Annotated in this window: 108 protein-coding genes, 1 tRNA gene and 1 pseudogene (1 of these 110 cut by a window edge); 28 read left to right on the top strand and 82 right to left on the bottom strand. The window is 70.8% G+C overall.

From position 1 onward, the window contains the following. Window positions 1-61, top strand: part of the annotated coding region (gene thiS, locus OERS_RS22350) for a sulfur carrier protein ThiS (protein WP_322788278.1) (this coding region is incomplete at its 5' end). 323 nt of the annotated region lie to the left of the window's left edge; 61 of its 384 annotated nt are in view. A gap of 76 nt (window positions 62-137) precedes the next feature. Further along, entirely contained in the window at window positions 138-974 is an 837-nt protein-coding gene (locus OERS_RS04390; RefSeq protein WP_139107694.1) for a thiazole synthase, read from the top strand. Between the two features lie 86 nt (window positions 975-1060). Here OERS_RS04390 and moeB read toward each other — a convergent pair whose 3' ends face one another. Together moeB and OERS_RS04380 are read right to left on the bottom strand one after the other, a co-directional pair. Next, on the bottom strand, window positions 1061-2572 hold the full coding sequence (moeB, locus tag OERS_RS22375; protein ID WP_083201214.1) for a molybdopterin-synthase adenylyltransferase MoeB: 1512 nt from the start codon (window positions 2570-2572) through the stop codon (window positions 1061-1063). Then, entirely contained in the window at window positions 2569-3006 is a 438-nt protein-coding gene (locus tag OERS_RS04380) for a DUF3817 domain-containing protein (RefSeq protein ID WP_056653922.1), read from the bottom strand. The genes moeB and OERS_RS04380 overlap by 4 nt, the downstream gene beginning before the upstream one ends. A 58-nt stretch (window positions 3007-3064) precedes the next feature. On the opposite strand from OERS_RS04380, the gene OERS_RS04375 reads away from it, so the two are divergent. The 4 genes from OERS_RS04375 (at window position 3065) to OERS_RS04360 (ending at window position 9531) form a co-directional block, all read left to right on the top strand. Further along, on the top strand, window positions 3065-4918 hold the full coding sequence (locus OERS_RS04375; RefSeq protein WP_068624715.1) for an ABC transporter ATP-binding protein: 1854 nt from the start codon (window positions 3065-3067) through the stop codon (window positions 4916-4918). Beyond that, on the top strand, window positions 4915-6648 hold the full coding sequence (locus tag OERS_RS04370) for an ABC transporter ATP-binding protein (protein WP_068624713.1): 1734 nt from the start codon (window positions 4915-4917) through the stop codon (window positions 6646-6648). The genes OERS_RS04375 and OERS_RS04370 overlap by 4 nt, the downstream gene beginning before the upstream one ends. A 94-nt stretch (window positions 6649-6742) precedes the next feature. Beyond that, window positions 6743-8569, top strand: a complete 1827-nt coding sequence (locus OERS_RS04365) for an NAD(P)-binding protein (RefSeq protein ID WP_068624711.1) — start codon at window positions 6743-6745, stop codon at window positions 8567-8569. Between the two features lie 260 nt (window positions 8570-8829). Further along, complete coding sequence (locus tag OERS_RS04360) at window positions 8830-9531, top strand: YceI family protein (protein ID WP_068624709.1); 702 nt, start codon at window positions 8830-8832, stop codon at window positions 9529-9531. Here OERS_RS04360 and OERS_RS04355 read toward each other — a convergent pair. Next, a complete protein-coding gene (locus OERS_RS04355; protein ID WP_068624707.1) occupies window positions 9512-10486 on the bottom strand; it encodes an SURF1 family protein in 975 nt (324 codons plus the stop codon). The two genes, OERS_RS04360 and OERS_RS04355, sit on opposite strands and share 20 nt — an antisense overlap. Before the next feature lie 243 nt (window positions 10487-10729). Between OERS_RS04355 and OERS_RS04350 the strand changes: the two genes are divergently transcribed. The 5 genes and pseudogenes from OERS_RS04350 to OERS_RS04330 all read left to right on the top strand — a co-directional run bounded on the left by OERS_RS04350 (window position 10730) and on the right by OERS_RS04330 (window position 18740). Further along, window positions 10730-13225, top strand: coding sequence for a phosphoketolase family protein (locus tag OERS_RS04350; protein WP_056653910.1), 2496 nt, complete (start codon window positions 10730-10732; stop codon window positions 13223-13225). Next, window positions 13222-15424, top strand: a pseudogene (gene pta / locus OERS_RS04345) (phosphate acetyltransferase). The gene OERS_RS04350 and the pseudogene pta overlap by 4 nt, the downstream one beginning before the upstream one ends. After that, window positions 15421-16782 carry an acetate/propionate family kinase gene (locus tag OERS_RS04340; RefSeq protein ID WP_082618293.1) on the top strand — a complete coding sequence of 454 codons (1362 nt, stop codon included), beginning with the start codon at window positions 15421-15423 and terminating at the stop codon, window positions 16780-16782. The pseudogene pta and the gene OERS_RS04340 overlap by 4 nt, the downstream one beginning before the upstream one ends. A 116-nt stretch (window positions 16783-16898) precedes the next feature. Further along, window positions 16899-17888, top strand: coding sequence for a DUF4031 domain-containing protein (locus OERS_RS04335; protein WP_068624705.1), 990 nt, complete (start codon window positions 16899-16901; stop codon window positions 17886-17888). Between the two features lie 123 nt (window positions 17889-18011). Further along, on the top strand, window positions 18012-18740 hold the full coding sequence (locus OERS_RS04330) for a SanA/YdcF family protein (RefSeq protein WP_068624703.1): 729 nt from the start codon (window positions 18012-18014) through the stop codon (window positions 18738-18740). 75 nt (window positions 18741-18815) lie between these two features. Here the strand turns inward: OERS_RS04330 and OERS_RS04325 are convergent, their stop codons facing one another. Continuing rightward, entirely contained in the window at window positions 18816-20453 is a 1638-nt protein-coding gene (locus OERS_RS04325; RefSeq protein WP_068624730.1) for a succinic semialdehyde dehydrogenase, read from the bottom strand. Between the two features lie 122 nt (window positions 20454-20575). Continuing rightward, the gene (locus OERS_RS04320) at window positions 20576-21190 is read right to left on the bottom strand and encodes a TetR family transcriptional regulator (RefSeq protein ID WP_068624701.1); all 615 of its coding nucleotides are present in this window, start codon (window positions 21188-21190) and stop codon (window positions 20576-20578) included. 93 nt (window positions 21191-21283) lie between these two features. Here OERS_RS04320 and OERS_RS04315 point away from each other — a divergent pair, with 93 nt between their 5' ends. Further along, window positions 21284-22045, top strand: coding sequence for an SDR family NAD(P)-dependent oxidoreductase (locus OERS_RS04315; protein WP_068624699.1), 762 nt, complete (start codon window positions 21284-21286; stop codon window positions 22043-22045). 110 nt (window positions 22046-22155) lie between these two features. Here the strand turns inward: OERS_RS04315 and OERS_RS04310 are convergent, their stop codons facing one another. After that, window positions 22156-22665 (bottom strand): GNAT family acetyltransferase, encoded by a 510-nt coding sequence (locus OERS_RS04310; protein ID WP_083201212.1) that lies wholly within the window; start codon window positions 22663-22665, stop codon window positions 22156-22158. After that, complete coding sequence (locus tag OERS_RS04305) at window positions 22665-23789, bottom strand: GuaB3 family IMP dehydrogenase-related protein (RefSeq protein WP_056653894.1); 1125 nt, start codon at window positions 23787-23789, stop codon at window positions 22665-22667. The genes OERS_RS04310 and OERS_RS04305 overlap by 1 nt, the downstream gene beginning before the upstream one ends. Before the next feature lie 293 nt (window positions 23790-24082). Between OERS_RS04305 and OERS_RS04300 the strand changes: the two genes are divergently transcribed. Further along, window positions 24083-24781 carry an exonuclease domain-containing protein gene (locus tag OERS_RS04300; RefSeq protein WP_056653891.1) on the top strand — a complete coding sequence of 233 codons (699 nt, stop codon included), beginning with the start codon at window positions 24083-24085 and terminating at the stop codon, window positions 24779-24781. A 123-nt stretch (window positions 24782-24904) separates the two neighbouring features. After that, window positions 24905-26446, top strand: a complete 1542-nt coding sequence (locus tag OERS_RS04295; RefSeq protein ID WP_082609110.1) for a UDP-N-acetylglucosamine 1-carboxyvinyltransferase — start codon at window positions 24905-24907, stop codon at window positions 26444-26446. A gap of 73 nt (window positions 26447-26519) precedes the next feature. On the opposite strand, the gene guaB is transcribed toward OERS_RS04295, so the two are convergent. Continuing rightward, on the bottom strand, window positions 26520-28043 hold the full coding sequence (guaB, locus tag OERS_RS04290) for an IMP dehydrogenase (protein WP_068624697.1): 1524 nt from the start codon (window positions 28041-28043) through the stop codon (window positions 26520-26522). A gap of 94 nt (window positions 28044-28137) precedes the next feature. Next, the gene (locus OERS_RS04285; protein WP_068624695.1) at window positions 28138-29244 is read right to left on the bottom strand and encodes a MerR family transcriptional regulator; all 1107 of its coding nucleotides are present in this window, start codon (window positions 29242-29244) and stop codon (window positions 28138-28140) included. 210 nt (window positions 29245-29454) lie between these two features. Between OERS_RS04285 and OERS_RS04280 the strand changes: the two genes are divergently transcribed. Beyond that, window positions 29455-29742, top strand: a complete 288-nt coding sequence (locus OERS_RS04280) for a WhiB family transcriptional regulator (protein ID WP_056653881.1) — start codon at window positions 29455-29457, stop codon at window positions 29740-29742. Window positions 29743-29920: 178 nt separating this feature from the next. Here the strand turns inward: OERS_RS04280 and groES are convergent, their stop codons facing one another. Then, window positions 29921-30217 (bottom strand): co-chaperone GroES, encoded by a 297-nt coding sequence (gene groES / locus OERS_RS04275; protein ID WP_056653879.1) that lies wholly within the window; start codon window positions 30215-30217, stop codon window positions 29921-29923. A 207-nt stretch (window positions 30218-30424) separates the two neighbouring features. On the opposite strand from groES, the gene OERS_RS04270 reads away from it, so the two are divergent. Then, on the top strand, window positions 30425-31723 hold the full coding sequence (locus OERS_RS04270; RefSeq protein WP_068624693.1) for a class I SAM-dependent methyltransferase: 1299 nt from the start codon (window positions 30425-30427) through the stop codon (window positions 31721-31723). A 3-nt stretch (window positions 31724-31726) separates the two neighbouring features. Further along, window positions 31727-32863: a glutamate--cysteine ligase gene (locus OERS_RS04265; protein WP_056653873.1), complete on the top strand. Its 1137-nt coding sequence runs from the start codon at window positions 31727-31729 to the stop codon at window positions 32861-32863. Window positions 32864-32906: 43 nt separating this feature from the next. On the opposite strand, the gene OERS_RS04260 is transcribed toward OERS_RS04265, so the two are convergent. After that, window positions 32907-34142: a hypothetical protein gene (locus OERS_RS04260; protein WP_068624691.1), complete on the bottom strand. Its 1236-nt coding sequence runs from the start codon at window positions 34140-34142 to the stop codon at window positions 32907-32909. A 120-nt stretch (window positions 34143-34262) separates the two neighbouring features. On the opposite strand from OERS_RS04260, the gene OERS_RS04255 reads away from it, so the two are divergent. Beyond that, window positions 34263-35012, top strand: coding sequence for a class I SAM-dependent methyltransferase (locus OERS_RS04255; protein ID WP_068624689.1), 750 nt, complete (start codon window positions 34263-34265; stop codon window positions 35010-35012). A 45-nt stretch (window positions 35013-35057) separates the two neighbouring features. Here OERS_RS04255 and tsaD read toward each other — a convergent pair whose 3' ends face one another. Beyond that, window positions 35058-36128 carry a tRNA (adenosine(37)-N6)-threonylcarbamoyltransferase complex transferase subunit TsaD gene (tsaD, locus tag OERS_RS04250; RefSeq protein WP_056653863.1) on the bottom strand — a complete coding sequence of 357 codons (1071 nt, stop codon included), beginning with the start codon at window positions 36126-36128 and terminating at the stop codon, window positions 35058-35060. Window positions 36129-36245: 117 nt separating this feature from the next. On the opposite strand from tsaD, the gene OERS_RS04245 reads away from it, so the two are divergent. Beyond that, a complete protein-coding gene (locus tag OERS_RS04245; protein WP_056653860.1) occupies window positions 36246-36887 on the top strand; it encodes a malonic semialdehyde reductase in 642 nt (213 codons plus the stop codon). A 77-nt stretch (window positions 36888-36964) separates the two neighbouring features. On the opposite strand, the gene OERS_RS04240 is transcribed toward OERS_RS04245, so the two are convergent. The 8 genes from OERS_RS04240 to OERS_RS04205 form a co-directional block, all read right to left on the bottom strand. After that, window positions 36965-37822: a sulfurtransferase gene (locus OERS_RS04240; protein ID WP_083201211.1), complete on the bottom strand. Its 858-nt coding sequence runs from the start codon at window positions 37820-37822 to the stop codon at window positions 36965-36967. Further along, complete coding sequence (gene rimI / locus OERS_RS04235) at window positions 37819-38373, bottom strand: ribosomal protein S18-alanine N-acetyltransferase (protein WP_068624687.1); 555 nt, start codon at window positions 38371-38373, stop codon at window positions 37819-37821. The genes OERS_RS04240 and rimI overlap by 4 nt, the downstream gene beginning before the upstream one ends. Then, on the bottom strand, window positions 38370-39104 hold the full coding sequence (gene tsaB / locus OERS_RS04230) for a tRNA (adenosine(37)-N6)-threonylcarbamoyltransferase complex dimerization subunit type 1 TsaB (protein WP_068624686.1): 735 nt from the start codon (window positions 39102-39104) through the stop codon (window positions 38370-38372). Before tsaB ends, rimI begins: the two co-directional genes overlap by 4 nt. A 9-nt stretch (window positions 39105-39113) precedes the next feature. Then, a complete protein-coding gene (gene tsaE / locus OERS_RS04225) occupies window positions 39114-39758 on the bottom strand; it encodes a tRNA (adenosine(37)-N6)-threonylcarbamoyltransferase complex ATPase subunit type 1 TsaE (RefSeq protein WP_082618297.1) in 645 nt (214 codons plus the stop codon). Next, a complete protein-coding gene (gene alr / locus OERS_RS04220; RefSeq protein WP_068624725.1) occupies window positions 39755-41050 on the bottom strand; it encodes an alanine racemase in 1296 nt (431 codons plus the stop codon). Before alr ends, tsaE begins: the two co-directional genes overlap by 4 nt. A gap of 245 nt (window positions 41051-41295) precedes the next feature. Beyond that, window positions 41296-42303, bottom strand: coding sequence for a pseudouridine synthase (locus OERS_RS04215; protein WP_248948338.1), 1008 nt, complete (start codon window positions 42301-42303; stop codon window positions 41296-41298). 107 nt (window positions 42304-42410) lie between these two features. Beyond that, window positions 42411-43172: a nucleoside/nucleotide kinase family protein gene (locus tag OERS_RS04210; protein WP_231907760.1), complete on the bottom strand. Its 762-nt coding sequence runs from the start codon at window positions 43170-43172 to the stop codon at window positions 42411-42413. Window positions 43173-43221: 49 nt separating this feature from the next. Continuing rightward, the gene (locus tag OERS_RS04205) at window positions 43222-44898 is read right to left on the bottom strand and encodes a bifunctional ADP-dependent NAD(P)H-hydrate dehydratase/NAD(P)H-hydrate epimerase (protein WP_068624685.1); all 1677 of its coding nucleotides are present in this window, start codon (window positions 44896-44898) and stop codon (window positions 43222-43224) included. 99 nt (window positions 44899-44997) lie between these two features. On the opposite strand from OERS_RS04205, the gene OERS_RS04200 reads away from it, so the two are divergent. Continuing rightward, on the top strand, window positions 44998-46050 hold the full coding sequence (locus OERS_RS04200) for an LLM class F420-dependent oxidoreductase (protein WP_068624683.1): 1053 nt from the start codon (window positions 44998-45000) through the stop codon (window positions 46048-46050). Between the two features lie 202 nt (window positions 46051-46252). On the opposite strand, the gene OERS_RS04195 is transcribed toward OERS_RS04200, so the two are convergent. After that, a complete protein-coding gene (locus OERS_RS04195) occupies window positions 46253-46603 on the bottom strand; it encodes a holo-ACP synthase (RefSeq protein WP_068624681.1) in 351 nt (116 codons plus the stop codon). Between the two features lie 124 nt (window positions 46604-46727). Then, window positions 46728-48593: a glutamine--fructose-6-phosphate transaminase (isomerizing) gene (gene glmS, locus OERS_RS04190; protein WP_068624679.1), complete on the bottom strand. Its 1866-nt coding sequence runs from the start codon at window positions 48591-48593 to the stop codon at window positions 46728-46730. A 172-nt stretch (window positions 48594-48765) separates the two neighbouring features. Here glmS and coaA point away from each other — a divergent pair, with 172 nt between their 5' ends. Beyond that, a complete protein-coding gene (coaA, locus tag OERS_RS04185) occupies window positions 48766-49746 on the top strand; it encodes a type I pantothenate kinase (protein ID WP_139107692.1) in 981 nt (326 codons plus the stop codon). A 113-nt stretch (window positions 49747-49859) separates the two neighbouring features. Here coaA and OERS_RS04180 read toward each other — a convergent pair whose 3' ends face one another. The 8 genes from OERS_RS04180 to OERS_RS04145 all read right to left on the bottom strand — a co-directional run bounded on the left by OERS_RS04180 (window position 49860) and on the right by OERS_RS04145 (window position 57953). Beyond that, window positions 49860-50618 carry a DedA family protein gene (locus OERS_RS04180; RefSeq protein WP_068624676.1) on the bottom strand — a complete coding sequence of 253 codons (759 nt, stop codon included), beginning with the start codon at window positions 50616-50618 and terminating at the stop codon, window positions 49860-49862. A gap of 288 nt (window positions 50619-50906) precedes the next feature. Further along, window positions 50907-51581: a peptide deformylase gene (locus OERS_RS04175; protein WP_409365916.1), complete on the bottom strand. Its 675-nt coding sequence runs from the start codon at window positions 51579-51581 to the stop codon at window positions 50907-50909. After that, window positions 51578-52942 carry a phosphoglucosamine mutase gene (gene glmM / locus OERS_RS04170; RefSeq protein WP_056653834.1) on the bottom strand — a complete coding sequence of 455 codons (1365 nt, stop codon included), beginning with the start codon at window positions 52940-52942 and terminating at the stop codon, window positions 51578-51580. The genes OERS_RS04175 and glmM overlap by 4 nt, the downstream gene beginning before the upstream one ends. 153 nt (window positions 52943-53095) lie before the next feature. After that, a complete protein-coding gene (gene rpsI, locus OERS_RS04165) occupies window positions 53096-53584 on the bottom strand; it encodes a 30S ribosomal protein S9 (RefSeq protein ID WP_056653832.1) in 489 nt (162 codons plus the stop codon). A gap of 46 nt (window positions 53585-53630) precedes the next feature. Further along, window positions 53631-54074: a 50S ribosomal protein L13 gene (gene rplM, locus OERS_RS04160; protein ID WP_030151909.1), complete on the bottom strand. Its 444-nt coding sequence runs from the start codon at window positions 54072-54074 to the stop codon at window positions 53631-53633. Window positions 54075-54343: 269 nt separating this feature from the next. After that, on the bottom strand, window positions 54344-55303 hold the full coding sequence (gene trhO / locus OERS_RS04155) for an oxygen-dependent tRNA uridine(34) hydroxylase TrhO (RefSeq protein WP_082849001.1): 960 nt from the start codon (window positions 55301-55303) through the stop codon (window positions 54344-54346). 193 nt (window positions 55304-55496) lie between these two features. After that, window positions 55497-57224: an ABC-F family ATP-binding cassette domain-containing protein gene (locus tag OERS_RS04150; RefSeq protein ID WP_068624673.1), complete on the bottom strand. Its 1728-nt coding sequence runs from the start codon at window positions 57222-57224 to the stop codon at window positions 55497-55499. Window positions 57225-57398: 174 nt separating this feature from the next. Next, window positions 57399-57953, bottom strand: a complete 555-nt coding sequence (locus OERS_RS04145) for a DUF937 domain-containing protein (RefSeq protein ID WP_068624671.1) — start codon at window positions 57951-57953, stop codon at window positions 57399-57401. Window positions 57954-58140: 187 nt separating this feature from the next. Between OERS_RS04145 and OERS_RS04140 the strand changes: the two genes are divergently transcribed. Further along, complete coding sequence (locus tag OERS_RS04140; protein ID WP_056653823.1) at window positions 58141-58539, top strand: DUF5709 domain-containing protein; 399 nt, start codon at window positions 58141-58143, stop codon at window positions 58537-58539. Window positions 58540-58572: 33 nt separating this feature from the next. On the opposite strand, the gene truA is transcribed toward OERS_RS04140, so the two are convergent. After that, entirely contained in the window at window positions 58573-59493 is a 921-nt protein-coding gene (truA, locus tag OERS_RS04135; protein WP_068624669.1) for a tRNA pseudouridine(38-40) synthase TruA, read from the bottom strand. A gap of 34 nt (window positions 59494-59527) precedes the next feature. Here truA and OERS_RS04130 point away from each other — a divergent pair, with 34 nt between their 5' ends. Further along, window positions 59528-60313 (top strand): ROK family protein, encoded by a 786-nt coding sequence (locus OERS_RS04130; protein ID WP_056653818.1) that lies wholly within the window; start codon window positions 59528-59530, stop codon window positions 60311-60313. A gap of 27 nt (window positions 60314-60340) precedes the next feature. On the opposite strand, the gene OERS_RS04125 is transcribed toward OERS_RS04130, so the two are convergent. The 43 genes from OERS_RS04125 to OERS_RS03915 form a co-directional block, all read right to left on the bottom strand. Continuing rightward, complete coding sequence (locus tag OERS_RS04125) at window positions 60341-61078, bottom strand: alpha/beta fold hydrolase (protein ID WP_068624667.1); 738 nt, start codon at window positions 61076-61078, stop codon at window positions 60341-60343. A 261-nt stretch (window positions 61079-61339) separates the two neighbouring features. Then, window positions 61340-61858: a 50S ribosomal protein L17 gene (gene rplQ / locus OERS_RS04120; protein ID WP_056762581.1), complete on the bottom strand. Its 519-nt coding sequence runs from the start codon at window positions 61856-61858 to the stop codon at window positions 61340-61342. 56 nt (window positions 61859-61914) lie between these two features. Next, entirely contained in the window at window positions 61915-62934 is a 1020-nt protein-coding gene (locus OERS_RS04115; protein ID WP_056653808.1) for a DNA-directed RNA polymerase subunit alpha, read from the bottom strand. Window positions 62935-63088: 154 nt separating this feature from the next. After that, window positions 63089-63493, bottom strand: coding sequence for a 30S ribosomal protein S11 (gene rpsK / locus OERS_RS04110; RefSeq protein ID WP_056653805.1), 405 nt, complete (start codon window positions 63491-63493; stop codon window positions 63089-63091). Between the two features lie 103 nt (window positions 63494-63596). Continuing rightward, window positions 63597-63971, bottom strand: coding sequence for a 30S ribosomal protein S13 (gene rpsM, locus OERS_RS04105; protein WP_030151919.1), 375 nt, complete (start codon window positions 63969-63971; stop codon window positions 63597-63599). A 214-nt stretch (window positions 63972-64185) separates the two neighbouring features. Next, window positions 64186-64299, bottom strand: a complete 114-nt coding sequence (gene rpmJ / locus OERS_RS04100) for a 50S ribosomal protein L36 (RefSeq protein WP_009740505.1) — start codon at window positions 64297-64299, stop codon at window positions 64186-64188. Between the two features lie 85 nt (window positions 64300-64384). Further along, the gene (infA, locus tag OERS_RS04095) at window positions 64385-64606 is read right to left on the bottom strand and encodes a translation initiation factor IF-1 (protein ID WP_012867920.1); all 222 of its coding nucleotides are present in this window, start codon (window positions 64604-64606) and stop codon (window positions 64385-64387) included. A gap of 309 nt (window positions 64607-64915) precedes the next feature. Continuing rightward, window positions 64916-65752 carry a type I methionyl aminopeptidase gene (map, locus tag OERS_RS04090; protein WP_068624665.1) on the bottom strand — a complete coding sequence of 279 codons (837 nt, stop codon included), beginning with the start codon at window positions 65750-65752 and terminating at the stop codon, window positions 64916-64918. Between the two features lie 22 nt (window positions 65753-65774). Further along, complete coding sequence (locus OERS_RS04085; protein ID WP_068624719.1) at window positions 65775-66332, bottom strand: adenylate kinase; 558 nt, start codon at window positions 66330-66332, stop codon at window positions 65775-65777. A 56-nt stretch (window positions 66333-66388) separates the two neighbouring features. Continuing rightward, a complete protein-coding gene (gene secY, locus OERS_RS04080) occupies window positions 66389-67684 on the bottom strand; it encodes a preprotein translocase subunit SecY (protein ID WP_068624663.1) in 1296 nt (431 codons plus the stop codon). A gap of 233 nt (window positions 67685-67917) precedes the next feature. Further along, complete coding sequence (gene rplO, locus OERS_RS04075) at window positions 67918-68490, bottom strand: 50S ribosomal protein L15 (RefSeq protein ID WP_082609121.1); 573 nt, start codon at window positions 68488-68490, stop codon at window positions 67918-67920. 2 nt (window positions 68491-68492) lie between these two features. Beyond that, entirely contained in the window at window positions 68493-68675 is a 183-nt protein-coding gene (rpmD, locus tag OERS_RS04070; RefSeq protein ID WP_030151924.1) for a 50S ribosomal protein L30, read from the bottom strand. After that, window positions 68675-69331, bottom strand: a complete 657-nt coding sequence (rpsE, locus tag OERS_RS04065; RefSeq protein ID WP_056653795.1) for a 30S ribosomal protein S5 — start codon at window positions 69329-69331, stop codon at window positions 68675-68677. Before rpsE ends, rpmD begins: the two co-directional genes overlap by 1 nt. 52 nt (window positions 69332-69383) lie before the next feature. Then, window positions 69384-69755, bottom strand: coding sequence for a 50S ribosomal protein L18 (rplR, locus tag OERS_RS04060; protein ID WP_056653792.1), 372 nt, complete (start codon window positions 69753-69755; stop codon window positions 69384-69386). A 2-nt stretch (window positions 69756-69757) separates the two neighbouring features. Next, window positions 69758-70294: a 50S ribosomal protein L6 gene (gene rplF, locus OERS_RS04055; RefSeq protein ID WP_056653788.1), complete on the bottom strand. Its 537-nt coding sequence runs from the start codon at window positions 70292-70294 to the stop codon at window positions 69758-69760. A gap of 20 nt (window positions 70295-70314) precedes the next feature. After that, the gene (gene rpsH / locus OERS_RS04050; protein WP_030151928.1) at window positions 70315-70713 is read right to left on the bottom strand and encodes a 30S ribosomal protein S8; all 399 of its coding nucleotides are present in this window, start codon (window positions 70711-70713) and stop codon (window positions 70315-70317) included. Between the two features lie 76 nt (window positions 70714-70789). Further along, window positions 70790-70975 carry a type Z 30S ribosomal protein S14 gene (locus OERS_RS04045; RefSeq protein WP_012867931.1) on the bottom strand — a complete coding sequence of 62 codons (186 nt, stop codon included), beginning with the start codon at window positions 70973-70975 and terminating at the stop codon, window positions 70790-70792. A gap of 1 nt (window position 70976) precedes the next feature. Continuing rightward, window positions 70977-71549: a 50S ribosomal protein L5 gene (rplE, locus tag OERS_RS04040; RefSeq protein WP_056653785.1), complete on the bottom strand. Its 573-nt coding sequence runs from the start codon at window positions 71547-71549 to the stop codon at window positions 70977-70979. Continuing rightward, window positions 71549-71890, bottom strand: coding sequence for a 50S ribosomal protein L24 (gene rplX, locus OERS_RS04035; RefSeq protein ID WP_056653782.1), 342 nt, complete (start codon window positions 71888-71890; stop codon window positions 71549-71551). Before rplX ends, rplE begins: the two co-directional genes overlap by 1 nt. Window positions 71891-71892: 2 nt before the next feature. After that, window positions 71893-72261: a 50S ribosomal protein L14 gene (gene rplN, locus OERS_RS04030; protein ID WP_056653778.1), complete on the bottom strand. Its 369-nt coding sequence runs from the start codon at window positions 72259-72261 to the stop codon at window positions 71893-71895. A 205-nt stretch (window positions 72262-72466) separates the two neighbouring features. Beyond that, window positions 72467-72769: a 30S ribosomal protein S17 gene (gene rpsQ / locus OERS_RS04025; RefSeq protein WP_056653775.1), complete on the bottom strand. Its 303-nt coding sequence runs from the start codon at window positions 72767-72769 to the stop codon at window positions 72467-72469. A gap of 7 nt (window positions 72770-72776) precedes the next feature. Further along, on the bottom strand, window positions 72777-73016 hold the full coding sequence (gene rpmC, locus OERS_RS04020; protein ID WP_056653772.1) for a 50S ribosomal protein L29: 240 nt from the start codon (window positions 73014-73016) through the stop codon (window positions 72777-72779). Further along, window positions 73016-73435, bottom strand: coding sequence for a 50S ribosomal protein L16 (gene rplP / locus OERS_RS04015; RefSeq protein WP_056653770.1), 420 nt, complete (start codon window positions 73433-73435; stop codon window positions 73016-73018). The genes rpmC and rplP overlap by 1 nt, the downstream gene beginning before the upstream one ends. A gap of 2 nt (window positions 73436-73437) precedes the next feature. After that, window positions 73438-74280, bottom strand: a complete 843-nt coding sequence (rpsC, locus tag OERS_RS04010; protein ID WP_030151934.1) for a 30S ribosomal protein S3 — start codon at window positions 74278-74280, stop codon at window positions 73438-73440. Continuing rightward, window positions 74280-74651 carry a 50S ribosomal protein L22 gene (gene rplV, locus OERS_RS04005; protein ID WP_030151935.1) on the bottom strand — a complete coding sequence of 124 codons (372 nt, stop codon included), beginning with the start codon at window positions 74649-74651 and terminating at the stop codon, window positions 74280-74282. Before rplV ends, rpsC begins: the two co-directional genes overlap by 1 nt. A 70-nt stretch (window positions 74652-74721) precedes the next feature. Beyond that, window positions 74722-75003 carry a 30S ribosomal protein S19 gene (rpsS, locus tag OERS_RS04000; RefSeq protein ID WP_012867940.1) on the bottom strand — a complete coding sequence of 94 codons (282 nt, stop codon included), beginning with the start codon at window positions 75001-75003 and terminating at the stop codon, window positions 74722-74724. 14 nt (window positions 75004-75017) lie between these two features. Further along, window positions 75018-75854 (bottom strand): 50S ribosomal protein L2, encoded by an 837-nt coding sequence (rplB, locus tag OERS_RS03995; RefSeq protein WP_056653766.1) that lies wholly within the window; start codon window positions 75852-75854, stop codon window positions 75018-75020. Window positions 75855-75887: 33 nt separating this feature from the next. After that, window positions 75888-76190 (bottom strand): 50S ribosomal protein L23, encoded by a 303-nt coding sequence (gene rplW / locus OERS_RS03990; protein WP_056653763.1) that lies wholly within the window; start codon window positions 76188-76190, stop codon window positions 75888-75890. Then, a complete protein-coding gene (gene rplD, locus OERS_RS03985; RefSeq protein WP_056653761.1) occupies window positions 76187-76888 on the bottom strand; it encodes a 50S ribosomal protein L4 in 702 nt (233 codons plus the stop codon). Before rplD ends, rplW begins: the two co-directional genes overlap by 4 nt. A 5-nt stretch (window positions 76889-76893) precedes the next feature. Next, window positions 76894-77556 (bottom strand): 50S ribosomal protein L3, encoded by a 663-nt coding sequence (rplC, locus tag OERS_RS03980; RefSeq protein ID WP_056653758.1) that lies wholly within the window; start codon window positions 77554-77556, stop codon window positions 76894-76896. Between the two features lie 14 nt (window positions 77557-77570). Beyond that, on the bottom strand, window positions 77571-77879 hold the full coding sequence (rpsJ, locus tag OERS_RS03975) for a 30S ribosomal protein S10 (protein WP_012867945.1): 309 nt from the start codon (window positions 77877-77879) through the stop codon (window positions 77571-77573). Window positions 77880-78896: 1017 nt separating this feature from the next. Further along, window positions 78897-80087 carry an elongation factor Tu gene (tuf, locus tag OERS_RS03970; protein WP_056653755.1) on the bottom strand — a complete coding sequence of 397 codons (1191 nt, stop codon included), beginning with the start codon at window positions 80085-80087 and terminating at the stop codon, window positions 78897-78899. 118 nt (window positions 80088-80205) lie between these two features. Beyond that, complete coding sequence (gene fusA / locus OERS_RS03965; RefSeq protein ID WP_056653753.1) at window positions 80206-82311, bottom strand: elongation factor G; 2106 nt, start codon at window positions 82309-82311, stop codon at window positions 80206-80208. Window positions 82312-82419: 108 nt separating this feature from the next. Beyond that, window positions 82420-82890 (bottom strand): 30S ribosomal protein S7, encoded by a 471-nt coding sequence (gene rpsG / locus OERS_RS03960; RefSeq protein WP_030151942.1) that lies wholly within the window; start codon window positions 82888-82890, stop codon window positions 82420-82422. Continuing rightward, complete coding sequence (rpsL, locus tag OERS_RS03955; protein ID WP_021479869.1) at window positions 82890-83264, bottom strand: 30S ribosomal protein S12; 375 nt, start codon at window positions 83262-83264, stop codon at window positions 82890-82892. The genes rpsG and rpsL overlap by 1 nt, the downstream gene beginning before the upstream one ends. A 380-nt stretch (window positions 83265-83644) precedes the next feature. Next, window positions 83645-87514: a DNA-directed RNA polymerase subunit beta' gene (locus OERS_RS03950; protein WP_056653751.1), complete on the bottom strand. Its 3870-nt coding sequence runs from the start codon at window positions 87512-87514 to the stop codon at window positions 83645-83647. A gap of 129 nt (window positions 87515-87643) precedes the next feature. After that, the gene (gene rpoB / locus OERS_RS03945; RefSeq protein ID WP_056762583.1) at window positions 87644-91168 is read right to left on the bottom strand and encodes a DNA-directed RNA polymerase subunit beta; all 3525 of its coding nucleotides are present in this window, start codon (window positions 91166-91168) and stop codon (window positions 87644-87646) included. Between the two features lie 475 nt (window positions 91169-91643). Beyond that, the gene (gene rplL / locus OERS_RS03940; protein ID WP_030151946.1) at window positions 91644-92027 is read right to left on the bottom strand and encodes a 50S ribosomal protein L7/L12; all 384 of its coding nucleotides are present in this window, start codon (window positions 92025-92027) and stop codon (window positions 91644-91646) included. Window positions 92028-92135: 108 nt separating this feature from the next. Continuing rightward, window positions 92136-92663, bottom strand: coding sequence for a 50S ribosomal protein L10 (gene rplJ, locus OERS_RS03935; RefSeq protein ID WP_030151947.1), 528 nt, complete (start codon window positions 92661-92663; stop codon window positions 92136-92138). 330 nt (window positions 92664-92993) lie between these two features. After that, the gene (locus OERS_RS03930) at window positions 92994-95564 is read right to left on the bottom strand and encodes a CHAT domain-containing protein (RefSeq protein WP_068624661.1); all 2571 of its coding nucleotides are present in this window, start codon (window positions 95562-95564) and stop codon (window positions 92994-92996) included. Between the two features lie 9 nt (window positions 95565-95573). Continuing rightward, window positions 95574-97379 carry a S8/S53 family peptidase gene (locus OERS_RS03925; protein ID WP_139107689.1) on the bottom strand — a complete coding sequence of 602 codons (1806 nt, stop codon included), beginning with the start codon at window positions 97377-97379 and terminating at the stop codon, window positions 95574-95576. 75 nt (window positions 97380-97454) lie between these two features. After that, on the bottom strand, window positions 97455-97952 hold the full coding sequence (locus tag OERS_RS03920) for a peptidase associated/transthyretin-like domain-containing protein (protein ID WP_068624656.1): 498 nt from the start codon (window positions 97950-97952) through the stop codon (window positions 97455-97457). Then, entirely contained in the window at window positions 97949-98593 is a 645-nt protein-coding gene (locus tag OERS_RS03915; RefSeq protein WP_068624652.1) for an RNA polymerase sigma factor, read from the bottom strand. The genes OERS_RS03920 and OERS_RS03915 overlap by 4 nt, the downstream gene beginning before the upstream one ends. Before the next feature lie 478 nt (window positions 98594-99071). On the opposite strand from OERS_RS03915, the gene OERS_RS03910 reads away from it, so the two are divergent. Next, entirely contained in the window at window positions 99072-100433 is a 1362-nt protein-coding gene (locus OERS_RS03910; protein WP_211268435.1) for a glycosyl hydrolase family 18 protein, read from the top strand. 134 nt (window positions 100434-100567) lie between these two features. Here OERS_RS03910 and OERS_RS03905 read toward each other — a convergent pair whose 3' ends face one another. From OERS_RS03905 to OERS_RS03880, 6 genes are all read right to left on the bottom strand, one after another. Next, on the bottom strand, window positions 100568-102610 hold the full coding sequence (locus OERS_RS03905; RefSeq protein ID WP_068624650.1) for an alkaline phosphatase family protein: 2043 nt from the start codon (window positions 102608-102610) through the stop codon (window positions 100568-100570). A 327-nt stretch (window positions 102611-102937) separates the two neighbouring features. After that, window positions 102938-103654, bottom strand: a complete 717-nt coding sequence (gene rplA, locus OERS_RS03900) for a 50S ribosomal protein L1 (RefSeq protein ID WP_056653730.1) — start codon at window positions 103652-103654, stop codon at window positions 102938-102940. A gap of 125 nt (window positions 103655-103779) precedes the next feature. Beyond that, window positions 103780-104211 (bottom strand): 50S ribosomal protein L11, encoded by a 432-nt coding sequence (rplK, locus tag OERS_RS03895; protein WP_056653726.1) that lies wholly within the window; start codon window positions 104209-104211, stop codon window positions 103780-103782. 75 nt (window positions 104212-104286) lie between these two features. Then, a complete protein-coding gene (nusG, locus tag OERS_RS03890; RefSeq protein ID WP_068624647.1) occupies window positions 104287-105090 on the bottom strand; it encodes a transcription termination/antitermination protein NusG in 804 nt (267 codons plus the stop codon). A 126-nt stretch (window positions 105091-105216) separates the two neighbouring features. Beyond that, window positions 105217-105492, bottom strand: coding sequence for a preprotein translocase subunit SecE (secE, locus tag OERS_RS03885; protein WP_068624644.1), 276 nt, complete (start codon window positions 105490-105492; stop codon window positions 105217-105219). A gap of 105 nt (window positions 105493-105597) precedes the next feature. Then, window positions 105598-105670 (bottom strand) — tRNA-Trp (locus OERS_RS03880). Between the two features lie 357 nt (window positions 105671-106027). On the opposite strand from OERS_RS03880, the gene OERS_RS03875 reads away from it, so the two are divergent. Then, the gene (locus OERS_RS03875; RefSeq protein ID WP_068624641.1) at window positions 106028-107674 is read left to right on the top strand and encodes an AbgT family transporter; all 1647 of its coding nucleotides are present in this window, start codon (window positions 106028-106030) and stop codon (window positions 107672-107674) included. 138 nt (window positions 107675-107812) lie between these two features. Here the strand turns inward: OERS_RS03875 and OERS_RS03870 are convergent, their stop codons facing one another. Both OERS_RS03870 and OERS_RS03865 read right to left on the bottom strand, forming a co-directional pair. Then, window positions 107813-109294, bottom strand: a complete 1482-nt coding sequence (locus OERS_RS03870) for a leucyl aminopeptidase family protein (protein WP_068624637.1) — start codon at window positions 109292-109294, stop codon at window positions 107813-107815. Window positions 109295-109402: 108 nt separating this feature from the next. Then, window positions 109403-111247 carry an SLC13 family permease gene (locus OERS_RS03865; protein WP_068624635.1) on the bottom strand — a complete coding sequence of 615 codons (1845 nt, stop codon included), beginning with the start codon at window positions 111245-111247 and terminating at the stop codon, window positions 109403-109405. Between the two features lie 180 nt (window positions 111248-111427). Between OERS_RS03865 and OERS_RS03860 the strand changes: the two genes are divergently transcribed. The 3 genes from OERS_RS03860 to OERS_RS03850 form a co-directional block, all read left to right on the top strand. After that, window positions 111428-112447: an ABC transporter ATP-binding protein gene (locus OERS_RS03860; RefSeq protein WP_083201210.1), complete on the top strand. Its 1020-nt coding sequence runs from the start codon at window positions 111428-111430 to the stop codon at window positions 112445-112447. Next, window positions 112444-113298 (top strand): ABC transporter permease, encoded by an 855-nt coding sequence (locus tag OERS_RS03855; protein ID WP_056653713.1) that lies wholly within the window; start codon window positions 112444-112446, stop codon window positions 113296-113298. Before OERS_RS03860 ends, OERS_RS03855 begins: the two co-directional genes overlap by 4 nt. After that, window positions 113285-114583: sensor histidine kinase (locus OERS_RS03850; protein WP_068624628.1), on the top strand; the 1299-nt coding region annotated here is incomplete at its 3' end. The genes OERS_RS03855 and OERS_RS03850, both read left to right, overlap by 14 nt.

Genomic DNA, 114583 nt, shown 5'->3' with positions numbered 1-114583 from the left:
GTCCACGACCCTGCGCGACGGCGACCGCGTCGAGGTCGTCACGGCGGTGCAGGGTGGTTGACACCAGGCAGGACACGGACCGCGCACCCGACGACTCCCTGGTCGTCGCGGGCGTCCCCCTCGGCTCCCGCCTGGTCATGGGCACGGGCGGCGCGGCCAACCTGCTGACGCTCGAGGACGCCCTCGTGGCGTCCGGGACCGCGCTCACGACCGTCGCGATGCGCCGCGTCGCGCGGGTGCGTCCGTCGGGTGGCGCAGGCGGCGACAGGGGTGCGGGCGAGACCGGCATCTGGGGCCTGCTCGACCGCCTCGGCATCCGCGCCCTGCCCAACACCGCGGGCTGCTTCTCGGCCAAGGAGGCAGTCCTCACGGCCCACCTCGCGCGCGAGGCCTGCGGCACGGACTGGGTCAAGCTCGAGGTGATCGCCGACGACGTGACGCTCCTGCCCGACCCGATCGGGCTCGTCCAGGCCGCCGAGACCCTGGTCCGCGACGGCTTCACGGTGCTGCCGTACACCAACGACGACCCCATCCTCGCGCGCCGCCTCGAGGACGTGGGGTGCGCGGCCGTCATGCCGCTCGGTGCGCCCATCGGGTCGGGGCTCGGCATCCTCAACCCGCGCAACATCGCAGCCATCGCGTCGGCCGCCCGGGTGCCCGTGATCCTGGACGCGGGGATCGGGACCGCGTCCGAGGCCGCGCACGCCCTCGAGCTCGGGTGCGACGGGGTTCTCCTGGCGACCGCTGTCACCCGCGCTGCCGACCCCGTGCGGATGGCCACGGCCATGCGGCTCGCGGTCGAGGCCGGGCGTCTCGCCGCGCTCGCGGGCCGCATCCCGCGACGCGAGCAGGCGCTCGCGAGCTCACCGGTCGACGGGATGGTGGGCCGGACCGGGTCGGGCGGCGCCGGGCTCACGGCCGGGCTCACGGGGGCCGGGGTGCTGGGCGGCGGGAACCTCGACCTGGCGCTGTGACCGGTTCGCCGAGGTAGAGGCTTCTCGTCGAGGTAGAGGCTTCTGGCCCTCTACCTCGACGGCAGGCCTCTACCTCAGCGGAGCGATCAGTACGTCGGGCGCCCCGGCTCGACGTCCCGCACCCACGCCAGGACCCCGCCCTCGACGTTGCGCGCGTCCACGCCCACCGCTCGTGCGAGCCCCGCGACCCGGTCCGACCGGCCCCCGACCTTGCACAGCACCGCGACCGTCCGGTCCCGGGGAAGGTCCGCGAGCGCAGCCCGCGCGTCCGGCCCGGCGTAGACCCCGCTCGGCACGACGCGGGCGCCGTCGATCCCGACGATCTGCGTCTCCCAGTCCTCGCGCACGTCGAGCAGCAGCAGGTCGTCGTCGGGGTCGGCGAGGCGGGCGGCGAGCTCGCGGGGGGTCAGGCTCGTCGGCGCCGGGCCGGCTCCGGCCGGAGCGCCCACGGGGCCCGACGACGTCGTCCCCCCTCGACCGGTCGGCCCACCAGGTGCCCGGGTCGCGTTATGCGGCGCCGGACCGGCTGGTGGGTCGACGTCCTCGGACGCGGCAAGGACGCCCGACGGCGCCACGCCCGGCCCGCGGACCGGCGCACCGAGGACCGTGCCCGCCCCGGGCAGCCCGCGCACGCCCGACTCCCCCGGGACCCCGGCGAGGTCGACCGCGAGGCGACCCTCCGCCGTCGGGCCGGAGAGACTCTCGAAGAGGCCCCCCGCGACCGCAGGACGCACCGCGCCGGCGCCCACGGGAACCGGCGCCAGCCCGCAGAACGCCTCGTAGGCCTGGTCCCCGGACAGCAGGCCAGTGACCGGCTCGCGCTGCGGGTCGGCGCGGACCGTGAGGTGGCGCCACGTGAGCTCGAGCGAGTCGTAGACCGCGAGGCGTCCCAGGAGCGTGCGGCCCGCGCCCGTGACGAGCTTGACGGCCTCGGTCGCCATGACCGAGCCGATCGTCCCGCACATGGCGCCGAGCACACCGCCCGTGGCGCAGTCGGGGACCGTGCCGGGGGGCGGCGGCTCGGGGAACACGTCGCGGTAGACCACGCCCTCGCCCCCGGGGGGCGTCGCCCAGAAGACGCTCACCTGGCCCTGGAACCGGAAGATCGATCCCCACACGCACGGGATGCCCGCGATCTCCGCGGCGTCCCCCACGAGGTAGCGGGTCGCGAAGTTGTCGGTCCCGTCGAGGACCAGGTCGTAGCCGGCCAGGACGTCCAGGACGTTGCCCGCGTCGAGGCGCTGCTCGTGCAGGCGGACGGTCACGTGGGGGTTGACCTCGGCGATCGCGTCCCGCGCCGAGGCGACCTTGGGCCGTCCCACGTCCGAGCCGCCGTGGATCACCTGGCGCTGGAGGTTGGAGACCTCGACGCGGTCGTCGTCGACGATCCCGATCGTGCCGACCCCCGCCGCCGCGAGGTAGAGCAGCGCGGGGCTGCCCAGCCCGCCCGCGCCCACGACCAGGACGCGCGCGGCGCGCAGCCGCTGCTGGCCCTCGATCCCGATGCCCGGCAGCGCGAGGTGCCGCGAGTACCGGGCGAGCTCCTCGGGGCTGAGCGGCTCGGTCGAGGGCGCGACCAGCGGCGGCAGCGAGGTCATCGTGCGTACTGCTCCACGAGCGCGTCGAGCTTGGCCTCGGCCTCGCGGTGGACCTTCTTCTCCAGGACGAAGGACATGACCGGCACGACACCGGCGAACACCATGCTGGTCAGGCGGCCCCAGCTCCAGCGCATCTTGGACCACAGGTCGAGGACCGTGACGAGGTAGACCACGTAGATCCAGCCGTGCGCGAACGGGATCCAGCCGACGAAGCGCATCACGCCGTCGACGTCGACGAACGCGCCCACGCCGTACTTGACGATCATCTCGACGCACAGGATCAGGAGCATCACACCGGTGATGAGAGCCATCACGCGGTAGCGCGCGAGCGCGCCGCGGGCCTTGCGGACCGCGGTGTCGACGACCTCCTGCGTGGGGGCCTGCGCCACGGCGTCGGAGGTCTGCTGCGTGCCGGCGGGGTCGGGCGTGGTCATGGGAAGGTTTCCTTACGCTGTGCGAAAATCCGTGGCTCGGTGTCGGTGGCCACACCTAATGTTAGTGACCGTGCGACCCCTCCCCCTCCCCGACCCGGGCACCCCTCCGCTCACCGGCCCTGGCGCCCTCCTCTGGTGGCTCGCCCGCCGCCAGTGGGGCATCCTCACGATCGCCGTCCTGCTCGGCATGGTCACGTTCGGGTGCCAGGCCGTCATGCCCTACGTGCTCGGCCGAGCCCTCGACGAAGGGCTGAGCGAGGGCTTCGGCGCGGTCCTGCTGGGCTGGGCCGCGGTCATGCTCGGGATCGGCGTGGTCCAGGTGGCTGCCGCCGCGGTCGGGCACCGCTTCGACATCGAGAACTGGCTGCGCTCGGCCTTCACCACGTCGCAGCTCGTCGGGGACACCGTGGCCCGTTCGGGGCACACCATCACCGACGAGCTCCCCACGGGAGAGGTCGTCTCGGCCGTCGCGTCGGACGCCCTGCGCGTGGGCGAGGTCTACGCGATCGCGGCGCGGTTCGCGGGCTCGCTCATGGCGTACGCGGTCGTCGCGGGCATCATGCTGAGCACCTCGTTCCAGCTGGGGCTCGTCGTCGTCCTGGGCCTGCCGGTCGTCGCGGGCATCCTCGCGTTCCTCGTCAAGCCGCTCCAGCAGCGCCAGGCCGCCCAGCGCGAGGCCTCGGGCCGGCTCACGACGCTCGGCGCGGACACCGTCTCGGGCCTGCGGATCCTGCGCGGCATCGGCGGCGAGAAGGTCTTCACGGACCGGTACCGGACCCAGTCGCAGGACGTGCGCCGCACGGGCGTGCGCGTCGCGACGACGCAGTCCTACCTCGACGCGCTCCAGGTCCTGCTGCCCGGGCTGTTCGTGGCCCTGGTCCTGTACCTGGGCGCGCACGCCGCGGTGCGCGGGGAGATCAGCCCGGGGCAGCTCGTGGCGTTCTACGGCTACGCGGCGTTCCTGTCGTGGCCCTTGCAGATCGCGACGCAGACGCTCCAGGCTACGACGCGCGCGCACGTCGCCGCGAAGAAGCTCATCAAGGTCCTCTCGGTCGTCCCCGCGACGGGCGCGACGCCCGGCACGGCCGCGACGCCGCCCGTGGGCTCGGTGCTGGTCGACGACGCGAGCGGCGTCGAGCTCGCGCCCGGCCGGGTCGTCGCGCTCGTGAGCGTGGACCCGGACGAGTCGGCGCGCATCGCCACGCGCATGGGCCGGTTCGACGACGTCGCGGAGGCGGGCACGCCCGTGCACCTGGGCGGGGTCCGGCTCGCGGACCTCGACAAGGACGTGGTGCGCGAACGCATCGTCGTCGCCGAGGCCACGCCGCACCTGTTCTCGGGCGTGCTCGGCGAGGAGCTCGACGTGCGCGGGGGGAACCTCGAGGCCGAGCTGATGCGCGCCATCATGATCGCCGACGCGCACGACGTCCTGGACTCGGTCCCGGACGGCCTCGCGGGCGACCCCCCGGAGAAGGGCCGGTCCCTGTCCGGCGGCCAGCGTCAGCGCGTGGCGCTGGCCCGCGCGATCCTCACCGACCCGGAGATCCTGATCCTCATCGAGCCCACGAGCGCGGTCGACGCCCACACCGAGGCCCGCATCGCCGAGCGCCTCGCCGAGGTCCGGCGCGGTCGCACCACGCTCGTCGTGACCGCGAGCCCGCTCGTGCTCGACCACGTGGACGACGTCCTGTTCGTCGAGGACGGCCGCGTCGTGACCCACGGGACGCACCGCGAGCTCCTGCACCGCCCGCGCGGCGCGCACCAGGGCGAGCAGGCCGCGCGCTACCGCGCCGTCGTCGGGCGCTCGATGGACGAGCCCGCGGCCACGCCGCCCGGCGAGGACGCGCACGGGACCGACCACCTGACCTCGAGCTCCCCCGAGCTCTCCGACGCCTCGAAGGGCGTGTCATGAAGCTGCCCATCGCCGACGGCCCCACCGTCCGCAAGCACACCGCCTACCTGGTCCGCGAGCACCGCGGGACGCTGATCGGGCTCGCGGTCCTGCACACCGTCGCGGCGGTCGCCGGGCTCGCGGGCCCGTGGATCCTGGGCAGGCTCGTCGACGCGGTCACCCAGGGCACCACGGCCACCTACGTGAACCAGGTCATCGCGATCGGCGTGGTCGCGGTCATCGTCCAGGCCGTGCTGATCCGCTACGCCCAGAAGGCCTCGATGATCTTCGGTGAGGCCGTCTTCGCCGAGCTCCGCGAGGACTTCCTCGAGACCGTCACGACCCTGCCGCTGTCGACCGTCGAGCGCGCGGGCACGGGCGACCTCGTCGCGCGCACCACGAACGACGTCAACCGCATCCAGCACGCCGTCCGGTTCGGCGTCCCGCGCCTGATCGTCGCGGTCGTGACCATCCTGCTCACGGTCGTCGCGAGCCTGCTCACGTCGCCGCTCGTCGCGGTCTCGCTGTTCGTCGGCGTGCCGCTGATGGTCGTCGTCTCCCGCTGGTACCTGCGCCGGGCCTCGCCCGGGTACCAGCGCGAGTCGGCCGCGTACGCGGCACTCAACGGCACCATCACCGAGTCGGTCGAGGGCGCCCGGACGGTCGACGCCCTGCGGCTGGGCGCACGCCGTCGGGCACGGGTCCAGGCGGACCTGCGCGAGGCCTTCGCCGCCGAGAGGTACACGCTGAACCTGCGGACCGTGCTGTTCCCCGCGGTCGACTTCACGTTCGTCCTCGCGCCCGTCGCGGTCATCGTGTGGGGCGGCTACATGATCTCCACGGGGCACGCGACCCTCGGTGCCGTGACCACCATCGCGATGTACGCGTTCCAGCTCGCGGGGCCCGTGTGGGAGCTCATCTTCTGGCTCGACGAGATCCAGGTCGCGGCGACCTCGCTCGCCCGCATCGTGGGCGTCAAGCTCGTCGACAGCGACCGCGAGGCCGGGGACCGGGTCCCCACCGACGAGCACGTCGTGGCGCGAGACGTCGAGTACGCGTACCGCGCGGGGCACAACGTGCTGCACGGGATCGACCTGGACCTTCGCGTCGGTGAGCGCCTGGCCGTGGTCGGCCCCTCGGGCGCAGGCAAGTCGACCCTGGGGCGCATGCTCGCGGGCATCCACCCACCCACGGGTGGGTCGGTGCAGGTGGGCGGTGTCGACCTGGTCGACCTGCCGCTCGACGACCTGCGCCGCCACGTCGCCCTGGTCACCCAGGAGCACCACGTTTTCGTGGGCTCGCTCGCGGACAACCTCCGCCTGGCCGACGAGGGAGCGGACGACGAGCAGCTGCTCGCCGCGCTGGCCGCGGTCGACGCCCGCGGCTGGGTCGAGTCCCTCCCCGAGGGCCTCGCGACCGAGGTCGGCTCGGGCGGCCACGTCCTGACCCCGGCGCAGGCCCAGCAGGTCGCGCTCGCCCGGCTCGTGCTGCTCGACCCGCACACGCTGATCCTCGACGAGGCGACCTCGCTGCTCGACCCGCGGGCGGCCCGGCACCTCGAGCGCTCGCTCAACGCGGTGCTCGAGGGGCGTACGGTCGTGGCGATCGCGCACCGCCTGCACACCGCGCACGACGCCGACCGGGTCGCGGTCGTCGACGGGGGCCGCATCACCGAGATCGGGCCGCACGAGGAGCTCGTCGCCGCAGGGGGCGACTACGCGCGCCTCTGGCACTCCTGGCAGCAGGAGTAGCCGCGCGAGCGCGCTGAGTCGCCTCCCACCACGACGGCAGCTCGCGGGGCGGACGGGCAGCTCACGGGGCGTGACCGGATCCCGGTCACGCCCCGTGAGCTGCGCGATCCGCGCGGTGGCCGACGCGCGCCTGCCCCAGCTCGGCCAGGTGCAGAGCTGGGGCGCGGACCATGGCCGCTCGTCGCCCCAGGGAGTGGCGGGGACCGCCAGTCTTCTGCACGAATGTCGCCGCCGGGTCCGCGCGATCAACCATGGGTACCGGGGCCTCGGAATGATCCGCTCCGCGCCGCACGCCGGCGTGCCGGAAATGGTTCATTTCATCAGCGACCCGAACACCTGGGCATTCTGCGGCCTGTCGAAAGGCCGTCGTCGCCGTCATGACCTGACTGGAATGCTTCTCGCGCCAAGGACCCAGCCCGGTGATACCGTGAGCGCGGAGGTGGGATCAATGGAACTGGTCTATCAGACCGGCGGAAACCACGTCGTCGTCAATCCGGCGCTTCTCGTGATCGCCTGCGATCCGCGCGAGCTCGAGCCGGTCATGGACTACACGCGCCAAGAGCGAGCGCTTCTGAATTCGCTCCGCAACTTCACCTTCTACACGACCTGTCTGCGCGTCTCTCCGCGCAGGGCGCAAGATCGGGTCGTCATCCTCGCTCCCGACATCGTCGAGTCCCAGACGGGCCTGGTGCAGGGGTATCGCAACGAGACAGCAAAAAAGTGGGGCCTTCCTGCCGCGAACCGCGCCGCGACCAACGTCGTCACGATATATCAGATGGTAGGGATCAACGGCGACTCCAGTCCCGGCACCCTCGCCGCCCAGCGAAAGGCATTCCTGGACGACCCTCCTTCCTGGTGGCCGTTCCGGCCCGGCCAGTACGAGATCGTGCAGGTCGACGAGAATCAGAACGGCGAGATCCACCCCGCCGTGAATCCGTTGCAGACGCCATACTTCAACCAGTTCTTCTCCGGCGCGCTCGAGGCCGGAGCTCCGTGGCGATGGCTCGACCTGCAGGGCGCGAACGACACGGTGTACGTCCACGCGTCGACGTGCTTCGAGTCCGTCCTGCACTGCTGGTCGTATCTGAACCTCCTGCTCGACGCGAAGCCCGCACTGCTGTCGGCAGCCAAGGACAGTGCCATCGTCGTCATCGGTGCGGGAGTGAGCGGGTTGCTCTTCGCACAGCGCTTCATCGACGCGGGTTTCACCAACATCACCCTGCTGGAGAAGACGAATCGATTTGCCGGCAAGACGCATTCGTTGCAGGTGCCGGACCAGGGCGGCACGTCGATCGCCGAGCTCGGCACGTGCTACCTGTCGCCGGCATACGACGAGATGGTGCAGGCGCTCTCCGAGTTCACCGTCGGCAACGCGCGCGTGGCCGTCGCGCACGGGTCCGAACGAGGCATAGTCGTCGGCACGCCGCCGAACGAGACGGTCATGGCTTTCAGCGACTACGGACTCATGGTCGCCTGTCAATATCTTGGTTTCGGGTGGCCGTGCAGCAAGGTGGAGCAGGACCTCGCCTACGCCGAGCTCGTGGCGGCCGCCGCGATCTACGTCGCTCTGCGCTTCGAGATCTTCGGCAGCTTCGACGGCGTCATGCCGATCTCGAGGCCCGTCGGCGACCCGCACGGCGTCTTCTCGAAGAGCTTCGCGCAGTATCTCGACGACAACAAGATGGGCGCGTTGAAGGGCTATCTGATGTACGCCTATCAGGTGCAGGGTTATGGCGATCTCGACAAGATCCCCGCGTACTACGGCCTCGTATGGGTCATGCCGGACATGGCACTGCCCTCCGGCGAGACGAGCGGCGTCACGGCCTGGCAGAAAGGCTGGGAGGACGTCTGGGACCAGATGGTCAAGAAGCGCGCCATGAACATCAAGCTCAACACGGGAGTTGTCAGCATCCGCCGCTGACTGCACGGCGCGGTAGACGCCGGCATTCGGCGGTGCGCGCTCGAGGGGGCCGCATCACCGAGCTCGGGCCGTACGAGGAGCGCGTCGCCGCCGGGGCCACGACGCGCGCGCCTCCGGCGCCCCTGGCAGCAGGAGTCGCCGGCCGACCCACGGCACGGCACGCACCCAGGTTCACAGCGCTCGCGACGTCATGCTCCCAGGCAATCCCCAGGTAGCCCGACAAGGCTTAGTTGATCGTTCAACTAGGAAGTAGGGCTGCCATGAAGAAGACCGTCGCGCTGACCATCGGGATCGTGCTGCTCTGCGGTGCCCTGCTCCTGGGCGGGACCTGGGTCTACGCCCGTTCGCAGGCCGGGACCGAGGCGGCTCCGCTCGCCCTGACGTCGCTCGCGCCCAGCGCGTCGCCAGACTCCGCGGACGACTCGGCCGGCACGGCGGGTCCTGTTGCTGACGGCACCTACGCCGTCGACACCGGGTCGCAGGCCGGCTACCGCGTCGACGAGGTCCTCTCGGGACAGGACGTGACCGTGGTCGGGCGGACGAGCGACGTGCGCGGCGGGGCGACGATCGAGGGCGGCACGCTCACGGCGGCCAGCATCGAGGTCGACATGACGACCATCGAGACCGACGACTCGGGCCGCGACCGACAGTTCCTCGGGATCCTCGACACCTCGGCGCACCCGACCGCGACGTTCGTCCTCACCTCGCCCGTCGACCTGTCGGGCCTCGCGAGCGGCACCGCGACCGTCCAGGCGACCGGGACGCTCACGATCAAGGGCGTCTCGCACGAGGTCACCGTGACCCTCGACGCCCAGACCGTGGGCGGCGGGGCGCAGGTCAGCGGGTCCATCCCCGTGACGTTCTCCGACTACGACGTGAGCGCGCCGAACCTCGGCTTCGTCACGGTCGAGGACGCCGGGACCGTCGAGCTGCTGCTCGAGCTCACGCCCTCTGGTTCCTGACGGGGCCGTCCGGGGCCTCGCCGGCCGCCTCGCCGGCCGTCTCCCCCGGCCCCTCGCCTGTCCCCCGCGGCGCGGCCGGCAGGTCGGGCAGCCCCGCGATCCCGCTCGAGACGCCGTCGCCGCGCTTGCGACCACCGGCCGCCTCGTCGCGGACCAGGCGGACCCACAGCAGGACCGCGAACGCCCCGAAGATCCACCACTGGAGCGCGTAGAACGCGTTCTGGACGTTGACACCCGTGCCGCCCTCGATCGTGGGCCGGGGCAGCACCTGCGGGCCGCCCGCGGCCGCCGCGAGCTGGGACGGGTCGGAGTCGATCAGGACGAGGTAGCCGCCGTAGATGGGGTTGCCCCACACGTTCGCGAGCGCCGCGGACGAGATCGAGTCGGTCTGCCCCTCGGGCAGCCCTCCGGTCCCGTCGGCCTCGGAGGCCTGGAGGTACGCGGTGACGCGCACCTGGCCGGAGGGCACGGCGAGGGCCACGTCGTCCTCAGCGTCCGCCGTCGGGACCCAGCCGCGGACGACCGGGACGACGGGCGGGCCGGACAGCTCGGCCCAGGACTCGCCGCCCGTCCCGTCGTCGGACACGCGCAGGGGCGTCAGGACGAGGAAGCCCGTCTCGCCGTCGAGCGCGCGGCCCGCGACCAGGAGCTGCCCCTCGGCCTCGTACTCGCCCTCGACCCAGACCTTGCGCCCCACGAGCTCGCCCGGGAACGTCGACTGCGGGCGCAGGAGCTCACCGAGCCCGTCGGGCCCCTGGGCCTCGGCCTCCGCCTCTGCCTCCGCGAGGGCGTGCTGCTGGGCGAGCTCGGCACGCTCGTAGGCGCGGTCGAGCTGCCACATCCCGAGCCGTCCGCACACGCCCGCCGCGAGGAGGAAGAGCAGCAGGAAGCCGATCATGCGGGGGCTGCGGGCGACGGCCCAGAAGCCTGGGCGAGGGGAGGCCTGGTCGGACACGCCCCCACGGTAACCGGGCGCGAGTTGCCCCGGAGAATCCGTGCGGGGAGACGTGACCCACACCACTCCCGGCCGCGTCGACGACCCGATCGGGACTTCCTGACCAGCCGGTCGGGGACCTTCGTCCTTTTCTGCCGTTTCGGGCGCACCTCACACTCCGTGGGACCACCGAAACCATGCGTCGCCCCAGCCGATGGGGTTGTATGAAGGGGCCACCATCCCCCGGTACAGCTGGAGCGTGCGATGACTACGACCACCTCGCGTCCGACAGAAGGAACACCTTGGCGATCCGGTGAGGTCGTCCCCCTCTCCGAGGAGACCCTCGCCCGCGTCGACGGCTGGTGGAGGGCGGCCAACTACCTCTCGGTGGGGCAGATCTACCTGCTCGCGAACCCCTTGCTGCGCGAGCCGCTCGACCGGGACGACGTGAAGCCCCGTCTCCTGGGCCACTGGGGCACGACGCCCGGTCTCAACTTCCTCTACGCGCACCTCAACCGGGCGATCGTCGAGCGCGAGCAGTCCACGATCTACGTCACCGGGCCCGGCCACGGCGGCCCCGGCCTCGTCGCGAACTCCTACCTCGAGGGCACGTACTCCGAGGTGTACTCCGACATCACGCAGGACACCGAGGGGCTGCGCCGCCTGTTCCGGCAGTTCTCGTTCCCCGGCGGCATCCCCTCGCACGTGGCCCCGGAGACGCCCGGCTCGATCCACGAGGGCGGCGAGCTCGGCTACGCGCTCTCGCACGCGTACGGTGCGGCGTTCGACAACCCGGACCTCCTGGTCGCGGCCGTCGTGGGCGACGGCGAGGCCGAGACCGGCCCGCTGGCCACGAGCTGGCACTCGAACAAGTTCGTCAACCCGGTCAACGACGGCGTCGTGCTGCCGATCCTGCACCTCAACGGGTACAAGATCGCGAACCCGACGATCCTCGGCCGCATCAGCGACGACGAGCTGCACGACCTCATGGTCGGCTACGGGCACACGCCCTACTTCTTCTCGGGGGGGTTCGACGGCGAGGACCACTACGAGGTGCACCGCCGGTTCGCGACCCTGCTCGACGAGGTGCTCAACCACATCGCGCGGATCAAGGCCGACGCCGCGGCGGGCAACGACGAGCGCCCGTTCTGGCCCATGATCGTGTTCCGCACGCCCAAGGGCTGGACGGGACCCAGGTCCATCGACGGCAAGAAGACCGAGGACTCCTGGCGCTCGCACCAGGTGCCGCTCGCGAGCGCGCGCGACACCCCCGAGCACCTCCAGGACCTCAAGGACTGGCTCGACTCCTACCGGGTCCACGAGCTGTTCGACGACAAGGGCCGGCTCGACGCGGACATCGCGCAGCTCGCCCCGCGCGGCACGCTGCGCATGAGCGACAACCCGCACACCAACGGTGGCCTGCTCCTCAAGGACCTGCGGCTGCCCGACTTCCGCGACTACGGCGTCGAGGTCACGGCCCCCGGCGCGGGCCTCTCCGAGGCGACCAGGGTCCTGGGGCAGTGGCTCACCGACGTGGTCCGCCTCAACCCGGACAACTTCCGGATCTTCGGACCCGACGAGACCGCGTCCAACCGCCTCCAGGCGGTCTACGAGGTCACGGACAAGCAGTGGAACGCCGAGTTCTTCGGGCCCGACGTCGACGAGCACCTCGCGCGCGCCGGTCGCGTCATGGAGATGCTCTCCGAGCACCAGTGCCAGGGCTGGCTCGAGGGGTACCTCCTCACGGGGCGCCACGGGCTGTTCTCGTGCTACGAGGCCTTCATCCACATCATCGACTCGATGTTCAACCAGCACGCCAAGTGGCTCAAGGTCACCAACGACATCCCGTGGCGCCGGCCCATCGCGAGCCTCAACTACCTGCTCTCGAGCCACGTGTGGCGCCAGGACCACAACGGGTTCAGCCACCAGGACCCCGGATTCATCGACCACGTGGTCAACAAGAAGGCCGAGATCGTCCGCGTCTACCTGCCGCCGGACGCCAACACGCTGCTCTCGACCTACGACCACTGCCTGCGCTCGCGCCAGTACGTGAACGTCGTGGTCGCGGGCAAGCAGCCGGCGCCGAACTTCCTGACCATGGACCAGGCCGTGGCGCACTGCACGCGCGGCCTGGGCATCTGGGAGTGGGCGGGCACCGAGGTCCCGGGCGAGGACCCCGACGTGGTGCTCGGCTGCGCCGGGGACGTCCCCACGCTCGAGACCCTGGCCGCGGCCGACCTGCTGCGCCAGCACCTGCCCGAGCTCAAGGTCCGCGTGGTCAACGTCGTGGACCTCATGCGCCTGCAGGACGAGAAGGAGCACCCGCACGGTCTCTCCGACCGCGACTTCGACACCCTGTTCACCACGGACAAGCCGGTCGTGTTCGCGTACCACGGCTACCCGTGGCTCATCCACCGCCTGACCTACCGCCGCAACGGGCACGAGAACATCCACGTGCGCGGCTACAAGGAGGAGGGCACCACCACCACGCCGTTCGACATGGTCATGCTCAACGACCTCGACCGGTTCCACCTGGTGATCGACGTGATCGACCGCGTGCCCTCGCTGCGGTCGAAGGCGGCCGGGCTGCGCCAGAAGATGGTGGACGCTCGTCTCGAGGCTCGTCAGTACACGAGGGAGCACGGCGAGGACATCCCCTCGGTCCGTGACTGGGTGTGGCCCGACGCGGGCGACACCGCAACTGCAGAAGGCGGGCCGGCGTACGACGCGGCCGCCGCTACCGGAGGCGACAACGAGTGACCAGCACCGCCCGATCCATCTACCTCGCCTCACCCGAGGGTGAGACGGGGAAGTCGACGATCGCCCTGGGAGTCCTCGACCTGCTGACCCGCAGGGTCCAGCGGGTCGGGGTCTTCCGCCCCGTGACCAGGACCTCGCCCAGCGCCTTCACGGGGGGCGACGGTCCCCGTCGAGGCCGTGGGCGCCCCGGGTGGGTCCGCACCGGCCGACGCCGGCTCACGCGAGCAGGACCGCGACTACGTGCTCGAGCTCCTGCTCGCGCACGACGGCGTCGACCTCACCTACGAGGAGGCCATGGGCGTCACGTACGACGACGTCCACGCCGACCCCGAGGCCGCGCTCGCGCAGATCGTCTCGCGCTACCACGAGGTCGCCAAGCAGTGCGACTTCGTGGTCGTCGTCGGGACGGACTACACCGACGTCGCGGGACCGACCGAGCTCGCGTTCAACGCGCGGATCGCCGCCAACCTGGGAGCACCCGTGCTCCTGGTCGTCTCGGGCCGCGAGCGCTCCCCCGAGGCCATCGCGAACCTCATCGAGGTCAGCGTGTCCGAGCTGCGCTCGAACCACGCCCAGCCCATCGCGGTCATCGCGAACCGCTGCCTGCCGGCCAGCATCGAGGACGTGCGCGCCCAGCTGGCCACGCTGTCGTCGGGCACGCTGCCCGGCTGGGCCATCCCCGAGGACCCGTTCCTCAACGCGCCCACCGTGGCCGCGCTCATGGAGGCCGTGGGCGGCGAGCTCGCCCTGGGCGACCCCGAGCTGCTCGGCCGCGAGGTGCTCGACGTGCTCGTGGGCGCCATGTCGCTCGAGCACCTGCTCGACAAGCTGGTCGACGGTGCCGTGGTCATCACGCCCGGCGACCGCAGCGACATCCTCATCGGGCTGCTCGCCGCCCAGCAGGCGCGCAACTTCCCGTCGCTCGCGGGCATCATCCTCAACGGCGGGTTCTACCCGCCCGACTCGACCGGGCGCCTCGTGGAGGCCCTCGATCCGAGCCTGCCGATCATCCGCACGGACCTGGGGACGTTCCGCTCGGCGAGCGCCGCGTCGCGCGCGCGAGGCCGGGTGTCCAAGGAGTCGCAGCGCAAGGTCGACACCGCGCTCGCGCTGTTCGAGCAGAACGTCGACGGCGCGGCGCTCCTCGCGGGGCTCGACGTCCCGCGCCCGGAGGTCGTCACGCCGCTCATGTTCGAGTACGAGCTCCTGTCCCGGGCCCGCGCGGACCGCAAGAACATCGTGCTCCCCGAGGGCGAGGACGACCGCATCCTGCGCGCGGCCTCGACGCTCCTGGGCCGCCAGGTCGCGGACCTCACGATCCTGGGCGACGAGCAGTCGATCCGGGCGCGCGCGACCGAGCTGGGCCTCGACATCGACGCCGCGACCGTGATCGACCCGCACGACCCCGAGCTCGTCGAGCGGTTCGCCGAGGAGTACACGCGGCTGCGCGCCCACAAGGGCATGACGGTCGAGCGGGCACGCGAGATCGTGCCGGACGTGTCCTACTTCGGCACCATGATGGTCCACCTCGGCCTGGCAGACGGCATGGTCTCGGGCGCCCGGCACACCACGGCGCACACCATCAAGCCGTCGTTCGAGATCATCAAGACCGTCCCGGGCGTCTCGGTCGTCTCGTCCGTGTTCCTCATGTGCCTCGAGGACCGGGTCCTGGTCTACGGCGACTGCGCCGTGAACCCCGACCCGACCGACACGCAGCTCGCGGACATCGCCATCTCGTCCGCGGCCACGGCGCTGCAGTTCGGGATCGACCAGCGCGTCGCGATGCTGTCCTACTCGACGGGCGAGTCCGGCTCGGGCGTCGACGTCGACAAGGTGCGTTCCGCGACCGAGCTGGTGCGCAGCCGTCGCCCCGACCTGTTCGTCGAGGGCCCCATCCAGTACGACGCCGCGGTGGACGCCTCGGTGGCGGCCTCCAAGATGCCGGGCTCGGACGTGGCCGGCAAGGCGACCGTCTTCATCTTCCCGGACCTCAACACGGGCAACAACACCTACAAGGCCGTGCAGCGCTCGGCCGGAGCGGTGGCCGTGGGACCGGTCCTGCAGGGCCTCAACAAGCCCGTGAACGACCTCTCGCGCGGTGCCCTGGTCCAGGACATCGTCAACACCGTGGCCATCACGGCCATCCAGGCACAGGCAGGGTCGACCGCCCTGACCAGCACGAACGGAGCATCCGCATGACCGTCCTCCCGGAGCACGAGCGCACCAACCCGTACTCGGCGTACGGCGCGCACGGCTCGGTGCTCGTGATGAACTCGGGCTCGTCCTCGCTCAAGTACCAGCTGGTCAACCCGGTGGGCGGCGAGGCCATCGCCGCCGGGACGATCGAGCGCATCGGCGAGTCGAGCGGGGTCATCAAGCACCGCTTCGCGGGGAACACGACGACGCGCGAGGAGCACGTCGCGGACCACGGCGAGGCGCTGCGCATCGCGCTCTCGCTCTTCGACGAGGTCGGGCCGCGGCTCGCGGACGCCAACGTCTACGCCGTGGGGCACCGCGTGGTGCACGGCGGCGCGACGTTCTCGCGTCCGGTCCTGGTCGACGACGACGTGGAGCGCCAGATCCTCGACCTGGCCCCGCTCGCGCCGCTGCACAACCCGGCCAACGTCACGGGCATCTCGGTCGCGCGTCGGCTCCTGCCCGACGTCCCGCACGTCGCGGTGTTCGACACCGCGTTCTTCTCGTCGCTGCCCAAGGCCGCCTCGACCTACGCGCTCGAGAAGGAGACCGCGGAGAAGTACGGCGTGCGCAGGTACGGCTTCCACGGCACGAGCCACCACTACGTGTCGGGCAAGGTCGCGCGCGTCCTGGGCCGCCGCCTGCAGGACCTCAACATCATCGTCCTGCACCTCGGCAACGGCGCGTCGGCCTCGGCCGTGCGCGGCGGGATCGCGGTCGACACCTCGATGGGCCTGACGCCGCTCGAGGGTCTGGTCATGGGGACCCGCACCGGGGACATCGACCCCGCGGTCATCTTCCACCTCGCGCGCAACGCGGGCATGTCGATCGACGAGCTCGACGACCTGTTCAACAAGCGTTCGGGCATCAAGGGCCTCGCGGGGGAGAACGACTTCCGTGCGCTGCACGAGCTCATCGCGGCGGGAGACGAGGACGCCCGGCTGGCCCTGGACGTCTACATCCACCGCCTGCGCAAGTACATCGGCGCGTACATGGCCGTGCTGGGGCGCATCGACGTGATCGCCTTCACGGCGGGCGTGGGCGAGAACGACGACATCGTGCGCGCCCAGGTCGTCGAGGGGCTCGCAGGGCTGGGCATCGCGGTCGACCCCGAGCGCAACGCGGTCCGCAGCAGGGAGCCGCGCGTCATCTCGCCCGACTGGACGAGCACGCTCGTCATGGTCGTCCCCACCATGGAGGAGCTCGCGATCGCCCGCCTGAGCGTCGAGGTCGTCGAGGAGACCGAGAAGGCGGGTCGACCTGTCACGTTCCCGCCGGCTGCGCTAGCCTCCGAGACGGTGGCCACCGAGGTCCCGGCCGAGGACGGCGCGTCCGAGCCGACCCTCGCCGTGGAGAGCTGACCTCACCACCCCGCTGACGCCGTCGGGCAGGGAGCACCGCCCGACGACGACGGTGCACCGGCACGGCACTGCCGGCGCACGACCCGAGCCACGCCTCGACCCTCTAGGGTCGAGGCGTGGCTCTTCTCATCGACCCGCCGACCTGGCCGGCCCACGGGACCCTCTGGTCCCACCTCGTGTCCGACTCCTCGCTCGACGAGCTGCACGCGTTCGCCGAGCGCCTGGGGCTGGGGCGGCGCGCGTTCGACCTCGACCACTACGACGTCCCGGCCGACCGGCACGCGGACTGCGTCGCCGCAGGGGCGCACGACGTCTCGGGCCGCGAGCTCATCGTGCGGCTGCGCGCCTCGGGCCTGCGCGTCCCTGCGCGCGAGCGCGGGGCCGCGAAGGCCGCCGCGCTCGGGGCCCGCTGGGACACGCTCCTGCCGGGCGTCCCGGGCGCGCGCGAGGTCGGCGCGGACCTCGTGCGCCGGTGGCACGAGCCGCACCGCGCCTACCACGGCCCCTCGCACCTGGTGCACGTGCTCGACTCGCTCGCTGTCCTCGAGGGACGCTCGCCGGGCGTGCCGACGCCGGGCGAGCCTGCGCCGTCGGGCACGTCGCTGCGTGCGCAGCTCGCGCTGTGGTTCCACGATGCGGTCCACGAGGGCGTCGCGGGCGACGACGAGGAGGCGTCCGCCGCGCTCGCGGTGGCGAGCCTCGGCCCGCTGGTCACCGGCCCGACGACGACGCCCGGCCCGGGCGCGGACCCCGCCGCAGGCAGCACGCACCTCACGGCCGACGACGTGGTGGAGGTCGCCCGGCTCGTCCGGCTCACCGCGAGCCACGCCCCCTCCCCCGGCGACACCGCGGGCGCACTCGTGTGCGACGCGGACCTCGCGATCCTCGGCGCCATGCCCGACCGCTACGCCCGCTACGTGCGCCAGGTCCGTGCGGAGTACGCGCACGTCCCCGACGACCTCTTCCGCACGGGGCGCGCCGCGGTGCTCGAGCAGCTCCTCGCGCTGCCGGAGCTCTTCCGGACGCCGCTCGGGCGCGAACGCTGGGCCGCGCGCGCCGAGGAGAACCTCCGGACCGAGCTCGCGGGTCTCCTCGGGGCCCCGTGAGCCGTCTGACCGCCCGCCCGGGATCTCGGGACCTCTCGGGGCCGCCCGGCCCGGCCCGGCCTCGACCGCGCGGCGCGCGGTGGCAAGGCCCCGGAGCCGAGGCCGGCCGCTAGGCTCGCCCGCGTGAGCGAACCGCAGGGGAACCCCGCACCGACGGCACCGACGGCACAGCACGTCCCGGCCTCTCGACGACGTCGGCGCGCGCTCGCGCTCGGCGCCGCCGCGCTCGTGCTCGTGGTCGCGGCTCCGCTCGCCTGGGTGCAGGTCACCGGTCAGTCCCGGGTCAGCCCCGACGTCGCCTCGGCGCCCGACCGCCCCGTGGCCCTCGTGCTCGGTGCGGGCCTGCGACCCGACGGGTCGCCGTCGACCTTCCTGCGTCGCCGCCTCGACGCGGCACGCGAGCTCTACGAGCAGGGGAAGGTCCAGGTCGTCCTCGTGAGCGGCGACAACTCGCGCGAGGGGTACGACGAGCCGACCGCGATGCTCGACTGGCTCGTGGAGCAAGGTGTCCCGGCCGAGCACGTGGTCCGCGACTTCGCCGGGTTCGACACCCACGACACGTGCGTCCGTGCGCGCGAGATCTTCGGGGTCACCGAGGCCGTGGTCGTGACGCAGGACTACCACCTGCCGCGTGCCCTGTTCTCGTGCTCGCGGGCGGGGATCGACGCCGTGGGTGTGGGCGTCTCCTCGACGAGCGTCGAGCCCGCGAAGGCCGTGATGTACCGTGTCCGCGAGGTGCCGGCCTCGCTCAAGGCAGCCTGGGACGCCGTCACGCACCGCGAGCCCGTGCACCTTGGCACGAAGGAGACCGCGGTCACCGACGCCCTGGAGTCGCTCTCCACGGCGCCCTGACACCCACGGCAGAGCGCCCGTACTGGAGACGGGACGGGCGCTCTGCCGTGGCGGGGGCCGGCCGGTGCGACGCCGCTACGGCAGGCGCAGCTTCTTCATGACCGAGAACGCGGCCGTGAGCAACCGGCTGGGCCGGTCCCCCGGCTGGGCGTACAGCGTGTCGAAGCTCAGCCCGCGGGACACCCCGCGCTGGACCACGATCGTCTGGGGCTCGGTGAGCGCCTCGATGCCCTCGCGTCCGTGCCTGCGCCCCTGGCCCGACGACTTGAACCCGCCCATGGGGGCCGAGACCGACCCGAACGCCGAGGCGTAGCCGTCGTTGATGTTGACGGCGCCGGCCTCGACCTGCGCCGCGAGGCGGCGCCCACGGGCCGTGTCCTGGGTCCAGATGCTCGCGCTGAGTCCGTACTCGGAGTCGTTCATGACGCGGATCGCGGTCGCGTCGTCGGGCACGCGGGTCACCGAGACGACCGGGCCGAACGTCTCCTCGTGGGCGCAGTCCGCGGTGGGCGGGACGTGGTCGAGGACCGTGGGCGCGTAGAAGAAGGGGCCGATGTCCGCGCGGTGGACACCGCCTGCCAGCACCCGCGCGCCCTCCGCCAGGGCGTCGTCGACGTGCGCGACCACACGGTCGAGCTGTGCCTGGGACGTGAGCGAGCCCATGTCGACCGAGTAGTCGAGCGCGGTCCCGAGCGTGAGCCCGCGCACGAGCGGGACGAACGCGTCGAGGAACTCCTCGGCGATGTCCTCGTGGAGGATCAGGCGCTCGATCGAGACGCACAGCTGGCCGCTGTTCGAGAAGCAGGCGCGGACCGCGCCCTGGGCGGCCGACGGGACGTGCGCGTCCGCCGCGACGTACAGGGGGTTCTTGCCCCCCAGCTCGAGCGTGGTCCCGATGAGGCGCTCGCCCGCCTGTGCGGCGACCTTGCGCCCCGTCGCGGTCGAGCCCGTGAAGGCGATGTGGTCGACGTGGCCGGTCAGGGCGGCCCCGATGTCGCCGCCGCCCGCGACGACGAGGAAGAGGTCGCCGGGCAGCCCGGCCTCCTCGAGGAGCTCGGCGGCCCACAGCGCGGTCAGGGACGTCTGCGGGTCCGGCTTGAGCACGACCGCGTTGCCCGCCACGAGCGCGGGCAGGGCCTCGGCGAGACCGAGAGTCAGCGGGTAGTTCCAGGGAGCGATGGCGCCGACGACCCCCACGGGCCGGCGGTGCACCGTGGCCCGGGTCAGGACCGGGAGCATGCCACCCACGCGACGGTCCGCGAGGTACGCGCCCGCCCGCACGCCGTAGTGCCGCGTGACCTGGGCGATGTCCGCGACCTCCTCGAACGCGCTGCGCCGCGACTTGCCGGTCTCCATCTGCAGCAGGTCCAGGACCTCGGACTGCCGCTCCAGGACCAGGTCGTGGAAGCGCAGGAGCACGGCCGCGCGCTCGGCGACCGTGGTGTGCGCCCACGAGCGCTGCGCACGCCGAGCGCGCTCGACCGCGTCCGCCACGTCCTCGACCGAGGACAGGGGGATCGCCGCGAGCGGGGCGCCCGTGAACGGGAGGAGCGAGCGGTGGTCGCCCGCGGTGTGGGAGGTGACGATCCGGGCCACGAGGGGAGCGACGACGTCGGGCTCCAGGACGTACGTGGCCGAGGGGTCCTCGGGGTCGATGAGTCCGTCGATCGCGGCGCTGCCGCCCTGGCCGCCGTCGGCTGGTTCGCTTGCCATGCGTGACAGGTTACGCGTCACCGCCCCCACGCAGGACATCCTTCACACAATCCCCCTGGCCTCACCGTCCGGGCGCAGCGCCGGGAGGCGCGGCAGGACCGCCGGCGGACGCCACGCCCGGCTCAGGCCTGCGCGGCCCAGGTGCGCGCGCCCTCGAGCAGGTGCGTGAGCGCTTCCTCGACGACCCGGGCCGGGTCCCGCTCGGGGGCGTGCTGCGCCCACCAGACGAGCGCCGCGAAGTTCGCCGCGGCGCACGCCGCGGCCAGCGACCGGGCGCGCAACGAGGGCTCCGCGGCCCCCTCGGCCCGGCCCAGGAACTCCGCGACCAGGACGGCCGAGGTCCCGATGCTCGACGTGCCCCAGGAGAGGAGCTCCTCGTCCGCCGCGATGAGGCACAGCCGCTGGCGCGTGACCTCGAGCGCCTCGGGCGGGAAGGTCGACGACGCCACGAACGCGTCCCGCACCAGGTCGAGGGCCTCGGGCAGCCCGACGTCGCCCGCGGCGTCGAGCGCGCCCGTGATGGTCTCGCGGGCCTCGCCCGACCCGCCCCAGACCATCGCGGCCTTGGAGGGGAACAGGCGGAACAGGGTCCGTCGGGCGACGCCGCACGCGCGCGCGACGTCGTCCATCGTCACGTTGCCGAACCCCTCGTCGGTGAAGAGGCGCAGGGCCGTGGCCGCCACCCGGTCCCGGTCGACGGTGGCCGGCCGACCTCGGCGCGCGGTTGTCTCCGACATCACATCTCCTCGAGGCATTTCTTTATGGCACTCAGTGTTAAAAAGGTTACAGGGGCCGCACCCGGTCCCTCCATCCGGCGGAAGGACCCCATCATGACCACGTCGACCATCCCGAACCGCTTCGCAGGAGCGACCGTCGTCGTCACCGGCGCAGGCTCCGGCATCGGCAAGGCCACCGCGACCCGGCTCCTCGCCGAGGGCGCCCGCGTCATCGCGAGCGACCTCGACGCCGAACGGCTCGATGCGCTCAGCGTAGAGGTCGGCGACGCCCCCCTGACGACCGTCGTGGGCGACGTGTCCGACGACGCGGTGATCGCGCAGATCGTCGAGGTCGGCGAAGGACGCATCACGGGCCTCGTCAACAACGCCGGGATCATGGACGCGTTCGTCCCCACGGCAGAGATCGACGACGCCCTGTGGGAGCGTGTCCTGCGCATCAACGTGACCGCACCCATGAAGCTCATGCGCGCCGTGCTGCCCGCGATGGTCGAGGCCGGCCACGGACGGATCGTCAACGTCGCGAGCGAGGCCAGCATCCGCGCCGGCGCGTCGGGCACGCCCTACGCGACCTCCAAGCACGCGGTCGTCGGCCTCACCAAGAGCACCGCGCTCTTCTACGGCCCGGCAGGCGTGCGGGTCAACGCGGTCGCCCCGGGGGCCGTCGCGACCAACATCGAGGCGCCGTTCCGCTCCGAGCTGGGCGCCCAGCGCCTGGGCCCGATCATGCAGGCGACCGTGCCCGCGCCTGCGACCGCCGAGCAGCTCGCGGCCTCGATCACGTGGCTGCTGTCCGAGGACTCCGCCAACGTCAACGGTGCTCTCCTGATGTCCGACGGCGGCTGGTCGACGATCTGACGGCCGACCCGGCGAGAGCGAGGGCGCAGCACCGGAGCGCGACCGGTCGGCTCGGCCGAGCCGACCGGTCGCGCTCGGGCTCGGCGCCGGTCCCGACGCACTGGTCCGGCTCAGACGAGGTCTCGCCCCAGGACCGTGCACTCGGCGTCGGAGTAGCCCAGCTGCTCGTAGAACCCCAGGACGGGGGCGTTGGTCGTGCGGACCATGAGCCGCACCTTGCGGGCGCCGGCTGCCACAAGCCACGCCTCGGCCGCCACGACGGCATCCCTGCCGAGTCCCGCGCCCCGGAGCGCGGGCGCCACCGCCACGTAGTAGATCCAGCCGCGGTGCCCCTCGTAGCCGGCCAGCGCCGTCGCGACGACGGCCCCGCCCTCGCTGTGCGCGAGCAGGACGGTGGACGTCGGGTTGGCCCGCGCGTCCGCGACGTCCCGGTGGGCGTCGTTCCACGGGCGCACCAGACCGCACTCGTCCCACAGGGCGACGACCTGCTCGACGTCGTCGTCGGCGATCTCACGGAAGTCCACGCCGCCGACCCGCAGGTGCTCGGTCGCGGCGTCGGGCGCACCCGCGGCGAGGGCGTTCGTGAGAGCGACCCCGTCGCGGATGCGGCCCGGAGCCATCAGCGCGGCTGGTACGGCGAGACGACGACCTCGACGCGCTGGAACTCCTTGAGGTCGGAGTAGCCCGTCGTGGCCATGGCGCGCTTGAGCGCACCCACGAGGTTGAGCGTGCCGTCGGCCTGGCGACCCGGGCCGAACAGGATCTCGTCGAGCGTGCCGGCCGTGCCGACGCTCACGCGCTCGCCGCGGGGAAGCTGCGGGTGGTGAGCCTCGGAACCCCAGTGCCAACCACGCCCGGGAGCCTCGGAGGCGCGCGCCAGGGCGGCACCCAGCATCACGGCGTCCGCACCGCACGCGACGGCCTTGACCAGGTCGCCCGAGCGGCCCACGCCGCCGTCGGCGATGACGTGCACGTACCGGCCGCCCGACTCGTCGAGGTAGTCACGGCGGGCAGCCGCGACGTCCGCGACGGCCGTCGCCATGGGGGCGTGGATGCCGAGGCTCACGCGCGTCGTGTGCGCCGCGCCGCCGCCGAACCCGACGAGGACGCCCGCGGCACCCGTACGCATGAGGTGCAGGGCCGCGGTGTACGTCGAGGCGCCACCGACGACCACGGGGACGTCCAGCTCGTAGATGAAGCGCTTGAGGTTGAGCGGCTCGGCGTTGCCCGAGACGTGCTCGGCCGAGACCGTGGTGCCACGGATGACGAACAGGTCCACGCCGGCGTCCACGACCGTCTTGTAGAACTCCTGCGTGCGCTGCGGGGACAGCGCGCCGGCGACCGTGACGCCCGTCGCGCGGATCTCCTTGAGTCGCTGGGTGATCAGCTCGGCCTTGATGGGCTCGGCGTACACCTCCTGCATGCGACGCGTCGCGCTCGCGGCGTCGAGCGTCGCGATCTCCGCGAGGATCGGCTCCGGGTTCTCGTAGCGCGTCCACAGGCCCTCGAGGTCCAGGACGCCCAGTCCGCCCGCATTGCCCAGGGCGACCGCGGTCGACGGGCTCATGACGGAGTCCATGGGTGCGGCCAGGATCGGCAGGTCGAAGTGGTAGGCGTCGATCTGCCACCCCACCGACACGTCCTCCGGGTCACGCGTACGCCGGGACGGGACCACGGCGATGTCGTCGAAGGAGAAGGCGCGCCGTCCGCGCTTGCCACGACCGATCTCGATCTCGTTGCTCACCCGACGAGGATACCGGCCCACGCCGCTCCCCCGCCCGCCCGTGCCGCCGGGTGGACTCCGCACGTCCAGCCCCGGGCACCCTGGAGCCCGCCGGACGGGCCGGGCCGACGACGGCTGCCGCGGTGCCGGACGAGGCCCGGCCTCACCCTGGACGCCACGCACGCGCCCCGTGCCACGCGCGGGCGCCCGTGTCAGTGGCCGCTGGCATGCTCACCACCAGAGACCAGGACAGGTCGGGCACGGCGCAGTCGGCCGGGCCCGCCGTCCACAGGACCACCGCAAGGAGCACGACGATGAGCTGGACCACCAGGCCCCTGCTGGGCTTCGACACGGAGACCACCGGCGTGGACGTCCACAACGACCGCATCGTGACCGCGGCCCTCGTCCGGCGCGTGCCGGGCGAGAGCACCGAGGTACGGACGTGGCTGATCGACCCGGGCGTCCCCATCCCCGCGGAGGCCGCGGCGATCCACGGGATCTCGACCGAGCACGCGGTCGAGCACGGGGAGGCCCCGGGCCCGGCGCTCGAGGAGATCGCGTCGCTCATCGCCGCTGACCTCGCGCTGGGGGTACCGGTCGTCGCGTTCAACGCCGCGTTCGACCTCTCGCTGCTCGACGCCGAGCTCACGCGGCACGCCCTGCCGACGCTCGGCGAGCGCCTGGGACGCGAGGTCACCCCCGTGATCGACCCGCTCGTGCTGGACCGCTCGCTCGACCGCTACCGCAAGGGCAAGCGCAAGCTCGGCGACCTGTGCGCGCACTACGGCGTGTTCGACGGCGGCAACCTGCACACCGCGGACGTCGACGTCCTGGCGACCCTCGACGTGCTCGAGGCCATGACCCGCACGTTCCCGGAGATCGTGGACCAGGACCTGGACGCGCTCCACCGTCACCAGATCACGGCCCACCGCGCCTGGGCGGAGAACTTCAACTCCTGGCGCCAGCAGCAGGGGTACGTCGGGGCGGGAGCCAGCACCGCCTGGCCGTCCTGACCAGCGGCGACACACCGCCTTGAACTCATAGAACAGATGAGCCAGGCGTGATGATCTCGTGAAACTGCCACCACACGCCAGGATCGACGCGTCAATATCTCATGCATGAGTTACGGTCGGTCCATGACCATGGTCGACGAAGCACCCCAGCACCTCGCACAGGTCGCCGCGCTCATCCGCGGCGCGCGCCAGAACAAGGGCCTGACCCAGGCTCAGCTCGCCGAGAGGCTCGGCACCAGCCAGAGCGCGATCCACCGGATCGAGCAGGGCTCGCAGAACGTGAGCCTCGACATGCTCGCGCGGATCAGCGCAGCCCTCGACTCCGAGATCATCACGTTCGGAGCCCCCAAGCACTCGCACCTGCGGGTCAGCGGCGGGCACGAGCTGTCCGGACGCATCGAGGTCAACTCCTCGAAGAACGGGGCCGTCGCCCTGCTCTGCGCGTCGCTGCTCAACCGCGGCCGGACCACGCTGCGGCGCGTCGCCCGCATCGTCGAGGTCGACCGCATCGTCGACGTCCTGCGCAGCATCGGCGTGCAGGCGACCTGGTCGACCGACGGCCGTGACCTCGAGATCGTCGTGCCCGAGCAGCTCGACCTGGCCTCGATCGACGTCGACGCGGCTCGTCGCACTCGATCGATCATCATGTTCCTGGGCCCGCTCCTGGGCCTCGAGCGCGAGTTCGCCCTCCCCTACGCCGGGGGCTGCGACCTGGGCACGCGAACCGTCGAGCCGCACATGATCGCGCTGCGCCCGTTCGGGCTGTCGGTCACGGCGGCGTCGGGCAACTACGAGGCCCTCGTGACCCCGGGCGGCTCGGAGGACCTGAGCGTCGTCCTGACCGAGCGCGGCGACACCGTCACGGAGAACGCGATCATGGCGGCCGCGTCGCGCGACGGCGTCACCACGATCCGCAACGCGAGCCCCAACTACATGGTCCAGGACCTGTGCTTCTACCTCGAGCTCGTCGGGGTCCGCATCGAGGGCATCGGCACCACGACCCTGCGCATCCACGGCCGCACCGACATCGACGCCGACGTCGAGTACGCGGTCTCCGAGGACCCGGTCGAGGCCATGAGCCTGCTGACCGCGGGGATCGTGACCGGCTCGGAGATCACCGTGGCCCGCGTGCCCATCGAGTTCATGGAGATCGAGCTCGCGACGCTCTCCGAGATGGGGCTGCGCTACTCGCTCACGCCCGAGTACCTGGCGCTCAACGGACGCACGCGCCTCGTCGACGTGACGGTCCACCCGAGCGAGCTGCACGCCCCGATCGACAAGATCCACCCCATGCCGTTCCCGGGGCTCAACATCGACAACCTGCCGTTCTTCGCGGTCATCGCCGCGTGCGCGAGCGGCCACACGCTCATCCACGACTGGGTCTACGAGGGCAGGGCCATCCACCTGACGGACCTGACCCGGCTCGGGGCCGACGTCCGGCTGCTCGACTCGCACCGCCTCGACATCACGGGCCCCACCCACTGGTCGGGCGCCGAGGTCAGCTGCCCGCCCGCGCTGCGTCCCGCGGTCGTGATCCTGCTCGGGATGCTCGCCGCGAAGGGCACCTCGGTGCTCCGCAACGTCGACATCATCTCGCGCGGCTACGAGCAGCTCCAGGAGCGCCTCATCGAGCTGGGCGCACGGATCGAGACGTTCCGCGACTGACCGCCTCTGCATGCCGGAACGGGCGTGACCCCCACCAGGGGTCACGCCCGTTCTGACGTCAGGGAGGAGCGGGTCAGCGTCCCGTGTAGTTGGGCGCCTCGACCGTCATCTGGATGTCGTGCGGGTGCGACTCCTTGAGCCCGGCCGGCGTGATGCGCACGAACTTGCCGCGCTCCTGGAGCTGGGGGATGGTGTGCGCGCCGACGTAGAACATCGACTGGTGCAGGCCACCGACCAGCTGGTGGGCGACCGCACCGAGCGGGCCGCGGTAGGGCACCTGGCCCTCGATGCCCTCGGGCACGATCTTGTCGTCGCTCGCGACGTCCGCCTGGAAGTAGCGGTCCTTGGAGTAGGACGCCTTCTTGCCGCGCGAGGCCATGGCGCCGATCGAGCCCATGCCGCGGTAGAGCTTGTACTGCTTGCCGTTGACGAACACGAGGTCGCCAGGGCTCTCGTCGCAGCCCGCGAGGAGCGAGCCCAGCATGACCGTGTCGGCCCCGGCGACGAGCGCCTTGGCGATGTCGCCCGAGTACTGCAGGCCCCCGTCGCCGATGACCGGGACGCCTGCCGGGCGGCACGCGAGCGAGGCCTCGTAGATCGCGGTGACCTGCGGGACACCGACGCCCGCGACGACGCGGGTCGTGCAGATCGAGCCCGGCCCGACGCCGACCTTCACGCCGTCCGCGCCCGCGTCGACGAGCGCCTGCGCACCTGCGCGGGTCGCGATGTTGCCGCCGATGATCTGGACGTCCTTGAACGCCGGGTCCGCCTTGAGCTTGCGGATCATGTCGAGCAGGAGGCGGGCGTGCCCGTTGGCCGTGTCCGCGACGAGGACGTCGACGCCGGCCTCGGCGAGCGCCGTCGCGCGCGTCCAGGCGTCACCGAAGAAGCCGATCGCGGCACCGACGCGCAGACGACCCTCGTCGTCCTTGGTCGCACCCGGGTACTGCTCGGTCTTGACGAAGTCCTTGACCGTGATGAGCCCGCCCAGGCGGCCCTCTGCGTCGATGAGGGGGAGCTTCTCGATCTTGTGCTTGGCCAGCAGCGCTGCGGCGTCGTCGCGCGCGATGCCGATCGGGGCCGTCACGAGCGGCATGGGCGTCATGATCTCGAAGACGCGACGCTCCGCGAAGTCCGCGGGGTTGACGAAGCGCAGGTCCCTGTTCGTGATGATGCCCAGGAGCTTGCCGGTCTCGTCGACCACGGGCAGCCCCGAGACGCGGTACTGACCGCACAGGGCGTCGAGCTCGGAGAGCGTGGCCTCCGGGCCGACCGTGACCGGGTCGGTGATCATGCCGGACTCCGACCGCTTGACGAGGTCGACCTCCTTGGCCTGCGCCTCGATCGACAGGTTGCGGTGGATGATCCCGATCCCGCCCTGGCGCGCCATCGCGATCGCCATGCGCGACTCGGTGACCGTGTCCATCGCGGCCGAGAGCAGCGGCGAGGACATGGAGATCTCGCGCGTCAGCCGCGCGGTCGTATCGACCTCGCTCGGGATGACGTCCGTCTCGTTCGGGAGCAGGAGGACGTCGTCGTACGTCAGTCCGGTGAATCCGAAGGGGTCGTGTGCGGGGGCTGCGAGAGAGTCGGTCACATCAAGATTCTACGCCGAGGCCCTCCGACATATTCCCGGCCGTCCCGCCACCGGACAGCCGGGGAGGCCCGCCCCGGTGCGCACGTGCCACGCGTCACCGGACGACGGCGAGCGCCTCGTGGAGGAGCCCCGTGAAGCTGCGCACCCGTTGGACGGTCGCCGCGAGAGGCAGGCCCGTCGCCGCCTCGTCGTTCTGGAGCCCGACGAAGATGGGCAGGTCGGGGTTCGCCTCGTGCACCGTCCGCACGACGTCGAGGTCCGGCCGGGGCTGGGTCGTCACGACCGCGACCGCCGCGGGACGCACCATGGCGACGAGCTCGAGCGAGCGGTGCATGGTGGCCGACCCGGTCACGATGCGGGCCATCGCCCCCTGGGCCCCCAGGGCAGCGGCGAGCGCGTGGGCCGCGAGCGGTACCTGCTCCCCCGGCGCCGCGAAGATGAGGACGATCCGCCGCATCCTGCTCGGGTGGTTGGGCGGAGGTCCGCCGCCCGCGACGAGCGCGGCCTCGGACTGCTGGGTGTACTCGCGCAGCGCGGCCAGGGTCGCGTTGCTGAAGACGACCTCCGGCATCTCGCCCGGCGAGGCGAGGAACGTACGCTCGGCGATGCGGTGGAGCGCGGGCTCCACGAGGGTCGACCACCAGTGACCGGGATCGGTACCGGGTGCGATGCGCAGGAGCCTGTCGCACCGCTTCTGGTCGAACGAGATCGCGGCGTCGACCACGTCGGACACGCCCGCGGCGCGGATCGCGCCGACGCGCACCGGTTCGTCGTCCGCACCGCGAGGGACCGCGCGCAGGAGGCGCAGGCCCCCACCGGGCGTCTCGCCCGACGGTTCGTCCTCGGTCCCGGCCTCGGCGGAGTCGTCGTCGGTGGCGGCGGTCTGCTCGACCGGGCTGCTCTCGAGCGCGAGCTCTGCCTCGTCGGCGTCGAGGGCTGCGCGCGCGGCGTCGACGGGCGCGACGCCCTCGAGCGTGAGGCGACGCATGATGACGAGGCGCGCGACGTCGTCGGCCGTGTATCTCCGGTGCGAACCGGCAGTGTGCTCGGAGGGACCCAGACCGTAGCGACGGTCCCAGGTACGGAGGGTGGCCGGGGCGACGCCCAACCTCTTGGCGACGGCTGCGACAGCGAGTGCAGGAACCTCGGTCACCTTCCGTCGGGGCCCGCCGGGGGTCGGGGCGGACCGGAGTGAAGTCATGCACCGATTCTGCCGACCGGCTCACCCCCTCGCCACTTCGGGCGCGGCGTGTCTCGGTCCGCGAGCCAGGTGTGTCCTGTCACACAGTGGACAACGCCGTAGTTCGCGCCAGGTTCACCGTGAATCGGTGCACACAGAGGCAAAGCCGGTCAGAAACTCATCCACTCCTGCTACTTGAACAACTTCTGCAACGCTTGTAGGTTGTTCGACATGACAGAGATCTCGAGGCTCCCCGGACCGGTGATGGAACTGTGGGAATGGCAGTACCAGGGCTCGTGCCGCGACGCGGACGACACCCTCTTCTTCCACCCGGAGGGCGAGCGAGGCTCCACCCGACGACGCCGCGCGGAAGCAGCCAAGGCCATCTGCGCCTCGTGCCCCGTGCTGATGCAGTGCCGCGAGCAGTCGCTCAAGGTCCGCGAGCCGTACGGCGTGTGGGGCGGCCTCAGCGAGGACGAGCGCTCCGCGATCCTGGCCGGGGTCTCGAAGACCGCCTGACCGCCTGGCCCCGGGCGCGACCTGCGGGTCGCCACGCCCCGGTCGGCCCGCACCACGACCAGCTTCACCACGACCTGCACCACTCCGAGGAACCAGCAGACCCCTGACATGACGAAGGGCCCCGCAACCGAGGTTGCGGGGCCCTTCGTGCTGGCAGCTGCCAGCCGTCAGCCGATGATCAGGCGACGACCACGGCGAGGATGTCGCGCGCGGAGAGCACCAGGTACTCCTGGCCCCCGTACTTGACCTCGGTGCCGCCGTACTTGCTGTAGATGACCTTGTCGCCGACGACGACGTCCAGGGGGACGCGGTTGCCGTTGTCGTCGATACGACCCGGACCAACGGCCAGGACCTCGCCCTCCTGGGGCTTCTCCTTGGCGGTGTCCGGAATGACCAGGCCGGATGCGGTCGTGGTCTCGGCCTCGAGGGCCTTCACGACGATCCGGTCCTCGAGCGGCTTGATGGGGACCGACACGTCGGACCTCCCCTTTCGCTATGAGAACTGCAACGGATGAGTGTCGAGCGCTGCCTGCCGTCCGTCGTCGCGGGTGCCGGACCGGCGGGTGTCGCTCTGGTGTTCGTCCACGCCCGAGGGCCTGAACGTCCTACGCACAATCTAGGTCCGCATTAGCACTCGGTCAAGGCGAGTGCCAACGCGTGCCGGGCGTGGAAAGATCGACGCATGGACGCGTCGGCACTGACCAAGCTGCTCAGCCCCACCGGGTGGGCGCTCCTCAACGCGCTCCCCCCGTACGACGAGCGACAGGCCATGGTGCTCGCGACCGGCCTGCGGGCCAAGGGGGTCGACCCGGAGCTCGCCGCGGCGGCCCTCACCCAGTCGCGCCTGCGCGCCAAGGCGCACCTGAAGTTCGACACGTTCGCGGACGGCATGCTCTTCACCCAGGACGGCCTCGAGCAGGCCACGCGGCTCGTGGTCGCCGCGCGCCACGCGCAGCGGTACCACGCGGCCGGGGTGACCAAGGTCGCCGACCTGACGTGCGGCATCGGTGCCGACTCCATGACGTTCGCCGGGACCGGTCTGCGCGTGCTCGCGACGGACATCGACGAGGTCACCGCGTCGATCGCCACCGTCAACCTGCGCCACTTCCCCGAGGCGGAGGTCCGTCACGCGGACGGCCTGAGCATCGACCTGGCCGCCGAGGGCGTCGACGGCGTGTTCGCCGACCCCGCGCGCCGCACCCGCTCGGGCACCCGGATCTTCGACCCGCGCTCGTACGCTCCCCCGCTCGACGACGTCTGGGCCCTGCGCTCGGTCGTGCCCGCGGTCGGCATCAAGGTCGGCCCCGGCATCCCGCACGCGGGTCTGCCGACCGACGCCGAGACCCAGTGGGTCTCGGTCGACGGCGACGTGGTCGAGGCCGCGCTGTGGTTCGGCCCGCTCGCCCCCGAGGGGCCCGGGCGCACCGCGCTGGTCCTGCGGACCGTCACGGACGACGACGGCACGCGCCGCACCACGTCGCGCACCCTGCGCCACTCCCAGGGCGACGACGAGCTCGTCCCCGACGTGGGCGCCGTCGGGCACTACCTGTACGAGCCCGACGGCGCGATCATCCGCGCCGGGCTCGTCGCCCAGGCCGCAGCGGAGCTGGGCGGGCGCCTGCTCGACCGGACCATCGCCTACGTGACCACGGACTCCCCCGCGCCGCGCGCGGCGGTCGGCAGCGCCGACAGTGCCGATCTCGCGACCGGGTACCGCGTCCTGGACGTCATGCCCTTCAGCCTCAAGAAGCTCAAGGCCTACCTGCGCGAGCGTGGCGTGGGACGCCTGACCATCAAGAAACGGGGCACGGCCGTCGTGCCCGAACAGCTCCGCAAGCAGCTCGACCTCCGCGGCACCGCGGAGGCGACCGTCGTCCTCACCCGGATCGCCGGCTCGCAGCAGGTCCTGGTCGTCGAACCGTTGATCCGGCCCGACGGCACGAACATCCTCGACTCCCCCACGCCTCCTGAAAGGGGCTGATCGGTGCACCTTCCCTTCGCCCGGTCCGAGCGTTCGTCCGTCGGCATCGAGTGGGAGCTCGCGCTCGTCGACAAGGACTCGGGCGACCTGCGCCAGGTCGCCCAGACCGTGCTCGACGCCGTCGAGCCCACCGACGGCTCGCAGCACCCGCACATCCGCCAGGAGCTGCTGCTCAACACGGTCGAGGTCGTGAGCGGGGTGTGCCGCACGGTCGGCGACGCCGGCCGCGACCTCGAGGCCGCGATCGAGGAGATCCGCGTCCTGACCGACCCGCTGCGCGTCGAGCTCATGAGCGCGGGCACGCACCCGTTCGCGCGCTGGGCCCAGCAGAAGGTCACCGACAAGCAGCGCTACGCGACGCTCATCGACCGCACCCAGTGGTGGGGCCGCCAGATGCTCATCTACGGCGTGCACGTGCACGTCGGGATCGAGGACCGCAGCAAGGTGCTGCCCATCTCGCGAGCCATGCTCGGGTACTTCGCGCACCTGCAGTCGCTCTCGGCCTCGTCGCCGTTCTGGGGCGGCAAGGACACGGGCTACGCGTCGAACCGCGCGCTCATGTTCCAGCAGCTGCCGACGGCCGGCCTGGGCTTCCAGTTCGAGACCTGGGAGCAGCTCGAGGGCTACGTCGGGGACATGATCCACACGGGCGTGATCGACCAGTTCGACGAGGTCCGCTGGGACCTGCGCCCGTCGCCGCGGTTCGGGACGCTCGAGACCCGCATCTGCGACGGCGCGACCAACCTCACCGAGGTCCTCGCGCTCGCGGCGCTCAACCACTGCCTGGTCGAGCACCTCTCGACGCTGCTCGACCAGGGCAAGGAGCTCCCGACCATCCCGGCCTGGTTCGCCCAGGAGAACAAGTGGCGCTCGGCCCGGTACGGGATGGACGCGATCATCATCCTCGACCGGGCGGGCAACGAGGAGCTCGTGACCGAGGCCGTGGCCAAGCTGCTCGTCGAGCTCGAGCCCGTCGCAGCCCGGCTCGGCTGTCTCCAGGAGCTCGACGACGTCCGCGTGATCCTGCGCCGTGGCGCGTCGTACCAGCGGCAGCGGGCCGTGGCGCGGCGCAACGGCGGCGAGCTGGACGCCGTGGTGCGCGCGCTCGTCGCGGAGATGCGGGCGGGTCGCCCGCTGTAGCCGCGACGTGCCCGACGCCGGAGCGCACCTCGGGTGCGCCCGGTCAGTAGTCCGTGATCGTGACCCCGCGTGCCGCAGCCTGCTCGGCGAGCCAGTCCTCGGACCAGTCGGGGGCCGTGCACGGCGACGACGAGCTGTCCGCGACCTCCTGCGAGTAGCCGCCCCAGGACAGGACGCGGCAGGTCGCGTCCGACTCGACGACCGTCTTCCAGTCCTCGTCGTCCCGCAGTCCTGCGTCGCCCGCGGACTGGACGACGTCGAACCGGTGCCACCACTGCATGAGGTGCGAGAGCTCGTGCGCGAGCACGAACTCCTTCGCCGCGGCGCTCGCCTCGGGTCCCCAGTACATGAACAGGGTCGTCGGGTAGTCGGGGTCGTAGCACCCCGCGACGCCCGACTCGCGCATGTCGCGCTCGACGATCCAGTCCATGCCGCAGTTGTACGTGCTGTCGTCGGTGAACACCACACGCAGGCCCTCGTTGGCCGCGTTGAGGTCGACGAGCCATCGCGTCGGGTCGGGCTGACCGGGCGCGAAGGGGGTACCGGGGGAAGCCGTGAGCAGGTCGTCCGGCACGGGCAGCGCGTACTCGCCCTGCTTCCATCGTTCCTCCATGCCCGCGCCGGGTGGGAGGTCCGTCCCGTCCGCGGTGAGGTCGCCCGGAGCCGGGTCGACGTCGCCCGTCGCGGGGACCTGGTCCGTGGCGGGCTCCGGGACCGGCTCGGGCGCGACCCAGCCGTCGATCGCCGGGACGGTCGGCGCGGGGTTGTCGAACACCTCGGCGAGGCCCTGCTGCGCGGACCGCACCACGCCGAGGACCATGCCGATCAGCACCAGGACGCCGACGATCGCGACGAAGGTTCCGACGAGCGCGGGCCCTCGGCGGCGCGGGGGCTGCGGCGCGCCGGGGGCAGGGTATCCCGGGGGTGCAGCAGGGGCCGGGGGCCCGTGGTGACCGGCTGTGCCCCAGGCCGGGCCGGCGGCCGACGACGGCCCCGGTGCAGGTGCCAGCCCGGTCGGTGCCACCGCAGGGGGCGTCGGGTGCGCTGCCCAGCCGGCTCGCGCGGACTCCTGGGCGGCGAGCGTGCGGTGCACCGCGAACCAGTGCGCCGACGCTGCCAGGGCGTGCTGCTGGGCCGGCCCGGCCTGGGTGCGTGCGTACGCGTGCCACGCCTGCGCGCTCTGCCACGCGGCGGCGGCGCTGCCGGGCGGCGCGGGCACCGACCCCGACGGCGGGCCCGGGTACGCCGGTCCTGCCGGGCCGGGTCGGGCGGGGTCCATGAGCTCTCCGTACTGCCCCCGCGGCGGTCGCGTCGGCCAGGTGGCACGGTATCAAGTCCACCCGCGCGCCCCGCCCGGGGGTCCGAACGATTCGGTGGCGGTGGCTGAGAGCATGGGCGCATGGATCCCGCGGACTTCTACACCGGACTCGTCGTCGAGCTCTACTCGCCCCTGAAGTCGGGTCATGAGGACCCCGAGCGCTACGCGCGCTTCGTCCTGGACTCGGGCGAGCCGGCCCTCGAGCTCGGGTGCGGGGACGGGGACCCGCTCCTCGCGCTGCGCGCGCTCGCCCTCGACGTCGAGGGCGTGGACTCGTCGGCCGACATGCTCGCCCGGTGCCGCGAGCTCGCGGCACGGGAGGGGATCGACGTCGTGGTGCACCACCAGCGCATGGAGGAGCTCGACCTCGACCGGAGCTTCCGCTCGATCTTCCTCGCGGGACCCACGTTCAACCTGCTGCCGGACGACGACACCGCCCTCGCCGCGCTGCGCCGCATCCGGACCCACCTGACCCCCGACGGCACCGCGCTCGTCCCGCTCTTCGTCCCGTCGCCGACGCCGACCGAGCAGCTCGGCCTGGCCCGCGGGACGACGCGCGACGACGGTGCGGTCCTGCGCGTCGGGGTCACTGCCGAGGAGCGCGACGAGAAGACCCGGGTCCAGCGCAGCACGCTGCGCTACGAGCGGGTCCTGGACGGGCTGAGCACGGTCGACGAGCGCGTGTGGACCATCCACTGGTACTCCCGCGACGGCTTCCGGGAGCTGGCCCGGGCAGCAGGGCTCGAGGTCGTCGACGTCCAGGACGACGACGGCCACCCGGCCGCCCACGACGCGAGCGACGTCACGTTCGTGCTGCGCGCCGCCCGCTGACGCGGCGTCCCGCACGGCTCGTCCCGTGACGGTCGTCGGGGCAGATCAGACCGTGACGGTCGTCAGGGGCATGGAGGAGTCGACAGGGATGTCGAGGCCCGACGGCGCGACGCCCGCCCGCACCACGGCCGAGCCGAGCGCGGCGATCATGGCGCCGTTGTCGGTGCAGTAGCGGATGGGCGGGATGCGCAGGTCGATGCCGGCCTCGGCGCAGCGCTTCGCGGCCATGTCGCGCAGCTGCGAGTTGGCGCTGAACCCGCCCCCGACCACGAGCGTCTCGACGCCGTGCCGCTGGCAGGCCGCGATGGTCTTGGCCGTGAGGACGTCCGCGACGGCCTCGGCGAACGAGGCCGCGACGTCGTTCAGGGGCACCTCGAGCCCGCTGTCGACGCGTGCCTCGACCCAGCGGGCGACCGCGGTCTTGAGGCCCGAGAACGAGAAGTCGTACGCGTGCTTCTCCTGGTCCTTGCGCGCGGTGAGCCCGCGCGGGAAGCGGATCGCGGTCGGGTCGCCCTCGCGCGCGAGGCGGTCGACGTGGGGCCCGCCGGGGTAGGGCAGGCCCAGGAGGCGACCGACCTTGTCGAAGGCCTCGCCCGCGGCGTCGTCGAGCGTCGAGCCGAGCTCGGTCACGTCGGTCGCGATGTCGTCCACGAGCAGCAGCGACGAGTGCCCGCCCGAGACCACGAGCGCCATGACGCGCTCGGGGAACTCGCCGTGGACCAGCTCGTCGACCGCGGCGTGGCCGATCACGTGGTTCACGCCGTACAGGGGCTTGTTCAGGCCGATCGACAGCGCCTTGGCGGCCGAGGCGCCGATCGTGAGCGGGCCCACGAGCCCGGGACCCGCCGTGACGGCGATCGCGTCGATCTGCGAGAGGTCGACGTCCGCCTCGCCCAGCGCGCGCTGGATCGTGGGGATCATCGCCTCGAGGTGGGCGCGCGAGGCGACCTCGGGGATGATGCCGCCGTAGCGGGCGTGCTCGTCCATCGAGCTCGCGACCGCGTCCACGAGGAGCTCGCGGCCGCGCACGAGCGCGACCCCCGTCTCGTCGCAGGAGGACTCGATGCCGAGGACGAGGGGGGCGCCGAGGCTGTCAGAGGTACCGCCAGAAACCATGGTTCCCAGCGTAGTCGTGCCGCAGGGGTCGTCGTGCGACGGGAGCCCCCTGCGCTGTGTCGCACGTCACGGCCCGGATCGGGAAGAGTGATTGATCCTTCAACTGTTGACCGAGGCATGAGCACAGAGACCTTCACCCCCATCGACGCCGCCTTCGACGACCTGCTCGAGATCGACGCCTCGACCGCCGACCTGCTGTTCCGCGAGGCCCGCACCGTCCACGCGTTCGAGGACGAGGCCGTGCCGGACGAGAAGATCCAGGCCGCCTACGACCTGGTCCGCTGGGGACCGACCGCCATGAACACCGTGCCGCTGCGCCTCCTCGTGGTTCGTGACCCCGAGGCCCGTGCGCGCCTGGTCGAGCACATGGCGGACGGCAACAAGGCCAAGACCCTCGCCGCGCCGCTCACGATCGTCGCAGCGGCCGACACGAACTTCCACGAGTTCCTCCCGGTCCTCGCCCCGCACATGGAGGGCGCCAAGGAGAACTTCGAGGCCGCCGGTGAGGAGACGCGCGCCGGGATGTCGCGCACGTCCGCGCTGATCCAGGTCGGCTACTTCATCGTGGGCCTGCGCGCTGCCGGTCTGCACGTCGGTCCCATGGGCGGGTTCGACGCGGCCGGCATCGACGCCGAGTTCTTCGGCGAGAACGGCTGGAAGTCGCTCGTCGTCATCAACGTCGGCACCCCGGCCGGCGAGGGCGCGACCTACCCGCGCCAGACGCGCCTCACGTTCGAGCAGGCGTCGCAGACCCTCTGAGGTACCGCGGCACCGCGTGACCCGTGCTCCGACGCCCCGCGCGTCGCGGTGCCGAGCACGACCCGAGACCCGTCCGGTCAGGCCCCCGTGGCCACCGGGCGGGTCTCGTCGTTGGACCACTGGGACCACGAGCCCGCGTAGAGCGCGGCGTCGACCCCCAGCGTGGCGAGGGCCGCGACCTCGTGCGCGGCCGTGACCCCGGACCCGCAGTAGACACCGACGTGCTGCTCACCGTCGGCGCGCACCCCGAGCGCCTCGAAGCGCTCGCGCAGCGCGTCCTCGCCGAGGAACCGGCCGTCGGGCCCCAGGTTCTGGACGGTCGGGGCGCTCACGGCTCCCGGCACGTGCCCCGCACGCGGGTCCACGGGCTCGACCTCGCCCCGGAAGCGCTCGCCCGCGCGGGCGTCCAGGAGCAGTCCCGCGCCCGACGACGCCAGGTGCGCTGCGTCGTCGGGCGTGAGCGTGAGGAGCTCGCCCTCCGACAGGACGACGTCCCCCGGGACGGGGACGACCTCGCCCTGCTCGAGCGCGAAGCCCGCGCCGGTCCACGCACCGAGGCCGCCGTCGAGGAGGCGGACGTCGGCGAGACCCGCCCACCGCAGGAGCCACCAGACGCGGGCGGCCGACGTGGCGCCCACCACGTCGTACGCGACGACCCGGGAGCCCGCGCGCACGCCCCAGCGGCGTGCTGCCGCCTCGAGGTCGGCGAGGTCCGGGAGCGGGTGCCGCCCCCGCTCGGGCGACGGCGGAGCGGCCAGCTCGGTCTCGAGGTCCACGAACACCGCGCCGGGCAGGTGCCCTGCGAGGTACTGCTCGTGGCCGTCCGTGACACCGAGCGCCCAGCGGACGTCGAGCAGGACCAGGTCGCCCGTGCCCGCCGCCACCTCGTCGTGCAGCGCCCGCGCCGGGACGAGCACCGCGTCGCGTGCGCTCACGCGACGCCCGGCTCGTCGGGTACCGCTGCGTCACGGATCTCGGCTGCGGGCGCGTCGTCCGTCGCCGAGTCGTCGGTCAGCTCGAGGCGCATGGTGTACGCGTCGACGTCCTCGGGCTGGTAGTACCGCTTGCGGATGCCGAGCTGCTCGAACCCGAACTTGCCGTACATGGCCAGCGCGGCGTCGTTGTCGACGCGGACCTCGAGCAGCACCGCGCTCGCGCCGATCTGGCGCGAACGGTCGATCAGCGCGGTCAGCAGCACCGACCCGATGCCGAGGTGCTGGTACTGCGGGTCCACGCCGATCGTCATGATCTGCGTGACGTCGCCGTCGAACCACAGCCCCGCGTAGCCGATGAGCTCCTGGGGACCTGCCGCGTAGAGGCGGACGGGCTCGGCCGCGACGTACCACCGGCCCAGCGCCCCGAGCTCCTCGGCGAGCATGCCGTAGGTCCAGGCGCTCGACCCGAATAGCTCCTGCTCGAGGCGCACGACGCGTGGGAGGTCCGCAGCCCGCAGCGGCCGGAGCTTGACCTCGTAGTGCGCGCTCACGCCCCGGCCCCCTTCGGGGTCGCCGCGGGCGGTGCGTCGCTCGCCCGCTTGCGTGCGGCCGGCTCCTGGACGTCGGGACGGCGCAGGTACAGCGGCTCGGTGGGCTGCTCGAAACCCGCGTCGCGGCGGGCGATCGCGAGCCGCGCGAGGACCGTCGCGTCGGGTACGAGGGGCGCGTCCTCGGCGAGCGGCAGGTGCTCGGGGTACAGCGCAGCCCCTTCGCCCACGACGACGGCGCCCGCGGCCTGGTCGGCCAGCCCCGAGGCCGGACCGACGTCGGGCCCGGCGACGAGCTCGACGACCGGGGTCGCGTGCGGACCCTCGTGCGCCACGACGCGGTAGCGCGCCCAGTAGACCTCCCGACGGCGGGCGTCGGCGGTCGCGAGGACCTCGTCGCCCGGCGTCAGGCCCAGGTCGCTCACGGCCTGCGCCGCGATCGCGTCGAGCCCCGAGACCCCGAGGGCCGGGATCCCGAGCGAGAGCGCGAGCGTGCGGGCCGTGACGAGCCCGACGCGCAGGCCCGTGAACGGAGCCGGACCGGTGCCCGCGACGACCGCGGTCAGCGCGGTCCGGTCCACGCCGGCCTCGGCGAGCACCTCGCTGACGAGGGGGGCCAGGGTCTCGGCGTGCCGACGTCTCTCGTCCGCAGAGCGCACGGCGAGCCGTTCACCGCCTTCCCCGACGAGGGCGACCGCGACGGCGGCTGACGTATCGAGCGCGAGGACTGCCACGGTCCCAGCCTACTTTTCCGCGGACGGGTCGGCGGCCAGCGCCTGCGCGTCCGGTCGGCCCGTGCTCGTGCCCAACGGGGTGTCCGGATCCCCCGACGCCTCGACTGCCTCGACGACGGCCGCGCGCAATGCGGCCGCGGCCCGCTCGAAGTCGGCCCACCGGTCCCCCACGGCCCGCACCGTCACGTGCCGGACACCGGCCTCGGGCGCGTCGAGCCCGTCGTCGGGCTCGCCCCCCGCGACGGACACGCCCAGCCCGCCGCGCGGGCGCTCGATCGTGATCTCCAGGCGGTCCTCGGCGAGGGACTCCACGAGGTCCTGGCCCCACTCGACGACCGTGACCGACTCGTCGAGGCTCGCGTCGAGGTCCAGCGCCTCGACCTCGTCGAGCGAGCCGAGCCGGTAGGCGTCGACGTGGACCAGGTACGGCCCGTCCGCGAGCGGCGGGTGGACGCGCGCGATGATGAACGTGGGCGACGCCACCTGCCCCCGGACCCCCAGGCCCGTGCCGATCCCCTGGGTCAGGGTCGTCTTGCCCGCGCCCAGGTCGCCCGTGAGCATCACGAGGTCGCCCGCGCGCAGCTCACGGGCCAGCGCGAGCCCGAACGCGCGCGTCGCGTCGGCGTCGGGCAGGTCGATGGTCAGGTCGGTCATGACAGCCACTCCTGGTCGTGGTGAAGGGGGGTGTGCGAGGCGGTGGGGGCGGGCTCCGCCGGTGTCGCCGACGCGCCCGAGGCGAGCGCCGTCGTCGGGCCCTCGTCCGCGCCGTCGACGTACACGCGCGGAACCCGCGCACCCAGGCGCGTCGTGATCTCGTAGCTGATGGTCCCGGCGGCCAGCGCCCAGTCCTCGGCGGTCGGGGCTCCCCCGCGGGCCAGGCCCGCGCCGGGCCCGAACAGCGTCACGACGTCGCCCGCCTGCTCGGACGCGTAGGGGCCCAGGTCCAGCACGAACTGGTCCATGCAGACGCGGCCGGCCACGTGCAGGACGCGTCCCGTGCCGTCCACGCCGCCGGCCTCGTCGATCGGCCCACCAACCAGCACGGGGCCACCGGGCCGCTCGGGCAGGGCGCCCGAGGCGTGCCGCGGGATGCCGTCGGCGTAGCCGAGCGGGACCACGCCGAGGTTCGTCGCCCGGGGCGTCGTGTAGGCGTGCGCGTAGGAGACGCCCTGGCCTCCCGCGACCTGCTTGACGGTCGCGAGCCGTGCCTCGAGCGTCATGGCCGGGACCAGCCCGTAGTCGTCGGGCGTGCCGAGGCTCGGGACCGGCGAGAGGCCGTAGACCGCGAGGCCCGGGCGCACCAGGTCGTAGTGCACGCGCGGGTTGGTGAGCGTCGCCGCGGAGTTCGCGAGGTGCCGGACCTCGAGCTGCGCACCCGCGGCCTCGGTCGTGCGCACCGCGGCGTCGAACACGTCGGCCTGGTGCAGGACGGTCGGGTGCTCGGGCTCGTCCGCGAAGGCGAAGTGCGACCAGATCCCGACGACGCGCAGCACGCCCTCGGACTCGGCGCGCAGCGCGGCGTCGAGCACGGCCGGGAGCTGCTCGGGAACGATCCCGTTGCGCCCGAGCCCCGTGTCGATCTTCAGGTGCACGCGGGCGGGGCGTCCGGCCGCGCGAGCCGCCGCGGCGACCTCGTCGAGGGCCCACGGTGCGGCGACCGAGACGTCGATCTCGGCCTCCACGAGCGCCCTCAGCGGCGCGCCCGGCGCGTAGAGCCAGGTCAGGACCCGCGCCTGGTCGGGGCCGATGCCCGCGGCGCGCAGCGAGAGCGCCTCCGAGATCTGCGCCGTGCCGAGCCACGTGGCCCCGCCCGCGAGCGCCGCGCGGGCGCTGGGCAGCAGGCCGTGGCCGTACGCGTCGGCCTTGACGACCGCCATGACCTGGGCCGTGCCGGCGTGCCGCGCGAGCGACTCGACGTTGGAGCGGATCGCGCCCAGGTCGATCACGGCGCGCGCCGGGTAGTAGTCGGCGGGCGGGACGGGGCCGGTGGCCGACGGCGTGGGGGTGGTGTCGCCGGTGGAACCGTGCGGGGGATCGCTGAAGGGGCTCACGGTCACCGATTCTCTCACCGGCGGTGACCGATGGGTGGGCCGAGGGCGACGGGCCCGCCCGCCGGGGACGCCCTCACCGCCCGCCGAGGGCGACGGACCCGCCCGCCGGGGACGACAGGGCCGCCTGCTGAGGACCAGGCCTACGCCCACTCCTGCAGGGGCCGCGTCGTCTCGAACCGCCGGGGTCTCCCGCTGAGCGGGTCGACGAACTCGATCGAGCGTGAGACGAGCTGGAGCGGCCGGCTGAAGTCGTCAGGGCGCACGTCGTAGAACGTCGGGTAGAAGTTGTCGTGCAGGATCGGCAGGCCCAGCGAGTTCATGTGCAGCCGGAGCTGGTGGGTCTTGCCCGTGTGCGGGGTGAGACGGTAGAGGCCCAGGCGACCGCGGGACCCGTCGCCTCCGTCGCCCGTCCCGGACGGATCCTCGCGGGTGTCCACGAGCTCCACGAGGCTCTCGGAGTTCGGCTCGCCCGGCACCTCGGACGCGCGCATGACGCCGCGCTCCTTGTAGATGCGGCTGCGTACGACGCGCGGCAGGTCGAGCGCAGGGTCGACGCCCGCGACGGCCTCGTACACCTTGGTCACGCGCCGCTCGGCGAACAGCGTCTGGTACGGGCCGCGGACCTCGGGCCGGACGGTCAGCACGAGCACCCCGGCCGTCACGCGGTCGAGCCGGTGCGCGGGCGAGAGCTCGGGCAGGTCGAGGTCCCTGCGCAGCCGGACGAGCGCGGACTCCGCGATGAAGGCGCCACGCGGGATGCTCGCGAGGAAGTGCGGCTTGTCGACCACGACCAGGTCGTCGTCGCGGTACAGGATCTCGATCTCGAACGGGACGCGCGTCTCCACGGGCGGGTCCCGGTACAGGAACACGCGCGCGTGCTGTGCGAAGGCCGTGTCGGGCGCGACCGGTCGGCCCAGGTGGTCGACGACCTCTCCCGCGGCGACCTTCTCCCGCAGACGCCGCTCGTCGTCGGGAAACCGGTGGACGAGGTGGTCCAGGACGGTGTCCCACCGGGGCGAGCCGTCGCTGCCGTCGCCGTTGGGGGGCAGCACGACGCGGGTCGCGTTGAGGCCGTCGCGCACGGGGAGCGGCTGGAACGGGATGCGCCGACGGCGCGGCGGGACCTGAGGGGTCGTGGGGGTCGGCACGGCCACCACGGTAGTCGCTCGCCCTGGGCGGTCCTGCTGGGTGCGGAGCTCTTGTGCGACACACCGGGCGTGTCGCGCGAGGGCTCCGCACCCAGCGTGGTGGACCGTCACGAGGGGTGGACGACGACGTCGGCCCGGTCCCGCGTCGAGGCGACCAGTCGGGCGTTGGTCTCGTCAGGCCCGAGCGCCCAGGCGCGCGCCGCGGCAGGCGGCTTGCCGTGCCGCTCGTGCCGCGCCACGAGGCGCTCGACGCGGACGTGCTCGGGGACCTCGAGGAACCAGGTCTCGTCGAGGATCGCTCGCACCGGGGTCCAGCGCCCGCGGTCCTGGTCACCACCGAGCAGCAGGTAGTTGCCCTCCGTCAGCACGAGCTCGACGTCGGGTCCGACGGGGATCGACCCCGCGACGGGCTCCTCGATCTCGCGGTCGAACGCGGGCGCGTAGACCGTGACGCCGTCGCGGGGCGACCGGAGCCGTTCGAGGAGCGCGACGTACCCGTGGGCGTCGAACGTGTCGGGGGCACCCTTGCGGTCCCGGCGGCCCAGGCGGGCGAGCTCGGCGTCGGCGAGGTGGAAGCCGTCCATGGGCACGACGACGGCGCTCACCCCGGGCGCTCGGACGCCCTGGGTGGACGGGGTCGGCCGGGCCCCGGCGCTGGCGGCGGGTGCGGCGCGCTGCGTGAGCGCGGCGAGGACGTCGCCGGCGAGCGTCGACTTCCCCGCTCCGGGTGCGCCGACGATCCCGACGAGCACCCGGACACGTCCGTCGGGCTCTGCGCGCCGGGCGCGCGCGACGAGAGCTGCGCACCGGTCCGCGAGCGCCGTCGCGACGTCGCCCTCGATCAGCGCCGGGTCACTCTCGACCTGCACGTGCGTCACCTTCGACCTCGTCTCTCGTCACCGTCGGCGTGGCGGTGCGTCACCCTCGGAGCAGCTCGGCCACCACCCCGGGGACCGCCTCCGCTACGTCCATGGCTGCGACGGGTCCGCCTGGGTTGGCCCGCACAGCGGCCGCCCCGTGGACCGTAGCAGCCGCGGCAGCGAGCTCTGCCGCCAGCCCGGGCTCTCGGACCACGCGCTCGCCGTACGCGGCCAGAAGAGCGCCCAGGAGGCCTGTGAGCACGTCTCCGGAGCCCGCGGTCGCGAGCCAGGCAGGTCCGTCGGCCTGGGACCACGCGCCCTCGGGCCCGACCACCACGGTCGCCGACCCCTTGAGCAGCACGGTCGCGCCCGTGAGCTCGTGCGCGGTGCGCGCCCAGCGCAGCGGCTCGGCCTCGACGCCGTCCCGGTCGACGTCCGCGCCGCGCGCGCGCAGGAGCGTCGCGAGCTCGCCCGCGTGCGGCGTCAGCACGACCGACGGCGGGCAGGTCGCGGGCAGCAGCGACAGCGCACCGGCGTCCACGACGCACGCCGGACGCGGGCCGGCCGAGGCGTCCCAGGCGTCCTGCGCCAGCTCGCCGCACGCCACCGCGAGCGCGTACCGGATGCGCTCGTGCTGGCCGGCGTCCGCTCCGGAGCCCGTGTCCCGCTCGCTCGCGCCATCGCGCAGCCCGGACCGCTCCCCCGCGGCCGGTACCCCTGACCCGAGCGCCCACGCCTGGACCCTGCCCTCGGCGGGCACCGCCTCGGGGCGAGCCGAGACGACGACGCGCGCGACGTCGTCGGGCCCGCGGTAGCGCACCATGCCGGCGCCCGCGCGCACGGCCGCCGTGACCGCGAGGACCGCAGCCCCCGGGAACGTCGGTGTGCCCGCGACGACTCCCAGGACCCCGCGCGTGTACTTCTGGTCGCTCACCCCGGGCACGGGCCACAGGCGCGCGACGTCGGCGGGTTCGAGGCGCCTGACCGGGGGAGTCCCCAGCTCGTCGAGGCCCACGTCGACGGGCGTGACGAGCCCCGCGAGGTGCGTCGCCGGCGGCAGCAGCAGCCCGGGCTTGGGTGCGCCGAACGTGACCGTCCGGTCGGCACGCAGGACCGGCCCGGGGACCGAGCCGTCGTCTACCCCGATCCCGCTGGGCGTGTCGACCGCGACGACCCAGGGGACGTGGACGGCGCGAGCGGCACGCCCCGACCTCCCCTCCGCGAGCGACTCGACCAGCTCCCCTGCCAGCCCCCGCAGCGCCCCCGACGCCCCGATCCCGACCAGCCCGTCGACGACCACCTCGGCCGAGAGGATGCCCTCGACGACGTCCCCCCACCGTGCGGGCCCGGTCGGGACGGTCAGGTCGAGGACCCGTCCACCCGCGCGGCGCAGCGCCCTCAGACCTGCGGCATGAGGGTGCCCGCTCGTGCAGACCGCCTCGACCGCGACCCCGCGCCGGGACAGGTACGCCCCCGCGAACAAGGCATCGCCCCCGTTGTTGCCCGAACCCACGAGGAGCACCACGCGCGTGCCGGTCACGCGCCCGGGGCGCGCACCGCCGTCGGGCCCCGCACCCCGAGCTCGCGCGGACCGCCCATGCGCGGCCGTACGCCGCAGGTCGCCCGCGACGACCGTCGCGAGCGCGAACGCCGCGCGCTCCATGAGCGGGACGCCCCGGGCGAGCAGCGGCTCCTCGGCGGCACGGACCTGGGCGGCGGTGAACGCTTCGATCATGGGGCCATGATGCCGCGCGCGGGCGCGGCCCGCCGGGCCGGGCTGCGCGCGGGCGAGACCCGCGCGGCCCCCGTTGCCCGCCGGGCTAGATTGGCGACCATGCGATTCGGACTCTTCATCCCGCAAGGCTGGCGACAGGACCTCGTCGGCATCGACCCCTCGGCACAGTGGGAGACCATGCGGTCGCTCGCGCAGCACGCGGACACCGCGACGACCGGCGCGCCCGGCTCTGACGCGCGGCACGCGTGGGAGTCGGTGTGGGTCTACGACCACTTCCACACGGTGCCCGAGCCCACGGGCGAGGCCACGCACGAGGCCTGGACCCTCATGGCGGCGTTCGCGGCGTCGACCGAGCGCGTGCGCCTGGGCCAGATGTGCACGTGCATGGCCTACCGCAACCCGGCCTACCTCGCCAAGGTCGCGGCGACGGTCGACATCGTGAGCGGCGGCCGCACCGAGATGGGTATCGGCGCCGGCTGGTACGAGCACGAGTGGCGTGCCTACGGCTACGGCTTCCCGGGCGCGGGAGCGCGCCTGGGCGCGCTCGACGAGGGCGTGCAGGTCATGGAGCAGATGTGGCGCACGGGCTCCGCGACGCTCGACGGCACGTACTTCCAGGTCGACGGCGCGCTGTGCCACCCGCAGCCGCTCCAGGTCCTGGACGGCGTGGGGGCAGGAGGCGGCAGCGCCCCCAGCATCCCGCTGTGGATCGCGGGCGGCGGCGAGAAGAAGACGCTGCGCATCGCCGCGCAGCACGCCCAGTACACGAACTTCGACGGGTCCCTGGAAGGGTTCGCGCACAAGTCCGACGTCCTGCGGGGGCACTGCGAGAGCATCGGTCGCCCGTTCGAGGACATCACGCGCTCGGCCAACTACAACGTGGTCATCGGCGAGACCGAGGCCGACGTCGAGGACCGCCTGCGCTGGATCGGCGAGCACTACGCCAAGACCGTCCCGGCCAAGGTGGAGCAGACCGTGCGGGACTTCCGCTCGGGCCCGCTCGTGGGCACCCCCGAGCAGGTCGTCGAGACCCTCCAGAAGCTCGAGGGCGCGGGCATGACGTACGCCATCACGTACTTCGCGGAGGCGGCCTACGACCGCAGCGGGATCGAGCTGTTCGAGCGCGAGGTCGTGCCGGCGCTGCAGGGCTGACCGCTTCCGCTCGCTCGGTGCCTGCGGGTGGCAGTGTGCCGGTGCCGGTGCCGAGCACGAGGTTGCGTTCGTTCTGACGTCGAGAACGACCGCAACCTCGTGCTCGACGGCCGCTCGCGGCCACTCGACCACCTGCTCGACGACGGAGCCCCCTCGGCCTCCCGCCTCACCCGGGCGGAGCGCACGACGAGGCGACGATCCCTCAGCCCTCCGCGACCACCATGGCCGACGCGATCCCGGCGTCGTGCGAGATCGACAGGTGGAACGACGTGATCCCGAGCGCGGTCGCCCGGGCCTGGACGGTCCCGGTGATCTCGACCTGGGGGGCGCCCCCGACGACGCGGTGGACCGTGGCGTCCTGCCAGTTCATGCCGCCGGGCGCCCCGAGCGCCTTGGCGATGGCCTCCTTGGCCGCGAAGCGGGCCGCGAGCGACGACGCCGGGAGGTCGCGCTCGGCCGGCGTGAACAGCTTCTCGCGCAGGCGCGGCGTCCGACCGAGCGTGTCCATGAACCGCGCGACGTCCACGACGTCGATTCCCACCCCGATGATCATGCGTTCACCCTAAGCGGTGGCGTGCGGCACGGGCCCCGGACGCCGGAAGCCCACCGGGCCGGGGCACGGTGGGCTGCTGGCAGGTGAGGCTGCGTGCTCGGTCCGGACCGGCGCAGCGCACGGGCTACTCGACCGTGACGGACTTCGCCAGGTTGCGCGGCTGGTCGACGTCGAGGCCCTTGGCCGTGGCCAGCGCCATGGCGAAGATCTGCAGCGGGACGACCGCCAGGAGCGGCGAGAGCAGCGTGGGCGACTGCGGGATCCAGAAGATCTCGTCCGCGAACGGCAGCACCGCGTCGTCGCCGTCCTCGGCGATGACGAGGGTCCGGGCCCCGCGGGCCCGGATCTCCTGGATGTTGGAGATGACCTTCGAGTGCAGCGAGTCGCGCCCGCGCGGCGAGGGCACGACGACGAAGACCGGCTGCCCCTCGTCGATCAGGGCGATAGGCCCGTGCTTGAGCTCACCGGCGGCGAAGCCCTCGGCGTGGATGTAGGCGAGCTCCTTGAGCTTGAGCGCGCCCTCGAGCGCGACCGGGAACCCGACGTGCCGGCCCAGGAAGAGCACCGACGTCGCGTCCTTCATGGAGCGGGCCACGGCGCTGACGTACTCGCCGCGCTCGATCACGGTCTGGATCTTGCGCGGCATCTCGCGCAGGTCGTCGAGGATCTCGCGGATCTCGTCGGGGAACTTGTTGCCGCGCAGCTGCGCCAGGTACAGGCCCAGCAGGTACGCCGCGGTGATCTGCGAGAGGAACGCCTTGGTCGAGGCGACCGCGATCTCCGGGCCGGCGTGCGTGTACAGGACCGCGTCGGACTCGCGCGGGATGGTCGACCCGTGCGTGTTGACGATCGAGATGACCTTGGCGCCCTGCTCACGCGCGTGCCGGACCGCCATGAGCGTGTCCATGGTCTCGCCGGACTGCGTGACGGCCACGACGAGCGTCTTCTCGTTCACGATCGGGTCGCGGTAGCGGAACTCGTGCGCGAGCTCGACCTCGACCGGGATGCGGCACCAGTGCTCGATCGCGTACTTGGCGACGTGCCCCGAGTAGGCCGCGGTGCCGCACGCGATGACGATGATCTTGTCGATGGTCCGCAGCACGGCCTCGTCGATGCGCAGGTCGTCGAGGATCAGGCGTCCCTCGGCGTCGGTGCGTCCCAGCAGGGTGTCGCCCACGGCCTGCGGCTGGTCGTGGATCTCCTTGTCCATGAAGGACGCGAAGCCACCCTTCTCCGCGGCGGCCGCGTCCCAGTCGACCGTGAAGCGCGTGGCCTCGGCCGGGTTGCCGTGGAAGTCGACGACCTCGACCGAGTCCGGGGTGATGGTCACGATCTGGTCCTGGCCGAGCTCGAGCGCGTCCTTGGTGAAGGCGATGAAGGCCGCGACGTCGGAGCCGAGGAAGTTCTCGCCCTCGCCGAGCCCGACGACGAGCGGAGAGTCGTGCCGCGCACCCACCACGGTGGTGGGGCTGTCCGCGTGGACCGCGAGCAGGGTGAACGTGCCTTCGAGCTGGCGGGCGACGTAGGCCATGGCCTCGGTCAGGTCGCCCGTGCGGCGGTAGGCGCGGGCGAGCAGCTGGGCGGCGACCTCGGTGTCGGTCTCGGAGAGGAACGTGGCGCCGTCGGCCAGCAGCTCCTCCTTGAGGACCGCGAAGTTCTCGACGATCCCGTTGTGGATGACCGCGAGCCGTCCGTCGTCCGCGAGGTGCGGGTGGGCGTTGGTGTCGTTGGGCGCGCCGTGCGTCGCCCACCGCGTGTGCCCGATCGCCGCGGACGCGGCGGGCAGCGGTCTGGCGGCGAGCTCGTCGAGGAGCTTGACCAGCTTTCCGGACTTCTTGGCCGTCGCGACACGGTTCAGCTCGGGTGCGACGAGCGCGACCCCGGCCGAGTCGTAGCCGCGGTACTCGAGCCTGCCGAGTCCTTCGAGGACGACGTCCAGGGGTCGCCCGGACGTTGCGAGAGGGCCTGCGTAACCCACGATTCCACACATGTTTCCGGAGTCTAGCGGCACCGGTTCGGGCTCTCTCGACCGCGACATCTCGCGGTTCTTTGTTAGCGGTCCGGCGGCTCACGGTTCTCGATCACCGCGCGCGTCCGGCAGAATCATCCGAGTGGTTCCTCCCTCCGACCTGCCCGTCCCTCCGCGCGAGGGTCTCCCTGCGATCGACCCGGGCGCCTCTCCCGGCGCGGGGCTGCTGCCCGAGCGCACCACGGCGTCGCCGTACGTCGACCTGGACCGCGCCGCGTGGAGCAAGCTCTCCGAGTCGACGCCGCTGCCGCTGACGGACGCCGACGTCGTCAAGCTCCGCGGCCTCGGCGACCCGATCGACCTGGCCGAGGTCGACGCGATCTACCGCCCCATCTCCCGGCTCCTCAACCTGTACGTGACGGCCACGAGCGGCCTCCACGAGGCGACGTCGACCTTCCTGCGGGAGAACTCGACACGCACGCCGTACGTGATCGGTGTCGCGGGGTCGGTCGCCGTAGGCAAGTCGACGACGTCACGCATCCTGCGCGAGATGCTCGCGCGCTGGCCCGAGACCCCGCGCGTCGAGCTCATCACGACCGACGGTTTCCTCTACCCGAACGCCGAGCTCGCGCGCCGCGGCCTCATGGAGCGCAAGGGCTTCCCGGAGTCGTACGACCGCCGTGCCCTGATCCGGTTCCTGTCCCGCGTGAAGGCGGGCGCTCCCGAGGTCCGCAGCCCGGTCTACGACCACCTGACCTACGACATCGTCCCGGGGGCCGAGACGGTCGTCCGCAAGCCGGACGTCCTGATCGTCGAGGGCCTCAACGTCCTGCAGCCTGCACGGCCCAGCGCGACCGACGAGTCGACGGTCGCGGTGAGCGACTTCTTCGACTTCTCGATCTACGTCGACGCGCGCACGCGCAACATCCGCCAGTGGTACGTGGACCGGTTCCTCTCGCTGCGCAGGACGGCGTTCGCGCGTCCCGAGTCGTACTTCAAGCGCTACGCGACGCTCACGGACGAGGAGGCGATCGAGAAGGCCAAGTCGATCTGGGACTCGATCAACGCGCCGAACCTCGAGGAGAACATCCTGCCGACCCGCGGGCGGGCGACACTGGTGCTGACCAAGGGCTCGGACCACTCGGTCCAGCGGGCGCGCCTGCGCAAGATCTGAGCCGCGCCACGGCACCCTCTGCGAGGCTGCAGAGGGCGCCGTGGGTGCACCAGCGCGGCCTCGCCGCCTGCTCACGCCCGCTCGGCGGCGAGAGCGAGCGGTGGAACGGGATCTCAGCAGGCTCGGCGGACCGCGGCCTCGTCGTCGTCCTGCAGGCCCTCGGTGCCCGACGACGGCGCGGCGGCCGGGTCGGTCGGCGCACCGTGGAGCGGGGTCGCCCCGGCAGCGGCGGCTCGCGCAGCCTCGGCCGCGCGACGCTTGCGGGCCATGCGGTTCATGATGCGGTCGACGACCACCCCGGACAGGACCCCCAGGATCACGCCGAGGACCATGGCCAGGAGCGGCTGGTGGCCGAGCCACTGCGCGGCCACGAGACCGATGAGGACCGAGTAGAGCGCCCACGTCACGGCAGCGAGGCCCGAGTAGAGCATGAAGCGGCGGCGGGGATAGCCCACGGCACCGGCCGTCATGTTGACCGCGACGCGACCGATGGGGACGTAGCGGGCCGCCAGGATGAAGGCCGCCCCCCGCGCCTTGAGCGCCTGGTCTGCCCAGGCGACGGCCTTGCGGCCGCGGACCGTGCGGAGGAACCTGATCCGCTCGGTACCGATGCCCCTGCCGAGCGCATAGGCGATCTGGTCCCCCGTCCAGGCGCCGGCCGCAGCGATGGCCAGGACGAGCACGAGGTTGGGGTTGCCCGACGCGCTGGCAGCGACCGCGAGGGTGATGACCACGGACTCGCTGGGGATCGGCGGGAAGAACCCGTCGATCGTCGCGAAGGCGTACAGGGCGGGGTAGATCCATGCGGACGCCGCGAGTGCGAGGACCCAGGTCTCCAGGTTCTCCAAGAAGGTCGAGACGGCCTCTATCACGGGTCCTCTGTTCGTCGGCTGGTGTGGCGAACCAGGCTGGTCACAGGTACAGGAGATGCACCTGTGACCAGCCTACGGATACGAGGGGCCGGCACCATCGGGGAAACCCCCCAGTCTGCCCTGATCTCGACCCCTACCTTCCTCGATAGATTCTGCCGCACCGACCGAGACCGGAACGTCATCCTCTGGAGGGAGATCTCCACCTAGGGAGGTCCCCCAGAAGGATGCTGTGACACTTCCGAGGGACGGACCTTCCGGGCCGGCCAGGCCCGTCAGGAGCCGGCAACGTCAGGGCAGCGCGAACCCCAGGGCCTCGGCGGCCCCCGAGGGGTCCGGGGTCTGACCCCAGAACCGCATCATGCTGTCGTTCGACGCGAGCGACCGGAGCTCGGCGCGGTCGAGGTAGAGCCCGCCGCCCAGGTGGTCGGTCTCGTGCTGGACGATCCGCGCGGGCCAGCCCGTCAGGACCTCGTCCACAGGTCGCCCGGCCTCGTCCTGGCCGGTGAGCCGGACGGTCCGGGGCCGGGCCACGACGGCCTGCCAGCCGCTCACGCTCAGGCAGCCCTCGTAGAACGCCCGACGCTCATGCCCCACGGCCTCGTACGCGGGGTTGACGAGCACGCGGAACGGCAGGGGGTGCCGCTCGCGCAGGTCCGCGTCCTCGGGGTCGGAGACACCCGCGTCCTGGATCACCGCGACCGCGATCCCCAGGCCCACCTGCGGAGCCGCGAGCCCGACCCCGGGGGCCGCGTGCATGGTGCGACGCATGGCCTCGACCAGCTCGGGGAACAGGTCCCCGAGCTGGCCGGTGTAGGGCACCGCGGGTCGGCGCAGGACCGGGTGACCGGCCTGGACGATCGGCAGCACGCCGTCCTCGTGGCGAGCGAGATGGCTCGCGACCTGGTCGCGCAGCTCCTCGTCGACGGGTCCGGCGAACCCGGGCGCGTGGCTCCCGGCCGTCACAGGGCCAGCCGGTCCCGCACCACCGCGGCGAGCGACTCGGCCACGGCGTCGGCGGAGGCCTGCGTCGCGGCCTCGACCATGACGCGCACCAGGGGCTCGGTGCCCGACGAGCGCAGGACGACGCGGCCGGTCTCGCCGAGGCGGGACTCGGCGGCTGCGACGGCCTCCTGGAGGACCTCGTCGGTCGCGGCGCGTGCCTTGTCCACACCCGGGACGTTGAGCAGCGTCTGCGGCAGCTTGGGCACGGCACCCGCGAGGTCCGCGAGCTTGGCCCCCGACTCCTGGATGCGCGCGGCGAGCTGGAGCGCCGTGAGGACGCCGTCGCCCGTGGTCGCGAACTGCGACAGGATGATGTGGCCCGACTGCTCGCCGCCCAGGGTGTACCCGTTGGCGCGCATCTCCTCGAGGACGTACCGGTCGCCCACGCCCGTCTGGACGGTCCGGATACCGGCCTCGCGCATCGCGAGGATCAGTCCGAGGTTGCTCATGACCGTGACGACGAGCGTGTCCTCGTGCAGTCGCCCCTTGTCCTTCTCGGCGAGAGCCAGGACACCCATGATCTGGTCGCCGTCGACGAGCACGCCACGGTGGTCCACGGCGATGCAACGGTCGGCGTCGCCGTCGAACGCGACCCCGAAGTCGGCCTCGGAGGCGACCACGACGGCCTGGAGCTGCTCGGGGTGGTTCGAGCCGCACTTCTCGTTGATGTTGCGTCCGTCAGGGCTCGCGTTCATCACGACGACGTCGGCGCCCGCCGCGCGCAGCGCGGCGGGTCCCACGTCGCTCGCCGCACCGTTCGCGCAGTCCACGGCGATCCGCAGGCCGGAGAGCGGCAGGGCGTCGCCCGTGGCGCCGATGCTCCCGATGAGGTGCTCGACGTAGTCCGCGCCCGCGCTGCCCGTGTCCGTGCGGACGCGGCCGACGTCGGCCCCGAGCGGACGGTCCCACACGGTGTCGAGCTGACGCTCGATCTCGTCCTCGAGCGAGTCCTCGAGCTTGATCCCGCCACGGGCCAGGAACTTGATGCCGTTGTCGGCCATCGGGTTGTGCGAGGCGGAGATCATGACGCCGAAGTCCACGTCGAGCGTGCTCGTGAGGAACGCGACGGCCGGCGTCGGCAGGACGCCGACGTCGAGCACGTTGACCCCGGCGCTCGCCAGGCCTGCGGTCACTGCCGCGCCGAGGAACTCGCCCGAGGCCCGCGGGTCGCGGCCGATCACCGCCCGCGGGCGGTGCCCTTCGGGTTGTCCCGTGCGTCCCAGCACGTTGGCCGAGGCCACGCCCAGGCCGAGCGCGAGCTCGGCCGTGACGTCCCTGTTCGCCAGCCCCCGCACACCGTCGGTGCCGAACAGTCGTCCCATGAGTTTTCCTCCCTCAACGGGACGGTACCGGCACCGAGGCCCGCACCGCCCCCGCTGCGAGCCGACCGGTCCGGTCGCTCGTCAGCATCCCTGACAAATGACAACGGCCCCGGTGGACGATGTCCACCGGGGCCGTTGTGCGCAAGCGCTGGATCAGCGCTTGGAGTACTGCGGAGCCTTACGGGCCTTCTTGAGCCCGGCCTTCTTGCGCTCGACGACGCGGGCGTCGCGGGTCAGGAAGCCGGCCTTCTTGAGCGCCGGGCGGTTGTGCTCGGCGTCGATCTCGTTCAGCGCACGGGCGATGCCCAGGCGCAGAGCGCCGGCCTGGCCGGACGAGCCACCACCGTTGATGCGGGCGATGACGTCGAAGCGACCCTCGACGTCGACCAGCTTCAGCGGGGAGTTGACCAGCTGCTGGTGCACCTTGTTGGGGAAGTACCCCTCGAGGGTGCGGCCGTTGATCTTCCACTGGCCGGTGCCGGGCACCAGGCGCACGCGGGCGATGGCCTCCTTGCGACGGCCCAGGGCCTGCGCGGGGGCGGTGATGCTCTGGCCACGGCCCGTGGGGGCTGCGCTCTCAGAGGTGTAGTTGCTGGGAGTCTCTTCGTCCAGCACGTCGATGTCGACGGTGGTCTCGGCCACTGGTGTGTCCTCGCGTCCTAAGTTCTCGTCTACGAGCAGGCGGAGCCTACTGCGCGACCTGGGTGATCTCGAAAGTCTTCGGCTGCTGCGCGGCGTGCGGGTGCTCAGAGCCTGCGTAGACCTTGAGCTTGCCGAACTGGGCGCGGCCGAGCGAGGTCTTGGGGATCATGCCGCGGACGGCCTTCTCCACAGCACGCTCGGGGTGCTTCTCCAGCAGGTCGCTGTAGGCGACCGCCCGAAGACCACCCGGGTAACCGGAGTGGGTGTAGGCAAGCTTCTGCTCGCGCTTGTTGCCGGTGAGGGCGACCTTGCCGGCGTTGATGACGATGACGAAGTCACCTCCGTCGACGTGAGGCGCGAAGGTGGCCTTGTGCTTGCCACGGAGCAGGGTCGCCACGTGGGTGGCGAGGCGGCCCAGGACGACGTCGGTCGCGTCGATGACGTACCAGTCACGCTGGACGTCGCCGGGCTTCGGGGTGTACGTACGCACGGTCGTAGCCTTCGTTTCGTGTCTTCGATGTCTTCGGCGCAGGAGCCTGCGTCCGACAAGTCGTTCGGCCTTCGGTCGACGGATGTCCACGTCACGGAGCGAGTGGGCGCACAAGTGACGAGATAACCGAAGGGGAAGCACAACGACTCAACAGACTACCTGGACGGCCCATGCAGGGTCAAAACAAGATGCGTCACACCGAGGGCGAAAAGGACCTCGGTGTGATCAGCCTCGTCGGACGGCACGGGCTCTGGTGCCAGACAGCCGATTCAGGCGGTTGCCCGGTGGTTGTCGTGGGAGAGACCGGTCATCGCGTCTTCCCGAGGTCGAGGATACGCGCCCGGGCGCAGTTCGGCACAGGCGTCGCACTGGAGCGTGCGCGCCAGGCCCGCGCAGTCGGTGCAGAACAGGCGCAGCGTCTGGCACCCGGGGTCGACGCAGTTCTCGTACTTCGCGGTCGCCGCGCCGCACTCGCAGCACGCACCGAGCGGGACCGTGTCGTCGCCGAACTCGACGTGCATGCGCTCGTCGAACACGTAGAGCGACCCTTCCCACAGCCCCTGGTCGCCGAACGTCTCGCCGTAGCGGACGATCCCGCCGTCGAGCTGGTAGACCTCCTCGAAGCCGCGCGCGAGCATGAGCGAGGACAGGACCTCGCACCGGACGCCGCCCGTGCAGTAGGTCACGACGGGACGACCCTTGAGGTCGTCGTAGGCGCCCGAGTCGAGCTCCGCGACGAAGTCACGCGTCGTCGCGACGTCGGGTACGACCGCACCGCGGAACTTGCCGATCGCGGCCTCGAACGCGTTGCGGCCGTCGAAGAACACGACGTCCTCGCCACGCTCGGCGACCAGCTCGTGGAGCGCCTCGGGGGCGAGGCGCACCCCGCTGTCGACCACGCCGTCCTCGTCGACCGCGATCTCGTCGACGGCCCCGAAGCTCACGAGCTCGGGCCGGACCTTGACGGACAGGCGGGGGAAGTCGCGCCCCGTGCCGTCCGACCACTTGACGTCGATCCCCGCGAAGCCCGGGTACTGCTTGGTGGTCTTGACGTACTGCTTGAGGTTCTCGACCGTCCCGCCGAGCGTGGCGTTGATGCCGTGCTCGGAGACGATGACGCGGCCCGTCAGGTTCCACTGCTCCCCGAGCGAACGTTGCCACAGCTGCACCGCGCGCGGGTCGGCGAGCGGTGTGAAGGCGTAGAAGAGCACGATCTTGGGGACGGCCATTGCTCCATTTTAGGAGCCCGACGGCGCCGCGCAGGCCGTGCTATCGGCTCTCCGTGGGGCGTGTGGTCTTCCTCACCGCGTCACGTCCTCGCGTGGGGCCCGTCCCGGCGCCGCCATGTCTCGTCGTCGCCCGACCGACCTCGAGCCGGCGACCGGGGGGCGCCCCGACGACGGGGCGCCACCGGTCGGCCGGTCAGCGCTGCCGCTTGACGCGCTCGACGTCCCACACGGGCTCGGGGGTCTCGACGACGCGGCCGTCGGAGCCGAAGACCACGAACCGGTCGAAGCCGCGCGCGAACCACCGGTCGTGCGTGACGGCCATGACCGTGCCCTCGAACGCCAGGAGGCCCGCCTCGAGCGCCTCGGCCGAGTGCAGGTCGAGGTTGTCGGTCGGCTCGTCGAGCAGCAGGAGCGTGGCTCCCCCGAGCTCGAGGAGCAGGATCTGAAAGCGCGCCTGCTGGCCGCCCGAGAGCGTCTCGAAACGCTGCTCGGCCTGACCGACCAGCTCGTAGCGGTCGAGGGCCTTGCTCGCGGGCTCGCGCCCCATGCCGTCGCGCGCACCGTCGCCGCGGTGCAGGATCTCGAGGAGCGTGCGGCCCTCGAACTCGGGGTGGGCGTGGTTCTGCGCGAACCACCCCGGGCGCACGCGCGAGCCGAGCACGGCGCGGCCCGTGTGCGCGACGGGCGGGACCACGGCCGCGTCGCCCGGTGCACCCGCGGTGCCCACAGCGCCCACAGCGGACTCGTAGACCGGCCGGTGCTCCACGTCCGGGTCCGACCCACCCCGCGCCAGCAGGCGCATGAAGTGCGACTTGCCCGAGCCGTTGGACCCCAGGATCGCGACGCGCTCGCCGAAGAAGACCTCGAGGTCGAACGGCTCCATGAGGCCCGTGAGCTCGAGCCGCTCGCACGTCACGGCGCGCTTGGCCGTGCGTCCGCCCGTGAGCCGGACCTTGACGTTCTGCTCGTGGGCGAGCACCTGCGGCGGGCCAGCCTCCTCGAACTTGCGCAGGCGCGTCTGGGCAGCCTGGTAGCGGCTCGCGAGCCCGTCGTTGAACGCCGACTTGTTCTTGAGCATGTTGACGAGGTCCTTGAGCTTGGTGTGCTCCTCCTCCCAGCGGCGCAGCAGCTCCTCGAGGCGGCTGCGGCGGTCGGCCCGTGCCTCGGCGTACGTGCCGAACCCGCCGCCGTGCACCCAGATCGTGCCGCCCGCGGCCGTGGGCTCCACGGTGGCGACCTGGGTCGCGGTGCGCGCCAGGAGCTCGCGGTCGTGGCTGATGAACAGCACGGTCTTGGGCGAGGCAGCGAGCTTCTCCTCGAGCCAGCGCTTGGTCGGCACGTCGAGGTAGTTGTCGGGCTCGTCGAGGAGCAGGACCTCCTCGGGGCCGCGGAACAGTGCCGTGAGGACCAGGCGCTTCTGCTCGCCGCCGGACAGCGTGCGGACCTCGCGGAACTGGGCCTGGTCGAACGGGATGGACAGGACCTCGTCGGTGACCTTGTCCCACTCGGCCTCGGCCTCGTAGCCGCGCGCGTCGGCCCAGTCGGCGAGCGCCTGGGCGTAGCGCATCTGGGAGGGGGTGTCGTCGACCGTCATGATGTCGAGCTCTGCCGCGGCGAGCTCGCGCGCGGCGTCGCGGATCGAGGGCTGCGCGAGGTCGACGAGCAGGTCGCGGACCGTGCGCTCGTCGTCGATGCGGCCGACGAACTGGCGCATGACGCCGAGCCCGCCGCTGCGTCCCACGGTGCCGCCGTGCGGCGACAGGTCTCCCGCGACGATGCGCAGGAGCGTCGTCTTGCCGGCGCCGTTGGGTCCGACGAGCGCGACCTTGGCCCCGTCCGCGACGCGCAGGGTCGCCCCCGCGAGGAGGGGACGCCCGTTGGGCAGGAAGTAGCTGATGTCGCTGATGTCGATGTGACCCACGGGCTCATCCTCCCTGCCCGAGGCCCCGGATGACGATTCCTTTCCGCCCGGGCAGCCCCGCCCAGGCAGCGGGAAGCGGGCAGGACTCCCCTGGGACAGCCTCGCGCTGCCCGACGGCGAAGCGCACCCGGGTGCGCCGGTGCGCCCGGGGTGCGCTCCGCCGTCGGGCAGGGGTCAGCGCTTGCCGCCGCCCAGCAGGCCGCCCAGCCCGCCCAGGATGCTCCCGAGACCGCCGCCCGAGCCCCCCTGACCGCCACCCAGGAGCCCGCCGAGCAGGTCGCCGATCCCACCGCCCCCGGCGGCCTCCTGCGTCCCGGCCGGCTGCTCGCTCTTGCCCCCGAGCTGCTTGGCGAGGAACGACAGCGCGATGGGCGCGAGCGCCGGGAGGATCGAGGCCAGGACGTTCGACTGCGTGCCGCTCTTGTCCGCGAGCTCCGCGACCACCTGTTCCTCGTTCGAGCCGAAAATGTTGCGGACGATCTTCTCGCCGTCGGCCGTGTCGACGTCGTCGAGGTTCACGCCGCCCTCGACGAGAGAGGGAGAGTGCTGCCCGAGAGCCTTGCGGAGCGACGCGGCCCCGGCCGGGTCCTGCGCGTTGGCCTGGAGCCCGCCGATCAGCGCGGGCAGCGCGGTCGTGACCGCCTGCTGGGCGGTCGCCTCGTCCACGCCGAGCCTGCCGGCGAGCTGGTCGAGAGGGATGGCGGACAGGAGGTCGTCGATCGATGCCATGGGGACTCCTGGTTCAGGCCGCCCCGGGGGTCGAGGACGGCGTCGTCACGGGACGCACGTGACCGCAGGCGCCTCGGACGGTCGCTCGCCGGGAGTCCTGCGGCGCACGTGGTCCGAGCCTAGTCCGCAGGAGGCCGGATCCGCCCGGTGGGCTGCACGAACGCGCCACCGGTGCGAGTGTGGAGACATGAGCGACGACACACCGGCCACCCGGACAGACCCGGCCCTCGGCACCGAGGGCGACTCCGACCAGCTCCAGCAGGACGACACCCTGGTCGACCGCGGCGTCGACGACGTGCTCGACGAGGGGTACGCACCGCCCGAGCGCGCACCCCTGACCTACGCCCACCCCGAACGGCTCGAGGAGGACGGCGAGTCGCTCGACCAGCGACTCGCCGACGAGGAGCCCGAGGACTGGGACACCGACCCTCTCGACCGCCCCGACACGACCCGCTCGGGCCGCCTCGTGGCGGACGCCGACGCGCTCGACGGGCGCGTCAACGACACGTACGCGGACGACGCCGGGATCGACGGCGCCGCGGCGAGCGCCGAGGAGGCCGCGGTCCACATCGTCGAGGAGCCGTAGGGGCGGGCCTGCAGGGGGCGCGGGACGCCGGCGCTACGAGGTCGGGGCCGCCCCTGCTCCGGCGGCCTGTGCCGCGGTGCCCGCGTCCCACACGTCCTCGTCCATGCGCACCGCGCGCACGCGCTCGGCGCGGGCCGCGAGCTCGTCGTCGGGCGGGTACGTGACGGCCTCGAGGACCAGGCCGTGCGGGGGCACGACGCCGGCCCCCGCGTCCCGGCGCCTCGCCGCCAGGACCTCGGCCGGCCACGCGACGGGGCGGCGCCCCTCCCCCACGGCGACCGACGCCCCGACGAGCGCCCGGACCATGTTGTGGCAGAAGGCGTCCGCGCGGACGTGCGCGACGACGAGCCCCTCGTCGGGGCCGCCGCTCGCGCGCTCCCAGGACAGGTGCTGGAGCTCGCGGATCGTGGTCGCGCCGGGACGCGGCTTGCAGAAGGCCGCGAAGTCGCGCACACCGAGCAAGGGCTGCAGCGCCTCGTGCATCGCGTCCGCGTCGAGCGGCTTGCGGTTCCACAGGACCCACTCGCGGCGCAGCGGGTCGCGCAGGGTCGGGTCGTCCACGATCCGGAACGTGTAGCTGCGGTAGAGGGCCGAGAAGCGCGCGTCGAACCCCTCCGGCGCCCGGGAGGCCCGGTGCACCACGACGTCCCCCGGCAGCACTCCTCCGAGCCGTGCGACGAGCGCTTCCCCCGGCTCGCGGTCCGACCGGCCCGGCATCGCGTCCCACACGGCCCGCGGGAGGTCGACGTGGGCCACCTGCCCACGGGCGTGCACGCCCGCGTCGGTGCGCCCCGCGACCGTCAGGCGCGGCGGTTCACCGCGCAGGATCTGCGCCAGGCCGTCCTCGAGGGCGCCCTCGACGGTCCGCAGACCGGGCTGTCGGGCCCAGCCCGCGAAGGCGGTGCCCTGGTAGGCGAGGTCCAGGCGGACGCGGACCGGCTGCTCGTTCGTCACGTGCACCTACGCTAGCGCCCGTTAGTGTGCAGACATGCCCGAACGTCCCGCCGCGACCGACCCCGCCGACCTCCGCACCCTGGCTGTGGACTGCGGCGGAGGCGGCATCAAGGCCAACGTGCTCGACGCCGCGGGGACCGCGCACGCGACCGCGGTGCGGGTACCCACGCCCTACCCGCTGCCGCCCTCGCTCCTGGTCGACGTCATCGCGCAGATCGCCGACCGCCTGCCCCCCGCCGTACGTGTCACGGTCGGCATGCCCGGCATGATCCGGCGTGGGGTCGTCGTGCACACCCCGCACTACATCACGCGCTCGGGCCCGCGGAGCAGGGTCGACCCGGCGCTCGCCGAGCAGTGGGCCAGCTTCGACGTCCAGGCCGCCGTGAGCGAGCGCCTCGGGATCCCCGCGCTCGTCCTCAACGACGCCGAGGTCCACGGAGCCGGGGTCATCGCGGCGTCGGGCCTCGAGCTCGTCCTGACCCTCGGCACGGGGCTCGGTTCCGCGCTCTTCCACGGAGGGCGTCTCGCACCCCACCTCGAGTGGTCGCATGCCCCGGTACGACGCGGGACCACGTACGACGAGTACATCGGCGAGGTCGAGCGGCGCAGGCTCGGGAACGGGCTGTGGTCGCGGCGCGTCGTCGCGCTCGTCGACGGTCTGCGCCCCGTCTTCTGGTGGGACCGCCTCTACCTCGGCGGGGGCAACTCGCGCCAGATCACGCCGTCCGCGCTCGAACGGCTCGGCGACGACGTCGTGATCGTGCCCAACTCGGCCGCGCTCGTGGGCGGGGCCCGGGCGTGGGACCTGCCCCTGGCCTGAGCGGACCGGGCGGTCCCGGCCGCGGGATCAGGTCCGCCGCGGCTCCGCCGCCGCGACCTCCCCGTACGCCTCGAGGACCGCCCGGTTGAACGCGACGGGCCGGTCCAGGCTCACGAGGTGCTTGGCCCCGGGGATCACGACGAGCTCGGCCGTGGCCCCTCCCGCCCGGGCCGCCGCCACGAACTCGCGCTCGCCGAGGCGGAAGTGGTCCCACCGGCCGTTGACGAACCACACCGGCGAGCCGGTCGCGGCCAGAGCCGTGAGCGGGTCCGAGGTGCCCACCTCGTCGAGGATCGCGGTCATGGCCGTCAGGGCGAACCCGCCCGCCCCGATGTCCACGATCCCGGCCGGAGGCAGGGTCCGGTCGACCAGCGCCTGGTTGATGGCCGCGCCGTTGTCGGGCAGCTTCTCGATCCGGTCGGCCGCGACGCGCCACGCTCCCCGCAGCGGCGAGCCGGGGACTGTGCAGCAGCTCGCGGCGACGAGACCCGCGACCTGCTCGGGGAACCGCGCGCGGTGCTCGATCCCGACGTACCCGCCGAGCGAGAGCCCGACGACGAGTGCCCGGCCGCCCAGGTCGTCCACGGCACGAGCGACGGTCGCCACCGCACCCTCGAGCGTGAACGGCTCGCCGATGCGTCGGCCGTGGCCCGGCAGGTCGGTCGCGAGGGCCACGACACCTGCACGGTCCATGGCCTCGATCTGCGCACGCCACATGGTGCGGGACGTGCGAGAGCCGTGGACGAACAGCACCGGGAGAGCCATGTCGACCAATCTAGGACGAACGGACCCGCGACGCGGTCGGTGGACGGTTCATGGTCACCGAGGTCGAGGCCCGTTGGTCCCGACGCCTCAGGCCCTTGCTCGGGTCGTCGCGCTGAAGGACGGGCCGGGGCAGCCTGACGCCGTCGACCGCGGGACGATGACCGCCCGACGCCCGCTCCGCCGTCGGGCATGGCGAAGGGCCCGGCACCAGATGGTGCCGGGCCCTTCAGGAGGTACCCGTCCGGCTATGCCGGAGCGAGATCAGTCCTCCTTGGAAGCCGGAGCGTCCTCGACGACGGGAGCGTCCTCGACGACAGGAGCGTCCTCGACGACCGGCGCGTCCTCGACCTTGGCGGCCTTGGGCTTGCTGGTCTTCTTCGTGGCCTTCTCGGCCTCGCGGACGACAGCCTGCTTGGGGCTGACGGGCTCGGTCACGAGCTCGATGACGGCCATGGGGGCGTTGTCGCCCTTGCGGTTGCCGACCTTCGTGATGCGCGTGTAGCCACCGTTGCGCTCCGCCATCTGCGGGGCGATCTCGGTGAAGAGCGTGTGCACGACGGACTTGTCGCGAACGACGGTCATGACGCGACGGCGAGCCGACAGGTCACCGCGCTTCGCGAACGTGATGAGACGCTCGGCCAGCGGACGCAGGCGCTTGGCCTTGGTCTCGGTGGTCGTGATGCGGCCGTGCTCGAAGAGCGCCGTGGACAGGTTCGCGAGGATGAGACGCTCGTGAGCCGGGCCACCGCCGAGCCGCGGACCCTTGGTGGGGGTAGGCATTGATCTTGCTCCTTAGAAGTGGATCGTGCGTGCGGCCGAGCCGCTCGCACGGAAGGTCAGTACTGCTGCTGCTCGTCGGAGAACGTCGCCTCGTCCTCGTCGGCCTCGTAGTAGTCGGCCGTCGAGGGGTCGAAGTCCAGCGGCGAGTCCTTGAGGTTCAGGCCGAGCTCAGCGAGCTTCTCCTTGACCTCGTTGATGGACTTCGCGCCGAAGTTCCGGATGTCCAGCAGGTCTGCTTCGCTGCGAGCGACGAGCTCGCCGACCTGGTGGATGCCCTCGCGCTTGAGGCAGTTGTACGAACGGATCGTGAGGTTGAGCTCCTCGATCGGGAGCGCCAGGTCCGCGGCGAGAGCGGCGTCCGTCGGGGACGGGCCGATCTCGATGCCCTCGGCCTCGACGTTGAGCTCACGGGCGAGGCCGAAGAGCTCGACGAGCGTCTTGCCGGCCGAGGCCAGCGCGTCGCGCGGGGAGATCGCCTGCTTCGTCTCGACGTCGACGATCAGCTTGTCGAAGTCGGTGCGCTGCTCGACACGGGTCGCCTCGACCTTGTACGTGACCTTGAGGACCGGCGAGTAGATCGAGTCGACGGGAACACGGCCGATCTCGGCGTCGAAGGACTTGTTCTGGTTGGCGGAGACGTAGCCACGTCCACGCTCGACCGTGAGCTCGATCTCGAGCTTGCCCTTGTCGTTGAGGGTGGCGATGTGCAGGTCCGGGTTGTGGACCTCCACACCCGCCGGCGGAACGATGTCCGCGGCGGTGACCGCGCCAGCACCCTGCTTGCGCAGGTACATCACGACCGGCTCGTCGTTCTCCGAGGAGACCACGAGGTTCTTGATGTTGAGGATGATCTCGGTGACGTCTTCCTTGACACCGGACACCGTGGTGAACTCGTGGAGCACACCGTCGATACGGATCGAGGTCACTGCAGCGCCCGGGATGGACGAGAGCAGCGTGCGACGAAGCGAGTTGCCGAGGGTGTAGCCGAAGCCAGGCTCGAGCGGCTCGATGGAGAAGCGCGAACGGTTCTCCGAGAGGACCTCTTCGGTCAGGGTGGGGCGCTGTGCGATCAGCACTGGTGTGTTCCTTTCAGTGTGCGTCCGCCATATGACGCATCACGGGCAACGCTGTGCCGGGGCGGGACTCTGTCCACCCGCCCAGGTGGCTGCGCCCGCCGCCGCGCCGACCCGACGAGGTCGGGTGCGGCGCGACGGCGAGCGAAGCGGAAGATCAGACGCGGCGACGCTTCGGGGGGCGGCAGCCGTTGTGAGCCTGGGGCGTCACGTCCTGGATCGAGCCGACCTCGAGGCCGGTCGCCGTGAGCGAGCGGATCGCGGTCTCGCGACCGGAGCCCGGGCCCTTGACGAAGACGTCGACCTTCTTGACGCCGTGCTCCTGGGCGCGGCGGGCCGCGGACTCGGCAGCGAGCTGCGCGGCGAACGGGGTCGACTTGCGCGAGCCCTTGAAGCCGACGTGGCCGGCCGAGGCCCAGGCGATGACAGCACCGGTCTGGTCCGTGATCGACACGATCGTGTTGTTGAACGTGCTCTTGATGTGAGCCTGGCCGTGAGGGACGTTCTTCTTGTCCTTGCGGCGCGGCTTGCGAGCCGCGGTGGCGCGAGTCTTGGGAGGCATTTCTGAGTTCTCTCCTGGTCTGAGGTGTTCGGACCGGGTCGGCGTGCGCTGCGCGGGTGAACTCGAGGTTCAGGCGAGCGGCACGCGTCCCACGGACTACTGCTTAGCGGGCCTTCTTCTTGCCGGCCACGGTGCGCTTGGGTCCCTTGCGGGTACGCGCGTTGGTCTTGGTGCGCTGCCCGCGGACGGGCAGGCCGCGGCGGTGACGCAGGCCCTCGTAGCAGCCGATCTCGACCTTGCGGCGAATGTCAGCAGCCACCTCACGGCGGAGGTCACCCTCGAGCTTGTAGTTGCCCTCGAGGTAGTCACGCAGCGCGACGAGCTCGGTGTCACCGAGGTCCTTCACGCGAACGTCCGGGGAGATCCCGGTGGCGGCCAGCGTCTGCTGGGCGCGGGTACGGCCGACGCCGTAGATGTAGGTGAGCGCGATCTCGAGCCGCTTCTCGCGGGGGAGGTCGACGCCGACAAGACGTGCCATGTGCCTTTCGGCTCCTCTGTACTTCGTTCGGAGGTCTACCGCACCATCTTCCCGCGGAGCTGCGGGCCCCGGCCTCCGAGCCGGGGGTTCCCCTCAGTGGGCCTGTGCGGCCCGACCGTGAGGTTCGTGGTGATGCGCTGGTTGGCACCCGAGGGTGCCGGCGACCGGTCCGCTCTCGCGGACCTGGATCACCGTGCGCCGAAGCGCCGGGGACTCAGCCCTGGCGCTGCTTGTGGCGCAGGTTCTCGCAGATCACCATGACGCGACCGTGCCGGCGGATCACCTTGCACTTGTCGCAGATCTTCTTGACGCTGGGCTTGACCTTCATCAGTCTGTTCCTCCGCCGCCGCACGCACGCGCAGGCGAACCCAGGCTTGCGGCAGCAGTTGTTTCGAGTGGTGGATTCTTGACGACTACTTGTAGCGGTAGACGATCCGGCCACGGGACAGGTCGTACGGGCTCAGCTCCACCACCACCCGGTCCTCAGGGAGGATCCGGATGTAGTGCTGTCGCATCTTGCCCGAGATGTGAGCCAGAACCTTGTGCCCGTTGGCCAGCTCCACGCGGAACATCGCGTTCGGCAAGGCCTCGACCACGCTGCCCTCGATCTCGATGACACCGTCCTTCTTTGCCATATCCTCCGCTAACTCTCGTCTGAACTGCTTCCCACGCACCCGTGCTCTACGAGGACCGGTGAGTGGACGTCGTGTGTGGTCCGGCCCGTCGTCGGTCAGTTCGACTCGCACGGGAAACGCGGACTACACCCAGCGGACTATCCTACGGCATGGATCACCGCGAGGGAACCGCGGGGCTGTGCACCCGGTCACCCCGGACCGAGGGGCTCGGGCGTGCGCCGCCGGCACGGGCGGACGAGCGACGGCCCGCCCCGGACCGGAAAGGGTCGGGACGGGCCGTCTTCTCGGATTCAGGCCTTCTCCGGGCCGTCAGACGTCGAGCGGGGCGATCGTGACGCCGAGCTCGCCCAGCTTGGCCGCACCGCCGTCAGGGGCCGTCAGGACCCAGATGCCGTCCTCGAGGATCGCGACGCTGTGCTCCCAGTGAGCAGCACGAGCACCGTCGTCGGTGACGACCGTCCAGTCGTCCTCGAGGACCTGCGTGAAGCGCTCGCCACGCGTCACCATGGGCTCGATCGCGAGGCACATGCCCGGCTTGAGCCGAGGGCCGCGCTCGCGCGTCCGGTAGTTCAGGACGTCCGGCGGCTGGTGCATCGAGGTACCGATGCCATGGCCGACGTACTCCTCGATGATCCCGTACGCGACGCCGTCCGCGGCAGCCGAGGCCTCGATCGAGTCCTCGACCGCGTTCCCGACGTCACCGAGCCGTTCACCGGTCGCCAGGGCGGCGATGCCCGCCCAGAGCGCCCGTTCGGTCGCCTCGACGAGCGCGACGTCCGCGGCGTCCGCCTCCGGCAGCACGAACGAGAACGCGGAGTCCCCGTGCCAGCCGTCGACGATCGCGCCGCAGTCGACCGAGACGACGTCGCCCGGGAGGAGCTCGCGTGTCCCGGGGATGCCGTGCACCACCTCGTCGTTCACCGAGACGCAGAGCGTCGCCGGGTAACCGTGGTAGCCCAGGAAAGACGGGGTGGCACCGGCGTCGCCGATGACCGCCGCCGCCAGGGCGTCCAGGTCTGCGGTCGTCATGCCGGGACGCACCGCCGAGCGGACCGTGGCGAGCGCGTCAGCGACCACCAGGCCCGCCCGGCGCATGGTGCGCACCTGGTCGACCGTCTTGTACTCGATCTTCTCGCGGCCGAACACTTCTCGCTCCAACCGTCCCGGGTCAGCCGACGAGAGGCGCGAGCGCCTCGACGAGACGCGAGGTCACGTCGTCGATCTCACCGATGCCGTCGACCTGGGCGAGCAGACCGCGCTCGGCGTAGGCCGACGTGAGCGGAGCCGTCTGCTCGGCGTAGATGTCCAGACGGCGAGCGATGGCCTCCTCGGTGTCGTCCTCACGGCCCTCGATCTCCGCACGCTTGCGCAGACGAGCGAGGAGCTCGTCACGGTCTGCGGTGAGCTCGAGGACGGCGTCCAGGCGGACGCCGAGGTCCGAGAGGATCTCGTCGAGCTCGACGACCTGCGCCGCGTTGCGCGGGTAGCCGTCGAGGATGAAGCCGCGCGCCACGTCGTCCTGAGCCAGACGGTCACGGACCATCTCGTTCGTCACGGAGTCCGGGACGAGCTCACCCTTCGCGGTGTACTCCTGAACGAGCCTGCCCAGCTCGGTGCCGCCCTTGATGTTCGCACGGAAGATGTCGCCCGTGGAGATCGCAGGGATGCCGTAGTGCTCCGCCAGGCGAGCCGCCTGGGTGCCCTTGCCTGCACCCTGGGGACCCATGATGATCAGGCGAGCGGAGCCCTCCGCGGAGGACGCTGCAGTGGGAGTCGAGTCGGTCAACGCAAGAACCCTTCGTAGTGACGCTGCTGCAGCTGCGAGTCGATCTGCTTGACCGTCTCGAGGCCGACGCCCACGACGATGAGGATCGAGCTACCGCCGAACGGGATGTTCGTGCTCACCCCCAGCAGGACGAGGACGAGCGTCGGGATGAGCGCAACGAGCGCGAGGTAGATGGCACCCGCGGAGGTGATGCGGGTGATGACGTAGTCCAGGTACTCCGCCGTCGGGCGGCCGGCACGGATGCCGGGGATGAAGCCGCCGTACTTCTTCATGTTGTCGGCGACCTCGTCCGGGTTGAACGTGATGGCCGTGTAGAAGAAGCAGAAGAAGACGATCAGGAGCACGTAGATCGAGATGTGGATCGGCGAGGCCGGGTCGGCGAGGTACTTCGAGACCCACTGGACCCATCCGGCCGTCGCGTCGCCGAACTGGGCGATGAGACCGGGGACCGCGAGCAGCGACGACGCGAAGATGACCGGGATGACACCCGACATGTTGATCTTGATCGGGATGTAGGTGCTGGAGCCGCCGTACATCTTGCGGCCGACCATGCGCTTCGCATACTGCACGGGCACCCGGCGCTGGGACTGCTCGACGAAGACGACGAGCCCGATGACCAGGATGATGACCGCGATCATGATGGTGAAGTTCACGGCGCCGTTGGCGCCACCCGCGATGGACCACAGAGCCGTGGGGAAGCTGGCGGCGATCGAGGTGAAGATGAGGAGCGACATGCCGTTGCCGACGCCGCGCTCCGAGATGAGCTCACCGAGCCACATGATCAGACCGGTACCGGCGGTCATGGTGATCACCATGAGGGCCGAGGTCATGAAGCTGTCGTTCGGGATGACCTCGACCGGGCAGTTCGGGAAGAGGAAGCCGCTGCGGGCGGTCGTGATGACCGTCGTGGACTGCAGGATCGCAAGAGCGATGGTCAGGTAGCGCGTGTACTGCGTGAGCTTCGCGGTACCGGACTGGCCCTCCTTGTGCAGCGCCTCGAAGTGAGGGATGACCACGCGGAGCAGCTGCACGATGATGCTCGCGGTGATGTACGGCATGATGCCGAGCGCGAAGATCGAGAGCTGGAGCAGGGCTCCACCGCTGAACAGGTTGACCATTCCGAGGAGGTCGTTCTGTCCCTGGGAAGCAATGCACTGCTGGACGTTGGCATAGTCCACGCCGGGGGTAGGGATGAACGAGCCCACACGGAAGATCGCCATGATGGCGATCGTGAACAGCAGCTTGCGCCGCAGGTCAGGTGTCCGGAAAGCCCGGGCGAATGCGCTGAGCACCTATCCTCCTGGCCCGCTCGAGGCGGGATGTCGTGTCGCCGGGGTTCGGCGAGATGTGACGCACCCGGCACGGGACGCCACTGGGCACCTTAGCCGCTGCGCCGCGATGGACGGCAATTTGAGACAACCGGCAGTGATTCTACGTTCCCCCGAGCGAGGCTGGTACCGGCTACCACGCCTCTAGACGCAGACAGGGCCGACAGCGCATAGCGCTATCGGCCCTGTCCTTCGTATCAGTTCTCCGAGATGGAGCCACCGGCCGCAAGGATCTTGTCCTTGGCGGAACCCGAGAGCGCGTCGACCGCGACCTCGAGCTTGACGGTGATCTCACCCGTGCCGAGCACCTTGACGAGCTCGCCCTTGCGGACGGCTCCCTTGGCGACCAGGTCCTCGACGGTGACGGAGCCACCCTCGGGGTACAGCGCGGAGAGCTTGTCCAGGTTCACGACCTGGTACTCCGTGCGGAACGGGTTCTTGAAGCCACGAAGCTTGGGCAGACGCATGTGGAGCGGCATCTGACCACCCTCGAAACGCTCCGGCACCTGGTAACGAGCCTTCTGGCCCTTGGTACCACGGCCGGCCGTCTTGCCCTTCGACGCCTCACCACGACCCACACGGGTCTTGGCCTTCTTGGCGCCGGGGGCCGGACGGAGGTGGTGCACCTTCAGGGTGCCACCAGCGCCGACGGTCTGCTGAGCCTCGGCCTTGGGGGCCTCGGCGACAGCAGCCTTCTTGGCAGGAGCCTTCTTCTTGGGAGCGTCGGTCGAAGCCTCGACCGCGGTCTCCTTCTTGGCCTTCTCAGCCATGATCACTCGACCTCCTCAACGGCGACGAGGTGCGCCACCGTTGCGACCATGCCGCGGATCTCCGGGCGGTCCTCCTTCACGGCGGTGTCGCCGATCCGCTTGAGGCCCAGAGTGCGCAGCGTGTCGCGCTGATTCTGCTTGCCGCCGATGGCGGACTTCGTCTGGGTCACCTTGAGTCGAGCCATCACGCACCTACCCCAGCTGCACGTGCACGCAGGAGGGCGGCCGGAGCCACTGCCTCGAGCGGCAGGCCACGGCGCGCTGCAACAGCCTCAGGCTGCTCCAGGTTGCGCAGTGCCTCGACCGTTGCGTGCACGATGTTGATCGCGTTGGACGAACCGAGCGACTTGCTCAGGACGTCGTGGATGCCCGCGCACTCCAGCACGGCGCGCACCGGACCACCGGCGATGACACCGGTACCCGGAGCGGCCGGACGCAGGAAGACGACACCGGCGGCTGCCTCGCCCTGGATGGGGTGAGGAATGGTGCCCTGGATGCGGGGAACCTTGAAGAAGTTCTTCTTGGCCTCCTCGACACCCTTGGCGATCGCCGCGGGAACTTCCTTCGCCTTGCCGTAGCCGACGCCGACGGTACCGTCGCCATCGCCCACCACGACGAGCGCGGTGAAGCTGAAGCGACGGCCGCCCTTGACGACCTTGGACACGCGGTTGATGGTGACGACGCGCTCGACGAAGGCGTTCTTCTCGGCGGCGTCACCACGGCGACCGTCACCACGGCGACCGTCGCGACGAGCGTCGCCCCGGCCTCCGGAGTTGCGGTCGGTCGACTCGTTGGCGGCACCCGTAGGGGCGCCGGTGCTGCTGCGCTGCCCTGCAGCCATCAGAGAATCCTTTGCTTCCGTACCGTGTACACGGTGGTGGTTTCGGCCATCATCACAGGGACAGACCGCCTTCGCGGGCCCCGTCGGCGACTGCAGCCACCCGGCCGTGGTACTTGTTGCCACCGCGGTCGAAGACGACCGAGTCGACACCAGCGGCCTTGGCACGCTCTGCGACGAGCTCGCCGACCTTGCGGGCCTTCGCGCTCTTGTCGCCCTCGAGCGACCGCAGGTCGCCCTCGATGGTCGAAGCGGAAGCAACGGTCTGGCCGATCGTGTCGTCCACGATCTGCGCCGTGATGTGGCGCGCGGAGCGCGTCACCACGAGGCGGGGACGAGCAGCCGTGCCGGCAATCTTCTTGCGCAGGCGGAGGTGGCGGCGCTTGCGCGAGACCGCCTTGCCCTTGCCGAGAACCTTGAGAGCCATCGTTACTTACCAGCCTTTCCGACCTTGCGGCGGACGACCTCGCCGGCGTACCGCACACCCTTGCCCTTGTACGGCTCGGGCTTGCGGATCTTGCGGATGTTCGCAGCGACCTCGCCGACCTGCTGCTTGTCGATGCCTGCGACCGAGAACTTGGTCGGGGACTCGACAGCGAAGGTGATACCAGCGGGCGCGGACACCACGACGGGGTGGCTGAAGCCCAGAGCGAACTCCAGGTCAGTGCCCTTCGCGGTCACGCGGTAACCGGTACCGACGATCTCGAGCTTCTTCTCGTAGCCCTCGGTGACACCGGTCACCAGGTTCGCGAGAAGCGTGCGGGTCAGGCCGTGCAGAGCGCGCGACGAGCGCTCTTCGTTGGGGCGCGTCACCACGAGGGTGGAGGCGTCCTGGGAGACCTCGATGGGGGCGGGGATGGTGTGCTCCAAGGAACCCTTCGGGCCCTTGACCGTCACCAGTGCGCCGCTGATCGTGACATCCACTCCGGCGGGAACCGGAACGGGGATCTTGCCGATACGAGACATGGCGTATCTCTCCTTTCCGATTACCAGACGTAGGCGAGGACTTCTCCGCCCACGCCCTTCTTGGCTGCCTGACGGTCGGTCAGGAGGCCGGAGGACGTGGACAGGATCGCCACGCCGAGGCCACCGAGAACCTTGGGCAGGTTGGTCGACTTCGCGTACACACGCAGGCCGGGCTTCGACACGCGGCGCACACCAGCAAGGGAGCGCTCACGGTTCGGGCCGAACTTCAGCTGGATCGTGAGGTACTTGCCCACGGGGGCGTCCTCGACGGTCCAGCCGGAGATGTAGCCCTCGGCCTGCAGGATCTCAGCAATGTGCGACTTCAGCTTCGAGAACGGCATCTGAACCGTCTCGTGGTAAGCCGAGTTCGCGTTACGCAGACGGGTCAGCATGTCTGCGATCGGGTCGGTCATCGTCATTGGGCTTCAGCCCTTCCTCGCCGGGGTATCTGGCCGGTTCCCCGAGGGGAACCGTGCCAGACCTACGACGTAGTTGTTACCAGCTGCTCTTGGTGACGCCGGGAAGCTCGCCACGGTGTGCCATCTCGCGAACGCAGATACGGCACAGGCCGAACTTGCGGTACACGGAGTGCGGGCGACCGCACTTCTGGCAGCGAGTGTAGGCGCGAACCGCGAACTTAGGCTTTGCGGCTGCCTTGTTGACCAGGGCCTTCTTCGCCATATCAGTTCTGCTCCTTGAAGGGGAAGCCGAGACGGCGCAGCAGGGAGCGGCCCTCGTCATCGGTCGTCGCCGTCGTCACGATCGTGATGTCCATACCGCGGACGCGATCGATCTTGTCCTGGTCGATCTCGTGGAACATCGACTGCTCCGTGAGACCGAAGGTGTAGTTGCCGTGTCCGTCGAACTGCTTGGGCGACAGGCCGCGGAAGTCGCGGATACGCGGCAGCGCGATGGACAGCAGGCGGTCGAGGAACTCCCACATGCGCTCGCCGCGCAGCGTGACGTGCGCGCCGATCGGCATGCCCTCACGCAGCTTGAACTGAGCGATGGACTTGCGGGCCTTGGTGACCTGCGGCTTCTGGCCGGTGATGGCCGAGAGGTCGCGGATGGCACCCTCGATGAGCTTCGAGTCCTTGGCCGCGTCGCCGACACCCATGTTGACGACGATCTTCGTCAGTCGTGCAACCTGGTTGACGTTCTCGTGGCCGAACTCCTCGAGGAGGCCGGCGACGATCTCGTCGCGGTAGCGCTGCTTGAGACGCGCGATCTCCGGGGCTTGCAGTTCAGTGCTCATCAGATGTCCTTACCGGAACGCTTGGCGACGCGCACGCGGACGTTACGCGTACGGCCGTCACGCTCGACCTCTTCGGTGCGGTACCCGACGCGGGTGCCCTTCTTGGTCTCCGGGTCGACGACCATCACGTTGCTCACGTGGATCGGCGCCTCGACGACCTCGATGCCACCGGTACGCGTCCCACGCTGGGACTGACCCACCTTGGTGTGCTTCGTGACGCGGTTGATGCCCTCGACGATCACGCGGTCGGAGTCCGTGAGGACCTCGAGCACGCGACCCTGCTGAGTGCGGTCCTTGCCAGAGATGACGACCACCAGGTCGCCCTTCTTGATCTTCGCCATGTTCAGAGCACCTCCGGAGCCAGCGAGATGATCTTCATGAACCGCTTGTCGCGCAGCTCGCGGCCCACGGGGCCGAAGATGCGCGTGCCACGGGGCTCGCCGTCGTTCTTGAGGATCACGGCCGCGTTCTCGTCAAACTTGATGTAGGAACCGTCCGGACGACGGCGCTCCTTGGCGGTGCGGACGATGACCGCCTTCACGACATCGCCCTTCTTCACGTTGCCGCCGGGGATAGCGTCCTTGACGGTTGCGACGATGACGTCGCCGATTCCGGCGTAGCGACGGCCCGAACCACCGAGAACACGGATGCAGAGAATCTCCTTGGCACCCGTGTTGTCGGCGACGCGAAGTCGCGACTCCTGCTGGATCATGTAGTGAACTCCTGTCGTCGAGCCGGTTCTCGCTGAGCGAGCCTTGCCGAACGGATAGCTGTCAGTGCCGGGTCCCTTGCGGGTGAACCGGCCAGGCGCGGCGGGGTACCGCCACCCTGTCTACTGGTTGCCGCACCTTGGTGCGGCCCGAGACCGGTCGTGACGGGCGGGACCCCGCCCGTCACGACCTGGTAGGCCGCAGGGCCTACTTGGCCTTCTCGAGGATCTCCACCAGGCGCCACCGCTTGGTCGCGGACAGCGGGCGGGTCTCCATGATAAGGACGAGGTCACCGACGCCGGCAGCATTCTGCTCGTCGTGGACCTTGACCTTGCTCGTGCGCCGGATGACCTTGCCGTAGAGCGGGTGCTTGACCCGGTCCTCGACCTCGATCACGACGGTCTTGTCCATCTTGTCGCTCACCACGTAGCCGCGCCGCGTCTTGCGGTTGGCGCGCTGGTCAGCGGCCGTCTCGGTCACCGGTGCGGCGTTCGTTGCGTTCTCGCTCATTCCAGCCTCACTCACTCACGCTCGGTGCGGTACGGATACCGAGCTCGCGCTCACGCAGGATCGTGTAGATCCGCGCGATGTCGCGACGCACGGCCTTCAGGCGACCGTGGCTCTCCAGCTGACCGGTGGCCGACTGGAAGCGGAGGTTGAAAAGCTCCTCCTTGGCCTTCTTCAGCTCGGCGACGAGCTTCTCGTCATCGAACGTGTCCAGCTCGCTCGAACCCAGTTCCTTGGTTCCGATAGCCATCAGTTGCCACCACCCTCGCGCACCACGAAACGGCACTTCATCGGGAGCTTGTGGATCGCGCGGCGCATGGCCTCGCGAGCCAGGGGCTCCGGTACACCGGCCAGCTCGAAGATGATACGGCCGGGCTTGACGTTGGAGATCCACCACTCGGGCGAACCCTTACCAGAACCCATGCGGGTCTCCGCCGGCTTCTTGGTCAGCGGACGGTCCGGGTAGATGTTGATCCAGACCTTTCCGCCTCGCTTGATGTGGCGGGTCATCGCGATACGAGCAGCCTCGATCTGGCGGTTCGTGACGTACGCAGGCTCGAGAGCCTGGATGCCGAACTCGCCGAACGCGATCTGGTTGCCACCCTTCGAGGCGCCGGAGCGCGAGGGGTGGTGCTGCTTGCGGTGCTTCAGCCTGCGCGGGATCAGCATGCTCAGGCCTCCGTTCCGGACTCAGGAGCCTTCTCGGCGACAGGTGCCTCCGCCCCTGCAGCTGCAGGTGCCTCGGACTGTGCCGGACGCTCGTTGCGACGACCAGCACCGCGACGGTCTCCACCACGGTCAGGACGGTCGCCACCGCGGGGGCCACCACGGCCCTGGCGGGGAGCGGCGGTCGCCTGCTGCGCAGCGAACTCCTTCTCGGTCATGTCGCCCTTGTAGATCCACACCTTGACGCCGATACGGCCGAAGGTGGTGCGGGCCTCGAAGAAGCCGTAGTCGATGTTCGCGCGGAGCGTGTGCAGCGGCACACGGCCTTCGCGGTAGAACTCCGAGCGGCTCATCTCGGCGCCGCCGAGACGACCCGAGCACTGGACACGGATGCCCTTGGCGCCGGCGCGCTGCGCGGACTGCATGCCCTTGCGCATCGCACGACGGAAGGACACGCGGCTCGCGAGCTGCTCCGCGATCCCCTGGGCCACGAGCTGAGCATCGATCTCAGCGTTCTTGACCTCGAGGATGTTGAGCTGGACCTGCTTGCCCGTGAGCTTCTCGAGCTCGCCGCGGATGCGGTCTGCCTCTGCGCCACGGCGGCCGATGACGATGCCCGGACGTGCGGTGTGGATGTCCACACGAACACGGTCGCGGGTGCGCTCGATCTCGACCTTGGAGATGCCGGCACGCTCGAGGCCCGTGGCCATGAGCTTGCGGATCTGGACGTCCTCACGGACGTAGTCGCGGTACCGCTGTCCGGGCTTGGTGCTGTCGGCGAACCAACGCGACCGGTGGTCGGTGGTGATGCCGAGGCGGTACCCGTGCGGGTGAACCTTCTGTCCCACTATCGGGCCCTTCCCTTCGTGTCTTCGCGCGGAACGAGAACCACGGTGATGTGGCTCGTCCGCTTGAGGATCTGGCTCGCGCGCCCCTGAGCGCGAGGCCGGAACCGCTTGAGGGTCGGGCCCTCGTCCACGAACGCCTGGGCAACGACGAGCTCCTGCTCGTCGAATGCCACGCTCGCGCGGTCGGCCTTCACCCGTGCGTTCGCGATCGCGCTCTCCACGACCTTGCGGATGGGCTCACTCGCGGCCTGCGGTGCGAACTTCAGCACCGCGACGGCCTCGGTGGCCTGCTTGCCACGGATGAGGTCCACGACGCGCCGGGCCTTCTGGGGCGTGACACGGACGAACCGCGCCTGCGCCTTGGCTTCCATTGCTGTCCTGCCTTCTTGTCTCGTCATGACGTTCGGAGTCGTCGTCTCTTGATCTGCGTCTGCACGCAGATCAGCGACGACGGCCCTTCTTGTCGTCCTTCACGTGGCCGCGGAAGGTCCGGGTGGGTGCGAACTCGCCGAGCTTGTGGCCAACCATCGACTCGGTGACGAACACCGGAGTGTGCTTGCGTCCGTCGTGCACGGCAAAAGTGTGACCGAGGAAGTCGGGCGTGATGACCGACCGACGGGACCAGGTCTTGATGACGTTCTTGGTCCCCTTCTCGTTCTGGACGTCCACCTTCTTCTGAAGGTGTCCATCGACGAAGGGGCCCTTCTTCAGGCTGCGTGGCATCTGTCAGGCTCCTATCAGCGCTTCTTGCCGGTACGGCGACGACGCACGATCAGCTTGTCGCTCGGCTTGTTGGGACGGCGGGTACGACCTTCGGCCTGGCCCCAGGGGCTGACCGGGTGACGTCCACCGGAGGTCTTGCCTTCACCACCACCGTGAGGGTGGTCGATCGGGTTCATGGCGACACCACGGACGGAGGGGCGCTTGCCCTTCCAGCGCATACGGCCGGCCTTGCCCCAGTTGATGTTCGACTGCTCGGCGTTGCCCACCTCGCCGACCGTCGCGCGGCAGCGCAGGTCGACGTTGCGGATCTCACCGGACGGCATACGCAGCTGGGCGTAGGGGCCGTCCTTGGCGACGAGCTGCACGGAGGCACCAGCCGAACGGGCGATCTTCGCGCCGCCACCGGGCTTGAGCTCGATGGCGTGGATGACCGTACCGGTCGGGATGTTGCGCAACGGCAGGTTGTTGCCGGGCTTGATGTCGGCGCCGGCGCCGTTCTCGATGACGTCGCCCTGCTTCAGCTTGTTCGGCGCGATGATGTAGCGCTTCTCGCCGTCCGCGTAGTGCAGGAGCGCGATGCGTGCCGTGCGGTTGGGGTCGTACTCGATGTGAGCGACCTTCGCGGGCACGCCGTCCTTGTCGTGACGACGGAAGTCGATGACTCGGTATGCGCGCTTGTGGCCACCACCCTTGTGACGGGTGGTGATGCGACCGGTGCTGTTGCGGCCACCGCTCTTGGTGAGCGGACGGACCAGCGACTTCTCCGGCTGCGAGCGCGTGATCTCGACGAAGTCGGCAACGCTCGAGCCGCGGCGGCCGGGCGTCGTCGGCTTGTACTTACGGATTCCCATGGGGATCTGTCCTCAATCTGCTCTCGTCCGGCCTCAGCCGACCGGCCCGCCGAAGATGTCGATCGTGCCCTCGCGGAGGGTGATGATCGCACGCTTGGTGTCCTTGCGCTTGCCCAGTCCGAAACGCGTCCGCCGGGTCTTGCCCTTGCGGTTGATCGTGTTCACGGAGGCAACCTTGACCGAGAAGATCTGCTCGACAGCGATCTTGATCTCGGTCTTGTTGGCCCGCGGGTCCACGAGGAAGGTGTACTTACCCTCGTCGAGGAGCCCGTAGCTCTTCTCGGAGACCACCGGCGCGAGCAGGATGTCGCGGGGGTCCTTCGTCACGGCGGTCACTTCGCGGCCTCCTCGGCCTCGTCAGCTGCTTCCGACTCGGACGCGACGGCCTTGACCGACGAGCCCGTGGCGGGTCCGGCGAGGAACGCAGCGAGTGCGCCCTCGGTGAAGACCACGTCGTCGGAGACCAGCACGTCGTAGGTGTTCAGCTGGTCAGCGACCAGGAGGTGCACCTGCTCCGCGTTGCGGAGCGACTTGCTCGTCAGCTCGTCGCCGCGCTCCAGCACCACGAGCACGTGCTTGCGGGGAGAGAGGTTGGCGAGCGAGGAGATCGCGGCCTTGGTCGACGGCTGGCCGTCGATCCCGAAGCCGGACACGACGTGGACACGGCCTGCACGAGCCCGGTCGGAGAGGGCGCCGCGCAGGGCAGCAGCCTTCATCTTCTTGGGGGTGCGCTGGCTGTAGTCGCGCGGCGTCGGGCCGTGAACGACCCCACCGCCGGCGAACTGAGGCGCACGGGTCGAACCCTGACGGGCGCGGCCGGTGCCCTTCTGCTTGTACGGCTTGCGTCCACCACCGCGGACCTCGCCGCGGCTCTTGGTGTCGTGCGTGCCCTGACGGGCTGCAGCGAGCTGCGCGACGACAACCTGGTGGATCAGCGGGACGTTCGTCTGGACGTCGAACACCTCGGCGGGAAGCTCGGCGGTGCCGGCCTTCTTGCCCGTGGCGTCGAGGACGTCAACAGTGAGAGCTGCCATGAGTGTCATGCTCCCTTCACGGCGCTACGCACGAGGACGACGCCGCCCTTGGGGCCGGGCACTGCGCCCTTGACGAGCAGCAGACCCTTCTCTGCGTCGACCGCGTGGACGGTCAGGTTCTGCGTGGTCTGCTGGTCGAAACCCATGCGACCAGCCATGCGCACGCCCTTGAAGACTCGACCCGGGGTCGAGGCCCCACCGATCGAACCAGGCTTGCGGTGGTTACGGTGTGCACCGTGGGAGGCAGGCGCGCCGTGGAAGCCGTGACGCTTCATGACACCGGCCGTGCCCTTGCCCTTGGTGGTGCCCTGGACGTCGACCTTCGCGCCGGCCGTGAAGACCTCCGCGGTGATCTCCTGGCCGAGGGTGTACTCACCGGCGTTGGTCGTGCGGACCTCGGTCACGTGACGGCGCGGCGTGACGCCGGCCTTCTCGAAGTGACCCTTGAGGGGCTTCGTGACCTTGCGCGGGTCGATCTGGCCTGCAGCCAGCTGGACCGCGCTGTAGCCGTCGACCTCGTCGGTACGGACCTGGGTCACGACGTTCGTGCCCACGGCAACGACCGTGACGGGAACCAGGCGACCGGCCTCGTCCCAGAGCTGGGTCATGCCGAGCTTCGTGCCGAGCACGGCCGTGACGGGCCGCTCGTTCTGCTGGGGGGTAGTCATGTTGTCCTCCCGCCTCAGAGCTTGATCTCGATGTTCACGTCCGCAGGCAGGTCGAGACGCATGAGCGAGTCGACGGCCTTCGGAGTGGGATCGATGATGTCGATAAGCCGCTTGTGCGTGCGCATCTCGAAGTGCTCGCGGCTGTCCTTGTACTTGTGAGGCGACCGGATGACGCAGAAGACGTTCTTCTCCGTCGGCAGCGGCACCGGGCCCACGACCGTTGCACCAGCGCGGGTGACAGTGTCGACGATCTTGCGCGCCGAGCTGTCAATCACCTCGTGGTCGTAGGACTTGAGCCGGATGCGGATCTTCTGTCCCGCCATGGCGTCGTCTGACTCTCTCTCTCGAACCGCTAGCTGTCCGACCCCCGCGCTCGGGCGTGTCGCCTATCGCGACCTACCCAGCGCACGCACCGAGGAACGGTGCAGGGCCGTTGGATATGTGAACCGCTCACGCATCGGGCCAACTTCTGGCGCCCGACGGCGTCACAGCCGTTCACAACGTTGTCGAGCCTGTGCAGAACCTGAGCTCCGCGGGGTCCTCGATCCGTATCGACAGAGAGTTCAACCCGCGGCAACCCCGGAATACCGAGGTCCGCATGCTTAGCGGTTCAACACACTGTTCGACACATGAAAGAGCGCACCCGTAACAGGCAACCTGAACAGTCTGCCACAGGAAGCCGTGGAAGACCAATCATGGTGCGTGTGACTCTGCCCTCAGAGGGACTGTCCCCACGCTCCGACCGACACGCTCACGCGCAGTGCGGGCTTGTCGGTCCTTCTAGGGTAACCGCCCGGACGGGCCTCGCAGGACGAAGTGACCGCCCTCACACCCGCGATCGGCCCGGCACCGGGAACCGTGGACCGCCCACGCACGCCTCACCTGCATCGATGCGACGCGACGGCGCCCCCACCAGATTCCAGATCGGTGGGAGATCACACCGCCGGAACCTGCCGATCCGCCCCGCACACCCCCGCTCGAGGCGCCTCGCACGACCGGACACGACCCCAGGCCGGCGGTGAGTCGCTCGATGGAGCCTCGCCCTGCCCTCTCCCCCGCGACCGCACGGAGCGACGACGCCCACCGGCTCGTCGGACGACTCGACGTCCGCAGGCGGTCCCTGGCGGCTCGACCTTCGACATCAGGTCCACCGGCATCAGCACGCGAGGACGACGGCGTCGCGGCGCACCCTCGGCGTCGGGGTCAGGCGCGGCCGGCCAGGCGTCCGGGGACGACGAAGGGCCCGGGTACCTTGCGGTACCCGGGCCCTTCGGTCAATCCTCCCGGCTCCCCGAGCGCGAGGCTCAGGAGCTGCCGGGGTGGATCAGGTGGTCAGAAGATCACTTGATGATCTTCGTGACACGGCCCGAACCGACCGTACGGCCGCCCTCACGGATGGCGAAGCCGAGGCCCTCCTCCATGGCGATCGGCTGGATCAGCGCGACCGTCATCTCGGTGTTGTCACCAGGCATGACCATCTCGGTGCCCTCGGGCAGCGTGATGACGCCGGTGACGTCCGTGGTGCGGAAGTAGAACTGCGGACGGTAGTTCGAGTAGAACGGGTTGTGACGCCCACCCTCGTCCTTGCCCAGGATGTAGACCTGAGCCTCGAAGTCGGTGTGCGGGGTGATCGAACCCGGCTTGACGACGACCTGGCCGCGCTCGACGTCCTCGCGCTTGATGCCGCGGAGCAGCAGACCGGTGTTGTCGCCGGCCTGAGCCTCGTCCATCTGCTTGTGGAACGTCTCGATACCCGTGACCGTGGTCTTCTGCGGGTTGCGGATGCCGACGATCTCGACCTCGGAGTTGACCGCGAGGGTGCCGCGCTCGACCTTGCCGGTGACGACGGTGCCACGACCGGTGATCGTGAAGACGTCCTCGACAGGCATGAGGAAGGGCTTGTCGAGCTCACGGACGGGCTCGGGGACGTTCTCGTCCACGGCCTCCATGAGCGCCTCGACGGACTTGACCCACTCGGGGTCGCCCTCGAGAGCCTTCAGACCGGAGACGCGGACCACGGGGGCCTCGTCGCCGTCGAAGCCCTGCGACGAGAGGAGCTCACGCACCTCCATCTCGACGAGCTCGAGGATTTCCTCGTCCTCGACCATGTCGGACTTGTTCAGCGCGACCAGCAGGTAGGGGACACCCACCTGGCGGGCGAGCAGAACGTGCTCACGCGTCTGGGCCATGGGGCCGTCGGTCGCCGCGACCACGAGGATCGCGCCGTCCATCTGAGCGGCACCGGTGATCATGTTCTTGATGTAGTCGGCGTGCCCGGGAGCGTCGACGTGAGCGTAGTGACGCTTCTCCGTCTCGTACTCGATGTGCGCGATGTTGATCGTGATACCGCGCTGCTTCTCTTCCGGAGCCTTGTCGATCTCGTCGAACTTGAACTCGGGGTTCACGTCCGGGTACTTGTCGTGCAGCACCTTGGAGATCGCTGCCGTCAGGGTCGTCTTACCGTGGTCGACGTGACCGATGGTGCCGACATTGACGTGCGGCTTGGTCCGCTCGAACTTGGCCTTCGCCACTGGGGTCCTCCTGGGACTTGGGTAGTTGTGCCGAACGATGCAGATGCACAAGACATCTGCGGGGCGTGCGGGTCGCTACAGGTTGATGGTTGTTACAGGGTCTTCGACCTGTGGGGACTCACTCGCCCCGGGTCTTCTTGATGATCTCTTCGGCAACGTTCCGAGGGACCTCGGCATAGCTGTCGAATGACATCGAGTACACAGCACGACCCTGGGTCTTGGACCGCAGGTCGCCGATGTACCCGAACATCTCGGACAACGGTACTTGAGCACGGATGACCTTGACACCCGTCGCGTCCTCCATGGACTGGATCATGCCGCGACGAGAGTTGAGGTCACCGATCACGTCGCCCATGTACTCCTCGGGCGTACGCACCTCGACCGCCATGACCGGCTCCAGCAGAACCGGGTCCGCCCGCTTGACGCCCTCCTTGAGGACCATCGAGCCGGCAATCTTGAATGCCATCTCCGAGGAGTCGACATCATGGTACGCGCCGTCGATGAGCGTAGCCTTCACGCCCACGAGCGGGAAGCCGGCGAGGACACCCAGCTGGAGGGCGGCCTGGATACCAGCGTCGACCGACGGGATGTACTCACGCGGGATGCGACCACCGGTGACGGCGTTCTTGAACTCGTAGAGCTCGCCGCCCTCGGTCAGGTCGAGAGGCTCGAAGGTGACCTGCACCTTGGCGAACTGACCCGAACCACCGGTCTGCTTCTTGTGCGTGTAGTCGATCTTCTCCGCCGCGCGGCGGATGGTCTCGCGGTACGCGACCTGCGGCTTGCCGACGTTCGCCTCGACGTTGAACTCGCGACGCATGCGGTCGACGAGGATGTCGAGGTGGAGCTCGCCCATGCCGCCGATGACGGTCTGGCCGGTCTCCTCGTCGAGCTTGACGCGGAAGGTCGGGTCCTCCTCGGCGAGCTTCTGGATGGCGACCGAGAGCTTCTCCTGGTCGGCCTTCGTCTTGGGCTCGATGGCCACGTCGATGACGGGCTCCGGGAAGGTCATCGACTCGAGGACCACGGGGTTCGCGATGTCACACAGGGTGTCACCGGTCGTCGTGTCCTTGAGGCCGATGAACGCGTAGATGTGGCCGGCGCTGCCGAGCTCGACCGCGTTCTCCTTGTTGGAGTGCATCTGGAAGATCTTGCCCAGACGCTCCTTCTTGCCCTTGGTCGCGTTGAGCACCTGGGTGCCCGGCGTGACCTGGCCGGAGTAGACGCGGACGTACGTCAGCTTGCCGAAGAACGGGTGCGAGGCGACCTTGAACGCCAGGGCCGCGAAGGGCTCCGTGGCGTCGGGGTGGCGCTCGACGATCTTCTCCTCGTCCTTGACGTCGTGACCGTTGATGGCCGGGACGTCGAGGGGCGAGGGGAGGTAGTCGATGACCGCGTCGAGCATGGGCTGGACGCCCTTGTTCTTGAACGCGGAGCCGCACAGGACGGGGAAGGCCTCGCCCGAGACGGTGAGCTTGCGGATCGCGGACTTGATCTCCGCGATCGTCAGCTCTTCACCGTTGAGGTACTTCTCGAGAAGCTCCTCGTCGGCCTCGGCGACGTTCTCGACGAGCTCGGCACGGTAGGTCTTGGCCTTCTCGAGGAGGTCCGCGGGGATCTCCTCGATCTCGTAGGCCTCGCCCATCTTGGTCTCGCCGCGCCAGACGAGCGCGCGCATCTCGAGCAGGTCGACGACGCCCGTGAACTCGCTCTCCGAGCCGATCGGCAGCTGGATGACCAGCGGCTTGGCCTTGAGGCGGTTCACGATGGTGTCGACCGTGAAGTAGAAGTCCGCGCCGAGCTTGTCCATCTTGTTGACGAAGCAGATGCGCGGGACGTTGTACTTGTCGGCCTGGCGCCAGACGGTCTCGGACTGGGGCTCGACGCCCTCCTTGCCGTCGAAGACAGCAACAGCGCCGTCGAGCACGCGCAGGGAGCGCTCGACCTCGACCGTGAAGTCCACGTGGCCCGGGGTGTCGATGATGTTGATCTGGTTCTTGTTCCAGAAGCAGGTCACGGCGGCAGACGTGATCGTGATGCCGCGCTCCTTCTCCTGCTCCATCCAGTCGGTCGTCGACGCGCCGTCGTGCGTCTCACCGATCTTGTAGTTCACCCCGGTGTAGAACAGGATGCGCTCGGTGGTCGTGGTCTTACCGGCATCGATGTGGGCCATGATGCCGATGTTGCGGACCTTGTTCAGGTCGGTCAGCACGTCGTGTGCCACGGGTACTTCCCCTTTGTGTGGGTTGAGTCGGGGGCGATGCTTCGACCGAGAGGCCGGCTGGACCCGCCGACGGCCCCGGGGGTGAACCCCCAGGGCCGGTCGGTCGGACTACCAGCGGTAGTGCGCGAAGGCCTTGTTGGACTCGGCCATCTTGTGCATGTCCTCGCGACGCTTGACCGCGGCACCGAGGCCGTTGCTCGCGTCGAGGATCTCGTTCATGAGGCGCTCGGTCATGGTCTTCTCGCGACGGGCGCGCGAGTAGTCCGTGAGCCAGCGCAGCGCGAGCGTCGTGGAACGCGTGGGGCGCACCTCGACGGGGACCTGGTAGGTCGCGCCACCGACACGGCGAGAGCGGACCTCGAGGGCCGGGCGCACGTTCTCGAGCGCACGCTTGAGGACGACGACGGGGTCGCCGTCGGTCTTCGCGCGGACACCCTCGAGGGCACCGTAGACGATCGCCTCGGCGGTCGACTTCTTGCCGTCCAAGAGGACCTTGTTGATGAGCTGCGTGACGACCGGGGAACCGTAGACAGGGTCGACGATGAGCGGCCGCTTCGGGGCGGGGCCCTTACGAGGCATTAGCTCTTCTCCTTCTTGGCGCCGTAGCGGCTGCGAGCCTGCTTGCGGTTCTTGACGCCCTGGGTGTCGAGTGCGCCACGGACGATCTTGTAGCGGACACCGGGGAGGTCCTTCACACGGCCGCCGCGGACGAGCACGATGGAGTGCTCCTGGAGGTTGTGGCCGACACCGGGGATGTACGCGGTGACCTCGACCTGCGAGGACAGCTTCACGCGTGCGACCTTGCGCAGTGCGGAGTTCGGCTTCTTGGGGGTGGTGGTGTACACACGCGTGCACACACCACGCCGCTGCGGGGAACCCTTGAGGGCGGGAGTCTTGGACTTCCCGACCTTCGAGGTCCGCCCCTTGCGGACGAGCTGCTGGATCGTAGGCACTACGTCTCCGTGTCTTCTCGAGCTGGACCGGGGCGAACCCCGGCGGTGGTCTACGGGCTGTGGGCGCCGACGGCAAACGGCACCTGCGACGCAGAGCGTCGCAATCGCCACGTACCACCGGCTCGATGGTCCGGGCCCCGAACCACGGATCATCCGAGGAACACAGGGACCGGAATGCTCGCGCACTCACATCGGCTCGCTGGAGAACACCACAGCGAGCCCGACGGCGCGGGCACGGTCATTCACGATACCTGCCAGTTGGCAGGTAGTCAAAGCGAGAGGGGGTGGTCGCGGCGCGTCGAACGCGCCACGACCACCCCCTGTGCTACTCGCTCCCCCGCGGCCCGACGACGAGACGTCGCCGGGCTGCGGGGACAGGATCAGCGGTAGTCGCCGAAGTCCAGGTCCTCGAGCGGGATCGCCTCGCCGGAGCCCATGCCGAGCCCCTGGAAGTCGATCTCGTCGTAGCCGAAGCTCGGGTAGAGCTCGGTCTTGGCCTGCTCGGTGGGCTCGACCTCGACGTTGCGGTAGCGGGGCAGACCCGTACCGGCCGGGATGAGCTTACCGAGGATGACGTTCTCCTTGAGGCCGAGGAGCGGGTCACGACGACCGCTCATCGCTGCCTCGGTGAGGACGCGCGTCGTCTCCTGGAAGGAGGCCGCCGAGAGCCACGAGTCGGTCGCGAGCGACGCCTTCGTGATCCCCATGAGCTCGGGACGGCCGGAGGCCGGCTGGCCACCCTCCGCCACGGCCCGACGGTTGAGGTCCTCGAAACGTCCACGCTCGGCCAGCTCGCCCGGGAGCAGCTGCGAGTCGCCCGAGTCCAGCACGGTCACGCGACGCAGCATCTGCCGCACGATGACCTCGATGTGCTTGTCGTGGATGTCCACGCCCTGGGAGCGGTAGACCTCCTGGACCTCGTCCACCAGGTGCTTCTGGGTGGCACGGGGGCCGAGGATGCGCAGGACCTTCTTGGGGTCGACCGCACCCTGGACCAGCTGGGTACCGACCTCGACGTGGTCGCCGTCGCTGACGAGGAGGCGCGAACGCTTCGTCACCGGGTAGGCGAGCTCTTCCGAGCCGTCGTCGGGGGTCAGGACGATGCGGCGCGTGCGCTCCGCCTCGTCGATCGTGATCCGACCCGAGAACTCCGCGATGGGGCCCTCACCCTTCGGGGTACGTGCCTCGAAGAGCTCGGTCACACGGGGCAGACCCTGCGTGATGTCGTCCGCGGAGGCCACACCACCGGTGTGGAACGTACGCATCGTCAGCTGGGTGCCGGGCTCACCGATCGACTGGGCCGCGATGATGCCGACGGCCTCGCCGATGTCGACGAGCTTGCCCGTGGCCAGCGAACGGCCGTAGCACTTGGCGCACGTACCGACGCGGGACTCGCAGGTCAGGACCGAGCGGACCTTGACCGTGTCGATCCCGGCAGCGAGGAGCGCGTCGATGACCAGGTCACCGGCGTCCTCCCCACCCTTGGCGATGAGGTTGCCGTCGGCGTCCTGCACGTCGGAGGCCAGCGTGCGGGAGTAGATGCTCGTCTCGACCTTGTCGTGACGGACCAGGCGGTCGCCGATCTTCTCCCCGACGGGCAGCGTCAGACCACGCTCGGTGCCGCAGTCCTCCTCGCGGACGATGACGTCCTGCGACACGTCGACCAGACGACGGGTCAGGTAACCCGAGTCGGCCGTACGCAGGGCGGTGTCGGCGAGGCCCTTACGGGCACCGTGCGTCGCGATGAAGTACTCGAGGACCGAGAGGCCCTCACGGTAGTTGGACTTGATCGGGCGAGGGATGATCTCACCCTTCGGGTTCGCCACGAGGCCGCGCATACCGGCGATCTGACGGACCTGCATCCAGTTACCACGAGCACCCGAGCCGACCATCGTGTAGACGGTGTTGCGCTCGGGGAAGCTCGCGCGCATCGCGGTGGCGACCTTGTCGGTGGCCTGGGTCCAGATCTCGATGAGCTCCTGACGGCGCTCGTCGTCCGTGATCAGACCACGCTCGTACTCCTGCTGGACCTTGAGCGCACGAGCCTCGTGCTCCTCCAGGATCGCGGCCTTCTCGCTCGGCGTCGCGACGTCGGAGATCGCGATGGTGACACCCGAACGGGTGGCCCAGCGGAAGCCGGCCTCCTTGAGGGCGTCGAGCGAGGCAGCGACCTCGACCTTGGGGTAGGTCTCGGCGAGCTCGTTGACGATCGTCGAGAGCTTCTTCTTGTCGACGATCCCGTTGACGTAGCCGTAGCTGACCGGGAGCGTCTCGTTGAAGAGCGCGCGGCCGAGCGTCGTCGCGAAGACGAACGGCTCGCCCGGGACGAAGCCCTCGGGGGCGTCGCCCTCGGCGAAGACGAGGCCGTCCATGCGGATGCTGACCTCGGCGTTCAGGTCCAGCGTCCCACCGTCGAAGGCCATGATGGCCTCGGCGACGGAGCTGAACGCACGCCCTGCACCCTTGGCATCCTTCTTGTCGTTCGTCAGGTGGTACAGGCCGATGATCATGTCCTGCGAGGGCATGGTCACCGGACGGCCGTCCGACGGCTTCAGGATGTTGTTGCTCGAGAGCATGAGGATGCGGGCCTCGGCCTGGGCCTCGGCCGACAGCGGCAGGTGCACGGCCATCTGGTCACCGTCGAAGTCCGCGTTGAACGCGGCACACACGAGCGGGTGCAGGTGGATGGCCTTGCCCTCGACCAGCTGGGGCTCGAACGCCTGGATACCGAGACGGTGCAGCGTCGGTGCACGGTTGAGCAGCACCGGGTGCTCGGTGATGACCTCTTCGAGGACGTCCCACACGACCGGGCGCGCGCGCTCGACCATGCGCTTGGCGCTCTTGATGTTCTGCGCGTGGTTCAGGTCCACGAGGCGCTTCATCACGAACGGCTTGAAGAGCTCGAGGGCCATCTGCTTGGGCAGACCGCACTGGTGCAGCTTGAGCTGCGGGCCGACCACGATGACCGAACGGCCCGAGTAGTCGACACGCTTGCCGAGCAGGTTCTGACGGAATCGACCCTGCTTGCCCTTGAGCATGTCGGAGATCGACTTCAACGGACGGTTGCCGGGGCCCGTGACCGGGCGACCACGACGGCCGTTGTCGAAGAGCGAGTCCACAGCCTCCTGCAGCATGCGCTTCTCGTTGTTGACGATGATCTCCGGCGCACCCAGGTCGAGAAGACGCTTGAGGCGGTTGTTCCGGTTGATCACGCGGCGGTACAGGTCGTTCAGGTCCGAGGTCGCGAAGCGGCCACCGTCGAGCTGCACCATGGGGCGCAGGTCCGGCGGGATGACCGGGACGGCGTCCAGCACCATGCCCGTGGGCGAGTTCGTGGTCGTCAGGAACGCGTTGACGACCTTGAGGCGCTTGAGCGCACGGGTCTTCTTCTGGCCCTTGCCCGAGCGGATGATCTCGCGCAGGAGATCCGCCTCGGCCGCCAGGTCGAAGTCCTGGAGGCGCTTCTGGATCGCCGCGGCGCCCATCGAGCCCTCGAAGTAGTTGCCGTAGCGGTCCTGGAGGGCGCGGTACAGCATCTCGTCGCCCTCGAGGTCGGCGACCTTGAGGTTCTTGAAGCGGTCCCAGACCTGGTCCAGGCGGTCGAGCTCGGCGTCGGAACGCTTGCGGATCGCCGCCATCTCGCGCTCGGCCGAGTCGCGGACCTTGCGGCGGGCGTCGGCGCGAGCGCCCTCGGCCTCGAGCGCGGCCAGGTCGGCCTCGAGCTTCTGGGCACGGGTGTTGATGTCGTTGTCGCGACGGTCCGTGATCTCCTTCTTCTCCAGGTCGATCTCGTTCTGGAGGTTGGGGAGGTCTTCCTGACGGCCCTCGACGTCGACCGACGTGATCATGTACGCGGCGAAGTAGATGACCTTCTCGAGGTCCTTCGGCGCGAGGTCGAGGAGGTAACCGAGGCGGGAGGGCACACCCTTGAAGAACCAGATGTGCGTGACAGGAGCGGCGAGCTCGATGTGGCCCATGCGCTCGCGGCGCACCTTCGAGCGCGTCACCTCGACGCCGCAGCGCTCGCAGATGATGCCCTTGAAGCGCACGCGCTTGTACTTGCCGCAGTAGCACTCCCAGTCACGGGTGGGACCGAAGATCTTCTCGCAGAAGAGCCCGTCCTTCTCCGGCTTGAGGGTGCGGTAGTTGATGGTCTCAGGCTTCTTGACCTCGCCGTGAGACCAGTCACGGATGTCGTCTGCCGTGGCCAGTCCGATACGCAGCTCGTCGAAGACATTGACGTCGAGCAAGGTGGTCCTACTTCCTTCGTCTGCCGGCCTGTCCGGGGTTCGTCCCGGCCGGCGCGGTGGAGGTGCTACAGAGTGTCGGGTGGCGGTGGGGGCGGTCGTTCGTCACGAACGCCCCCACCGCTTCCGAGATCAGATCTCGTCGATGCTGGATGCTGCGTTGGGGCGACGCGAGAGGTCGATGCCGAGCTCCTCGGCAGCGCGGTACACGTCGTCGTCCGACTCACGCATCTCGATGGAGACACCGTCGCTGGAGAGCACCTCGACGTTCAGGCACAGCGACTGCATCTCCTTGAGGAGAACCTTGAAGGACTCCGGGATGCCCGAGTCGGGGATGTTCTCGCCCTTGACGATCGCCTCGTAGACCTTGACACGGCCCGGGACGTCGTCGGACTTGATCGTCAGCAGCTCCTGGAGGGTGTACGCCGCGCCATAAGCCTCGAGCGCCCACACCTCCATCTCGCCGAAACGCTGTCCACCGAACTGCGCCTTACCACCCAGCGGCTGCTGCGTGATCATGGAGTACGGACCGGTCGAGCGGGCGTGGATCTTGTCGTCCACCAGGTGGTGGAGCTTCAGGATGTACATGTAGCCCACGGAGACCGGCTCCGGGAACGGCTCGCCGGAGCGGCCGTCGAACAGACGGGCCTTGCCGTCGCGCCCGACCATGCGGTTGCCGTCACGGTTCGGCAGCGTCGTGGAGAGCAGACCCGTGAGGGCCTCCTCCTCGAGGCCGTCGAAGACCGGGGTGGCCACGGGGCGACCGGGCTCGGACGATGCCGCGACGACGGGGAGGCGCTCCTTCCAGGAGAGGTCGCCCTCGCCTGCTGCGCCGTCCGTCTGCGAGATGTCCCAGCCCTGCTTGGCGACCCACCCGAGGTGGGTCTCGAGGACCTGGCCGACGTTCATACGACCGGGGACACCCAGCGGGTTGAGGATGACGTCCACAGGGGTGCCGTCCTCGAGGAAGGGCATGTCCTCGACCGGGAGGATCTTCGAGATGACACCCTTGTTGCCGTGACGGCCGGCGAGCTTGTCGCCGTCCGTGATCTTGCGTCGCTGCGCGATGTAGACGCGGACCAGCTGGTTGACGCCGGCGGGCAGCTCGTCGCCGTCCTCACGGTTGAACTCGCGGACGCCGATGACGGTGCCGGACTCGCCGTGGGGAACCTTGAGCGACGTGTCGCGGACCTCGCGGGCCTTCTCGCCGAAGATGGCGCGCAGCAGGCGCTCCTCGGGGGTCAGCTCGGTCTCGCCCTTGGGCGTGACCTTGCCGACGAGCACGTCGCCCGCGCCGACCTCTGCGCCGATGCGAATGACTCCGCGCTCGTCGAGGTCCGCCAGGACGTCCTCGGAGACGTTCGGGATGTCCCGCGTGATCTCCTCGGGGCCGAGCTTCGTGTCGCGGGCGTCGACCTCGTGCTCCTCGATGTGGATCGAGGACAGGACGTCGTCCTGCACGAGGCGCTGCGACAGGATGATCGCGTCCTCGTAGTTGTGGCCTTCCCAGGACATGAACGCGACCAGCAGGTTGCGGCCGAGCGAGAGCTCGCCCTCGTCGGTCGCCGGGCCGTCGGCCAGCACGGAGCCGACCTCGACGCGTGCGCCCTCGTCGACGACGACGCGCTGGTTGTACGACGTGCCCTGGTTCGAGCGGCGGAACTTGGCCGCGCGGTAGCTCGTCGTGGTCGCGTCGTCGTTGGCGACGACGATCATGTCGGCCGAGACCTCGGTCACGACACCGGGCTTGGTGGCGACGATGACGTCACCGGCGTCGATGGCTGCACGACGCTCCATGCCGGTCCCGACGAGCGGGGCCTCGGAACGGACCAGGGGCACGGCCTGACGCTGCATGTTGGCACCCATGAGTGCGCGGTTGGCGTCGTCGTGCTCGAGGAACGGGATGAGGGCGGTCGCGACCGACACCATCTGGCGCGGCGAGACGTCCATGTAGTCGACCTCGGTGCCGAGGACGTCAGCCGTCTCGCCACCCTTGGTACGGACCAGGACGCGCTCCTGACGGAACGAGCCGTCCACGTTGAGCTCGGTGTTCGCCTGGGCGATGACATAGCGGTCCTCGTCGTCGGCCGTCAGGTAGACGACCTCGTCGGAGACCTTGCCGTTCTCGACCTTGCGGTACGGCGTCTCGATGAACCCGAACGGGTTGATCCGGCCGTAGGAGGCGAGCGATCCGATCAGACCGATGTTCGGGCCTTCAGGGGTCTCGATGGGGCACATGCGGCCGTAGTGCGACGGGTGGACGTCACGGACCTCCATGCCGGCGCGGTCACGGGACAGACCACCCGGGCCCAGCGCGGACAGACGACGCTTGTGCGTCAGGCCGGCGAGCGGGTTGTTCTGGTCCATGAACTGCGACAGCTGCGAGGTGCCGAAGAACTCCTTGATCGACGCCACCACGGGGCGGATGTTGATCAGGGTCTGCGGCGTGATCGCCTCGACGTCCTGGGTCGTCATGCGCTCGCGCACGACGCGCTCCATGCGCGAGAGACCGGTGCGCACCTGGTTCTGGATGAGCTCGCCCACGGCGCGGATACGACGGTTGCCGAAGTGGTCGATGTCGTCGGTCTCGACGCGGATCTCGACGGGCTCGCCGGCACGCGTGCCGGGGAGCGTCGTGACCTCTGCGTGGAGGGCCGCGAGGTACTTGATCGTCGCGACGATGTCCGTGACGGACAGCGTGGAGTCCGCGAGGGGTGCGTCGACGCCGAGCTTCTTGTTCGCCTTGTAGCGGCCGACCTTCGCGAAGTCGTAGCGCTTGGGGTTGAAGTAGAAGTTCTCGAGGAGCGAGCGGCCGGCCTCGACCGTGGGCGGCTCGCCCGGGCGGATCTTGCGGTAGAGGTCGACGAGCGCCTCTTCCTCGGTGTGGACGTGGTCCTTCTCGAGCGTGTCGAGCACGGCCGGGAAGTCCGCGAACTCCTCGCGGATCTGCGACTCGGTCACGCCGAGGGCCTTGAGCAGCACCGTGACGGACTGCTTGCGCTTGCGGTCGACGCGGACGCCCACGGCGTCACGCTTGTCGATCTCGAACTCCAGCCACGCACCGCGCGACGGGATGATCTTCGCGGAGTAGATGTCCTTGTCGCTCGTCTTGTCGGCCTGGCGCTCGAAGTACACGCCGGGCGAACGGACGAGCTGCGAGACGACGACGCGCTCGGTGCCGTTGATGATGAAGGTGCCGCGCGCGGTCATGAGCGGGAAGTCGCCCATGAAGACGGTCTGGCTCTTGATCTCACCGGTGTTGTAGTTCACGAACTCCGCGGTGACGAAGAGCGGCGCGGCGAAGGTGAAGTCCTTCTCCTTGCACTCCTCGGCCGTGTACTTCGGGGGCTCGAAACGGTGGTTCGAGAAGGAGAGAGACATGGAGGAGCCGAAGTCCTCGATCGGGGAGATCTCCTCGAAGATCTCCTCGAGACCCGACGTCGCGGGGACGTCCTGGCGACCGGCAGCAGCCGCGGCGTCGACGCGTGCGCGCCACGCCGGGTTGCCGAGCAGCCAGTCGAAGCTCTCCGTCTGGAGCCCGAGCAGGTCGGGCACCTCGAGAGGCTCGTAGATCTTGGCGAAAGAGACGCGCCGGGAAGCGGTGCGGTTCGCGATAGCGTCGGCGGACGGAGCAGAAGGGGTGCGCGAGGCAGCCAAGAGGGGTCCTTCCCTGCAGATCGATTGCACGCTGTACGCTGCGTGGCTGGAGGACCTCTTCCCCCTGAGGCTGCCGTGGTGCACGATGGACGCACACCGGAGACGGTTCGGGCAGTTCAGAGGGTGCCGAGGGCACACGCGAGCGCAAAGCGCTAGCATACCCGGCCCGGTCAAGCGTGTCCAGCGACGCCAAATCACGGCCTGTCAAGACCGTTGTCGAGCCGCGTTCCACTCCCCCACCGGACCGGTGAGGACATCTTCTCGGTGGCCGCCATATGCCGCCCAAGAACACGAAAAATTCCCTGCCCGACGGCGCCGGTCACCTTCTCCTGGAAGGTGGGCTCCGGCGTCGGGCCGGGAGACGCACAAGCGACGAGAGGCCCGCACCCCGGAGGGTGCGGGCCTCGTCGCCTGTGCTACCTGTCAGGTCGCGCGAGGCGACCTGTCATGCGATTACCGCCCCGAAGGGCAGTGATCACTTGACGGTGACGGTTGCGCCGGCGCCCTCGAGGGCAGCCTTGGCCTTGTCAGCAGCGTCCTTGGCGACGTTCTCCAGGACGGGCTTGGGGGCGCCGTCAACGAGGTCCTTGGCCTCCTTCAGGCCGAGGCTCGTGAGGGCACGCACCTCCTTGATGACCTGGATCTTCTTGTCGCCGGCAGCCTCGAGGATGACGTCGAACTCCGTCTTCTCCTCGACCTCCTCGGCGGCAGCGGCCGCGGGGCCTGCAACGGCGACGGCAGCCGGAGCGGCTGCGGTGACCTCGAAAGCGTCCTCGAACGCCTTCACGAACTCAGAGAGCTCGATGAGGGAGAGGCCCTTGAACTGCTCGATGAGCTCTTCGGTGCTGAGCTTCGCCATGATGGCGGTCCTTTCGGTTGGTGCTCGGCAGCGGCCCTGTCAACGATCCACAGAGCCCTGCTGGAAGCAGAGGGGGTGTGTGCGTGCTGCGTGATCCTCCGAGGAGGGTCAGGCTGCAGCGCTCTCCGATTCCTGCTTGAGGCGCAGGGCATCGATGGTGCGAACGGCCTGCGAGGCGGGCGCGTTGAACAGGTATGCCGCCTGGTAGAGCGGCTGCTTGAACGCGCCGGCCAGCTTGGCCAGCAGGACCTCGCGGGACTCGAGGTCCGCGAGCTTGGTGATGTCCGCAGCGGTCAGGGAGCGTCCGTCGAGGACACCGCCCTTGATGACCAGTGCGGGGTTCGCCTTGGCGAAGTCACGCAGGCCCTTGGCCGCCTCGACCGGGTCACCGGTCACGAAGGCGATGGCCGAGGGGCCCTTGAAGTCGGCGTCGATCTCGATGCCGGCTTCCTTGGCCGCGATGGCGGTCAGCGTGTTCTTCACCACGGCGTAGGTTGCGTTGCCGCTGAGCGACCGACGCAGCTGCTTGAGCTGCGCGACGGTGAGCCCGCGGTACTCGGTCAGCACGGCCGCGTTCGACTCGCGGAAGTTCTCCGTGAGCTCTGCGACTGCGGCTGCCTTGTCCGGCCTCGCCATGGCAATCCTTCCGGTGGTGGTGCCACCGGTCTCCGCAGGGCGGGGGCCCTGGGGGGTGAGGTCCTGCGGAGACGAGAAGAGCCCCGCGCAGGCGCGGGGCTCGAAGTGCAGGCTCTCGCCCGCTCCGTGAACTCTCACCTGCGCTGGCCTCCGCACTTCTGCGGGACTTCGGTCCGGACTGCAGCTGACGAGTCAGCGGGCAGGACGGTACGACCGGCGGTCTTGGGTACTGGAACAGAGTACGTGACGCGGGCGTGTGGTCCAAATCCGGCCCGACGGCGCCGCGCTCTCCGGGCGGCTCGGGCGCGCGGCGCACCGAACGCGCACGCCTCAGAGCGCGAGCGGCCCGAAGCAGACGAGGGGCACCGGCTCGTCCTCGCTCGCGACGGCCGTCGCGAGCGCCTCTCCCGGTGTCGCTCCCGCGCGCAGCTCACCGTGGAACTCGGGCATGACCCGTGCGGCGACGTCGTCGCGCAGCGGAGCGACGCTCGCGACGACGGCCCTCGCCCCGAGCCGGAGCAGGACGCTCGTGAGGCCGAGCGGCTCGCCACCGATCCGGACCGACGACAGACCTGCCTCGCACGCCGAGAGGACGACGACGGCACCTCGGAGGTCCACCCCGTCGAGCTCGTGGGCGAACAAGGGACCGTCGGCGAGCCGCAACGACGAGAACAACGGGTTGTCGGTCTCGTGCTTGCCGTGCGTCGCGAGGTGGACGACCCCCGCCCCGGGAAGCCGCTCGATCGTCGCCGCGCACGTCGCGTCCTCACCGGACAGGAGCGTCGCGCTGCCCCACGCGCCGGCCACTGCCTCGGCCTCCGCCTCGGCCGCGCGCAAGCCGGGTCCGGCCACGACCACCACGTCCGGATCGGCCGGTACAGGGGCTGCCTCCTGCAGGTCGATCCAGGAGTTGACCCAGGTCCGGCGACCGACCCTGGACGGGAGCGACGACCACGGGACGGCCAGGAGAAGGTCGCGAGCGGCGACGTGCAGGTCGCCCTGCGCGTCGATCGGGGCGAGGAGCTCGCGATCGAGCCAGGCGAGGCCGCGCTCGAGCGAGGCTCGGGCCGCTGCGCGCATGGGGGCGGGGATCAGGTCGTTCGCCAGGACGTCGAGGTCTGCCCGGGTGCGTCGGATCCGTTCACTGATCTCCGCCATCGGCGCCAGTCGGACCATGCTCAGACCAGATGCGTCCGCACGCAGCACACGGAGCGACTCGTCCGCGACCACGAAGTCCGCGACGACCGTCGACGAGCTCGTCGACGTCAAGGCGCTGCGCAGGCGACGGGCGGTGACGGCGGTCGGCGTCGCGGCTCCCCCTCCCTCCTGCCAGGCCCGACGTCTCGCGGCCTCCTGCAACCGACGGGCCTCGCTCAGGTGCGTACGTCGACGTTCCAGACGTTCGCCCGAGGGGTTCGCTCCCAGGAGCCTGGCCGACTCGATCTCCTGGCGTGCGCGAGTGAGGAGCTCGGCGGACTCGACGTCCGACGGTGGCCGGACCCTCCCGCTGCCGGCGACGGTCGCGCGCCCACGCTCGACGGCGTCGAGGAGCGCGGAGGCACGTCCGGTGCGAAGGGCCGCGGCCACGTCCACGTGCCCCAGGCGTACGCCGTGCACCGCCGAGGCTGTGATGGCGTCGACGGACCCCACCCCCTCCCGGTGCTCGGCGAGCATGCGCTGGCCCCGGCGCACCGCACGCAGCGCCGCTCCGCGCTCACCCGCGGCGAACGCGAGCTGGGCGGTCACGGCCTGGTGCTGCAGACGCAGCGGCAGCGCCACACGTCCGAGGTGACCCGGCACCTGAGAGAGGACCGAGCGCGCGCCCGCAGGGTCCTTCGCCGCGAGGAACCACTCGGCAGCCAGGAGCTGGGCGGGCACGGTCACCCCCCGGCCGACGGCCGCGCCGAGCGACGTCCCGACGTCTGCGAGCGCGAGCGCGCGAGCGGCCCTCCGCCGGGCCACGCCGATCGAGACGCCGACCGACCGGTCCTCGGCCAGCCGCGCCTGGAGCTCGGCCACCCGAGCCCGTGCAGCCCAGGGATCGTTGCCGATGCGGTCGAACCGGGCCGCTGCAGCACGGGCCTGACGCTGCGCCTCCGCGTAGCGGCGCAACCCCACGAGGCACTGAGCGCGCAAGAGCTCGACCTCGGCGACGTCCCGGACCATCCGGTTGCGGGCCAGGTGCTCGCGCGCCTCGGCGAGCGTCGCGTCCGCGTCCGAGAGCAGTCCTGCCTCCAGAAGAACCTGGGCCTTGTCGATGAGACCGACCGACGCGTGCCGGTCGGGAGCGCCTCTCTCGGCTTCCTCCATGTCACGCAGAGCGCTCGGCAGGTCGCCCCCGAGGTACTTGGCGTATCCGAGGTTGTGCTGCGCCTTGGACGCGAGCAGCGCATCGCCCAGGTCCTCCGCACGACGGACCACCTCGGCGAGGTCCGACTCGGCCCGACCAAGGTTGCCCAGCTCGAGGTGCAGCGACCCCCGGTTGAGGAGGAGGACCGCGGCATCGAGCGGGCGGGCCACGTCGATGAATCGAGCAGCGGCATCCATCTCCTCGACCGCCTCGACGACCCGTCCGGTGCGCAGCCGGAGCAGACCGCGCTGCCCGCCGACCACGAGCTGGAGGTCCTCGGGCCCGTGGGCCTCGACCCACGCCCGGGCCTCCTCGAGGAGATCCAGCGACCGGTCGACATCGCCCTCGTACTCGAACCTGGAGATCGCCAGACCGATGAGCGCCCGGACGTGCGCGTAGCTCTTGTCCGGGTCCGTCGCGAAGGCCGGCTCCTCGAGGTCCGCGAGGAGAGTGCGGTAGAGCTGAGCGGCCCTGGCGTGACGTCCCCGGGCATTGGTGGCCGACGCGAACTCGAGGCGTGCGCGCAGGGTCTGACCAACGCTGCGCGTCACGCCGTCACCTCATTCCGCGGTCACCTCCGTGGGGACCAGTCCAGTGGCCAGGGTAATGGACTCCCACAGCCACGCGCAGCGTCCCGGAGCTCCTTCACCCGGTACCAGCGCGCTCGGTGACGTCGGGTCCGCCGCGGAGTCGTCCAGCAGGTAGGACGCGAGCTCGCCGGCCAGCACGGGGGCTGCGAACGACGTGCCGCTCCAGCTCGCGAACCCACCCTGGAAGCCCTCCGGGTCGATCGTGGCGCGGTTGCCCTCCGACCAGAGCTCCTTGAGCCAACGGGTGGGGGCTACCGCGCCGTCCATGGTCGTCGGAGCGGTCGAGACGAGCGCCGCCCCGGGACGCACGCAGGTGACCCAGGGCCCGTCGTTGCTGAACAGGGCGGTCGTCCCGTCCGGGTTCAGGGCCCCGACCGTGAGCACGGGCGGCTCGTCCTTCAGGAGAGCGACGCCCGGGAGCGGTACGGGCGGCGTCTGTCGACGATCGATCCTCGGTGCGAAGGCCGCGGGATAGCTCGGCCTCGTCTGCCCGTCGTTCCCGGACGAGACGACGACCAGCACCCCGTAGCGCCGGAGCGCCCGCAGGACGGTGCCGAACGGGGCGTCGAAGTCCGCGTCCTCGGGTCGCTCGTGGTAGTACCCGAGCGAGAGCACCAGGACATCGATCGGGGAGTAGCCCTTCCGACCGACGAGTCCGAGCACGTGCCAGAGAAGCACCCGGCGCAGCGAGCGCAGGAGGTCTCGCTCCGGGATGACCCCGGCACCGCCGTAGAGGCGAGGGGCCAGGATGACCGCATCAGGGCACTTCTGGTGGACGAGGCCGGCGATGAAGGTTCCGTGCCCGGCGACAGGGTCGAGCGGGCCCGTCAAGGGAGAGATCGACACGCCACCGATCTCCGGGTCCTCGTACTCGTACTCCGTCTCCGGCAGCACGGACAGCGGCTCTCCGAGCAGCTCGGGGTCCCGCACCACGATCGTCCCGCGCGACTCGAGGGACGCGTCGAACCAAGGATGCGCCCCCACGCCGGTGTCCAGGACCGCGACCACGGGTCGACGCGTCCCGTCGGCCGCCGTGTACTCGTCGTCTCCGACCGCCAGGCGACGCGTTGGGACGGGCCCTACCCAGTTCACCGGGGTCCGGCCGCCCGAGCCGGGGGCTGCGTACTCTGCGGTACCCGTGACCGGGAACGGCTGCGTGTAGGGGAAGGGCTGGGTGTACGGGAAGGGCTGCGTGTACGGGAAGGGCTGCGTGTAGGGGAACGGCTGGGTGTACGGGAAGGGCTGCGTGTACGGCTGGCCACCGATGGCCGGTCCCGCCGACGGCGCGATCATGTGGTCGAGGCCCACCCGTGGGCTGCACTTGTCGTCCGGGCACAGGCGCCCGCCGAGCTTCTCGATCACCTTCCACGCGTCCGGGAGCTCCCCCTCGCTGCCGCCCTTCTGCCGCAGGCGAGCCGAGAGCCCGAACACGCGTCGCAGGTCGCGGGTCGTCTCACGATCGAGCCTCGCCCGGGTGATGAGCTCCGCGTCGGCCTTGCTGGCCTCCTCGACCTCGACCGTCAGGTCGAACTTCTCCGCAGCCTCCTCGAGCCACCGCAGCGAACGGTTGCCGGTCAGGTCGTCCGGAGACTCCGGAACCAGGACCCGGTCCCCCACGTACCACGTGGGGTGCGGCGAGGACTGCCCGGCCCGACGCGGCGCGGTGATCGGGTCGAGAGTCCGCGTTCGCCACTGCAGCCGGTTCGGCCGGTCCCCGAAGGGCCGTCCGCCCGGCGGGACGGGTGGCGTGGCCGACTGCTCTGGGGTCTCACTCATCGGTGCTCCAATGCACGAAGGGGACTACCGCCGAGGGGTGGGCCGCCGGCGCGTGAAGAAGATGTCGCGAGATCGCTACAGCTCGATGATGGGCGTGGTCACTGCGCCGCCGTCCGCACCGGGGGTCCGCAGCAGGAGGCTCGCCGGGCCGGGGGCGACGTCCTCGAACACGAATCGGCCGTCCTCGTCGGTGGTCGTCGAGACCATCCCGTCCGGGCGGTGCAGCTCGACCGTCAGCTCTCCGGCGGGCGCAGCCCAGCCGTCGATCCTGATCCTGGTGTCGTCCCGGGTCGAGAGCGTGATCATCACGGTCAGCGACTCGGCCGTGAACGTGATGGTCCGCGCCTCGACCGGCGGCGCCTCACCGCGGACGGACATCTCCGGCACGCGCACGTACTCGAGCTCCATGACCTCGGCCTCGAGGCCGGCCAGCGTGATCGCGAAGAGCGACCTCTCGACGAGACCCTCGGGTACCGGATCGAGCGTCATGCTGATCCGAGCGAGATCCGCCAAGATCTCGAGGTCGACCGTGTCCAACGGGTCGTCGGGGCTGTATCCGATCGGCGCGCTCATGATGTTTCCCATGTCCTGTCCCCCTGATCGCTTTCCATGATGTCGCGGAGCTTGGCCAGGCAGCGCCCGCGGTTGGACCCGATGCTGCCCACCGGCATGCCGATGGCGCTCGAGATGTACTTGTAGTCAGGGCGGTCCGCCAACGAGATCAGCCGGAGGAGCTGCTGGCAGCGGTCCGGCAGCTGGAGGACGGCGCGCCACAGGAAGCGGTCGCGCTCCACCTCGAGGACCTGGGTCTCCGGGGTGGGGTCCGAGGACGGCAGCGCGCCGACGGGTCCGTCGAGCAGGTCGTCGGGAAGCTCGGTGCGGCGCTTCTGGTCGTCGCGCTGCTTGCGGACCACCTCCCACGCACCGCGCTTGGCGGTCACGAGGAGCCACTTGAGCACCGCGTGCGGCTCCTGGATGGTGTGAGCGTTGCGCACGAGCGCCATCCAGGTGTTCTGGACCACGTCGTCAGCGTGCTCTCGGTCGGCACCCTGCGCCCGCGCCGTGTGCCACAGCAGCGGGGTCGCCTCCTTCACGAAGTCGGCCAGTGCCTGGTGCTTGCCCTCCCGATAGTCGAGGAGAGCAGCCGCGGCTCGATCGCCGAGGCTCACCTCCGGTTCGTCGACTTCCGGGACGTCCTCGGTGATCCGTGTCATGGCTGGGTGCGCCGTCTGCTCTCGGTCGTGCTCGGGTACTTCGGGGGAACCCGAGTCTAGAGGTGTTCGTGCAGGTGGGACAAGCATTTCCGCCATAGCAGCACCTCCCTCCGACCCGCTCTCGCGGCACTCTCGACGGACAGGCCGACTGGTCGTCGGACCTCTTCCTGCTGGGAGGGAGGGAGGTTCGTCGCGTTTGATACACGCTCGTGAGATCTTTCCCGAACGATCCCGCCGACATCTCGGGCGACTGCGCGGCCCCGGCCCCCGCTGCGCCGTCGGGCATGCTCGCAGAGCCTCTACGGGTACGCGACCCGTACGGGGATCCACGTACGGGCCGCGCGCAGAGAGTCGTGGAATCCCTCATCACACGCGTGACCCGGGTCACGTACGGTCGGCCTGACCGACCACGACCGGTCCACTCCGACGGTCCCGGTGAGACGACGACGTCCCGGACCCCCTGCTAGAGGAGCTACACGTGAGACCCCTTCGCCACTCCGCCGACGGCACCCGCCGTCCGGCCCGTCTGCTCGCGGCGCTGACCGCCGCGACCGTCGCGCTCGGCGGCCTCGCGCTCGCCGGCACGAGCGCGCAGGCCGCACCGCTGCCCGCCGCCCAGCCGGCGACGGTCGCCGCCGCAGCCGCCCCCGGCCACCAGTGGCTCACGGGCTACTGGCACAACTTCAACAACGGCTCGGTCGTCATGCCGCTCAGCGACATCCCGGCTGCCTACAACCTCGTCGCGGTCGCGTTCGCCGACAACCTGACCGGCACGCCCGGTGGCATCACGTTCAACCTGTCGAGCGCCGAGCTCAACGGGTACACCGTGCCCCAGTTCAAGGCCGACATCGCCGCGATCCGGGCACAGGGCCGCAAGGTCATCCTGTCGGTCGGAGGCGAGAAGGGGAACGTGATCGTCTCCAACGCGACCGAGGCGAAGAACTTCGCCGACACCGCGTACGGCCTCATGCAGGAGTACGGGTTCGACGGCGTCGACATCGACCTCGAGCACGGCATCAACGCGACCTACATGTCGAGCGCGCTGCACCAGCTCTCGGCCAAGGCCGGACCGAACCTGATCATCGCGATGGCGCCGCAGACCATCGACTACCAGGCCACCTCGATGGGGTACTACCAGCTCACGCTCGCGATCAAGGACATCCTGACGATCGTCAACACCCAGTACTACAACTCGGGTGCCATGATGGGCTGCAACCAGCAGGTCTACAGCCAGGGCAGCATCGACTTCCTCACCTCCCTCAGCTGCATCCAGCTCGAGATGGGCCTGCGCCCCGACCAGGTCGGCATCGGCGTCCCCGCGGTCCAGGCCGCTGCCGGCGGCGGCTACCAGCCCATCGCCAACGTCATCAAGGCCGTCGACTGCCTCGAGACCGGGACGGGCTGCGGCACCTTCAAGCCCGCCACGCCGTACGGCAAGATCGGCGGCGTCATGACCTGGTCGATCAACTGGGACAAGAAGAACAACTACGCGCTCGCCGCCGCCGTGGGCACCCGCCTCGGCACCGGCTCGGGCGGCGGCGGCACCGACCCGACGGGCGGCAGCACGGGCGGCACGACCGACCCGGCCGGCGGCAGCACGGGCGGCGACCCGACGGGCGGCAGCACGGGCGGCAGCACCGACCCGACCGGCGGGACCACGGGCGGCAGCACGGGCAGCTCGGGCACCTGCTCGGCCGCGGCGTGGGACGCCTCGAGCATCTACACCGGCGGCAACACCGTCGCCCACAACGGCCACACCTGGCAGGCCAAGTGGTGGACCCGCGGCGACGCCCCCGCCCCGAGCGACTGGGGCGTGTGGAAGGACCTCGGCGCCTGCTGAGTCCCCGTCCCCGGTGACGGCGGTACCGTCACCGTGACGACCGAGCCGCCCGGCTCTCCTCCCCCAGGGAAGGAGAGCCGGGCGGCTCCGTGCTGCCGGCCGCAAGTGGGCGAGCGGCCGCGCGGCGCGGGACGTCAGTCGACCGGGAAGAGCGAGACCGTCAGCGTCGCTCCGTAGGAGCCGGGAGCGGTGTCGGCCGGAAGCTCGAGAGCGAGGTCGGCCGTGACGTCGCTCGTCCCCTTGCGGCCGATCGCGTCGGCCCCGGCGAGGGTCTGCGGCGTCGACAGCCCCGCTCCCCCGGCCTGCGCCGAGGCGATGCGCTGCCCGGCGGTCACGCCCGGCTTGTCGACGACCAGGCGCGGTGCCCAGCCGAGCCGGTCCGCGCCGAACGTCGTCGAACCCGCCGAGAATGCGGTCGACTGGCCCGAGACGGCCCAGCCCGCAGCGTCACGTCGCGTGTCCGAGACGCTCACGACGGGCAGCGCCGCGGTGTAGGCAAGGTGGTCGCCGTCGAGCCCGCCCGCGAGCCGCACGGGCGCGCCGTCGCCAGCGACGGTCATCGAGAGCTTGCCCTCGGTCACGACCTCCTCCACGACAGCCTCGAGCACGATGCCCTCGGCCCCCGCGGGGTCGGTCTCGCCCTGCGCCGAGAACCGCACCTGGTCGAGAGCCCAGAACCAGTCGTTCGTGCCGCTGTAGTGGAAGCGGTACTGCGCGGTCCGCGCCCCGGCCGGGACGTCCGTGACGATCGTGCGCTCCCCGTTGTCGCTCGCGGGGAACGAGGCCACCTGGACCGGGGCGGCGCCGTCGAAGCTCACGAGGACCTCCGCGACCTGCACGCGGTCGTGACGGTACGAGTGCTCGAACGTCAGCACGGCCTGCTCCTTGCCCGCGACCGCGTAGTCGGGCGTGACGAGCGTCGAGTCGAACTTCCCCGCGCCGTGGGCCTTGTCGTCCCACTCGTCCGAGTCGGCAACCGCGATCACGTCGCGCCCACGCGTGAAGTTCTCCCGCGCCTGGCCCGCCTCGGCCGCCGACCAGAACGTCTGGGTCGTGAACGACCAACCGCGCCACTCGGTCACGCCACCCGACGGCATGGCCGAGTTGTCGACGCTCCAGCCCGTCGGGGGCGTCGTCGTGAAGCCGAGCGTCCCGGCCGGGATGCCCGTCTCGTCGACCCGGGCCGAGAGCGCGGGGCGCAGGGAGTCGAAGTCGTCGGAGACGTCGTCGCCGATCGGGGTGCCGTCGAGCCCCCACGCAGGGTCCACCGCGACACCGGCCTGCCGCATGACCGTCGGCGCGATGTCGGTGATCGCGAGGTTCTCCTGGCGACCGCGCGGCTCGATGGCGTCGCCCGCGGCGATGACGAACGTCGCGCGCTCGGTCTGCGCCCGGCCGCCGTGCCCGCCCTTCGGCAGGTGGCCGTGGTCGGCCGTCACGATGATGTTCCAGCTCTCGGCCCCCCGCGTGGGCCGCGCGTCGATCGCGGCGAGGATGCGGCCGATGCGTGCGTCCTGGACCTCGAGCTCGGCGGCGTACTGGACCGCGTCCGCGCCGTGGCTGTGACCGGCGCCGTCGATGTCGTCCAGGTGGAGGAACGCCACGTCGGGGTTCTGCGTCCCGAGGTAGGTGATCGCGGCCTGCTCGGTCTTGACGTCCGAGCCCGTCGCGAGGCGCAGGTCGATCCCGTCGGAGACGATGTCGCCGTTGCTCGCCGACGACGTGATCGGGGCCCAGGTCGAGGCCGCGAACGTCGCGATGCTCGGGTCGACCTGCTCGAGGCGATCGAGGAAGCTCGGGTACTGCGCGTAGTTCTTGCCCGCGAAGGTGTTGTCGCGGACGTTGTGCTTGTCAGTCCACACGCCCGTGAGGATCGTCGACCAGCCCGCGCCGGACACCGTCTGGGCGCCGCGCTGGCTCACCTCGGGGGCGTCGCTCGTGGCGTACAGGAGGCTGTGACCCGAGGTCCCGCGCTGCATGAGCGCGTGGAGGGTGGGGGTCGAGGCGGCCTCGATCTTGTCGAGGCGAGCACCGTCGAGCCCGATCACGAGGGTCTTGTCCGTACGAGTTCCCTGCAGGACGGGGGCTTCGCCGTCGGCGGCGAAGGCGGCGGCCGGGACGAGGAACGTCCCTGCTGCCAGCGACCCGGCGAGTGCCAGGTGTGCGATCTTGCGCATGTCCAACCCTTCAGTCGTCATGGTGCACGTCATGGATGCGGTGTCCGGACGAGCCGCGAGACTCACTTGTCCAGACAGGCATCACTCTGACCGCGCCAGGCAGACCAGGGATGAACCGGGACGATCGGGGCCGTGAACGTCTGCGTCGCGCGGGCCGCGGATCGGGCCACCTGCTGCACATACCGGACATTTCAACGACGCCCGACGACGGCAGGCATCACGCACGGACCGGCACGTCGGCGGCCGTCGCGCCCGACGACGAAAAGACCGACGGCGCCCCTCCCCGTGAGGGGAGAGACGCCGTCGGTCAGGAAGAGAACGGGCTGATCAGGCCGCGTCGTCCTCGAGGAGCTTCGTCGCCTTGGACGGGTCCACGGGGATGCCGGGGCCCATCGTCGTCGAGAGCGTCGCCTTGCTGATGTAGCGGCCCTTGGAGGAGGACGGCTTCAGACGCAGGACCTCTTCGATCGCTGCTGCGTAGTTCTCCACGAGCGCCTTCTCGTCGAACGAGACCTTGCCGATGATGAAGTGGAGGTTCGAGTGCTTGTCGACGCGGAACTCGATCTTTCCGCCCTTGATGTCCTCGACGGCCTTCGCGACGTCCATGGTCACGGTGCCGGTCTTCGGGTTCGGCATCAGACCACGGGGGCCGAGGACCTTACCGAGGCGACCGACCTTGCCCATCAGGTCCGGCGTCGCGACGGCGGAGTCGAAGTCCGTGTAGCCAGCGGCGACCTTCTCGATGAGCTCGTCGCCACCGACGATGTCGGCGCCGGCTGCACGAGCCTGCTCCGCCTTCTCGCCGTTCGCGAAGACCAGGACGCGGGCGGTCTTACCGGTGCCGTGAGGCAGGTTGACCGTTCCACGAACCATCTGGTCCGCCTTGCGAGGGTCGACACCGAGACGGAAGGCGACCTCGACGGTCGCGTCGTACTTGGTGGGCGACGTCTCCTTGGCGAGACGAACCGCCTGGAGCGGGGTGTAGAGCTCGTCGCGGTCGATCTTCTCCGCGGCGGCGCGGTATGCCTTGCTGCGCGTTGCCATCTGCTTCTCCTTGTCGAGCAGTCGTGGTCTACGGATCCGCGCGGACCCTGCCACTGCCTGCCGGTCGAGGACCGGCAGGCTCATGAAAAATGATGTTCAGCCCGGAGGCTGGGGGTGGAGCTGGGTCAGCCTTCGACCGTGATGCCCATGGAGCGAGCGGTGCCCGCGATGATGAGCGATGCAGCGTCGAGGTCGTTCGCGTTGAGGTCCTCGAGCTTGGTCTGAGCGATCTCGCGCACCTGGGCGGAGGTCAGCTTCGCGACCTTGACCGTGTGCGGGGTGGGCGAACCCTTGTCCACGCCGGCGGCCTTCTTGATGAGCTCGGCTGCCGGGGGCGTCTTGGTGATGAAGGTGAACGAGCGGTCCTCGTAGACCGTGATCTCCACGGGGATGACGTTGCCGCGCTGCGACTCGGTCGCCGCGTTGTACGCCTTGCAGAACTCCATGATGTTGACGCCGTGCTGACCGAGCGCGGGGCCGATCGGCGGGGCGGGGGTTGCTGCACCGGCCTGGATCTGGAGCTTGATCAGCCCAGAGACCTTCTTCTTGGGAGGCATGAGATTCCGTGCTTTCTGTGTCTGGGCCGACGCCGTGGGCGATGACCCGGTTGCAGGTGCTGCCGTCGAGCAGGATCAGATCTTGGCGACCTGGTTGAACGACAGCTCGACCGGGGTCTCCCGGCCGAAGATGGAGACGAGGACCTTGAGCTTCTGGCCCTCGGCGTTGATCTCGGAGATCGTCGCGGGGAGCGTGTCGAACGGACCGTCCGTGACGGTGACCGACTCGCCGACCTGGAAGTCGACCTCGAAGGGGGCCTTGGCCGACGCGGCGGGCTTGCCGGCCTCGGCCTTGGGCTCGATCGTCGGGGCGAGCATCGAGAAGACCTCGTCGAGCGTCAGCGGCACCGGCTGGTGGGTGTGGCCCACGAAGCCCGTGACACCGGGCGTGTGACGTACGGCGCCCCACGACTCGTCGGTCAGGTCCATGCGGACCAGGACGTAGCCGGGGATGCGGACGCGACGGACGATCTTCTTCTGCGCGTTCTTGATCTCCGCGACTTCTTCCATGGGGACTTCGATCTGGAAGATGAAGTCCTCCATGTTCAGGCTCTGGATGCGGTTCTCCAGGTTGGCCTTCACACGGTTCTCGTAGCCCGCGTAGGAGTGGATCACGAACCAGTCGCCCGGCTTGGTGCGCAGGTCCTTCTTGAACTCCTCGACCGGGTCGAGGTCGTCGAGGATGTCGCCGTCCTCGTCGACACGGGGCTCGTCGTCGGCCTCGGCCGGCTCCTCGTCCGTCTCGGTGCCCAGCTCCTCGTCGTCCGCCTCGACCTCGTCGATGGCAGCCTCGGGTGCGTCGAGCTCGACCTCGGCGCCTTCGGCGACGGGCTCGATGGGATCGACGTTCTCCGCCTGGTCCAGCGACTCCTGGGACACGAACGAACCTGCTTTCTACTGACTACTCGAACATGCTATTGACGGGACCGCTCACGGTCCTCGCGCTCCGGGCGCGTACTCGTGCAGTGCCGCGAGATGCTCGCGGCACGAGGCGCCCTCCGGGAATCAGTCCCCGAAGACCCACAGGACGGCCTGGCCGATCCCGAAGTCGAGCACCGTCACGAACGCCATGACCACGGCCACGAAGACGAGGACGACGGTGGTGTAGGTGATCAGCTCGGAACGAGTGGGGGTGACGACCTTCTTGAGCTCGGCGATCACCTGGCGGACGAACAGGGCGATCCGCGAGAAGATGTTGCCCTTCTTCGCGTCGCCCGTCTTCTTGTCACCGCCGGCGCGCACGCCCTCAGCACCCAGCGCCTCAGATGGCGATTCGCTCACTGTTCATCCCCACTACGTGACGTTGAAACCGAAACCGATGCTGACCTTTCGTGGTGTAACCCGTTACCGGACTACGCGCACGCCCCCGTGGGGGACGACGCCTTGCAGGGCAGACAGGGCTCGAACCTGCAACCTGCGGTTTTGGAGACCGCTGCGCTACCAATTGCGCCACTGCCCTTCGTGATCGACGCCACCCCGCGAACCTACCCAGAAGGCAGAGATCATCGGGTGGGCACCTGCCACCGAAGGAATACTGTACGCGAACCGAGCGCCGTGGTCGAACCGGCCCTCGTCACGCCCCGTCGGAGCCCGTCCGGCCCCACCGGGCGACCGCCGACGAGGCGCCTCTCGGCACCCGCTCGCGACCGTCCTTCAGGACCCACGCTAGACGACGGCCCGCAGATCTCACCCGCGCGTCCGGCATTCGATCGTCCGCTCGCGGTGATTCACCCCACATCCACACGTTCTCCTCGCAATACTTACCCCCGAGTCCTCGCGCACCCCGCACGAGGCGATCGGGACACGAGAGGGCGACATGTCGGAAGCCGCGGTCGTACGTCGCACCCCCCTCGAGCGCATGCTCGACGGGATCGAGCGGGTGGGGAACAAGGTCCCGCACCCCGCCATCATCTTCCTGGGCCTCATCGCCCTCATCATCGTGCTCTCGCACGCGTTCTACCTCGCCGGGACCTCGGTCACGTTCGACCAGGCGCAGGTCGCCGAGCAGGTCGAGCCGAGCGGCGAGGAGCTCATCGGGGACGCGCCCTACCAGAGCGAAGACCCCCACGTGGAGCAGGTCACGGTCTCGGTCGAGTCGCTCCTGAGCGCCGACGGGATCCGGTTCATCTTCACGTCGCCCGTCGAGAACTTCAACGGGTTCGGCGTCGTCGGCGTGATCGTGGTCGCCATGATCGGCGTGGGTCTCGCCGAGGAGGTCGGCCTGATCGGCGCCTTCATCAAGCGCCTCGTCAAGGTCACGCCGGCGCGCTTCATCACGCTCATCGTGGTGTTCCTCGGCGTGCTGTCCTCGATCGCGACCGATGCGGGCTACCTGGTCCTCATCCCGCTGGCCGCCGCGGTGTTCCACACGCTCGGCCGACATCCGCTCGCGGGCCTGGCCGCGGCGTTCGCGGGCGTGGGCGGCGGGTTCGGCGTGAACCTGCTCATCACCCCGATCGACGGCATGCTCGCCGAGATCACCAACGAGTCGATCGCAGACCCCGCGCAGCACGTCTCGATCACGGGCAACCTCTACTTCTCGATCGTCTCGACCGTCGTGGTGACCCTGGTCGCGACGCTCGTGACCGAGAAGTTCGTCGAGCCCCGCCTGGGCACCTACCGGGAGGACGAGGCCCCCGCGGCCGACGACCACGACTCGGGCGGGGCCGCCGCCCCGGCCCCCTCGGGCGAGCTGACCGCCGCGGAGAAGCGCGGGCTCAAGTGGTCCGGGTTCGGCCTGATCGGCGTCACCGCGTTCATCCTGCTGCTGACGCTCCCGTCCTGGGGGCCGCTGCGCAACCCCGAGACGGGCAGCCTCATCGAGGGTTCGCCCCTCATGGGCAGCATCATCTTCCTGATCCTGATCTACTTCTTCGTCATGGGCCTGTGCTACGGCAAGGGCGCCGGGACGATCAAGAACAGCATGGACGTCATCAACCCCATGACGAAGACGATCGCGGGCCTGTCCGGGCTGATCTTCCTGCTGCTGATCATCAGCCAGTTCATCGCCTACTTCAACTACTCGAACCTGGGCACGGTCGCGGCCGTGAACATGGCCGACGCCCTGGAGCAGGCCAACCTCGGGACGGTCCCGCTCATCATCGGTCTCATCGCGATGACGGCCGTGATCGACATCTTCATCGGCGGCGTGGTGCCGAAGTGGGCGATCTTCGCCCCGATCTTCGTGCCGCTGTTCATCCAGCTCGGCATCTCGCCCGACCTCGCGGTCGCGGCCTACCGCGTGGGTGACTCGCCGATCAACGTCGCGACCCCGCTCATGCCGTACTTCGCGCTCATCGTGATCTTCGCCGAGCGGTACCGCAAGAAGGTCGGCGTGGGCTCGATCATCTCGCTCATGCTGCCGTACACCGTCGCGCTGCTGCTCGTGTGGACCGCGCTGCTCGTGGGCTGGTACCTGCTGGGTCTGCCGCTCGGCCCGGGGGCGGAGATCTACCTGCAGTGAGGTAGGGCCCGACGGCGGAGCGTGCGTCGTCGGGCCCGCGACACCCCGCCCCGGGGTCCTCCCGGGTGACGCGACGAGGACATGACGAGAGGCCGGGCGCCCGCAGTGCGGGCGTCCGGCCTCTCCTGTGCACAGGACCTACGCGACCGGGACCGTGAACGCGCCCGCGAGCTCGGCGAGCAGGCGCGCCCCGAAGCCCGTGGCGCCCTTGGTCCAGACCGCGTCGTCGGAGTCCGACTTCATGGTGCCGGCGATGTCGAGGTGGGCCCACGACACGTCGCCCGCCCACTCCGCGAGGAACAGCGCTGCGGTGATGGCCCCCGCGAACTCGCCGCCCAGGTTCTTGATGTCCGCGACGTCCGAGTCGAGCTGGGGCCGGTAGCGGTGCTCGAGCGGGAGGCGCCAGATGCGCTCGTCGGTCGCGGCCGACGCCGACTCGACCTGGGCGGCCAGCGCGTCGTCGTTGCCGAGCAGCGCGGCACGCGCCGTGCCGAGCGCCGCGAGCGCCGCGCCCGTGAGGGTCGCGATGTCGACGATCGCGTCGACGCCGTCCTCGACCGCGAGCGCGATCGCGTCGGCCATGACCAGTCGGCCCTCGGCGTCGGTGTTGACGACCTCGATCGTGCGGCCGCTGCGCGTCGTGAGGACGTCGCCCAGCTTGGTCGCGCTGCCCGAGGGCATGTTGTCGGTGCACGCGAGGTACGCCGTGACGGTCGTGCCCACGCCCAGGTCCTTGAGCACCGAGAGGGCAGCGAGCGCCGCCCCGGCCCCGGACATGTCCATCTTCATGGCCGCGTGCATCGCGTTCGAGGGCTTGAGGCTGATGCCGCCCGAGTCGTAGGTGATGCCCTTGCCGACGAACGCGAGGTGCCCCTCGCCGCCGCGGTACGTCAGCCTGACCAGGCGGGGCTCGACGACGCTGCCCGCGTTGACCCCGAGGATGCCGCCGCACCCCATCTCCGTCAGCGCGGCCTTGTCGAAGACCTCGACCTCGAGGCCGTTCGCGGCCCCCAGGCGCACCGCGACGTCAGCCAGGTCGGGGGCCGTGAGGTAGCCCGCCGGGGTGTTCGCGAGGTCGCGCGAGACGAGCGCCGCGCGGGCCAGGACCAGGCCCCGCCGGGCACCCGCGAGCGCCTCGGCCGCGTCCCCGTCCGTGACCAGGACGATGCCCGTGACCGGGACCGTCGCGGGCTCGGTGCGGAGCTGGTCGTAGCGGTAGCGCCCCAGCAGGACGCCCTCGACGACCGCGCTCGCGACCTCGGCGAGGTCGAGGCCCTCGGTGCCTGCGAGCGAGAGCGTCACCACCGTGTCGCGCGCGACGGCCCGGGCGTGGTGGGCCGCGGCGTCACGGATCGCGGCGGTGTCGAGCCGGCCGGCCGGTCCGGCGCCGACAGCGACCACGTCGGCCCCTGCGGAGGGGCGGGCGAGGGTCTGCCCCGCACGCCCCGTGAAGCCCCAGCGGGCGAGCTCGTCGCGGTCGGCGCCGATCGCGGCCGGGACGTCGCCGTCCGAGGTCACCAGGACCCCGGTCGTGGCCCCTGCCTGCGCGGCGTCGACGGACACCTGGACGGCGCGGACGGCGGTGTCGGACGGGATCGGGTCGAAGGGTGCGTCACCCATGGCGTGCTCCATCTCTCGGGCCGCGGCCGGTGCCGGGGCTGGTGCAGTGCGGTGTGGTGCAGTGCGGGACGTGCGGTGCAGGTTGGTGCAGGACGTGCCGGGCGAGCCCTACGGCCGCCAGATCAGGGGGACGAGGAACACCGCGACCAGCAGGTAGACCACGAGCACGGGCAGGCCGAGCTTCCAGTAGTCGCCGAACCGGTAGCCGCCGGGTTCCATGACCATCATGTTGCCGGGCGTCGCGACGGGCGTCAGGAGCGCCGCGGCGGACGCGACCGCGACGCACATCACGAGCGGCACGGGCGAGATCCCGAGCTCGAGCGCGACCGACCCGGCGATGGGGATCATGACCAGGGCCGTGGCCATGTTGCTGATGAGCTGCCCGAGCACCGCGCACAGCACGAAGATGCCCAGCAGCAGGAGCGTCAGCCCTCCCCCGCCGACCACGTCGATCAGCGCCGTCGCGACGATCTCCGCGGCGCCGGTCTGCGTGATCGCGGTCGAGAGCGGGATCATGCCCGCCACGAGGATCACGGTCGTGAGCGAGATCGAACGCTGCGCCTGGCGCGTCGTGACGACGCGCAGCAGGATCATCGCGATCGCGGCCCCCACGGCGGTGACCGCAGCCGGCAGCACGTCCGTCGCGAGCGCGGCCACCATGAGCACGAGCACCACGATCGCCGGCACGGCCCGGCGCCCGAGCGGCGCGGCCTGGCGGCGGATCGAGTCCGGGGTGTCGACCACGAGGACGTCGGGGTCGTCGGTGTGGCGGTCGAGCGCGTCCCACGGCCCCTGGAGGAGCACCGCGTCGCCCGCGCGCAGCGTGACCTCGTGGTCGCGCGGGTCGGCCGCGGGCCGGTTCTCCCCCTCGTCGGTGGCCGGGTCGAGGACCTCCCCGAGCCGCTTCACGGCCAGGACCACGAGCTCGCCCGAGTCCGTGACCATGCCCGGGAAGACGCGCTCGCCGATCAGACCCGAGCGCGGGCGCACGATGACCTCGGCGACCCCGTGCTCGCGGGACACGAGCCCGCAGGTGACGTCCTCGCCGTCGGGCCCCGTGGGGGCGACCAGGCCGCTGGCGGCCGCGAACCCGTCGATCCCCCTGCGGCCGCCGCGCACCACGAGCTGACCGCCCGCCACGACCTCCGACGCGGGCCGCCCCGACCGGTCCTGCACCGCGACCGCGTGCACCGAACGGTCGCCCGTGTCGATCGCGTCGGCCGCGACCCCGACGAGGGGTGAGCCCGCGGGCACGGTCAGGCGCGCGATGCTGCCGGCCGGAGCGTAGTCGCGCAGCAGGTCCGCGGGCAGGCCCGTCAGGTCGCGCGAGAGCGAGCGCGCGCTGCGGTGCGGCAGCAGGCGCGGACCCCACAGCACGCAGACCAGGATCGTCCCCGCGAGCAGCGGGACGCCCACCAGCGCGAACTCGAAGAACCCCAGGCCCGTGCCTGTCTCCTCGAGGGCCGTCGCCGAGACGATCACGTTGACGGGCGTGCCCGTCAGCATGAGGAGCGACCCGGCGTGCGCACCGAACGCGAGGGGCATGAGTAGCTGCGAGGGCGAGCGGCCGAGCCGCGTCGAGAGGACCACGACCATGGGGAACAGCGCCGCGACCGCGCCGTTGGGCGTGACGAGCGCGGACAGAACCGCCGAGAGCACCAGCATGAGCACCATGAGCCGGGCGGGGCTCGTCCCCGCCCGGTCGATCAGCTGTTGGCCCGCCCACGCCGTGATGCCTGCGGCGTCGAGCGCCTCGGCGACCACGAACAGCGCGACGATGAGGATCACGGTCGGGGTGCCGAAGCCCGCGAGCGACTCCTCGACCGTGAGGACGCCCGTGAGGTAGAGCGAGAGCGCGACCGCGAGCGCCACGACACCGACCGGCAGCCTGTTCCACACGAAGAGGACCACCGCGGCGCCCAGGACGGTCAGCGTGATCGCGGCGTCGCTCATGCGGCTGACAGTAGTGGACCCCTGGCGGGCCATCGCGGCGGACATCCCGTCACCGTGGGTGAGTCTTCCGGTCACCCCCGGCGGGCGTACCCGTCACCCTCGGCGTCCACCGACCGGTGGACCCCGCGTCCCCCCGACCGGTCGTCGCGGCGAGCTCCACGCTCACGCCAGGCTGGAGCCATGAGCACAGACAGGACTCCTCCCCGAGCAGGCACGAGCGCCCCGGCCATCGAGGTCCGCGGGCTCACCAAGCGCTACACGCAGGGCAGCGGCGCAGGCAGCACCGTGAAGCAGGCGGTCGACGGGCTGGACCTCACGGTCGAGCGCGGCGAGATCTTCGCGGTCCTCGGCCCCAACGGCGCAGGCAAGACCACGACGGTCGAGATCCTCGAGGGTTTCCGCAAGCGCGACGGCGGGCAGGTCCAGGTCCTCGGCGAGGACCCCGCGCTCGCGGGGCGCGCGTGGCGCAGCCGGATCGGCGTCGTGCTCCAGGACTCGCGCGACCAGGCCGAGCTCACGGTGCGCGAGCTCGTACGCCACTTCGCGACGTTCTACCCGGCCCCGCGCGACCCCGAGGAGGTGATCACCGCCGTCGGGCTGCAGGAGAAGGCGTCGACGCGTGCCCGCCAGCTCTCGGGCGGCCAGCGGCGCCGCCTGGATGTCGCGCTCGGGATCGTGGGCGACCCCGAGCTGCTGTTCCTCGACGAACCCACGACCGGGTTCGACCCGCAGGCCCGCCGCAGCTTCTGGGATCTCGTCCTGGCCCTGCGCGCGAGCGGCACCACGATCCTCCTGACGACCCACTACCTCGACGAGGCCGCGCACCTGGCCGACCGTGCCGCCGTCGTGCGCGACGGGAAGGTCGTCGCCCTCGGGGCGCCGGGCGACCTGGGCGGGCCGGGTGCGCTGCGCCCCGTCGTGCAGTGGGTGTCCGACGGCGTCACGCACGTCGAGCGCACCGACCACCCGACCGCGCTGGTCGCCTCGCTCGCGGCACGCCTGGCCGGACCCGACGGCGAGGTGCCGGGCCTGCGCGTGCTCCAGCCGAGCCTCGAGGACGTGTACCTCGAGCTCATCGGGGCCGTACCGGCGGCCCCGTCCGCAGACCCGTCCGCCACCTCGTCGGCAGCCGCGCCGCCCGGGCTCCCGTCGACCTCCGCCGTCCCGTCCGCACCCGTCGCCGAGGAGGCCACCCGATGAGCACCCAGACCGCCCCCGCACCAGCCCCCCACGCCCGGCGCGCGCTGCCCGGCACCCTGCGCACGGGGCTGCGGCGGACCTGGATCGAGATGCTCGCGTTCCTGCGCGAGCGCGACGCGGTCATCTTCATCCTGGCCTACCCGCTCATCATGATGGCGATCTTCGCGACGGTGTTCGGGCAGCAGGAACAAGGGAACGCCACGGACTCCGTGCCGTTCACGCAGTACTTCCTGCCCGGCATGGTCGCCACGGGTGTCATGCTCACGAGCTTCCAGAACCTCGCGATCTCGATCGCGGTCGAGCGCGACGACGGCACGCTCAAGCGCCTGCGCGCGACGCCGCTGCCGGCGACCTCGTACTTCCTGGGAAAGATCTGCCAGGTCCTGATCGCCGTGACCGTGCAGACCGCCGCGCTGCTGCTGCTCGCCGCCACGGCGTTCGACGTCCCGATGCCGACCACCGCCTCGGCCTGGGGGACGTTCGCCTGGGTGTTCGTGCTCGGTACCGCGACGGGCTCGGTGCTGGGCGTCGCGTTCTCCTCGGTGCCCCGCTCCGGGAAGTCCGCGAGCGCCGTCGTGACGCCCGTGGTGCTGGTGCTGCAGTTCATCTCGGGCGTGTTCTTCGCGTTCTTCGCGCTGCCGTCGTGGATGCAGCAGGTCGCGTCGGTCTTCCCGCTGAAGTGGCTCGCGCAGGGCATGCGCTCGGTGTTCCTGCCGGCAGAGGCCGAGGCCCTCGAGGTGGGCGGGTCGTGGCAGCACGGTGCCACGGCTGCTGTACTGGTCGCATGGCTCGTGGTGGGACTCGTGGTGGGGGTGCGGACGTTCCGGTGGCGGCGTCGTGACGACGGCTGACGGCCACGCTCCCGACGAGGCCGGGACGGTGCAGGACTCGCAGGCCGCCCAGATCGACGGCACGTGGGAGCGCGACGTGCGCTGGTGGGACGGGGCGTTCTACGTCATCGTCGTCCTCAGCGCGCTCGCGCTGCTCACCGCCGACGTCCGCGGCACGGCGCTCGTCGTCTCGCTCGCGGCCGTCGGGGTCATCCTCGTCGGGTACGTCGGCTGGGGGCGGCGCGCCGCGCGGACGCGCAACCAGGTGGCCGCGCACGTCTACCTCGTCGTGGCGATCGCGTGCACGCTCGTGGTCGTGGGTCAGGACGCGCTGGGCACGCTCCTGCTGTTCGCGGTGTTCACGCAGATCTGGATGCTCTCGGAACGCCTGTGGACGCAGGTCGTGCTGTGCGTCGTGCTCGCGGCGGGCACGGCGCTCGCGCTCGCGTTCGACCCGACGACAGGCCGGGTCGGGGTGGCCGACCTCGCGAGCACGGCACCGCAGATGGGCGTCGCGCTGGCGTTCGCGCTCAGCCTCGGGCTGTGGACCGCGCACACCATGCGGCAGGCCGAGCGGCACGCGCGGCTCGTCGACGAGCTGCGCGCGACCCAGGCCGAGCTCGCGCGCTCGCACCACGAGGCGGGCGTGCTCGCGGAGCGCGAGCGCGTCGCCCAGGAGATACACGACACGCTCGCCCAGGGGTTCACGAGCGTGGTGATGCTCGCGCAGGCCGCGAGCGCCGACCTCGACCGGTCGGCCCCCGACGCGGCGCGCGAGCGGCTCGCGCTCGTCGAGTCGACCGCGCGCGACAACCTCGCCGAGGCGCGGGCCCTGGTCGCCGCGGCCGCGCCCGCCCCGCTCCAGGTGGGCACGCTCGGCCAGGCGCTGCGCCGCCTCGCCGACCGCTTCACGGACGAGACGGGCACGCACGTCGACCTCGAGGTCGCGGACGTGCTCGGGCTCTCGAGCGCCGAGGAGGTGGTCCTGCTGCGGTCCGCGCAGGAGGCCCTGGCCAACGTGCGCCGCCACGCGGCGGCGAGCGCCGTCGTCGTCTCCCTGGTGCCTGGAGGCACTGCAGGGGCCGGCTTCCCGGGGTCCGGTGACGGACCCGACTGCGCCGCGGTCGTGCTCGAGGTCGTCGACGACGGGCGCGGGCTCGGCCCGGGCGTCGTGGAAGGGTTCGGCCTGCGCGGCATGCGCGAGCGCGTCGCGGCGAGCGGCGGCGAGGTCACCGTGCACGGGACGCCCGGGGGCGGGACGAGCGTGCGCGTCGAGCTGCCCGTCCCCGGACGTCCCGTGCACGGT

Source organism: Oerskovia enterophila (genome assembly GCF_001692445.1).
Taxonomy (GTDB): Bacteria; Actinomycetota; Actinomycetes; order Actinomycetales; family Cellulomonadaceae; genus Oerskovia; species Oerskovia enterophila.
This window is presented reverse-complemented; position numbering and strand designations above follow the sequence as displayed.

What these genes read in the sequence shown, in the direction of transcription:
- OERS_RS04390 (WP_139107694.1), top strand. Translation starts at nt 138, where the DNA reads ATGGGCACGGGCGGCGCGGCCAACCTGCTGACGCTCGAGGACGCCCTC.
- moeB (WP_083201214.1), bottom strand. Translation starts at nt 2,572, where the DNA reads ATGACCTCGCTGCCGCCGCTGGTCGCGCCCTCGACCGAGCCGCTCAGC.
- OERS_RS04380 (WP_056653922.1), bottom strand. Translation starts at nt 3,006, where the DNA reads ATGACCACGCCCGACCCCGCCGGCACGCAGCAGACCTCCGACGCCGTG.
- OERS_RS04375 (WP_068624715.1), top strand. Translation starts at nt 3,065, where the DNA reads ATGTTAGTGACCGTGCGACCCCTCCCCCTCCCCGACCCGGGCACCCCT.
- OERS_RS04370 (WP_068624713.1), top strand. Translation starts at nt 4,915, where the DNA reads ATGAAGCTGCCCATCGCCGACGGCCCCACCGTCCGCAAGCACACCGCC.
- OERS_RS04360 (WP_068624709.1), top strand. Translation starts at nt 8,830, where the DNA reads ATGAAGAAGACCGTCGCGCTGACCATCGGGATCGTGCTGCTCTGCGGT.
- OERS_RS04350 (WP_056653910.1), top strand. Translation starts at nt 10,730, where the DNA reads ATGACTACGACCACCTCGCGTCCGACAGAAGGAACACCTTGGCGATCC.
- OERS_RS04340 (WP_082618293.1), top strand. Translation starts at nt 15,421, where the DNA reads ATGACCGTCCTCCCGGAGCACGAGCGCACCAACCCGTACTCGGCGTAC.
- OERS_RS04325 (WP_068624730.1), bottom strand. Translation starts at nt 20,453, where the DNA reads ATGGCAAGCGAACCAGCCGACGGCGGCCAGGGCGGCAGCGCCGCGATC.
- OERS_RS04320 (WP_068624701.1), bottom strand. Translation starts at nt 21,190, where the DNA reads ATGTCGGAGACAACCGCGCGCCGAGGTCGGCCGGCCACCGTCGACCGG.
- OERS_RS04315 (WP_068624699.1), top strand. Translation starts at nt 21,284, where the DNA reads ATGACCACGTCGACCATCCCGAACCGCTTCGCAGGAGCGACCGTCGTC.
- OERS_RS04310 (WP_083201212.1), bottom strand. Translation starts at nt 22,665, where the DNA reads ATGGCTCCGGGCCGCATCCGCGACGGGGTCGCTCTCACGAACGCCCTC.
- OERS_RS04300 (WP_056653891.1), top strand. Translation starts at nt 24,083, where the DNA reads ATGAGCTGGACCACCAGGCCCCTGCTGGGCTTCGACACGGAGACCACC.
- OERS_RS04295 (WP_082609110.1), top strand. Translation starts at nt 24,905, where the DNA reads ATGACCATGGTCGACGAAGCACCCCAGCACCTCGCACAGGTCGCCGCG.
- OERS_RS04285 (WP_068624695.1), bottom strand. Translation starts at nt 29,244, where the DNA reads ATGACTTCACTCCGGTCCGCCCCGACCCCCGGCGGGCCCCGACGGAAG.
- OERS_RS04280 (WP_056653881.1), top strand. Translation starts at nt 29,455, where the DNA reads ATGACAGAGATCTCGAGGCTCCCCGGACCGGTGATGGAACTGTGGGAA.
- OERS_RS04270 (WP_068624693.1), top strand. Translation starts at nt 30,425, where the DNA reads ATGGACGCGTCGGCACTGACCAAGCTGCTCAGCCCCACCGGGTGGGCG.
- OERS_RS04260 (WP_068624691.1), bottom strand. Translation starts at nt 34,142, where the DNA reads ATGGACCCCGCCCGACCCGGCCCGGCAGGACCGGCGTACCCGGGCCCG.
- OERS_RS04255 (WP_068624689.1), top strand. Translation starts at nt 34,263, where the DNA reads ATGGATCCCGCGGACTTCTACACCGGACTCGTCGTCGAGCTCTACTCG.
- tsaD (WP_056653863.1), bottom strand. Translation starts at nt 36,128, where the DNA reads ATGGTTTCTGGCGGTACCTCTGACAGCCTCGGCGCCCCCCTCGTCCTC.
- OERS_RS04245 (WP_056653860.1), top strand. Translation starts at nt 36,246, where the DNA reads ATGAGCACAGAGACCTTCACCCCCATCGACGCCGCCTTCGACGACCTG.
- tsaE (WP_082618297.1), bottom strand. Translation starts at nt 39,758, where the DNA reads ATGACCGACCTGACCATCGACCTGCCCGACGCCGACGCGACGCGCGCG.
- OERS_RS04205 (WP_068624685.1), bottom strand. Translation starts at nt 44,898, where the DNA reads ATGATCGAAGCGTTCACCGCCGCCCAGGTCCGTGCCGCCGAGGAGCCG.
- OERS_RS04200 (WP_068624683.1), top strand. Translation starts at nt 44,998, where the DNA reads ATGCGATTCGGACTCTTCATCCCGCAAGGCTGGCGACAGGACCTCGTC.
- OERS_RS04195 (WP_068624681.1), bottom strand. Translation starts at nt 46,603, where the DNA reads ATGATCATCGGGGTGGGAATCGACGTCGTGGACGTCGCGCGGTTCATG.
- glmS (WP_068624679.1), bottom strand. Translation starts at nt 48,593, where the DNA reads ATGTGTGGAATCGTGGGTTACGCAGGCCCTCTCGCAACGTCCGGGCGA.
- glmM (WP_056653834.1), bottom strand. Translation starts at nt 52,942, where the DNA reads ATGGGACGACTGTTCGGCACCGACGGTGTGCGGGGGCTGGCGAACAGG.
- trhO (WP_082849001.1), bottom strand. Translation starts at nt 55,303, where the DNA reads ATGGCCGTCCCCAAGATCGTGCTCTTCTACGCCTTCACACCGCTCGCC.
- OERS_RS04145 (WP_068624671.1), bottom strand. Translation starts at nt 57,953, where the DNA reads ATGGCATCGATCGACGACCTCCTGTCCGCCATCCCTCTCGACCAGCTC.
- OERS_RS04140 (WP_056653823.1), top strand. Translation starts at nt 58,141, where the DNA reads ATGAGCGACGACACACCGGCCACCCGGACAGACCCGGCCCTCGGCACC.
- OERS_RS04130 (WP_056653818.1), top strand. Translation starts at nt 59,528, where the DNA reads ATGCCCGAACGTCCCGCCGCGACCGACCCCGCCGACCTCCGCACCCTG.
- OERS_RS04125 (WP_068624667.1), bottom strand. Translation starts at nt 61,078, where the DNA reads ATGGCTCTCCCGGTGCTGTTCGTCCACGGCTCTCGCACGTCCCGCACC.
- rplQ (WP_056762581.1), bottom strand. Translation starts at nt 61,858, where the DNA reads ATGCCTACCCCCACCAAGGGTCCGCGGCTCGGCGGTGGCCCGGCTCAC.
- rpsK (WP_056653805.1), bottom strand. Translation starts at nt 63,493, where the DNA reads ATGCCTCCCAAGACTCGCGCCACCGCGGCTCGCAAGCCGCGCCGCAAG.
- rpsM (WP_030151919.1), bottom strand. Translation starts at nt 63,971, where the DNA reads ATGGCACGTCTTGTCGGCGTCGACCTCCCCCGCGAGAAGCGGCTCGAG.
- rpmJ (WP_009740505.1), bottom strand. Translation starts at nt 64,299, where the DNA reads ATGAAGGTCAAGCCCAGCGTCAAGAAGATCTGCGACAAGTGCAAGGTG.
- infA (WP_012867920.1), bottom strand. Translation starts at nt 64,606, where the DNA reads ATGGCAAAGAAGGACGGTGTCATCGAGATCGAGGGCAGCGTGGTCGAG.
- OERS_RS04085 (WP_068624719.1), bottom strand. Translation starts at nt 66,332, where the DNA reads ATGGGTCCCCAGGGTGCAGGCAAGGGCACCCAGGCGGCTCGCCTGGCG.
- rplO (WP_082609121.1), bottom strand. Translation starts at nt 68,490, where the DNA reads ATGGCTGAGAAGGCCAAGAAGGAGACCGCGGTCGAGGCTTCGACCGAC.
- rpmD (WP_030151924.1), bottom strand. Translation starts at nt 68,675, where the DNA reads ATGGCTCGACTCAAGGTGACCCAGACGAAGTCCGCCATCGGCGGCAAG.
- rpsE (WP_056653795.1), bottom strand. Translation starts at nt 69,331, where the DNA reads ATGGCTGCAGGGCAGCGCAGCAGCACCGGCGCCCCTACGGGTGCCGCC.
- rplR (WP_056653792.1), bottom strand. Translation starts at nt 69,755, where the DNA reads ATGGCTCTCAAGGTTCTCGGCAAGGGCAAGGCGGTCTCGCGCAAGCGC.
- rplF (WP_056653788.1), bottom strand. Translation starts at nt 70,294, where the DNA reads ATGTCTCGTATCGGCAAGATCCCCGTTCCGGTTCCCGCCGGAGTGGAT.
- rpsH (WP_030151928.1), bottom strand. Translation starts at nt 70,713, where the DNA reads ATGACGATGACCGACCCGATCGCAGACATGCTGACCCGTCTGCGTAAC.
- OERS_RS04045 (WP_012867931.1), bottom strand. Translation starts at nt 70,975, where the DNA reads ATGGCGAAGAAGGCCCTGGTCAACAAGGCAGCCGCAAAGCCTAAGTTC.
- rplE (WP_056653785.1), bottom strand. Translation starts at nt 71,549, where the DNA reads ATGAGCACTGAACTGCAAGCCCCGGAGATCGCGCGTCTCAAGCAGCGC.
- rplX (WP_056653782.1), bottom strand. Translation starts at nt 71,890, where the DNA reads ATGGCGAAGATCAAGAAGGGCGACCTGGTGGTCGTCATCTCTGGCAAG.
- rplN (WP_056653778.1), bottom strand. Translation starts at nt 72,261, where the DNA reads ATGATCCAGCAGGAGTCGCGACTTCGCGTCGCCGACAACACGGGTGCC.
- rpsQ (WP_056653775.1), bottom strand. Translation starts at nt 72,769, where the DNA reads ATGAGCGAGAACGCAACGAACGCCGCACCGGTGACCGAGACGGCCGCT.
- rpmC (WP_056653772.1), bottom strand. Translation starts at nt 73,016, where the DNA reads ATGGCTATCGGAACCAAGGAACTGGGTTCGAGCGAGCTGGACACGTTC.
- rplP (WP_056653770.1), bottom strand. Translation starts at nt 73,435, where the DNA reads ATGCTGATCCCGCGCAGGCTGAAGCACCGCAAGCAGCACCACCCCTCG.
- rplV (WP_030151935.1), bottom strand. Translation starts at nt 74,651, where the DNA reads ATGGAAGCCAAGGCGCAGGCGCGGTTCGTCCGTGTCACGCCCCAGAAG.
- rpsS (WP_012867940.1), bottom strand. Translation starts at nt 75,003, where the DNA reads ATGCCACGCAGCCTGAAGAAGGGCCCCTTCGTCGATGGACACCTTCAG.
- rplB (WP_056653766.1), bottom strand. Translation starts at nt 75,854, where the DNA reads ATGGGAATCCGTAAGTACAAGCCGACGACGCCCGGCCGCCGCGGCTCG.
- rplD (WP_056653761.1), bottom strand. Translation starts at nt 76,888, where the DNA reads ATGGCAGCTCTCACTGTTGACGTCCTCGACGCCACGGGCAAGAAGGCC.
- rplC (WP_056653758.1), bottom strand. Translation starts at nt 77,556, where the DNA reads ATGACTACCCCCCAGCAGAACGAGCGGCCCGTCACGGCCGTGCTCGGC.
- rpsJ (WP_012867945.1), bottom strand. Translation starts at nt 77,879, where the DNA reads ATGGCGGGACAGAAGATCCGCATCCGGCTCAAGTCCTACGACCACGAG.
- rpsG (WP_030151942.1), bottom strand. Translation starts at nt 82,890, where the DNA reads ATGCCTCGTAAGGGCCCCGCCCCGAAGCGGCCGCTCATCGTCGACCCT.
- rplL (WP_030151946.1), bottom strand. Translation starts at nt 92,027, where the DNA reads ATGGCGAAGCTCAGCACCGAAGAGCTCATCGAGCAGTTCAAGGGCCTC.
- rplJ (WP_030151947.1), bottom strand. Translation starts at nt 92,663, where the DNA reads ATGGCGAGGCCGGACAAGGCAGCCGCAGTCGCAGAGCTCACGGAGAAC.
- OERS_RS03925 (WP_139107689.1), bottom strand. Translation starts at nt 97,379, where the DNA reads ATGAGTGAGACCCCAGAGCAGTCGGCCACGCCACCCGTCCCGCCGGGC.
- OERS_RS03920 (WP_068624656.1), bottom strand. Translation starts at nt 97,952, where the DNA reads ATGAGCGCGCCGATCGGATACAGCCCCGACGACCCGTTGGACACGGTC.
- OERS_RS03915 (WP_068624652.1), bottom strand. Translation starts at nt 98,593, where the DNA reads ATGACACGGATCACCGAGGACGTCCCGGAAGTCGACGAACCGGAGGTG.
- OERS_RS03905 (WP_068624650.1), bottom strand. Translation starts at nt 102,610, where the DNA reads ATGCGCAAGATCGCACACCTGGCACTCGCCGGGTCGCTGGCAGCAGGG.
- rplA (WP_056653730.1), bottom strand. Translation starts at nt 103,654, where the DNA reads ATGGCAACGCGCAGCAAGGCATACCGCGCCGCCGCGGAGAAGATCGAC.
- rplK (WP_056653726.1), bottom strand. Translation starts at nt 104,211, where the DNA reads ATGCCTCCCAAGAAGAAGGTCTCTGGGCTGATCAAGCTCCAGATCCAG.
- OERS_RS03875 (WP_068624641.1), top strand. Translation starts at nt 106,028, where the DNA reads ATGTCGGAAGCCGCGGTCGTACGTCGCACCCCCCTCGAGCGCATGCTC.
- OERS_RS03870 (WP_068624637.1), bottom strand. Translation starts at nt 109,294, where the DNA reads ATGGGTGACGCACCCTTCGACCCGATCCCGTCCGACACCGCCGTCCGC.
- OERS_RS03865 (WP_068624635.1), bottom strand. Translation starts at nt 111,247, where the DNA reads ATGAGCGACGCCGCGATCACGCTGACCGTCCTGGGCGCCGCGGTGGTC.
- OERS_RS03860 (WP_083201210.1), top strand. Translation starts at nt 111,428, where the DNA reads ATGAGCACAGACAGGACTCCTCCCCGAGCAGGCACGAGCGCCCCGGCC.
- OERS_RS03855 (WP_056653713.1), top strand. Translation starts at nt 112,444, where the DNA reads ATGAGCACCCAGACCGCCCCCGCACCAGCCCCCCACGCCCGGCGCGCG.